Origin of the sequence: Saccharicrinis carchari (assembly GCF_900182605.1) — a bacterium.
In the GTDB taxonomy this organism is placed as follows: Bacteria; Bacteroidota; Bacteroidia; order Bacteroidales; family Marinilabiliaceae; genus Saccharicrinis; species Saccharicrinis carchari.
Genome location: NZ_FXTB01000001.1, coordinates 57672 through 173014 on the forward strand (window position 1 = coordinate 57672; position 115343 = coordinate 173014).

The following is a 115343-nucleotide window of genomic DNA, read 5'->3' on the forward strand; positions in this document are numbered from 1 at the left end:
ATAAATATATTTCTTGAAGGCAAAGCGCATCGGATGTCCTGAAAACCGAACCCACATTGTTCAGACTTCTCACATTGTCGAGAACTACCACAATGGGGGTTTTTTTGGCATGCTTGAACTCTTCTACGCTTAGTCTGTTTAGTTCTTTGTTTCGCAGTTTCCTCATGTTTCTTTTTATTATCGGTATGGTAATTATTTAAGCTGACAAAAATAAGCATTTTCAACGTTTTATTTTTGCCATCAAAATTGTACATTACAAAAAATTTAGATAGATAACCTTTTTATATAAAATCTACATGAATATTCACGAATATCAAGGTCAGGAAATCCTCAAACGATATGGGGTCCGGGTTTCGGAAGGAATTGTGGCTGATAACCCGGACAGGGCAGTAGCCGCAGCAAAACGTTTAAAGCAATTAACCGGAACAGATATCTGGGTTGTGAAAGCTCAGATACATGCCGGGGGGCGTGGCAAAGGTGGCGGAGTTAAGGTGGCTACCTCATTAGACGAGGTAAAAGAAGTGTCCAAGCAGATTTTGGGTATGCAGCTGGTAACCCACCAAACAGGTCCGGAGGGAAAAAAAGTGAATAAAGTGCTTGTAGCACAAAATGTGTTTTATGCAGGCGAATCGGAGCCAAAAGAGTATTACATGAGCGTACTCCTTAATCGGGATACCAGCCGGAATATTATCATGTATTCTACCGAGGGAGGGATGGATATTGAAAAAGTAGCTGAGGAAACGCCTCATCTTATTTATAAGGAGGAGATTGACCCTGCCACCGGTGTTTTGCCTTTTCAGGCACGCAGGGTAGCTTTTAATCTGGGTTTGTCGGGTAAGGCATTTAAGGAGATGACAAAGTTTGTAACCGCACTTTATAAAGCCTACGAAGGAGCCGATGCTTCGTTGGTGGAGATTAACCCTGTGCTTAAAACTTCCGACGATTTGGTTATGGCCATCGATGCAAAAATTAACCTCGACGACAATGCCCTTTACAGGCATCGCGATTTTATTGAGATGCGTGATTTGGATGAGGAAGATCCGGCAGAGATAGAAGCATCAAAGCACAATCTTAATTTTGTAAAGCTCGACGGTAACGTGGGCTGTATGGTTAATGGTGCCGGTTTAGCAATGGCTACCATGGACATCATAAAACTATCAGGTGGCGACCCGGCAAACTTCCTCGATGTGGGTGGTGGTGCCAATGCACAAACGGTGGAGGCAGGTTTAAAGATAATTCTGGCCGACCCTAATGTAAAAGCCATACTGATAAATATATTTGGGGGAATAGTACGCTGCGACAGAGTGGCACACGGCGTGGTAGAAGCCTATAAAAAGATAGGCGATATTGATATTCCAATCATTGTTCGGCTTCAAGGAACAAATGCCGAGGGAGGCAAAAAGATTATTGATGAATCCGGTTTGAAAGTTTTCTCGGCTATTACACTTAAAGAAGCATCCGACCTGGTGCAGGAGCTGGTGGGTTAGTTTATCGAAATGTTTTATTAACAGCGGGGTAAGTGACGTAACGCCGCACTTAAAAGTAGCCACAATGAACACGAAGGGTGCACAAGGGACACGAAGAAACATTGTGAACCTTGTATGGCCTTTGTGTACATTGTGCTTGTAAATTAAAATAAACCCCCGACAAAATCGCCCCAATACCGAAAGAACGGGAGCTATATTATTTTTTGTGTTTTTAAACCCACTTACTGTTTCAAGTACCAATTTATAAAAGCTTGTAATCCTTCCTTAAGAGATGTAGTGGGCGCATATCCCAATAATTGTTTTGCTTTATTTATATTGGCGTAAGTGATGTTTACATCGCCGGGTTGCATGGGCAGTCGCTCTATTTCCAGTTTTTGTCCGCTTACTTCGGCAATGGTGTGTATCAGGTCAATCAGTTTTACAGGTGTATGGTTGCCCAGGTTGATGTTTTCAAAAACATTTTCGTTGTTTTGCAAATACGTAATAGCTTTGATGATACCCGAAACGGTGTCGTCCACAAAAGTGTAATCGCGCGCGGTAGAACCATCGCCAAACATAGGAATGGGCTTTCTTTCGTAAAGCAGCCTTGTAAACTTATTGATGGCCAAATCAGGTCGCTGCCGGGGGCCAAATACGGTAAAAAACCTTAGGTTGATAAAATCGAGCTTATAAAGATGATGATAGGTGTGGTTGAGGAGCTCGCACGATTTTTTGGTGAACGCATAAGGTGAAATAGGCATCGAAACATCCAGAGTTTCGCTCCATGGTGTGTCGGTCATGTTGCCATACACCGAAGATGAACTGGCAAAAGCCATTTTCCTGCTACCTGTTTCCCGCATCAGGTCAATTAATATTCGGGTGGCACTTATGTTATTGTCAATATAAGCTTGTGGATTTTCAATGGAAGGACGCACTCCCGCTTTAGCCGCCAGATGAACAATGCAATCGAATTTTTCAGATAATTTTTCCTTTACCCTGGCTTCATCGCATAAATCCAGCTCGTAAAAGCTAAAGTTCGGATGATGACGGAATTCGCTCAGATTACCTTCCTTCATTGTTCGCTTGTAAAAAGGATCGAAGTTATCAACCCCAACCACCTTGTAGCCTTTTTTTAGCAGTGTTTGAGATAGATGTGAACCAATAAAACCGGCACAACCCGTTACTAATATCTTGCTCATAAACTTATTTATTTTATGCAAAGATATATTTATATGTTGCGTACAGGGTGTTTTTTTGTATAAAGTGTATTTTTTTCACATAAATAGTTGATTTGGGCTAACCAGTTGTTTTATGCACGCTTTTTAATGCCCGATAAAGCAGATTGATGTTATAAAATTAATTCAAATTACAATGATTTTAAATATCTTTGCCCATTGGAATAAAAGGAACCTGGTTCTTGTTTAAGTGATATTAATTTACGCGTACGGTAACATTAGCTTATGAAGCATATAAGAAACTTTTGTATTATTGCCCATATCGACCACGGTAAAAGTACCTTGGCCGACAGATTATTGGAATTCACCTCTACCGTGTCCGAAAGGGACGCTCAGGCACAGGTGCTCGACAATATGGACATTGAAAGGGAAAGGGGGATCACCATTAAAAGCCATGCCATACAGATGGATTATTTGCTCGATGGTGAAAAGTATGTTCTTAACTTGATTGATACGCCGGGGCACGTGGACTTTTCGTATGAGGTTTCGCGATCCATAGCAGCTTGCGAAGGTGCTTTGCTGATTGTGGATTCAACCCAGGGTATTCAGGCGCAAACAATTTCGAATTTATACAAAGCCATAGAGCACGATTTACATATCATCCCGGTGATGAACAAAATGGATTTGCCCAATGCCATGCCCGATGAAGTGGAGGATCAAATTCTGGAGTTGATTGGGGGAAAACGTGAAGATATAATTCATGCCAGTGGAAAAACGGGAATGGGTATAGAGAACATACTGCGCGCCATTGTTCATGATGTGCCACCACCGGTGGGCGATTCGGCAAAACCTTTGCAATGTATGATCTTTGATTCTGTTTTTAATTCTTTTAGGGGGATTATCGCTTATTTTAAGGTGGTAAACGGAGAAATACGTAAAGGCGATTTGGTCAAATTTATGGCTACCGGAAAAGAATATCATGCCGATGAGGTAGGGGTGCTACGGTTGGAAATGGAACCAAGGAAAATGTTGGGTGCAGGTGATGTGGGCTATATCATATCAGGGATAAAAACAAGTAAAGAAGTTAAGGTGGGCGACACCATTACCCACGTGAAGGGAGGATGCCAAAATAGGGTAGAGGGTTTTGAAGAGGTTAAACCCATGGTTTTTGCCGGGGTGTACCCTATCGATAGCGACGACTACGAAGATTTGAGAGCTTCGATGGAAAAGCTTCAACTCAATGATGCTTCCCTTACATTTGAACCGGAATCATCGGCCGCCCTGGGTTTTGGTTTTCGTTGTGGCTTCCTGGGGATGCTCCATATGGAAATTATTCAGGAACGTTTAGAGAGGGAGTTTGATATGAATGTGATAACAACTGTTCCGAACGTGCCTTATATCGTACATACAAAAAAAGGAGAGCAGGTAGAGGTGCACAATCCCTCCGGATTGCCCGAGCAGACAATTATCGACTGGATAGACGAACCGTATATCCATGCCCAGATAATTACCAAGTCGGAGTATATAGGACAGATAATGAATTTGTGTCTGACTAAACGCGGCGAGATGGTGAAACAGGAATATTTGACTGCCGACAGGGTGGAGTTGAGTTATAACATGCCACTGGCCGAAATTGTATTCGACTTTTATGATAAGCTCAAGAGTATTTCTAAAGGATATGCCTCTTTCGATTATCAGCCTATAGGTTTTAAACCCGCCAAATTAATTAAGCTCGATATACTGCTTAATGGCGAAAGTGTGGATGCCCTTTCAACACTAATTCATTTTGATAATGCCCAACCCCTGGGACGACGAATGTGCGAAAAGTTAAAGGAACTGATACCCCGACAGCAATTCGACATTGCCATACAGGCCGCTATCGGCAGTAAAATTATATCGCGCGAAACGGTAAAAGCGGTGCGTAAAGATGTTACCGCCAAATGTTATGGTGGCGACATTAGCCGTAAGCGTAAACTGTTGGAGAAACAGAAGAAAGGTAAAAAACGGATGAAACAGGTAGGTAACGTGGAGGTGCCCCAAAAGGCATTTATGGCGGTGCTAAAACTGGATTAAAGCCCCTCCCTGCCTGCGGTAGACATGTGGCTTTAGCGGAAAGGGGATAGAATAGTAATCCCATTTCGGGTCTTCGCGTAATGAAAGGCGGAGAGAAAATAATAAAACTTAAAAAACGTCCGATACGCGAAAGTATCGGGCGTTTTTCGTTTTCAAAGTGGTGTTTATCACCCTCTAAAATCTATATACCTTGCCGAAACAAATACTAACTGCCATCTCATGTTGGGTTCTCCTGGCTTGTGTCGTATCTGCCCTTGAACTCTTTGAAAGTAAATCTGTAACAATTGCCAAAGCCCAGCTCGCTTCGCAACGCAATGGTATTGGTTATCTTCAGTTAGTTGTAAGCGGATAATGAATTGATGTACAGTTCACTACTGTATCTGCTTGCTTAAATACGGGCTTGTTACGCCAAGTTACTGGCAAGCAGAGTTCCCGGAAACAATAGGGTTGCTGGATTCAAGTTTGACTTTCATAACAAAATAGCTAAGCATTAAATTATCACCTACAACCATAATTTACAAAGTATTATAGCAGTTTGATATATCACTTTCCTACAAGCTGATGCGCTTCCTTCAAAACGTCCAACTGTAACTTACCGAGGGGATAATGGGGAAGAGGGTTTGTTTGTACAGGCGGGGCTCTGTCAGTTCCCATCCGATGGCATTCAATTCGTTGTCCCAGAAATAATAATAGGCATTTTGGCGGTTGTAGAGGTTATATACGCTGAGGCGCCAGATACGCTCTCCCCGGCTTCTTTTTTTAATAAAGTTTATGCCTACGTCCAGGCGGTGGTAGGCTTGCATGCGGGTGCTGTTTTTACCGTCGTATATTTCCACGCTAACATAGGGCTTTTCGTATTCATCTTTTGGTTCGTGGGGCACCATGAAATGTTCCTTGGCCAGGGTAATGGCATTGCCCGTGTTATATACCCATGAGGCAAAAACATCGATGCTGGGTCTTATTTGGTGCTGCACCACAATACTGATGTCGTGCGGACGGTCATAACGGTACGGATATCGTTTGCCCTGGTTTACCTCCCCGAACTTGCGGGTGGTCTCCGAGAGGGTGTAGCCAATCCATCCCGTTGTTTTGCCCTTATTTTTCTTCAGGAAAAATTCAATGCCCCTGGCGGTTCCTTTGCCCTTGCCTTCTACATGGTTTTCCCAATTGCCCAGGCCCGTAAAGTAGGACACCCCGTCCTTGAACGAAATCAGATTATCCATCTCCTTATAATAGGCTTCAACGCTTATCTCAAATTTTTTATCGGCGGTGGTATGTGCCCACCCCACGGAGTACTGTACCGATAGTTGCGGGGCGAGCCGTTTTGTGGGCGGCAACCAATAATCCGACGGCATGCCGGTGCTGCTGCCCGTGAGCAGGTGTACGTTCTGCTGCATTTGGGCATATCCCAACTTTAACGAATGGTGCGGCATAAAGCGGTAGTTGAATGCCAGGCGGGGTTCAATGCTTGGGTATATTTTTCTGTCCACCTTATAATTGGCATATCTCAAACCCAAATTAAAACTGATGTTGGGGCTAAGCTGAATTTCGTTTTCGATGTAAACATTGGCCTCCATAGCCTCCTCGCGGTAGTTTACATGCGTAGAGTCGTTGGTAACACCGTCCACGCTTTGTTTGTTGTTCATGCGCGAGGGCAGGTAACGATGATAAATAATATTTGCCCCGGTGCGCAGGGTGTAGGTGTTGCCCACAAACCAATCGAAATCTGTTTTTAAGGTCGCATCCGATACCTTCGACAAAAAACGGTAATCGAATTTGCTGCCGCTCCCTTTATAATTTTGTTCCATTGTATTGCGGTACTGCGTATAGGATGCCGTAAGGTTGTTGAACAACTTTGGGTTAAAAACATGGTTCCAGCGCAGTGCGGCCAAGGTGTTGCCCCAGCGCAGTTTTCCTTTGGAGGTAATGTCGCTGTCTTTGGGTTTAAAGGAAGTGATGCTGCGGTCGTCGCCCATATAAAAGCTCAGGTACAAACGGTCCCGGTGGCTTAGCTTGTGGTTGTACTTGGCATTCGCGTCGTAAAAATTGTAGCCCATGCCGGCACCGTTAAACAGCAGCGGGGTTAGCGGCCGCATCAAAATATCGTACATCATCCGGCGCACCGAAATAAGGTACGACGAGGTTTCTTTTTTTACGGGGCCTTCCAATGTTAGTTTCGACGATACCATGCCCACGGTGGCATGTCCCTTAAATTGTTTGGTGTTGCCGTTTTTCATGCGCACGTCCAGCACCGACGACAGGCGCGAGCCGTAACGGGCCGGAAAACCTCCTTTTATGAGGGTTACGTTTTGGATGGCATCGGGGTTAAAGGTAGATACAAAGCCGCCCAGGTGGTTTACGTAATAGAGCGGTACGTCGTCCAATAAAATCAGGTTCTGGTCCGGACTGCCGCCCCGCACGTACATGCCGCTGCTGCCCTCGCTGCCTTGGCTAACGCCCGGAAGCAGCTGCAGTGCCTTTATCAGATCCACCTCGCCGCCCAGCGCGGGGATGCGCTTTACTTCTTTCATGGTAAGCTGCGCGGTGCTTATCTCCGCTCTTTCTTCAATGGGTTTTTGGGCCTTAACGCTTATTTCTTGAATATCCAGGCCCGGCTGTAAGGTAATGCCCATCAGCGTATCGTCCTTTATGTCAAACCGGGCTTTGTAGGGTGCATAGCCCACATACGAAAATTGGATGCTGTACTTTCCTTTGTCGGCAAACGTGAAGTTAAAATACCCAAAGGCATTGCTGGCCTGTCCTTGTTCGGTTTCGGTACAATATACACTTACGCCTATCAAGGGCTCGCCCGTGGTATCATCCGTTACATAACCCGATAGGTTTACCTGTGCAAGTAGTTTGCCCGCCATTATGGCGCAGAGGGCCAGTATTGTTATACGGCGCATTACAGATTTTTAGAGTGAGACACCTGGCTGTAACCGGCAAAAATGCCGTAGCCATTTACCACATTTGTATAGGCATCGATCGGGTTGCCCGTGCCGTCCCATAAATCGCCCACTTGGTTATCGAGATTGGGGTACAAACGTTTTTTAAACTTGTAGTACGCTGCCGAAACCGTCCTCAATTGTATTTCCACCTTGTCTATGCTATTGTGTTCGTCACCTATTAAATTGTAAAAATCAAAGCTTAGGCTATGGCTGCTGCCCTGCATTAGCTCGTTGGTAAACAACAAACCCACCTTGTTGGCACTGAGGTTTACCAAGCCTTCGTTCCTAATGGTAATATCTTGGCTGTGCAGTCCCTCGTAATAAACACTGGTCCAGTCTTTTTCATCCCAATTATAAATAACCGTGCTAAGCATGCGCAACTCAAAAAAGGTGGGCACATCGGGGATGTTTTTTATATCGATGGTAATAGAGGAGATGTTTTCGCCTTCGTTATCTACGTTGGCTGTGGCTACGTATTTTTTAATGCCGAAACCTACCGGACGGGGGATAGAATCGCTTGCATGCACCGTTTCGTAACCCGGGGCACTGGCCCTGATGGTGTATGTTCTGCCGTGCCGGACCTTAATAGTAGAGCGGTACAACGAGTCTTTTATATGTGTTAAAGGATATTCCTCGCCGTTTACGGCCACGCTAACTTGTGCCTTTGTTTTTAAGGTAAACACCGTATCGTTGGCAGGTACCGATTGGGTAATTACTGCGCCGATGGGTTCGTTGGCCGTGATATAACTGCCGATAACCAATTTGGGTTTGCGCTTGGGCAAATCAATATCCACTTCTTTGTAGCACGAGCTCAGGAACAGAAGGAGGAGGGGGAGGAGTATGGGTTTCATAAACAGTAAGATATACCTAAGTGCGTGATGCTATTTCTGCCATATCCTGCCTCAAGCATTATTTCAAAGATTTGCTTGCCCTAAACTGCACACCGGCATAAGCACCATAGTCAAATTCATTTGCTTTGCGGTTGGCGTAATGAGGTAGCATACTGTATCTTTGGTGCGAGTATCCTATCAATGCATTCAAATAAGGGCGCAACAATGCCTGCGAATAGCACGAGAAAATACTGTTGATTAACAACAGTGTGAGGTTTAGATGTTTTTGCATTATTGTAACTTTACCAAAATCGGAAAACAATATAATATATTTTTGATTTAAAAAGCCCCTAAGAAGGGGCTTTTATGAGTTATTTATCTAAAAAAAGTTTTTAGCTTCGTTGTTATAGTAATCAGCAGATCGGTTGCTTTAACTGTTGAATCAGTCGGCGGCACTCAATCACAACCCCCATCACAATCCTCCGCCATATCATAATCTTCTGGAGTTATACGGTACGTATAAATATCAATGCCGTTTTCATTTGACCTAACATATCCATATCCACCAGATATTGGGTCTGCATTAATGAATTTTTCATAGTTGTTTCCGGAAGGGTACCCAAAAACTTGTACCTTTTCATTGCCAAAGAAGATTCTGCCATTGGCAAGACTTGTAACCCATCCTAAATCACAATAGGTTTCTATACCGCTTGTGCAAATGCCCTCAATATCAAAGGAATCGCCGGCAATGATATTATAGATGAATTTTTGGTCATCACCAAAAACCTCTACTCTGACATTAACTTCTGTGCCGTTGACAATTCGTCGAATAGATGGGTGTTCCGTCAAATTCTCCTTACAAGAAATTGAGGCAAAAATTAGGCATAGAACTAAAATGTTTTTCATTATCATTGAATATCAATATAAAAATCAAATAAATCATCGAGTTTATCTTCCGTACTATTTTTATAGTTCTTTTTCAGATAATCTCTTACCTGCTCAAGCTTACGTGAATTCTTTACTGCACTCTGCAATTGACTCGCGCTATAGCCCTTTACATTGTCATTGGGATAATTAGTACTTCCTGCGTGACTACGTGTAAAACGCTGGTTTTCACCATCAACAAGGTCAATAAAGATTGCAGAATACCCATTACTCATTCTGTTTCTGTCATCATTCTGTTTGTGGCTTGAGAAACCAGGATAATACTGTTGGATAAATGTGTGCTCTATAAAATCGGCCCAGCTTTCACGTACTATTTTTTTACTCCATGTAATATTCCACTTTGTAAGCTTCCAATGTGACTGATGACCGAGTTCATGAAAGGCTACGGCATATAAGTCGTCAGTTTCTTTATTGCCCATTCCTCGTGTGAATTTGGAGTACACTCTAATTCTATTGGCTCTGATAGCAAACATGTCTCCGGTTCCTTCTTTGAACACCGCACGCACATTCAACTTGTTTACAGCCTCGCCGCCTGCCCAATAGCTAATAGGATAAGGGTTTTGTATGCCGGTTTTTCTGTATTGGACCTTAGAAAAGATGGGTCTTAATTTAAAATATATACATAAGCACTCCTTTCTTTCTGTTTTATTTTGCAAACAACAAGAGATGACAGCTATTTTATTTGGGGATGTTTAAGGTCAAAATTCAACAAAAGAAAGTGCGAGAGCAAATACTCCCACACAATTACAAATCGGCAATTAATTTTTTAGAAAGCGTAGCAAAGGTGCTTGCGTCACTACTTTAAAACTCTATTGCATTATCATAATCTTGTTCAGTAAACACATACCTATAGTTTTCATTATCTTCTATTGTATAAGCTTCATCAGATAATAAGTTTTTATCAATTCCTCCCAATGAGGTATTGTCACCATTCCATATTATTTTTGCTTTACGATTATCATCAAAAATAATTACCAGTGAGTCAGGTGTGTCTAGCGCACAATAAGCAGTTCGACCACAGCCCCCCTCTCCACTATATGCACTACCAGTATATGATTGCCCAACCGCTAAGCTAATATTGTTATACATGCTATCGTATTTGTAAAATTTCATGCTCACATCATAGTTTGTACCATTTGCTAAATGGTAATAAGCATAATCCTTTGTTCCTCCTCCGCAGCTGAAGGTCAATAATGTGAAAATCGCATAGGCAATTAATTGTAATTTCTTCATAATATATTTATTTATGCCAATTAGCAAAAAGCTCATCTATTTCATCATCATCGTTATTAGATGAATTTATGTTTTTAATTCTATCCCTAAACTTATTCCACGACCTTGCACCTTTTAGAGCACTTTCTATTTGCTTAATTGTATAACCTTTTACTCTATCCACAGGGTACCACCTTCCATATTTGACGCTTTGATTAAAATTATCCATCAAGTCTATGATTATTGAAGTGTAAGTTTTGTAGAAATCGTCAGATGAATAATTTGGAAGAATTCGGTATTGATAATTATCCATGTAAACAAAGCTGTTTTGGTTCAAATATTTTTTGTATCTGTTAGTAGTAAAATACCACTCTACCCCTTCTGGCCAACTTTCTATGACAGCTACGTAAGATTTACTATTAGAGGCATTTGTCGGTATATCATACGCTTTCTTTACTAGTTCCCTAAAGGCACCTCTATCCATATCCCAATGAGCCGCATGTGCTAGTTCATGTATGGTTGTACTATATACTCGATAAGAAGAAACATCCCATTCGCGAATATATATTGATGGCAAAACGCCTAATGTACGCGCATACATAGCTGCATGACTAGTTTTATTATGTTGTCTCTGGGTTTGACTAGCAGAAATCTTAACCTGAGGTTTTAACAAACTGTTTTTTTGGAGGACTACTTAATCCAAAACTATTGTGATAATAATGATCATAGGCCGCTTGAAATATCAATGCATAGTATTGCTGTTTATCAGTAACCCTATTACTGGAATTGGATTTGCCAAAGCTAACGTTCCAATCACCTCTTTTCTTGGGTCCGTCATATTTAGCCTGCCCAATAACTAGTAGGATAAGGGTTCTGTATTCCGGTTCTTCTGTATTGGACCTTAGAAAAAGATGGGTTTTAGTTTATTTGCACGGGCACTCCTTTCTTTTTAATTGAACAATGAAAAAAACATTACATTAAATTGAGGTTGCAATAATAAAAACTTAAACGATAAGGTACAAGATTTCAAACAATAAATATTAAAAATTATTGATAAGGAGACTTGGGGGCTAACAGGAGATTGGTACTTAGTGCTTAAGCAGTAAAAAGAATATTCTATACCCGATCAACTAAGTAATAAAATAACCAATCCAGCTAATATTCCTGCCAGAAATATTGCTTTGCGGGTCAGGTTACGTTCTTTAAAAAGCCATGCACCCAAAATAAAAGCAACAATTACACTGCCTCGCCTAATAGTGGAAACGATGGCAATGAGAGAGCTGGGGTCGTTTAAGGCGGCAAAGTAGAGGAAGTCGGCAAAAATTAATAAAATGGCAACGGCCGGAATAGTCCAGCGCCATTTCAGCGGTAAAGCATTGGGATTGTTTTTTCGGATGATAAGGACAACAGGGAAGAGAAGGACTACCTGGTAAATGGTAAAGAAAGCCTGTACTGCCACTTTATCGATGGAACGAATCAAATGTTTATCGAAAAGGGCACTGGATGATGAAAACATAGCGGCCAGCAAGGCCAACCAAACCCATTTATTGCTTCTAAACGAAATTCCTTCGCGCCTACCCGCCAGCGAAAAAAGAAAGAAAAAACCCAAAGTAAGCACAAGCCCCAACCATTGCATGGGCGTTAGTCGTTCCTGATAAATTATCAAGGCACCGAGAATGGTCCATATGGGCGAAGTGGATCGTATAGGCGATGCAATGGTAATGGGTAGATGTTTTAGAGCAAAATAGGAGAGTACCCAGGAGGTGAGTACAATACCTGTTTTTAACAGAATAAGAAGATGCTCATATAGGGTGATGCGCGGAACGTAGAGTATAAAATCACTGCCGATTGCACCCAAAGCCGAAAGTACAATGAAAGGTAAAAACAGAATAGCACCGGTAAAAGAGCCGTACAGCAGTACCAGCCAAACCGCATTATTATGAACGGCATGTTTTTTAGCCACTTCGTACAAGCCTATAAAAAATGCCGAAGCGAGCGTAAGCAGTATCCAAATCATAGCAGAAAATTTAACCGGCAAAGATATGCCCAATTCGTGGAATTAACAGAGGAATTAAGGATTGTTAAAGTTTTGTGGGATTACATTTCGCTTTAAACAACAAACTGCTGTTTAATTACCCCTTTTCCTTTCCATTTACCGCTGAGGTAATAAATTAAGGAACCTATCATACCCGTTGCCCAACCTGCAGGTATAGCCCACCATATGCCGTTTACCCCAAAATGTTCCGAAAAAAATACGGCCAGGGGAATGCGGATAATCCATAAGGATAGTAAAGTGATAAACATAGGTATAAGAGTAGCCCCCGCGCCGCGTAATACACCATGCAGCACAAACATAGTTGAAAAAACAAGATAAAAGGAGCTTACGATAATCAGGTAGTTGGAGCCGTGGTGTATTACATCCTTACTCTCTGAAAATAAGGCCATCAGGTGGCCGCTGAAAAAATAGGCCGCAAGCATTACTACAAAGCTGATACTCCACGACATATAGAGTGTGGCCCACAGCCCTTTTCGTATACGCTCAATTTTATTGGCACCCAGATTTTGCCCTACAAAAGCCGAAAGAGCCGATGCCAGATTGAGCGCGGGCAGAGCAGCTAAGGAATCTATCTGCCCCGCGGCGGTATAAGCAGCCAAAACGGAGGAGTCGAAATTATTTACTATACGGATGAGCGCCATCATACCTAAAGCCACAAATGTTTGTTGAAATCCGGTGGGCAGACCGATGCGCAGGCTTTGTTTAAAGAGTTGCCAATCAAAAACCCACTGTTTAAGCTTGAAGGATATGATGTGTTGTTTTCGTTCGATATACCAAATGGCTCCGCCAAAGGCCGAAAACTGTGCAATAACTGTAGCCCAGGCTGCTCCCTCAATACCCCAGTTTAATACTACCACAAATAGGATATCGAGAACAATGTTGAGTGCTGTAGCAAACATCAGGAAGCGCAAGGGTGTTTTGGAATCGCCCAAGCCACGCAATATGGATGAAGTACCGTTAAAACCAAAAAAAGCGATCATGCCCACCATATAAACACGAAAATAAGCAACCGAATGCGGTAATACATCTTCGCCCACGTTGAGCAATTCAAATATTTCGCGGCTAAAATAAATCCCCATAAGCATAATGACCAGGCTGGCAAAAAACAGGAAAATATAGATGGTGGTTATAGCTCGTTTCACCTTTTCGTTTTCTCTGGCTCCAAAATATTGTGATATTACAATGGTGGCACCGCTGCCAATACCGATAACAAATGATATAAGCATGTAAAAAATAGGGAACGATGCCCCGATGGCAGCCAGCGCCTGGTCGCTTATAAATCGCCCCACGATAATACGGTCAACTACGCTGTAAAGCTGTTGGAAAAGGTTGCCCAGTACCATGGGTAAGGCAAAGTTAAAAATGAGTTTGGCTTCGTTTCCTACTGTCAGGTCTTTCATTCAAAAGTAAAGTATCGGTTAAGGTGACCTTATAAAAAGAAAAAGGTAGATTAAAAGTTCACCCTGATTGGTGCAAGTTGCAAATGAACGTAAATAATTAACGTTAATCAAAAAACGCCCCGGCAATATACCGGGGCGTTTTTAAAAAAAATGGATTATTAAACTGTTGTTTAATCTATAAAAAACTTCAATAAAAACAGTATGGCCAGCAAATAGCTTATGATGGAAATCTCCTTGTATTTACCGGTCAGTGCTTTCAGTATTACAAAAGCCAGCATACCAAATACGATACCTTCGGCAATGGAGAAGGTAAAAGGCATCATAACAATGGTAAGAAATGCCGGAATGGATTCGGTAAAATCCTTCAGGTCTATTTTTGTTATTGTTGTAAACATCATCACCCCAACCAATATTAAAGTGGGAGCAGTTGCAGCTGATGGTATCATTAAAAATAAGGGCGAAACAAAAAGTGCCATTAAAAACAATACCCCTGTTGTGGCTGCGGTTAATCCGGTACGTCCGCCTTCGCCAACGCCTGAGGCGCTCTCCACATAGGTAGTAACGGTAGAGGTTCCCAATACGGCGCCTACAGTAGTACCTATCGAATCGGCAAAAAGTGCCTTTTTCACCCTGGGTATCTGGCCATTTTTATCAAACATATTGGCTTTTGAAGTTACACCAATGAGTGTTCCTACGGTATCGAACAAGTCTACAAATAAAAAGGTGAGTAACACCAATACCATGTCGAGCGTAAAAATATTACTCCACTCAAATTTGGCAAAGATAGGCGATAGGGAAGGAGGTGTAATATCAAAACTTGTGGGTAAACTGGTAAGACCAAAGGGGATGCCCAGCACGGTACCTACAAAAATACCGATGAGTAAGGCGCCCTTCACCTTACGTGCCAAAAGAGCTCCGGTAATTACAAGGGTGATGAGTGCCACCAATGGAGCAGCATTGGCATTTATATCTATCACCTTGCCCAGGCCTACCAGGGTAGCCTGATTATCGATTACAACGCCTGCATTTTTAAATCCGATGAGGGCGATAAATAAGCCGATACCTACCGATATAGCATGTTTAATGTTCATGGGTATGGCTTTGATGATAAGCTCCCGGATATTAAACGCCGTTAGCAGGATAAAGATAATACCCTCAATGAATACTGCGGTAAGCGCAAATTGCCAGGTATGGCCCATACCCAAAACAACGGTGAAAGCAAAAAAGGCATTTAAGCCCATCCCCGGAGCCAATGCAAATGGTAGCTTCGCAATCAATGCCATTACCATAGTGGCAACGGCAGCCGACAATGCGGTGGCAGTAAAAATAGCCCCTTGATCCATTCCGGTTACCGATAAGATAGCCGGATTTACGGCCAGGATATAGGCCATGGTCATAAACGTGGTTATACCGGCAATAATCTCGGTACGTACGTTGGTGTTATTTTTTTTAAGTTGAAAAAATTTCTCTAACATAAGTTGCGATTTAGAAAGTCCATTTAGCGGCCAGGGTTGGGTTGATCATAAATCCGTCGTTCAGACCAAAGTTATTGCTTATTTCTATTTCGGTACCAAAAGAGAATTTCTCAGTGGTGTTCCACCATAGTTGAGGCTCCGCCAGGAAAATGTATTCCGCATCGGCCTTTCCGTCGAAGGTGTAATCGACATCCTCTCTCCAAAAATCGGCGAACCCAGTGAACGATAAGCTTCTATTCATAAAATGCATGCCCCAAACACCAGTCAGTTGGAATGACGCGTCTTGCTTATCCTGAATGTGCTTAAAGTTGGCCTGGAGGGTAAATACTTTAGAAAAATCTGCATTATTCCAGGTGTATTGTGCTCCCACTAAATAAGCGTTTTCAATAGGAAAGGCACCAACAGCTCCACTATTAAACTCCACGCGTGGCTCCAACTTTTGCATTTCGCTCCATTTAAAGCTGCGGGCAATCTCTAAGTAGGCCAATGATACGCCATTGTCAACACCCCGTTTATCGGTGCCATAATCTAAATCGATAAAAAAGAAAGTGCTACCCATTTTGTCGGGTTTGAACATTTCAACGGTGGTGGTAAACATTTTACGGTTCTCACCCAAGTCGTAGTGCAGCTGAATGTTCTGGGATTTTGCAAGGCTTGATACTAGCAATGCCACGGCAATAAGTAATAGTTTGTTCATCGTTAAAAAATTAGTTTGTTTATTGCTGCATATAACTTCAACAATAGTTTACAAAACCGGAATGCCTGTGCTCTGTTGCTTAAGTTAAATGCATTAAGTGTATTGAAAAGAGATTAAGGGCGCAAAAATAAATTAAAATCCCTACCATCAAAAAAATCTAATAAAATTAAATACTTTTTTAACTTTGCGCCGATGAGTAGAAGATGGACATATATAGTTTTTTTGCTTACCCTTACGGTTCAACTTACAGGTCAGCGGGGTTTAGGAAGTCAAGGTACCCGCGCCGAGGAGGAGATCAGAACCCTGGAGGTGGATCCAGCCGACAGGCTGCGCTCGTGGCGTTTGGTAGATGATTTTACCCGGGCCGATTCGCTTGATATTGACACGGTTACAGCAGGTGTGCAGCAGTATAACCGGATTTATAAAAAAAGCTTTTCGAATATTTATTTGGGTAACATAGGCTCGGCTTATACATCCAATCTCTTGTCGTTTAAAAAGGATTTTAACGAATTTATCTTCTTAAATTCATTGTACGATTATTTCGTTCAGCCCTGCGATATCAGATTTTATAACAGTAAAGTACCCTATACCAACCTCACCTATATATATGGTGGACCAAAACGAAGATCGGAAGAAAATGTATCGGTGCTTTTTACGCAGAATGTAAACAGGAGCTTGAATCTGGGGTTTAATTATGATTTGCTGTCGTCGGTGGGTTCGTATAGTGCTCAGCAAACCGACAACCGTAATTTTAATTTTTGGATGAGCTATAATGGGGCAAAATATTCGGTTCACGGGCTGTTCGCCTATAATAAAGCCAATCATTACCTTAACGGCGGTATTGAAAACGACGATCATGAGCTTATTTTAAACCCCGCTAGCGATGAGTTTAAAGAAGCCGAAAACGTGCGGATAAAATATGACAGTCAAACCAATTATGTTGACAATTTTCAATTTTTTATTACGCAGGAGTTGGGTATAGGTAAAATTAGTATAAACCAAAAAGAGGAGCCGCTCAAGGGAGATTCGATTGAGGCAAATGGGAATGAAAAAGAAGTTTTGGAACCAATGCAATTGCCTGTGGGTACTGCCTATCACACCTTACACATAAGCTCCTACAAGCGGGTTTTTAAAATCGATAATTTGTCAAATTATCTTACAACAAACAGTAACGGCGATGCTTCCTTGCCTTTGTATGGTACGCAATTTTTCGATTCAGCCTTAACCCGCGATACAACAAAATATACCAACATTAAAAATGTATTTCAGCTTAAGTTTAACGAAGAGGCCAACGCCCTGCTCAAATTTGGATTGCGGGCATTTGTAAGCAATGAAATAAAACATTATAAATATCAGGTGGAGCCTGGTTTTACCACTGTGGATGAGGTAGAGATACCTATATACAGATCCAACGATACCACTTTTGTAAGTACCCATATTGGAGCGCAGTTATTTAAAAATATAGGTCGGAATTTTTGGTGGAACATGGGAGGTAAGTTATATGTGCAGGGATACAAGGCCGGCGACATACAGTTGCAGGGAAATATAAATACACTGTATAAAGTTTTTAAAGATACTGCAGGCGTATATGCCCGTGGACAGATAGATTTACGACAGGCCGAATTTTTACAGGAAAACTATCACTCCAATCATTTTCAGTGGAACAGAAATTTTAAGCAGGAAAAAATAGTAAACATTGCAGCAGGCCTGAATATTCCAACCCGTAGTTTAAAAATAGCTTTTGAATCCAATTCGCTTACCGATTACCTGTATTGGAATGAGGAGGCCGTGCCGGATCAAACAAGTGAGCTGATCAATGCTTTTGAGCTGTCCCTGTACAAAAAATTTAAATTGGGCCCCTTGCACAGTCACAATAAACTGGCCTATCAATATTCATCTAACCAAAAGCTGTATCCTTTGCCGGATTTTGCAGGTCTCTCGAGTAATTATTTCGACTTTTATTTGGCCAAGCGAGTGTTGAACGTTCAAATTGGAGTGGATGTAAAATACCATACCGAATACTATACACCGGCTTATATGCCTGCCACAGGGCAATTTTACCTGCAAAATAAAATGAAGATAGGCAATTACCCCTTTTTAGATGCCTTTATGAATCTACAGTTAAAGCGAGCACGTATTTTTGTTAAGCTCGATCACTTTAATCAAAGTTTCATGAACAGGAATTACTTTTTAACAGTGGGTTATCCGCATTCTCCTATGCGCTTTAAATGGGGTGTATCCTGGAACTTTTACGACTAATTCAATATACGCCTGGATTTTTACCAGATCAAATTCGACTTGAAATCTGTTATTTTTCAACTATATTTATCGCCTGATAGTATAAACAATTGTGTATGATACGAATTGTAAGTGTAGTATTTATGCTGATGCTGGTATTGCTTGCGTGCGATACCAAAACCCAAAAAATAAAAGAAGTGGAGGAGAGCCCCGAAGTTGTATTTGACTTAGAGGATATACAAAAGAGGGGAAAGCTAAAAGTGGTTACCGATTATAATTCTACTAATTATTTTGTTTATAGAGGAACCCCCATGGGGTATCAACTGGAGTTGCTTCAGGAGTTTTGTAATAGCATAGGTCTTAAGCTGGAAGTGAGTGTGAGTAATAATGTAGAGGAAAATATTGATGACCTTAAAAAAGGCAAGATAGATCTGATAGCACAAAACCTGGCCGTTACCCGCGAAAAAGGAAGGGTAATCCAGTTTACCGAACCGCACACCTACTCACGGCAGGTGTTGGTACAGCGAAATAGTTCAAAGGCAGAAAGCGATGAAAAAGATATGCGTTTTAATGAGGTGATACGTAATCAGCTCGATTTGGCCGGTAAAACAATTTATGTTCAAAAAGGCTCATCCTACGTCACGCGTTTGCGCCATTTATCCGACGAAATTGGAGATAGTATAAATATTGTGGAGATACCTGACTACGAAGCGGAACAGTTAATTGGTTTGGTGGCCGAGGGCGAAATATCCTATACCATATGCGACGAAAATCTGGCGGCAGTTAATAAAAATTATTACGATAATATCGATATAGAAACAGCCATCAGCTTTCCACAGAAAATAGCCTGGGGGGTGCGCAAATCTTCGCCCGATTTACTTCACGTGGTTAACAACTGGTTGGTGCGTTTCCGTAAAACAACAAAGTACAGGTTAATATTCCGTAAATACTTCAAAAACAGGCGTTCTACTCACATGGTGGATTCTGGCTATCACTCGTTAAAAGGTGGCTCGATATCCATATTTGATGATATTATTAAAAGAGAGAGCCAAACCATTGATTGGGACTGGCGTTTAATTGCCGCATTGATATATCAGGAATCCAGATTTATACCTGACATTAAAAGTTGGGCAGGGGCTACCGGACTCATGCAGTTAATGCCCGAAACAGCCAAGCTCTTTGGGGTAAAGAATATAACCTCGCCCGAAGAAAATATACAGGGGGGTATTAAGTTTATAAAATGGCTCGACAGTCGCCTGAGTTTGCGGATTGACGATCCGGAAGAACGCTTAAAGTTTATTTTGGCCTCTTATAACGTGGGGCTGGGTCACGTGCTGGATGCCATGCGATTGGCCGAAAAAAATGATAAGAATCCTAAAGTATGGACGGATAACGTAGACTATTACCTGCTCAATAAAAGCAAACCTATTTATTTTAACGATCCGGTGGTGCAGTTTGGGTATTGCAGGGGCGAGGAACCTTATTTATACGTTACCGATATATTGGACCGTTTTGAGCATTACAAGAACCTGATGGAATAGCTTCCATTGTACGGATGATTTCTTTTAGCTCGCTTATTATCATGGCCGTGGCGCCCCATATCTTACAATTATTGATATTAAAAAATGGGGCTTTAATCGTGTGTCCGTTAATATTTTTTACAAACGTTTGTACGGTTTCGGGTGCCATTAATTCCAACAGCTTAGCCTCTATAATATAATCTACCTCAAAAGCATCGGGCGTAAAGGTGGGGCATTCGGCCACGTAGGCTACGTAGGGCATAACATTAAAATTGCTGTTGGGGATATAAATGGGGCTGAGGTTGCCTACTATTTGCATTCTATCGGGTTTAACGCCTATTTCTTCCCATGTTTCGCGCAGCGCGGTATCTTTGAGGGTATTGTCGTAGGGTTCAAATTTGCCGCCCGGCAAGCTAACTTGTGCACTGTGTGCCCCCTTGTATTCGGGGCGTTGTATAAATGGAATGTAAAGCTCGTTGTTTTTTATGTAAAGCAGTATCAATACGCCGCTCTCACGGGTGGTGGAATAATTAGCTAAGGTGTTTGATGTTAAGCGAACATTTGGCGACATTTTATTTTGTGCCACCGCCCCGGGCAGGTCCCCCTCTAACTTTTGTTGCAATAAATATATAAAATGATCAAACATATAGTTTTTTTGTATTGTGTTTGCATGTGTACCAAGTAAGTACAAAGCATAAGGATATTGGCAAAGGTATTGATGGAAATAAAATAATAAATAATTTTTAAACGCCAAATGTTTTCAAGCTTACTGCTTTGGTTTTTTATCAGTCGAACCTTATAGCCTCTACCGGGCTTATTTTTGTGGCAAGGTACGAGGGACCAATCATCATTAAATACGAAACAACAATAGTACCTATGTTAAGATAAATGAGGTGCAAGGGGTTTAAATGTATGGGTACAGTACTTAAATAGTAGTTTTCCGGATCCAGCGAAATAATGCCTGCATACTTTTGTATCAAACAGATGGAAATACCTATCACGTTGCCAATAAGCACTCCTTTGGTAACAATAAAAGTGGCCAGATACATAAATACTTTGCGAATATCGTGGTTTTGTTTGCCCAGGGCTTTGAGTATTCCTATCATGGCCGTGCGCTCTAATATAATAATCAATAAGCCCGAAATCATGTTAAATCCTGCTACAAGAACAATAAGTACAAGGATGATGGCAACGTTCATATCCAACAAGTTTAGCCAGCCAAATATTTGGGGCTGTTGTTGTGTAATGGTTGTAGTACGCAACATGCCACCATCGGGCGAAATACGTGAGGCTGCCAAAATATCTACTTGCTGGGCGAGGGTAGGCGTTTGGTCAAATTCATCTAAACTTATTTCGTAACCCGTAATCTGATCGTTGTTCCAATTGTTTAATTTAATTATATGTCGGATGTCGGCAAAGATAAAAAGCTTGTCGAATTCGGGCAGGCTCGAATCGTATATGGCCGACACCGTAAAATTACGCGCCCTCATTCGCTCCTGGAAAAAAAACATGGGCACCTTATCGCCAACTTTAAGGCGGAGTAATTTAGCTAAGGTGCTGCTAATAATCACATCATTGGATGTTGCTTCTCCGCTCACATCCGGTTTGGTACCTTCTACCAGTATCTGGTTAAAATAAGTCCAATTGAAGTCTTTACCTATCCCTTTTATAATTACGCCCTGTATGTTGTCATTGGTTTTTAATAAGCCGGGTTTGGTGGCAAATTCCTGTATGTGTTTAACACCGGGTATGGATAAAACCATAGTTGTAAATGCAGAATCCCGTTCAATGGGATTGGTTTCGAAGGAGGAGTTGTAATCATAATTAACCACCTGAACATGTGCCCCAAACCCAATAATTTTGTCGCGTATTTCCTTTTTGAATCCTGTACCGATGGCCAGCGAAAGTATCATTACCGTTATGCCCAGAACAATACCAATAGTGGCTACCGTTATAATGGGTCCCGACAGTTTTTTTCCGGTTATTTCGCCTTTGCGTATTTTATTGGCTATGTATAAATTAAGGTTCACGCTAAGTACTGGTGTAAAATTAATAGGATAAGCCCCGCAAAGATAAGGAATCTCTTTAAATTAGCTATTGACTTTAAGCATTTGGATGATAGCTGTTGGGCAGTGTGTATTATTGACCACAAGAATTCTTTTTCGTCTTAGGTTGTGGTTTGCAATTATGACCATTTATAAAAACTAATTGACGCCCCGGTAACTGATCTTTTCTATTGAGGCAAAGTTATTCTCCACCATATCTATAGCATTTAACGCGTGCTTTCCAAACTACCCATCCTTCAGAAGGAGCTACGGAGAGCTTCTTTTTTTTCTCCTAATAACAAGCCCCTTTTAAAAAAATAATTATAATTTTGACACAATCTATACAAAGCATAGCTTTTTGATTATGTAATCCACGGTAGTAATTTTACCGAAATCAACTTTAATCCTTGAACGACCAACTTAAGCATAAAATGGCCCTTAGCCTGATAAAAGGTTTAGGCCCTAAACTAATAAGAAGTGTAGTTGCCTATCTGGGCGATGTAGAGGCTGTTTTTACTGAAAAAGAAAGGGTGCTAAGCAAGATACCCGGTATCGGTACACGACAGGCTTCGCTGATAGCCAATGCCCATCCCTGGGAGCGGGTGGCGCAGGAAATAGCTTTTATTCAAAAACACAATATTCAAACAACATTTTTTCTGGACGACGATTTTCCTGCACGGCTCAACAATTGTGAGGACGGCCCTGTGATGTTGTACAGAAAAGGTGAGCATATCCTGGGCGGACAAAAAGTGTTGTCGGTAGTGGGTACACGAAAGGTTACCGAGGAGGGGAAAAAGAATTGCCGTGATTTGATCCGCGATCTGGCGGCAAACCATCCCGACCTTGCCATTGTAAGCGGATTGGCCTATGGGGTGGATATATGCGCCCACCGTGCCGCCTTGGAGTTTGGCCTCCCCACCATAGCGGTATTGGCGCATGGCCTCGATCGCATTTACCCGGCACTGCACCGCAGCGAAGCCACCGAGTTGCTACACCGGGGTGCCTTGCTCACCGAGTTTATGAGCGAAACCAACCCCGACAAACAAAATTTTGTGAAACGAAACCGCATCGTGGCCGGCCTGTCCGATGCCACGGTGGTGGTAGAATCGGCAGCGAAAGGCGGTGCCCTGATTACGGCTCATCTGGCGCAATCCTACAATCGCGATGTGCTCGCTTTTCCGGGACGCGCCGACGATGAGTTTAGCCGGGGCTGCAACAAATTGATTAAAACCAATGTGGCGGCACTCATCGAAAATGCAGCTGATTTGGAATACGCGCTAGGCTGGGAGGTAGAAGATCAAAGAGGGGAGGCACAACAACTCAATTTTTTTAACGAGCCTACCGGCGAACTCGGTGTAATATTCAACCTAATCCGTAAGGAAAAAGTGGCATCGGTCAATTATCTGAGCATCAGCACAGGCATTCCTGTGGCCAAAATATCAACGCTCCTGCTGCAACTCGAGTTTGATGGCCTTCTTAAAAGCCTTCCCGGCAACATGTATCGTTGTTTGTAATGCAAAAAGGCAGATTTATCAAAAAGAAATGAGCATTTGGCAAACATTTATTAACAATTACCGTAGAAATGCCTAAGCATGCTTTTCATCGCAGCCTATTGGGACTAAAACTATATAAGGATGAGCAACTATAACTCACACACGCCTAATACAATTACGCTCAATCGTAGGGTCATACGGTTGGTTTTTTTTGTTGTTTTATTTTTGGGAATCGCAAACCTTGGTGTTTCACAAACCATATATACATGTGGTAAAGGATCGCTTACCGGGTTAGAAGTATTGGCACAGGCACAGGATGTAGTGGGTAATTCAATGCCCGCTGGGCATGCCAACAGTGGATCGTGGAATGCACCAGGTATAACAATCAATGATAACGGCACCAACGATGCCACCGATGACGTAGTAAATACGCCTCCATCAGCTGGCAGTCCCTACACCCTTACCTGGACACATTCCGGAGGAGCAGTTTATACCGTTCAGCTAATAGTAACAAGTGCCGTTACAATAAATTCATTTGTGGCAGATACCCCTGCGCCTTGCGGTGCAAATTATAATGCCCAAGTTACCATAGATATAACCGGAGGTAGCAGTCCGTATAATTATGAGATTTCTCGTGTGCCGGATCCAAATTATTCCGGCACAAAAGGTGCGGGGCTAACTAGTATTAACTTTGGACTACAAACAACGGATAGAACTTACAGCCTGATAAACCTTACAGATGCTAACGGATGCGAGCCTTCTGGATTGCCAATGGATGCTGCTTTTACGCTAAGTTCTCCTCCCAACGCTCTTAACGTAGCAGGAGCGAATGATTGCACTCCTAATTCGTTAAATCTTTCCCTTGCATCGCCCGAGGCAGGTGTCACTTATTATTTACACGAAGCAACTACTGGTAGGATAGCCGGCAGTGAGTGTTCGGCTGCTCCCTACACATGGTCGCCTTCTGCAGCAGGTTCCTACACCATTTATGCCGAGAATACTTGTGGAGGGGCAGATGTATTAATGCTTGGAGGTCCTTTTGAGTTAACATCGCCACCAAGCTCTTATGCTGTTAGCATTGTAGAGGCCGCACCACATTGTGCCGGTAATAGTTATACGGTACGATTGGAAGGGACAGAAACCGGTGTTACCTATACGCTACGGAATCCTCTAAATAATCCCATAGCTACCTTAGTTGGTGATGGAAATCTCAGGAGTTTTGCAACCAGGGTATTGGCAACAAGCGGAAATTATAGTGTTACAGCAAGTAGAGGTGGATGTGTTTCAAATATGATTAACACCGTATCTATTGGAGCACTTCCTTCTATTCATAATCTTACAGGGGGTTCGGTTTGTCAGGGCAATAGCCTTACGGTGAGTTTGGCAAGTAGCACCGCAGGGGTAAATTATACCTTAACTTACGATGATGGTACCTCGGTGTCGGATATAGAAACAATTACGCCACCCACCACCACCTTTAATCCGGTGACAGGGGTTGGCGATTACTATGTGGTGGCACAGGCAGCCAATGGCTGTAGGGCTGATATGAACGGAATAGCGCGTGTTAACGAGCTTCCAACCGCTTTGCAGTTAAACGTACAGGGCAATGATTGCCCCGCGGGTGAAGTTTCCATTGGTACGGTAGCAAACCCTACCGAGGGGCCTGCCACAACTTACGTGTTGATGCGCGACGGGGCAGATCTTTTTTCGCTTTCCGGTAACAACGGAGTATTAAACTTTGGAGAGCAAACGACTGCCGGTAAATATACCGTTAGAGCCGAAAGAGGTTTGTGTTCACAGGTTATGACCGGTTCGCTTCAGATTTACGAGGAGCCCAATGTTTTGATATTTTCTGCCAATAAAACAAAATATTGCGCTTCGGAACCCTTAAGCGGTGTGGATTTGACGGTAACAAATGTGGATGGTCCGGGGATAGAGTATCAATTGCAGCGGCAGAATGGAGCAGCATGGGACAATGTAGGCGGGGTACGTATTGGCGGAGTGGGAACTAATATCGTCTGGTCGAACCAAACGGCTGGGGTGTACCGCGTAATGGCAAGCAATATAGGTGGGTGTAACCTTGAAATGAGCAATAGGCTCACCATAGATGTAACACCACTTCCTACAGCAAGCATAGCGGCTCAGCTTCCCGTCCGAAGGTGTGCAAATGTGGCAGGCACCTTCACCTTAAACGTTACCCTCACCGGCAATGCCCCGTTTAATTTCGATATTGTGGACGATAAGGGTAACAACATTGTAAATGTGGTAAATTCAAACCTCTCCACCTATACCTTAAATGTAAATCCGGCCGATGCACAAACTACCTATAGTGTAATTAACCTGACAGATGCGGCCAGTTGCTCCCCTGTTGCAGGAACTAATACAGCAACAGTGTATGTAGATCCTGTTCCCACCATTACTTTTTCACCGGCTAATCCCGAAGTTTGTATCGGGTCACCCATAACTATTCAGGCTAATGGAGCAGGGGGGGGAACTTACTTTTGGAGCGATGGCTTAGGGAATAATCAGAATATCAATATATCTCCCAGTGCAACGGATACTTATACGGTTACAGCTACTACCCCACAGGGTTGTTTTGATAGTGCTCCTATTACGGTGGTGGTGAACCCATTGCCGGTATTAACTTTTGATACGCCCGGTAGTAAATATGAGTATTGCGAGAACGATGGACTGGTGTCCTTGACCGGTAATCAGGCCGGGGCTACATTTAGCGGACAAGGTGTGGCCGTTGGCGGAGGTATCTTCGACCCCGACCCGGCTTCTTTGGATGCCAATATTCCGTTTAAGGCGGTGATTGGTGTCAATCCTATAACTTATCAATATACGGATACCAAAGGTTGCTTTAATCGTATTACCAAAGATATCATCGTAAATTCTGTGCCTGTTGTTAGTATAAACGGACTTGCAACTACCTATTGTGCCGATGCGGGCGTTGTTAACTTTAACGGTTTCCCCGATGGATCGGCTCCCGGATCAAACGGAAGATTTGAAGTGCTCGGTTCACCCAGTGGTGAGGGCGTATGGTGGGACGAAGGAACACCTGCAGGTGCCGGATCTATTGACGTGGGGGCGGCACTCACCAATATAGGACCTAAAACCATAACCGTACGCTATACCTACTCCGACCCTAACACTTGTGCGGCCTTTGTAGACCAGCAGGTTACTTTGCTGCCCGACTTAAATACCAACCTTAGCATTAACGGCTTACCTGCAACACTTTGCGAAACAGCTGCCCCTGTAACTTTAACGCCTTACTTAAACGGGTCATCGCTATTGCCCTTACCGGCTGGCGCAAGTGTAACATTTACAGGACCTGGTGCCAGTATTACCAATAATGCCGATGGTACAGCTACCTTTAGCCCTACCTTGGCAGGAGCCGGTAACCATACCATTACCATGGATTATACCGATGCGGCTGGTTGTTCGGGTGCTGCCACGGCGACAATTCAAATTGGAACACCTCTGGATGTTCCGGGATTGGCAACGGAATATTGCTCCTCGGATAACGGACCGTATTTGCTTTTAGGAAGTATAAATGGTGCACCTGCTGTGCCCAACGATGGAACAACATTTACAGTGCTTGCCCCCGATGGAACAACGGTGGTACCGGATGCACCTAATGGTACTTATAATTTTATCCCTTCTGTATTATTTGGTACCCCTGGCTATGGACCCGGAACCTATCGGGTAATCTATAGATATGAGGATACTTCAGGTGGTGGCTGTATAAATACCTTAACTACTGAGGTAGAAATTATAGAAGAATTAAATCCTGATTTTACAATTGGGGGAGATCCCTACGCCACTGCACAAAGTAATTATTGTATCGACGATGCCGCGGCAACATTGTTAGGTAGTATTGATTTGAGGACGCCCGCTAATGGCGGCAAGGCCGTAGGAAACGTTTTTACCAGTTTTACGGGGAATGGTGTAAGCGGAAATGGTATTTCCGGCGGGTTTTTTAATCCGGGTCATTCTTCTGTAGATCACAATAATCCCAATACAATTACGCACACCGTAATTCATACGGTTAATGGTAAAAGCTGTCCAAGCCCCATAAAAACATTTAATGTTTCCGTGCCATTGGTAGATGTGGGTATCAGCAATTTAAGTGCTACCGGAACGTATTGTGCCAATGAGGGTACTTCGGTACTTAATGTAAATGGAACGGATGCTAGCGATGGAAAGGCAGTATTTTATGCTACCAAAGGCGGTAGCCCCACACCATTTTTAGAGGATAATAAGGATAATACGGCCACTATCAATCCCGGTATTGGCGCAGGTGTGTACGAAATAACCATGGTGTTTACACAAACGCCTGCTAAAGGGGGCTGTGCCAAAACAGTGATAGAAACTGTTGAGGTATTGGCCGATAATCCGGTTACTTTTGCCGGAGTTACTGAGAATCAAAATATTTGTTTGTCTTCTTCCACTATTACTTTACGAGGAGATATGCCAAGTGGAGGAATAGGTAATTTTACCATTACGCCCAATATTGCAGGAGCGATAAGCAATGTGGGTACAGATGATCTGGGTAATCCGGTTGTTGTGGATGATGGTGTTGCTATTTTAGATCCGGCCACATTGGCAATCGGCCCTTATAATATTCGTTACGAATACGTAAATGCAGCGGGGTGCAGCACATTTAAGGAAAAGACAATCCATATTGTGGGTGCACCTACCGATATATTTGACATAACCGTTAAAGATAAAAATGGAAATGACTTTGGTGCATATTGTATTGATGATGCTCCAGCCAGTAAAGGTGTTTATTTAGGATTAAAAGGTTCGAGTAGTGGGGTGACCTATGAACTTTTACGTGGTGGAGTCAGCATTAGTCCAACTAAGGTAGAGTACGTTGGCGATGGTCTGCCATTTTTCTTTGAGGATGCTTCGGGTAATGAAATTTTATTTACCCAGGAAGGATTTTATACGGTAAGTGCTTCACAGGTTTCATGTGATGGCATGATGAACGGCAGTGTTCTTGTTGAACAGTATGAACTGGTTTTGCAGGAGGTATCCAAAAAGCATATTACCTGCATTGGGGCAAACGATGGAGAAGTGAACCTAAAAACAAACGGAGGTAGTGGTTCGTATGAGTATTCCATCAACGCTGGCGCAAGCTGGCAAGCTTCGCCCAAGTTTACAGGTCTTGCTTCCGGTAACCATGTTTTCTCAGTAAGGGATTTATCGTCAGCGGCTTGTGAAAAAATAAATGTATTAACGGTTAAGATTGATGAGCCATCGGCCATTGTTATTACCGAAGATGTAGCATTACGCAAAAACGTGGGTTGCGTACCCTGCACAGCCGGAGTGGATTGCGAAGGAAGCGCAAGAATCGCCATTACCGGAGGTACAGCCGATTTTGCAACGTATCCAGGGGTGGGCTACGATATCTCTTGGTCAACAGGCGGAACAGATTTTACAGAAATAATGATGCCAGCTGGTAATCATAGCGTTACGGTTACGGATGGTAATGGCTGTGTACAATCTATCAACGTAACGATAGATGCTAACCCGGCATTGACCTTAAGTGAAGATCTGACTTTACATTTGAACAATGTATGCAATGGAGGAAACACAGGTTCGTATGTGGTTACGGCTTCCGGTGGTTCGGGTGCTTATCAATTTGCACTTACTGATCCGGCTACTCCGCCAACAACTTGGCAGGAAAGTAATTATGGTGCTGCTGGGGATCAATATCAAGTAAATAATCTTGTCGCAAACACCTACACACTTTGGGTGAGGGATCGTAATCCCAACTACCAAAGATGTTATACCCAGGTAGATGTACCCATTGTAATTACGGAACCCGCTGCCTTAACATTGGTAGAGGAAGCTCAAACCGGTATCACTTGTAACGGTGCTAGCGACGGAAGTTTTATAGTAAGGGCATCGGGCGGAAGTTCAGCTACTTACGAGTTTACACAAACCGACCCTGCCTTGGGTGGAAGTGTTTGGTTGCCGGCAAACGATGGTACTGACGGGTTTATCGTTTCAGGAATAGGAGCAGGGACTTATACGGTTTGGATGCAAGATGCAACAAACCCCATCTGTGCCTATACCTCTGTAAGTGTTACGCTTAACGATGTAGCTGCCCTAAGTTATTTACTAGATGAACATACCCATGTGAAGTGTAAAGGCAATGCTACCGGGCGACTGGAGGTTACAGCGCAAGGAGGGAGCGGTAGTTATGTTTACCAGTGGGAGGATGCCTTGGGAACCGTAATTTCAACCGATAAATTTGCCGAAAATTTGGTAGCTGGTGACTATTACCTGACTATCACCGATGTACTTCCTACCAGTTGTGCTCCGTTAACACATACTTTTATTATCACCGAACCACTTGATGCACTGGGCGTCAATATGGTGGCAATCAAGGATAACGATTGCAATGCCACATCCAACGGAAGTATTACGGTTGATGTGATAGGTGGCACGGCACCTTATACGATTACCTGGAGCAATGGTGTTGTAAATACGGAAATACTTTCCGGATTAAAACCGGGGAATTATAGCCTGAACGTTACGGATGCGAATGGCTGTGCTTATACTAATGCAAGCACACCTTATGTGGTGGATGAGTTGAACGCCATAACACTGGTTACGGCTTCGGATATTTTAGTGCATAATTTATGTTTTGGCGATAATAACGGTTCTATTGAATTGCAGGTGGCAGGTGGTTCGGGTGAATATGAGTTCCGTTTACAAGGAACCGAAATCAGAGACTGGGTAAACCCGGTTCCGGCCAATTCCGATACCTATAGATTTAGCAATTTAATTGCGGGTACTTACGAAGTGTTGGTAAGAGATGCCTCAAACACATCTTGCGAATATTCCCTGGGTTCTTATACGATTACCCAACCCGGGCAACTCACATTAGCCAGTGACCCTGTTACGGGCAAAGGTGACGTAACTTGCTATGGAGATAATGATGGTTTTATAACTATTAGTGCATCAGGAGGTTCCGGCGATTATGATTATAGTGTAAACAATGGTTTAAGCTGGACAGATATTGCACAAATCAATACCCATACTTTCTCTAACCTATTCAAGGGTACTTATCAGATTAAGGTGAGAGATTTTAATAATCCAACTTGTGTTTCAGCAACCACCTTGCTTATTGATGTGAATCAACCGGATCAAGTTAAAGCAACGGTGGTAGGTAAAACCAATGCGAGCTGTTTTACGGGTAATGACGGAACGGTAACGCTTGCAGCGCAAGGAGGAAGCGGTAATTATGATTACTATTGTGTGGAGGAGAATATCTGGCAAAACAATAATGTGTTTACCTTACCAAAGGGTACATATACCTTCCAGGTGCAGGATAAAACCGTTCCGGGATGCATATCTTCACCAACCCCATCCGTTACGGTAGGTTCTCCACTCGATTTTATAACGGCCGTCCCTGTGGTAAAAAATATCACTTGTAACGGTGCTGCAGACGGAAGTATCACATTCAATACCACGTTTACTAATGGCTCTGCAGGTTTGTTCGAGTATTCTATCGACAATGGTCTTACCTACGCTGTGTCGCCCCTTATTGGTTTGGCTGCAGGTACTTACACGGTTATGGTACGCGATGGCAACAACCCAGCTTGCGAGAAAACCTTACCCGCAACGGTTACCATCACAGAACCAGCGGCTTTAAGCTATACCTTGGATAAGCTAACAGATGTGCAATGTAAAGGGGAGAGCAACGGTGAAATTGAAATCTCAATATCAGGTGGAACTGCGCCATACACTTATCAATGGTCGGGAATAAGCGATGCCAAGGGAGGCAAAACAGCTATGCCAACAGGTTTAAGCAAAGGAAATTACAGCGTATCTATCACGGATAATAATGGATGTGCTATTCTGCCATTACCATCATTTACAGTGGATGAACCGGCAGAAATTGTGGCCGATTACACTGCAACGCATATTGCCATAGGTGGACAAAGTACGGGTTCTATTGTGATCAACAATATTACAGGTGGGCCAACAACACGTTACGATGTGGTTTGGGACGATGGTTCTACCAATTTATCCAGAACGAATTTACCGGAAGGTAATTACTATTTTACGGTGAATGTGCGCGACGCAGCAAATAACATATTATGCTCTCGCAGATACGACGTTAGCCTAATAGATCAATCGGCTCCGCTCGATTTTACGCTCAAAGGCACCGATGCCCTCTGCTATGGAAATAATGGAAAAATAGAGATTACCGTTACATCGGGTAATCCGGATTACCAAATGAGTTGGCGTAAAGCGGGCGTATTGATTGGCTCGCATACTACAAGTAATATAAATCATGTGGTAAACTTACCCTATGGTGTGTACGAAGTAACTGTTATAGATAATGTGGGTGCTAATGTAACCAAAACAGTAACCATCGATCAGCCCGATGACTTTACTTTGAATGCGTATGCCATCGACGATAAGATTTGTTTTGGCGATTTGGCCAGGATAAGGGTGGATATTACCGGGGATGCGTGGGATAATGCCGCAGCGCCGCAAGGTGACGCCTTTACGGTGAGCTGGATCGATCCCGATGGATTGATGATAGCCAATGGTTTATATTCGGCCGAGGCCACGCAGGATAACTTATCTAAATCAGGCAACTATACGGTTAATGTATTCCATAACGCTAATGCATCTTGCGTTAAATCGGCTGTTGTAACGGTTAGCAATCCGCAACCATTGGGCATCACATCTACAGTCAAGGATGTGACCTGCTTTGGCGGTAGCGATGGGCAAATCAGTGTTGTGGCCACAGGTCGCCCTGCCGGACATGGGTTTAGTTACACCTGGGAAGTGGATTATGGAAGCGGATGGACAGTTTTAGGTGGCGAAACAGGCGCTACCATCAAAGATAAAACGGCTGCTTTGTATAGGGTTACGGTGCAATCAACCAGCACGGTTTGTAGCTATACTTCCGCGGCCATTCAAATCCAGCAGCCTGACAAAGTACAGGCGAATGTTACACACGCCGACATCATAACCTGTAATGGGGATGATTCCGGAGTGATACAGTTAACCAATATTAATGGAGGAACTGCGCCGTATAGGTATGTGTTGAATGGGGGAGAGCTTGCCTTGCCAGCCGGCGTAAGCAATTATACCATCGATAAGCTGGTATCGCAAAATTACACCTTAAGGTTAAAGGATGTAAACGGATGTGAAAGCGATGTGTATTCGGTAAATATTGATGAGCCGGAAGAGCTAAAACTGAATATTAACACGGGCACCATTGATTGCGAAACTGTTAACTCAGGCGAAATTACACTTACCGTACAGGGTGGAAGAATGGATGCAAGCGGAAATCAACGCTATTTGGTAACGGCCAGTCCCGACGGTAAAGCAGATATCGTTTTGCCCATTATAATTAACAATACGGGAGTGGCCATGTCGGTGAATAGCCCGTTGTTGCAAAATTTGCCGGCCAACCGTTATGTGATTAGTGTTAAGGATCTTAACTCCAATGCGATAAATAAATGTTATGTATCCGAAGTAGTTATTCTGGAGCATATCAAGGCCACAGCCGATATTAACGAGGCCACTTGTTTTGGGGTGAACAACGGAAGTATCCAAAACGTACAGATCACAGGTGCTTCTTCAAATATCACCTATTCGTGGAGTTCACCTGATGGAGGTACAGGCATCGACAATGCCAATCTGGATCAAACAGGATTGTCCAACGGAACTTACAGGTTAAGCATAGTAGATGTAGATAGGGGGGGCTGCTCAGTGAGTTTCGATTTTGTGGTAGATTATAAAAATACCATAACAATCAACGGAACCGTTTCCGATGTGATATGTAACGGACAAAGTTCCGGAGCCATTATTATTAAACCTGAGGGAATTGGAGTAGGCACATCTTACAATTGGAGTGGGCCGGCCGGATATACTTTTACCGACAATACCACGGCCAATCAAAGTAATTTACCACAGGGTAGCTATACGCTTGCAATTGAAACTACTTTAGATGGTGAGCAATGCCTTGCCTCTCAAAGTTTTACAGTAAATGAACCTGCGGCAATCACGTACAATGCTTATTTTGAATATACGGATTGCGATCCTTACCAGCGTACGCTAAAAGTAGAAAATGTAGTCGGGGGTACAGGTGAGTATAACTACACATGGAATGGCCCGGCATTTAATCCGGTTGTACCTGCAAACCCAACCGAAGTGTTGATTGAAAAAGGAGGAACCTACACCATCACTGTTAAGGATAAAAACCTTTGTGCGGTTAGTAAAGATGTTTTTGTACCCGGGGAGTTGAGCATTGTTTCTAATATCAGTCATATTAAATGTAACAATGGCAACAATGGAGCTATCGACATCACCGATGTCTTAGGCGGTTCGGGAGCTTACAGTTTTGCCTGGACAGGCCCGGCTGGTTTTGTTTCCACGCTAAGAAATATTGATAATTTAAGGGCAGGAACCTACGATTTACGTATCACCGATTTAAATGAAAATGTGGGCGGCGTGAATTGCTATAGAGACTATACCTTTGTTGTAACTGAACCGCAAGCTATTGCAATTTCACCAACAGTAGTTAATGTATCGTGTTATGGCCGCAACGATGGCCAAATCGAGATCGGTGTGTTGGGCGGTACAGCTCCTTACAAGTATAACTGGAGTCCGGTAGTGGGCACCAACGCAGCTAATGCCAAAAATCAGTATAATTTACCTGCAGACGACTATACGCTTACCGTTACCGATGCCAATAATTGTGTTACCAGCCTTACCATTTCCGTGGTTCAGGATCCGGAAATACAACTGTCGGCTACTGTGGTGGATACCCAATGCGACGGTACCAACGGACAAATTGACCTGACAGTTACAGGCGGTTCCGGTGTAGTGGCTGATTATAAATACAACTGGAGCTCCCTGCTGGGAACAGGGCTAAGTAACACAGCCGAAGATCAAACCGGCTTAACAGGTGGTGTTTATACCGTGGTGTTTACAGATACACACAACGGCAGAAGCTGTAGCGAGGAACTTTCTGTGGTGCTTACGCATCCCATTAAAGTAATTAACACCGCTATTACACCCGTTAATTGTTCAGGTAACGATAATGGAGCCATTACCTTTGATGTAACAGGTGGCGACGGTAATTACAGCTATCTGTGGAGTGTTGTGCCCGGTTCGGGTGGCAACCCCTTGCGTTTGGATATCAATGGCAAAAACCAAAGCGGACTAAGCGAGGGGAAATATCAGGTGGTGATTACCGATGGAAGAACTGACCCTGCCGGAACGGATTGTGCCATCACAGAAATTTTTGAGGTGAAGGCCAGTACAGGATTGGTTGTAGCAGTAAGCGAGTTTGAATCCAATATGTGCTATGGTGAACCAACGGGTAGACTAGAGGCCAGCGTATCAGGCGGCTCAGGAAATTATGAGTATAAATGGGACGGCATTGTGGGTACATCAATCCATGATAACCTGACTCAGGGTGTTTATCAGTTAGAGGTGACCGATTTAAACCTGCATTGCAAATTTATACAATCCTACGAAATCAATGGCCCTGATGCACCTATCACCGCAACCATCGATATTACGGATGTGCTATGCCATGGCGAGGCCACCGGCGAAATAAACGTATCGGTATTAGGCGGCACGGTTGCCATGGGCGGCGATTATACCTATCAATGGAGCGGACCTTCAACTGCTGTTGGAAGTAATCCGGGTAATTTATTGGCCGGAATATACGATCTTAAAATAATCGATGACGAAGCTTGTGAGCTGGACGTATCCAACATTGAAATAAAGCAACCGGTAAGCCACGTAAATCTTACTAACCCCGTAATTACAAATGTAACTACCGTAGGTGGAAGCGATGGCAGTATAAGCGTGGATGTGACCGGTGGCATAGCGCCGTATACCTATCAATGGTACAATGGCAGTAATAATCCAATCGGAGTAAATGACAGGGTTCAGCCTAATTTAAGTGCCGATACCTATCGGGTGGTGGTTACTGATAACAACGGATGTACTTTTGAGCTTACCGGCTTAACAGTGGTACAGCCCGGTGCTGCCCTTGGTTTTAACCGCAAGGTGTATCATGTTTCGCCATGTAACGGCGATGCCAACGGTGAGATTCATATTACCAGTGTATACGGTGGCTTCCCTATTTCAGGTTCCAACTATCGGATACAGATCAACGGCCCCGGTGTTAACGTGGACCAAAACAATACATCCTGGGTAGAGAAAAATCTGGTTCCGGGTGATTACACCATCGTTATTAGCGACGATGCCGCGGTTCAGGTAACCGAAACCATTAGCATAACAGAGCCCGTACCATTGAATATTGTTACTGCCAAGGTGGCTGATGTAGCTTGCTTTGAAGCAAAAACCGGACAGATAGATGTTACGGTAAGCGGTGGTACGCCCGATGCTGCGGGTAATTACAGGGTGCTTTTAGAAAGTCCCGAAAAAGGTTTGGTGGCCACTAAGTTGGATGCCGAAGAAAATGTCATGTTCAGCTTTACCAATTTGCCGGCAGGTAATTACACCATCACGGCTTACGACCATGCCAACGACTTCGATGATCGGATAAGTGTACCCTGCTCGGTAACCGATGTTAAACTCATTACCCAACCTGCAGCAGAGCTTTCCTTATCTTCGGTAAGTGGCGATACGGATATCTGTAATGGCGAGAGCTATGCTTTGACAATTAACACCTCTAACTGGGATTTTACAAGTCAGGGCAATCTTAATGTTTCGGTATACGATGGATTTGCAACTACAGAGTACAGTGTAGACAGAACGCCGTTTCCAATAACGGTAACACCATCATCAACCCGCACCTATCAAATTACCAGGGTTAACACAACGGGCGGTACCCTCTGTCTGCAAGGAAGAACAGATGGCAGCAAAGTAAGTGTAAACGTGAATACGCTACCAACAGCTAGCATTAGCGGGCCAGGCGAAGTTTGTCAGGATGGAACAGTTCAGCTTACGGCGGTATTAACAGGGGTTAAACCTTTTACCATTACCTGGCAGGATGCTTTAAATGGTACCTCAGATACGGAAATAATAGATGCCTATACCTATACGTTTACAGATGCTCCGGTTAATAATGCGCGTTATTCTATTTTATCTGTAAGGGATAATAACGGATGTAGCAATGTGGGTAATGGTCAGGTAGATGTAATGGTTAACGATAAACCGCAAGTAAGCTTAACAGGTAGCAGCGATATTTGTATTGGTTCCAGTACCACTTTACAGATAGGTTTATTAAAAGGAGTTCAGCCATTTACCATAACTTATAAAGCCTACAAAGGAACCGATGTGGTTGGTACGGAAGGAACTTTGGTAATAAATACCGCAGGTGCAGTTTACAATTGGCTTGTTTCTCCCTTAGAAACTACCGTATACGAAATCATCAGCGTGCAGGATGCCAAGGCATGCGAAATTGCTTTGTCACCTACCTTAAAAGCTAAGGTTACAATTAACCCGTTGCCTAAAGATATAATTGGTATTACAAGTAATGCAGATGTAGATGGTGTTTGCCAGGGATTGACCAATATTGACTATTCGGTGGATGCTGTGGATAATGCTACCAATTACACCTGGACTGTTGAGACCGGAATGCACATTGTTACCGGCAACGGAACCACAGATATAAGTGTAAACGTGGACAGTACTTTTACCGGGGGTTATGTGCGGGTACAGGCCGAAAATGCCTGTGGTGCAAGTGCCATTGCCGAAAAATGGGTGAATGCGAAGCCATTGCCGGATAACATTACGGTGGCACCTTCGGGTCCTACCGATATTTGTGAGGGCGAAAGTGGATTAATCTATTCTATCCCGCCAGCATTAAATGCTTCATCCTACGAGTGGGATATTCCTGCCGGATTAATGGTGGTAGGCGATGCAACAGGAACTTCCATCCTGGTGGATATAGATCCTAATGTGCCATTTACCATTGGTAAAATCAGCGTAAGGCCTATTAATGGATGCGGCACCAACAAACACTGGTCGCCGGCACTTACTATCAAAATTACACCATTGCCGGTGGTTAATGCCGGCCCCGACGAAAGAATTTGTCGCACTACCTATACATTAGCTGCTGGTGCACTGCAAGCGGGCGAGACGGGTAGATGGACGATTACCAATGGTGCTGCTCAATACGAAAATATAGGTGTAGATCAAATACAGCCTAATGCTCGGGTGAAAAACCTATCGCAAGGTGCCAATACCTTTGTATGGACGGTAACCAATACCACCACAGGTTGTTCATCTTCTGATGAAGTAACCATTTACAATGATCAGGTAACGGTAAATGCCGTGGCCGACCAATATGAGGTATGCGATGGTACAGTAGAACTCAATGCTACTCCACTGTCCTCGGTAGATGCGCCTGGTGGTACGGGGCTTTGGTCAACGCCCGATGGTGCTGTTTTAACACCGGCCAATGCAGCCAGTACTACCGCAACCAATATGGCACGTGGCGAGAATACTTTTATATGGACAATCCAAAAAGGTGCTTGCCAAAGCACAGCAACGGTTAAGGTAATCAACAATCAGCCTACCGAGGCCATCATTTACGATGCTTCGGATGTAATTATAGCGCAACAGGATTTGCCTTGTGGCGATGATTTTACAAGGCTAAAAGGGAGCGTTCCTGTAGTGGGTGAAGAAACAGGCTACTGGACGATTGAATCGGGAAGCGTGAGCATAGATAATATAAACAGTCCGGATATTCAGGTCACTAATATACCTGCGGGCGACCATATTTTAAGTTGGAATATTTTAAACGGTTCGTGCCTTAGCACTACCACAGTTAAAATACGCAACAACAGCTTTATCGTGGATGCCGGCAAGGATAATTTTACCTGCGATGGATCTATCCTGCTAAATGCAACGGACACCCTGGGTGGTGCCCAAGGCAGATGGACGGTGATAGAAGGTAAGGGAGAATTTGATGATGCAGAAGCTGCTTCTACCTGGGTTCGTAACTTAGACCAGCAAAATAATGGGCGTAATGTCTTCCGATGGACCTTGCGTCGTAATGGCTGCGAATCCTCAGATGAGGTGCTTGTTATTAATAATCAGCCTGGCGAGGCGCAAATAGAAGGGGATAAAGATGAGGTAACAGTTTGTGATAGCGAATATACCTTAAATGCGGTTGATCCTGTGTACGGCCATGGTATTTGGACCGTCGTTTCGGGCAAAGGAGAGTTTGACAATCCAACGCAACATAATACTACAGTAAGCGGAATAGTAAACGGTGAAAATATTTTCCGATGGACGGTGTATAATCAAACCTGTTCCTCGTCGGTAGAGTTTAGCGTTACCAACCTGCATGTGAATACCTATGCCGGACGCGATACGGCTGTCTGTGGTACTGTGGCCACTTTAAATGCCACACCAGCCCCCCCGGGTGCTTCAGGAACGTGGTCGGTAGTAGATGGAATGGGTAGCGGAAGCTTCCGTCCTACGGTTGATTATCCCGTAGGAAGTGAAAATCCAAATGCCAATGTGGAGTCCTTGAGTTCGGGCAACAATCAGTTGGTTTGGAAGGTAACCAACGAAGGCTGTATCACCACCGATACGGTGGTGGTGAGTAACAACCAACCCACTCCTGTTAGTGCCCAACCCAAAGCGAGTACCAGTGGCGATTACATTGACTTGAGTGCGGAAGTTCCCAATACGGGTACTGGATTATGGACATTGCTGGAAGGCAGAGGAACTATCATCAGTCCTACTTCCCCTTCAACACGCATAGAAAATTTATTCCCAAATATTAATCGCTTCCGTTGGACGGTAACAAATTTAAACTGTAGCGAGTATGTAGATGTGGAAGTGCAAAGTGGAGCCCTGGCCGATGCTGAGGCCGGATTGAACCAGTTGGATCTCTGTGAAGATTTTACTACCCTGAATGCCAATCTTCCGGAAAATACTTTCGGGGAATGGACAGTGGAGCAGGGTAGTGTAAAATTCGAGAACAGTGAGCACAATAATCCTAAGGTAAAAATTTACAATATCAAACCCGGACGTAACGTGTTAAAGTGGACCCTGAAATTTGTAGGTTCCGGAACGCAATCTAAAAGTGATACGGTGGTAATAATAAACAATAAGCCATCCGATGCAGATGCGGGTTATGATATTACGGAATGTGGCACCACGGCACAACTTAATGCCAAAGCACCGATTATTGGTAAGCCGCTTTGGACCGTATTGTCCGGAGGTGGTATTTTTAACGACGCTACAATTGCAAAACCAATTATTACGGAGTTGGCTCCGGGAGAAAATGTAATTAAATACGAGATTAATAACGAAATGTGTTACTCGTATGATACGATACGTGTTTATAACATGGAGCCTTCGGAAGCCATTGCGGGTGAAAATCAGATTGTATGTGCCGACTCTACCGAAATAAAACCCACCTTACCCAAATATGGGAACGGTACCTGGCGGGTGATTGAAGGAGCCGGAAAAGGCAAAGACAGTAATGGTAATTATACTGATAGGATAGAGGGCAACTATGTGTATTCGCTGGCTCCCGGCAAAAACGTGTTGGTTTGGGAGGTGCAGGTGCCGGGCGCAGCTGCCAACTGTATCAAAAGAGATACCATTACCATCATTAACAACCAACCCTCTCTGTCCTACGCAGGCCAGGATAGATCTATCTGTACAGATACAGTGTCCTTATCGGGTAGTGTGCCTATTTATGGCACGGGTACCTGGACGTTGATTTCGGGATCGGGCGAAATAGCCGACTCATCGCTAACCAATACCTTGGTAAGTAAGCTGGGTAAAGGTAAAAACAGATTCCGTTGGACAGTAGATAATAATGGCTGTCTCTCAATTTCGGAAGTGGAGATATCCAATAACTTTATTGAGTCCATGGCCGGACACCTTCAAATCAACTGTGCCGATACGGCGGCTCTTCAGGCCAATAACCCGGCACCGGGAGTGGGAAGCTGGGGGATTAAAGGGGGTTCAGGGTCGGCCCAGTTCGATGATAACGCCGATCCTTATACCAATGTTCGTAATCTGGATAAAGGGGAGAATATACTTACCTGGACTATCGACCATAAAGGCTGTCCGTCTGTTAGCGAAGTGAAGATAATCAATAATGCACCCTCAAAAGCTGATGCCGGCGACAATAAAGCAACCTGCGAAAATACCTTTGTATTGGGTGCTTCCAGTCCCGAAGTGGGTACAGGTGTCTGGAGCATACGTTCGGGTGGAGGTAAGTTTGTAAACCATCTCAATGCCTCCACCAGGGTAGATAGCCTTAAGTTTGGCGATAATATTTTCCGATGGACGGTGGAGCATAAAGGATGTTTCGACAGCGATGATGTTCAGATTAGTTTTAATAAGATTGATGCCGAAATTCGGGGCGATCAGGAGGTGTGCTCCGATAGGGCTTTCCTCGAAGCCAATAGTGCTTTGCCTGGTGTAGGAACATGGACCGTAGTGGGTGGAGGAAGTCAAGCCAAATTTGTGGATTCGCATGATCCGTTGACCGAGGTATACGATCTGGCCAGAGGTAAAAACCGTTTGAAATGGACTGTTAACAATAAGGGTTGTATCACCTCTAAGGAAGTGGTTATGATAAACCATATGCCCAGCACCGCGTATGCCGGTAATACGCAGGAACATTGTAAGGAATCCACGGTATTGGATGCCACCCCTGTATCTATTGGAACGGGTAAATGGGAAATACTCACCGGGTCGGCTATTATCCCGGCATCGGAAATAAATAACCCCAAAGCACCAATCAGCGGCTTATCGAAGGGTGAAAATGTGTTGCGTTGGATAGTGACCAGCGATAACGGTTTGTGCGATTCAAAGGACGATGTACGGATAATTAATAATCTGCCCTCGGAACCTTATGCAGGTGCAAGTGATGAATATTGTTCGCCCACTGTGGTGCTAAAAGCTACAGCTCCGGATTTTGGAACAGGTAGATGGTCCATTGTAGAGGGGGGCGGTGATTTTAACGATCCGGCCCTGCCCAATGCTACCATAGCCAACTTGCAAGAAGGTAAAAACGTTTTGCGATGGACAGTTTCACAAGGGCAATGTTTCTTGTTCTCAGATATTGAAGTCATTAACAATACACCACCCACTGCCAATGCAGGGCCTGATATTGATGATTGTAAGGATTACGCCACCTTGGATGCTAATATAGCGCCCCCGGGTACAGGTTATTGGACTTTAACGTCGGGTAATGCTGATTTTAAGGATGAAAATGATGCCAAGACACTGGTCAGTAATTTGACCTTTGGTGCAAATATTTTAAGATGGAATATTGAAAAAGGAAAATGTATTTCTTCAGATGAGATAGTAGTAAACAATAACATTCCCGATCAGGCTAAAGCCGGAACCGAAAGAGAAACATGCGAGGATTATCTCACGCTAAATGCCAATGATCCTACAACAGGCACCGGCACCTGGTATGTGCTTAGCGGTAACGGTGATTTCGATGATCCGCATAGCCCCATATCTATTGTGCGTAACCTGGGACTGGGCGAAAATAAATTCAAATGGGTAGTATCTTATGGAAGCTGTAGTACGGAAGACGAAGTGGAAATTATTTCTAACAAAGCAGCTCCTTATGCCGGCGAGGATGATGTGAGCTATGCCTCATCGTATGAGCTTAAGGCTTCTAATCCGGGCGATCTGGGTGCTACCTGGACTGTAGTGGCCGGAGAGGGAAGCTTCGAGGACGATACGTATTATAATACCCGTGTTAATGGTTTAAAGGAGGGGGTTAATACCTTCCGTTGGTTGATGGACATTAATGGATGCGTAACCTTCGACGACGTAAGTATCGAATACAAGTTGGTGCCTGATGCAGCGTTTAAGGTAGATACCTTCCAGGGTTGCTATCCGCTAAAGGTGCAATTTACTAATCAGTCCATCGGTGGTTCAGTTTATAGCTGGAACTTTGGCGATGGACGTACGTCAAACGAGCGCAATCCGGTACACACATTTAGAGAGCCCGGAGAATATACGGTTACCCTCACCGCACCGGGACCCGATAATGTGGATGGAACATACCAAATGCAGATACTGGTGCACGATCATCCAACGGCCGATTTTACCTATGGCCCGGATGTGGTATATGTGCCCGGTGATGTGCTCAGGGTATACAGTAAATCGGTGGATGCCGACAAATACCTCTGGGACTTTGGTGATGGCAACACCTCAACACAGGTGAATCCTGCGTATGAGTATAAGGAAACCGGATTTTATACCTTGAGCCTGCAAGTTACCAGCAGCAATAATTGTGTGGATCAAATAGCTAAGGTAAATGCCGTTGAGGTAAAAGCCGAAGGTTTTGTTGTGTTCCCCAACTCATTTATGCCCCGACCAGATGGAGGAACATCGTCAACCGTTGGTGGTGGCGAAAGCAATACGGTGTTCCGCCCGGTATATAAGGATGTGGATACCTATAAATTACAAATATTTAACCGCTGGGGTCAATTGATTTACGAAGGAGAAGATATTGACGAGGGTTGGAATGGATTTTTTAACAGCCAGCTTTCGCCACAAGCGGTATACGTTTGGAAAGCAACCGGTACCTTTATTAGTGGCAAAACTTTTAACGAAGCAGGAAGCGTGTTGCTGGTGAGATAATGGCTTAATGCGATGATGTGTTGATAACGGTCTGGGAACGGTAGTGTATGTCAGTTACTTAAAACACAAGCGTTTCCTTCTATTGTTGCGGGTAGTCTGGTAATAGGGAACGGTTCTGATTGGCAGCTTGGTTATACAGAACCGTTCCAGGCAGGGGGCAGCTTAGGAACCTTGCTGTAATAACCCAGGCTATCATCTGTTCAGTAAATCACCAATCGCCACTAGGCTGGGGAATTTTAAACTAATAATACCGGAGAAGCAAATATTCTTGATACTTTAGTCTTAGCTATCTTATTTCGAATATTCTGCATTTTTGGCAGAATATTAAAGAAAAGATATTAACAAAAGGTAACAAGTATGGCTCAAATGCGTATTGTTAATTAATAACCAAAATCTAAATGAAATCAATTAATAATATATATGTTCTGGTACTCACAGCGTTTGCTTTTTTATTGGTAGACGCTGCTTATGCCCAGGATGCATCTTTTTCGCAGCACTACGCATCGCCCTTATATCTAAGTCCATCATTCACAGGCTTGTCGGAGGGTAGTCGGATGTCCCTGCACTATCGTGATCAATGGCCGGGAATTCCCGGAACTTACAAAACCATGTCCTTCGCATTTGATCATTATTTGTCTGAATATAACAGTGGTATAGGATTACAGTTTTATCGCGATGATGCTGGGGGAGGTTTATTGGTAAATCAGAATATTGGTTTGTTATATGCTTACGAGATATTTGTTAGCGAGGATATAATGATACGTCCCGGTTTGCAATTTAAGTTGGCGCAGTCTTTTATCGATCCTGCTAAAGGCACAACCGGAAGTATGTTTGGATGGGATGGGAGCCGGGTGGATGGTACCGGTATTATCGTGGATCAGGATAAAATCAATAAGTTTGATGCTGCGGCCTCGGTGATGATATATAGTAATTTTTATTGGGGAGGATTATCTGTAGATCATTTGGTGAAAAGTGATGTGGGTTTTACCGATATTGAAACCAACACAGCCATGAAGATGACAGCTTTTGGTGGTGTAAAATGGGTTTACAAAGAAGGAAGACGTTCGCCCGACCAAAGTATTACCTTTGCTTTCAACTATCGTAAACAAGCCGACTTTACCCAGCTCGATTTGGGTACTTATTGGCAATACAATCCCATTGAGCTGGGGCTTTGGTACAGAGGCATGCCCAGTGACAACACCGAAGGCCTGGGTAATCAGGATGCCATGATTGCCATTATAGGTGTTCATTTGGGGCAGATGAGATTAGGTTATTCATTCGACCTCACCCTCTCCGAGCTTGCCGGAAATACCGGTGGATCGCACGAGTTTTCGATCATGTACACTATACCCTCGTCTAATAAACCGAAAATTAACCGTCGTGCTGTGCCCTGTTCTCAACCCGGATATACCGGCAACGCCCCTTCCGGGAATAAATACCGTAGCCGTTCGCGCCGGATGTTTTGAGTTTAGCATAGGGGTACAAGTAACTTGATATAAGTTGAAAAGCCGGAAGTTGAATCTCCCGGCATCTCCTTGTTTTACGTCTTACGTTTTTCAATCCTCACCGTACGCGTTCCGTTTTACGCCATACGCTTTATGCTATACCCTATATCCTATACACTTTACGCTATTTGCACCACACGCTCCACTCCCCCTCTCTTACACTATTTCGCTAAAAAATGTCAAATAAATTTTTAAATATTTGTTATTAATATATATTTGTTGCCCAATAAAAACCTATGATGAGATAGGCTGATAAGAACTAAAGAAACAGCATGCTATTTTATGAATTAGGTGTAGCTTAAATACAAAAAATATTAAAATGAAAAGAAACAGACAGGTTGTTAATTTTGCATTGTTATTAGGAATGGCATCTATGATTTTTGCCTCTTGTCAAACAGAAAAAAGGGAGGGCGAGCCGGCCCAACAAAATACTGTGGACAAATTAAATGAAAATGGAACATTTCCTGTTGCCTATATTGATACGGACTCTCTTTTGCGTCAATACGGATTGGCGATTCATTTGCAGGAGGAGTTATTAAAAAAAGAAGAGAAATCGAGAACCGACTTCAACGAACAGGCCAAGAAACTGCAAGCACAAATGACCGAGTTCCAGCGTAAAGTGCAAAACAACGGTTTTTTATCGCGCGAAAGGGCAGAACAAGAGCAACGTAACCTAATGGCTCGCGACCAGGAGTTGCAAAACCTGAACACAAAACTATCGCAGGAATTGATGGGAGAGCAGGAGAGCCTGAATCGTCAGTTACGGGATACCCTTTCTAACTATCTCGAAGAGTTTAATGCCGACGGGAGATATAAGCTTATATTAAGCAATATAATGGGCGACAATGTACTGTATAGTGCTCCCGGTATTAATATTACAAAGCAAGTAAGTGAAGCTTTAAACAAGCGTTACGAAAGCAGCAAAAACAAAAAAAGCAAAACAGAATAGCGTTTTGTTGGTGATAAGATAAATTAATAAGGCAGATTCTGTATGGAGTCTGCCTTTTTTAAAATATCTAACTTTTTTGCACAGCTTACTATAGTTTTTGAAATACACAATATTTAATCAATCCCTAAATCAATATGCTTCAATTTGGGGTATACGAAATCACTAAGCTAATATCCTGTTAATTTAATAAGCTACTAAGCCAGGAAGCAAATAAACCAAGCATGCAAGCGTTCCAAAAATATATCAGCAAGCATCCATCACTGACCGGTTTTGATGTAGGCACCATCAAAAAAGCAGGTTTAGTGGTGGTTATCCCAGCGTATCTGGAGGATGATCTGCAACCCACGCTCGATTCTATTTGCGCCTGTTATCAGCCCGATATTCAAGTTGCTGTTTTAATTGTAGTAAATGCCAGCATTAATGCTTCAGAACAGGTTGTAGCCCATCAGAAAGAAACCATCCGGCAAATCGAAAAATATTTGTGCCATAATGCATCGGTAAATATATATGCGGTAGAGGCCTTTGGCTTACCCAAAAAACATTTTGGTGCCGGGTTGGCACGAAAAATAGGGATGGATTTAGCAGTAGATCATTTTATTCGTACAGAAAATAAGGACGGGATAATTGTATCGCTGGATGCCGACTCTACAGTAAAACCTAACTACCTTAGGTCTATTGTCGGGTTTTTTTCGCACACACAAAATAATGCATGCTCCATTCGCTTCGCGCACCCTACGCAAGGCGATGATTTTGACGAAGATGTATATGCGGCTATAACACAATACGAATTGCATCTTCGGTATTACGTTCAGGCATTGCGTTTTATCGGTTTTCCATATGCTTTTCATACCATTGGTTCGTGTTTTGCCTGCACAGCCGCTGCCTATGTTAGTGTGGGAGGTATGAACAGACGACAGGGGGGTGAGGAGTTTTATTTTATTCAAAAACTGGTGCAGCAGGGGGCATATGCCGAGTTAAATACCACCTGTGTTTATCCTTCACCACGTATGTCGTCGCGTGTGCCTTTTGGCACAGGACCATCTGTAAAAAAAATGATAGACAATGCCGAACACGATTACATGACCTATAACCTGCAGGGTTTTATCGACTTAAAAGATTTGTTTGATAGGGTAGAGGAGTTCTATCAGATACCCATTGACAAATACAATGAATTAATACTGAACCTGCCGGGCAGGGTAAGGAGCTTTTTGGTGAATTCAAATTTTTACATGGACATGCAAGCTGTAGGCAACAATTGTTCTACATTGGAGGTGTTCAAAAAGCGCTTTTACGAGGTATTTACTGCCTTTAAGTTGGTTAAGTATATCAACTATACCCATGAGCATTTCCTGGACCGTATGCCTGTGTTTGATGCGGCTATTGAATTGTTGGATAGGATGGGGTTAATGAGCGAAGATATTTTTGAAGATGCTGAATTATTGCAGAAATACCGCGAATTGCAAAATGGCAAATGATAAACAGGCACACCACTACCAAACCTGTTTACTGATCACATCACATGAATCCCAACACCAAAACTGAAATTGGCATACGCGCCGGGAGAATAGGCTGCAAATACCTGTACCATGCCCAATTTTGCCTTAAGCCCAAAATCAAGCGCTATCGTTCCTAAATCGTAATTGATTGTTAAAGGATCTTTTTCTTCTGTCTCATTCAGCACATCACCTACAAAATAATTGCCTTTTAAGGCATATTCAACTGACGAAGAAGAATAACCCAAGCCCATAAAGGCTGAAAAAACAGGTACATCAAAGCCCAGCAGAAGTCGGCCTGTGTAGGCCTTCGCCGCCGTGTTAAGCTGCTGAACAGAGGTGGATGACGATGCGTAGTGTAACGAAGCATCGCTGCTGATAGAAGAGTAGGCACCAAAAATAGCTAAGGATATAGCGGGGATTTTATTTATTCCGGGAAGATATTCTTTTACACTGTGCTTGATGCCCAGACCATATTGAAACAAATTACCCATTCCGTCCTTGTCAATTTTAGGCATGAGCTTTACTCTAAGTTCGGTATTATAAGGCAACCCAAGTCCACCCGAAATAATAGGCAACTTAACTTTATCCTGCCCCTCGCCCCGGGGAAGTTGTATTTCTCTGCCACTTAATCTGTTTATTATGGTTGGGTGACTTTCCGTTTTGCCGGCCACATTTGCAGCAATCGAAAAACTACCGTCTTTAACCTTATAGTTTTCATCAAACCCGGGCACTTGGTTGAGGTGATAACCCCGTTGGGTAGCAGCTGTTGCACTTGACGACATGCCAATTGAAACATCAAAGCCCAGAAAGCGGTGTGTTTTTGCGGAGTTATACCAACTTGCTTGTAAATTGCTGCCCAGCATTTGCGTCATTGGATTAAGATAAGTAGAAGCCGCATCCTGAATTATTTCGGGGGTCTGCAAAAAATCAACCACCTCCTTTTGTGCGCTGACAAAAGACAAGTTGAAAATCAAGAGCAAAATCAAGGGCGAATTTTTCATAATCATAGTGTTATGCTGTTAATAGCTATTTGCCTGATTCATCCATCAATAGCTTTGCCTCCCTAAGCGAAATGCGTGTTTTGTTTTTATACGCAACAACATAAGCTTTTGTTTTAGAATCTGCCAAAGCTATTTTTGCATCTACCAAACTATTGAACTTTCCGAAACTATATCTGTACCAGCCATCGCCTCTGTTAACAACAATTGGGAATGGACCGCTATAAACTTTTTTTAGGGATATATTGCTCACTGGTTTTTTATCTGCCAAAAATTGTACGGTGTAATAAACCTCTGCTTTTGCCGCTTCCGTAGTACTTTTATTTGCAGGAGCCTGTCCTTGCATCAGGGGTTCATTAAGCAAGGTAACCGGCTTTGGGGCTTCCGGCTTCAGTTCTTCCTTAATTTCTGGCACAGGATTTTTATTCACTAATGCTAAATCAGTCTTTGGCTCTTCCTGAACCACCTTGGGCTGCTCAATTATCGCCGTATCCTGTTTATCCAACTCATCCTGAACCACAATACCACTGTGAATAGTCTTGTCACTTTCAATAATTTGAATAGCTTTCTCGCTCAGGTGAATTGCTTTTTGGTATTCAATATTGGATTGATGGATCTGCTTGCCTGCCTTTTTAAGGTTGGCGGTAAGCTTACTTTTTTCCCTGTTGGCCTTTGCCGATTCCAGATGACTTTTAATAGAGTCGTTAAGGATTAAAACAGTTTTATACGCAACTTGCGCCTCGTTTTTAAGGTAATTGTTTATATGGGAGTTTAGCACCTCCATGGCACCTTCGAAACCTACTTTATAATAGGATTTGGTTTGAAAAAGCAACCTGCTCACTCTCTTTCCCACCAACATATTTTCGGATAATTGGATGTAATTGGGCTTACGCTGGAAAAGCTTTTCCTTGGAGTACGAATTGTTTACAAATAAAATTTCGTTGCCCTGATTAATATATGAATCTGCTTTTTCAATTTTGGCTCTGTCGTTTTCCGAAAGCATGGCAGCAATTTCTTTATCTACTACCTGGGCTCCCAAAGCCCAGGTAGTAGATATAAAACAGCACATACAAAATATCCGAAGCAAATTCATGTTTCTACTTTTTAAGTTTAATCTGCATGTGATTAAACCTTATCCCAACTACCTAAAACTAATACCCAACCCTGCCGTGATGGAACTATAGTCTCCCAGGGTATAGTCGGCATGCAGGGCGATTACGCCAAGGCGTATTCTCATACCCACGTTCATGTCGAATCCGGTGGTTGAATAGGCCAAACTAATGGGATCCGAAGTAGCTGTGGGCCTATAAACTCCCAATAAATCAAAATCACTCGATGATTTACCATAACCCAGTCCGGTATAAAATGCCACTACGGGTAAATTAGCACCTATGAGCAAACGCGTGGTTAAACCATTGGCTGAGATGTCTAAATGGCCGTCGAAGTTGGGATCGTCCACTTGCAATTCGCTGGCAAATTTAGTGTAGGCAGCCAATACCGAAACATTTAACACGGGCACGTGCTTAACACCCGGGATGTAATCTTTAATGTCCTTTTGTAAACCGAGTCCCCAAAGGTTTAGCTTTCCGGCATCGCCAATTTCAACCTTGGGTATAAATCTACCCTTTATCTCGAATCCGTAAGGCAGTCCCACCCCGGCAGATATCATGGGGATGGGCAAAAAGTCCATGCCCGTTCCGTTGGGCATATCAAATTCAGATAAGCCTGTAATATCATCTTTTAATCGTAGTTTCGGAAGGTCGTCAATATCTCCAGCCACGGTTGGCGCTATGGCTGAGGAAGTAGGCACATGCTCAAATTCACTAAGCTCAAGTTGGCTTACATCAAAACTTAAAGCACTGGATGGGGCTTTAATATAGCTTGCTGTAAACGTGAGGTCGAAACCCAATAATTTATGCGGTTTTGCCGATGTGTACCATCCGTTGTTCAAGCCTTTTCCTAACATTTCGCCAAAAGGCTTCAGGTAGGGTTGTGCCAAAGTATTGGCATCTTTTTGTCCGGCCTTCAGCAATTCTGTAATATCGGTTTGTGCAAACGAATTTGCACTAAATAACATTACTACGCCTATCAATAAAAATAACTTTTTCATCTTTTATTAGTGTTTAGTGATTTTTTATAGTTGAGTTTTTATTATGCATTTGCTAAATAATACTACTTATACTTTTAATGAGTCCAATATATCGGTAATACCAGTAATTGTCCATTTTTTTGCTAAAAAGTTTTGGGCTTAACTATTTATAAAATGTTGAAATATAAATAAAATGGGTAATGGAGGTAACAGTAATTCAAAAATTAGTTGGGTTTAAAACCTCCTGGTTTTTCATTATTTCGTTAGCTTCCTTTATGGAAATTCGTATGTTATTCAAATAAGCCACAACAAAACCATGCACGCCCGAACGGATTTTCATAACTTTGGCTTCATTCACGGATGAAAACTCACCAAAGCTGTACCTGTACCATCCATCGGCTACATGCTCAAGCACTTCAAAGGGACCATCATAAAGCTGTGTTAAGCGCTCCCTTGCCATTGCTTTTCTGTCGGCCACAAATTGCACCGTAAAATATACCTGAGCTATTTCTTTTGTTTCAGCTGCCGGTTCAGTAGCATCTGACAACAATGGTTCGGTAACTTTATTGGGGAGGATGCTATCCGTGGGTGTTAAAACAGAATCAGGTTTTGCAACCAACACCATGGTGCTATCCATATTCGGCAGTGCATCCAATTTAGCTATTGAGTCCATTTCTGCTACCCCGGCCATAGACAGGGTAGGCGGCACCTCTTTCAGAATGACAGGCTCCGGAGCCATGGCCAATGTATCTGCAGAACCCACTTCTGATTCCTGGATAAGTGCTGTCGTGGATTCACTCGCTATTTCTATTGGTTTATAGTTAACGGCGGCTTTTATTAAAGTTTCAACGGCTCTAGCCTCCACCTCGTTAGCTTCCAGCAACATAGCGGCTGCCCTGTTTGCATCTGACAGGTTATTTAATTTACGGCGGAGTTTTCTGCCTCTTTTGTAATCCTTCCCGGCTTTATGCATCAAATCCAAGGTGTGCTGCTGTAAAGCGTTCTTACTTACCCCTTTGTTAACTGCTTTTTTATAGGTTTTATATTTTTTACCGTAGCCTTCTTTGTAAAACGAAGCAGAAGAGACTATTATTTTATTGCTTTTACTTTGTAAACGGCGCACCTTACCCGAACGGGATTTACCCTCGGCATCAATGGCCTCAATTTGCCGGGTGTACTTTTCTTTTTTATCGACAATTGCATCTCCTTTAGCAATTTTTTTGTCGGCCACAGCTATTTTTCTTTCATCACCTGAGTTTATTATCGATTTTTGCTGCGCTTGCATTTGAACCGCAAAACTTAAAAACACTACTAAAATCCAATTTAAAAGCCTCATTTACAATTATTAAATTTCAAATTACTTTGCACGTAAGTCTCATCATCAAAAGGAGCCTCATGGCTTTTACTTTAAAACGGGTTGAGATGTTTCAAAATAGGACAGTGAAGATTCATTTTTTATTGTAAAAACATCATATTAAACCTTTCAAATCATAACATCAAAAAATATAAGGATTTGCAAACTTTAAGGATTGTGATTTGTATAAAAAGACGATAAAATCTACTTTTGTGCCGTTTACAATTCACTAATTTAATGTACACAAGAAACGGGCTATTCGCATGTTTCTCGCTGGTGAGGAATTGTTTTTGGCGAGTTTCCTGCTAATAACAGACAGTCATCGTAAGCTAATCAAGAATAAATATTCAAAATAAGATGAAACCGGCATCGCCGGAGCAAAAAATTAGGCCACACAGGAGGGTGATTATAAATTGCACCGGCTATCAGGGTTTTGCTAATTTTTAAACCTATGAAACAATTGATATCGTTTAGTTGCTTACTCTGCACTGTCATTATTTTTGGCAGCTGCAATCAAAAAAATACTATGAATACCAATCCATTATTACAGAAATTTACCACGGTGCACCAAACGCCACCGTTTGATAAAATTAAAACTGAGCACTACCTTCCGGCCTTTAAGGAGTCCCTTGTCAAAGCTCGACAGGATATAGCAAAAATTGTGGATTCAAAAGAAAAACCAAGTTTTGAAAACACAGTATTGGCATTGGAATATGCCGGTAAACAGCTGGATGATGTGGCGTCGATATTTTTTAACATTAACTCGGCCGAAACCAACGACGAAATTCAGGCAATAGCCCGCGAGGTATCCCCCATGCTGACCGAATATTCTAACGATATTGTATTAAATGAGACTTTGTTTGACCGTATAAAAACGGTTTACGATTCGCGCGAGGGACTCAATCTGAATGCAGAGCAACTAAAATTGCTGGAAGATTCGTATAAAGGCTTTGAAAGAAAAGGGGCATTGCTGACCGGTGAGGATAGAGAACGCTACCGTGCCATCACCACCGAGCTAAGTAAATTGACCTTACATTTTGGCGAAAACGTATTGGCCGAAACCAATGCTTTTAAACTGCACATTACCGATCCTGCCGATCTGAGCGGTTTGCCTGATGCCATTAAAACGGCAGCCGCTGAGTTGGCACGCCGCGAAGAAAAAGAAGGCTGGATCTTTACCTTGCAGTTCCCCAGCTACGTTCCGTTTATGAAATATGCCGACAACAGAGCGTTGCGCAAACAAATGTACATGGCCTATGCAAGCCGGGCCAGCAAGGGTGACGAGCACGACAACAAAGCTATAATTGCTAAAATTGTGAACTTGCGCCTCGAAAAAGCCAAATTGCTGGGGTACCAAAACCACGCCGAATTTGTGCTTGAGGAACGTATGGCTAAAACGCCCACCAAAGTAAACGATTTCCTTAATGACCTATTGAACCGTTCCATCGAATTTGCCCGGCAGGATGTAGCCGATGTGGCTGAATTTGCCAAAAAAGATGGCTTAAAAGATACATTGCAACGTTGGGATTTTAGTTACTACTCAGAAAAACTTAAAACTGAAAAGTTTGATTTTACCGAAGAGGAAACTAAACCGTACTTTCCTTTAGATAAAGTAATTGACGGGGTGTTAGGGCTGGCCAATAGATTGTACGGCATCAGCTTTATCGAAAATAAAGATATTCCGGTGTACCACAATGAGGTAAAAGCGTATGAGGTGCTGGACGAAAACGGTAGCCACCTGTCTGTTCTTTATCTCGATTTCTTTCCACGAAAAGGAAAACAGGGTGGCGCATGGATGACCACTTATGGAGACCAGTACATTAAAGACGGAAAAAATATCCGTCCTCTTGTTTCGTTGGTTTGTAATTTTAGTCGCCCCACACAGGAAACGCCCTCGCTATTAACACATAATGAAGTAACTACCTTTTTGCATGAGTTTGGCCATGGCTTGCATGGTATGTTGGCTAACACTACCTATAAAAGCCATAGCGGCACCAGTGTTTACAGAGACTTTGTTGAGCTGCCTTCACAAATTCTGGAGAATTGGGGCAACGAAAAGGAATGGCTACAGATGGTAGGCCAACACTATAAAACAGGAGAGGTGATTCCCGACGAATTGGTGGACAAGATATTGGCTTCGGCCAATTTTCAAAGCGGGTACCTGACTGTGCGCCAGCTTTCGTTCGGTTTAAATGATATGGCCTGGCATACTATCATGGCGCCTTTTGAGGGTTCTGTAAGTAGTTTTGAGAATGCTGCCATGGCAAAAACCGAACTTTTTCCCGAAGTGGAGGGTACCAGCTTTAGCCCGGCTTTCTCGCATATTTTTGCGGGAGGATATGCCGCGGGCTATTACGGCTACAAATGGGCCGAGGTACTGGATGCCGATGCCTTTAGCCTCTTTAAGCAAAACGGGATATTCGATAAGGCTACGGCCGCTTCGTTTCGTAAAAACATATTGAGTAAAGGCGGAACCGAACACCCCATGGAACTTTATGTGGCTTTCCGTGGGCAGGAGCCAACGCTGGATGCTTTGATGGAGCGTAGCGGATTGGTAAAATAGTAGAAGAATTTATTCCTACTCACGGGGAGACTTTAGCAAGGCGCTTATAGTCACCCCGTGAGTGAATTACCGTATTTGATTTTTATCAATAACCCCTGTCCTTTTTAATACGGGGCTGACAGTCTTCATAACTTAAAACAATACCGCTACCGGGTAATTTGATGAAATTAATTTAATATAATTTATTGTCGGTAATCTTTAGCGATTTACACCATAAACTCTTTTTTTTTATTTTATGTGATAATTTTGCGATATTTAAAACATGGAAACAATATCAAATACAGCAAGATTTGCTGTTTCGTTAGATCGCGAATTGTTGGACAATTTTGACCATGTAATTGAAGCGCAGGGTTACAACACCCGGTCGGAGGCCATTCGGGATTTGATTCGCGACAAGCTCGTGAACCTGAATTGGGATGAAAAAGAGGAAGCCATTGGCACCATAACCCTGGTCTTCAATCATCATCTTTACTCCTTATCCGATGAACTTACCAATAAACAGCACGATCATCATGCTATGATTGTCTCGTCCATGCATGTACACCTCGATCACGACAACTGTCTGGAGATAATTGCAGTAAAGGGCAAAGGTGAAAAAATCCGCAAGCTGGCTGATTCTTTGATCAGTTTAAAAGGTGTCAAACATGGCAAATTAACCCTCACTACAGCCGGAAAGGAAAATTTGTAAGTCGGATTTGAGTTCGCGCCGAAAAACAAGCTTATTGAGCTTTAGTTTTCTCACCCTTCGGTTGCCGCAGGCGAAGCCCTATCCTCTGAAGGGGGACTTACTGAAACCCAATGCACTCCTCCAAACCCTTTTTAGGGTACCTGGGGGTATTTTACTATTCAGGGTGGGTTTAATTTTTAGAGATTATAAGCCACGCCGATGGTGAAATTGCGTAAAGGCGCAGGCCCATACGACTGTCCCTGGCCCAAATCAAACACATAGGTGGCATAGTTAAGATCGAACATATTGTTCAGTTCAACAAAAAATTGTCCACTGTGGGATGAATTACTGCCAAGGTTATAAAAGAGGGCGGCATCGGCAACCGTATATCCTTCATAAAAAAAGGAGTTGGTCTGTCCGGTTGCGTACTTCCCTATATCCCGCATGTTAATTCGTGCACCAAAGCCGTATTTCAGGGTGTAATCAAGCGAGAGTGAAGTCACCGTCCGTGGAATATTCGTTAATTCCTTTCCCTCTAGATCTTTGTTCACATTGTCCATTACCTCCGTACTGGTATAGGCAAACGAAGCTGTAATATGGAAGCGGTCAAAGGGTTGTGCTTTTAGCCCCATCTCGAGCCCTCGTCGTTGGGTTGTTCCGGAATTAAAAAACTCTCCGGAGCCCGGGGCAGTTTCGCTTATCTCTTTGGATGTGTTCAATATAAAACCGGTTAAATTGACATTGAAAAAACTGCTGCGGCCATAAACTATACCGGCTTCGTATTGCCAAATCTCTGCGGGATCTACGTCCATGTCGCTATTGTAACGGATTGCACTAGGGGGTATGATAAAACCATTGGAAACATTGGCTTTAAAATCGAAACCCGGAAACAGGGTGGAACGGAAACCTATTTTTGGACTAACATGCGATAAGTCATTGAGCGACTTATTTTCCTCAGCAACTCCGGGGTCGCGTAATTCCAAGGTTCCATTGTACACATCGTAACGCAGCCCCACGGTTGGTCTAAAATAAGTGCTTATTTCAAATTCCCCCTGAGCAAAAGCCGAAAAGGATTGTAAGTTGTAATTCCGTTTTTGCCTTAAGGCTCTCCGTACTCTATTTTCAGTGCCCCATCTTTTCGAATTGGTCATTTCGTTATAGAACTCAAGACCACCTACCCAATTCACATCCATGAATCCAAAGGCATGTTTCCCGTTCAAATTGGCTCCTACGGCATACACATTCCGTTTATTATTATTTTCAGATTGCCCTCCGGGTTGATAACTAAATTTTGCATAACGTTGGTAATCTTGTTGAACGGCATATCCAAAAACAAGCAAACGTAAGTTTTCGTTAAAGCTATGGTTGACATCCAGCCGTTCAGAGGCAAAGTTTTTAGCTCCACCATCGTTCTCTGCGTTGAGGGCCTGTTTGTTACGTCGGTCCAGCTCGTTGAACTGTTCTCCGGGAATATAACCGGGAGCATCCCATGTGCCGCTGTAGCCCTTTAGGTTCAGGGCAATATCGGTATGGTCGCCCACGTCATAGGCCACCCGTCCGTTTAAATTCCCTTTTAAAAATTCAGCATTTTCCGTAAAGCCCTTTGTACGGTACAGTTGTGCGGCAAAATTGGTTCTTAAGGTATTATCGCCAAGCTCAAAGGGCTTTCCCAGGGCAATTTGTCCGTCAAATGTTTCAAAAGAACCACCTTTAAGGCTGAGGTCTTGATATTCTCCGTCTTTTCTGGTTTCAAAAGACAGGGTTCCGGCCATGGCATAGCGCCCAAACAGCACCGAAGAGGGCCCTTTGTAAACATCAACTTTAGAAATATTCAGGGGGATTATTAAATTCATATCGGCGTAGCCGTCGTGCGAGCCCTCGCCCTCGTTCAAGGAAATACCATCTACTTCAATGGCTGCCTGGCCCTCGTGCCCTCCGCCACTAAAACCTCGCATAGTAAATACATCGGCCGTACCACCTTGGTTATAGGCTCCAATTTCTACCCCCGGAACTTGATACAGGATTTGCTGGGGATTGCTAAGATGAAGTTTTTTAATGCTGTTGAGATGCACTGTGCTGATGCTAGCCGGACTATTACGATTTTGCAGGGCGCCTCCCTTTACCGTAATACCTGATAGTTGAAAGCGCAATTTTTTCAAGCTTATATTTACCGTAGTAGTTTCCAGGGCTTCCAGTTTTATCCTCTTTTGGGCTGTAGCATAACCGATGGCCGAAGCCTCTAAAGTATAATCTCCCGGAGCAATATCGTTAATGGAAAAATATCCTTTTTCATCTGAATAGGTTCCTTTGCCGGTTTCTACAACCGATAGATTCACATGGTCCAGGGCGGAACCTTCCTCGGAAATAATCCATCCCTTAATTTCGCCTGTAGACTGGCCATTGAGTGCTGAGACAGATAGTATCAAAATAAAAAACACTAAGGATGTAAGCTTCATTCTATTCAATGTTAAATTCCTACTCGTAATACTTTTAGCGCACTTCGTAATACTGAGTAAACTTAAACATTTTCTTCGAATATTTTATTACCGTTTAGGTTCTTTCGGGAATTGAAATATATGCCCTTTATTGCCTATATGATTTAACCACAATGTACACAAAGGCTACACAGTGTGTTCACAACGTTTCCTTGTGTCCTTTATGCATTCCTTGTGCTCTTTGTGGTCTTTTTTTAACCACCATGTTTATAATGAATTAGGCTACATATCCTTTTGATTATTGACGGATCGTGCTGGCTGAGTAAATACGAAAAACTTTACATTTGCCGGGTTATTTCTAATTTCAACTATTACCCACAAGCTCCTCAAAACTCAAAATACGATGGCAGGTTTGCTTTAACAAGGGCAACTCATGGCTAATAACCAACATGCCCAACTGGCGCTGCTGCACCAGTTGCAAAACCGCTTGCCAAATCTGCGCCTGGGCGATGGCATCGAGCATGGTGGTTATTTCGTCTGCTATCAGGTATTTGGTTTCGAGTGCAATTGCACGTGCAAGGCAGAACCGTTGCAATTCGCCTGCCGATAGCTGTGAGGGAAAACGGTGCATCCACTCTTTACTAATACCCAGTTTCCGTAAGAATTTATTACTATATTCTCCGGATTCTGATAAAACTTGCTTCATTCGCCAATGTGGATTAATCGTTTTTTCCGGATGTTGTCCGATTAACTGAACCGGATTACGTCCTTTTGGGGGATAAGCTTTTCCATCTACAGCAATCCAACCTTTATCGGGCTTTAGGTAACCGGCCATAATTTTGGCAAAAGTAGTTTTACCTACACCGCTCTGCCCGAATAGTCCAACTACTTCTCCCGGCTTTAGGCTGAACTCAATTTTATTAAATATCCACTGCCCCGGCTGGTAACAAAAACCAAGGTTCTTAACTGTTAGCATAAAAACATCTTGTTAAACCATTATTTACTCTTGTGGATCCCGGTCTGTTGTTACGGCAAAAATCGCTAATCATTAAACATCGTGGCCCAAATACACAACCGGCGAATACCTCCATCGCTTCAGGCTGATTACCATCTAAGGATTCAAAACTATTTTCGGGTAAAGCACGCCACAAAGCTTTTGTATAAGGATGCCTCAAGCGGTCGCCATTTCCTGTAAAGTCCTTTTTATTGGCAATCTCCACTGTTTCTCCGGCATAAAAAACTGCAATTTTATCGGCAATTTTTAAAGCAGCATGAATATCGTGGGTAATAAACAGGACGGCCTTGTTGGCTTTGCAAAGCTGTTTAATATGGCTGAGTGTTTCGTTCCAGGACTCCTCGTCTAAACCGGGGGTGGGTTCGTCGGCAATGATTAGTTTTGCCTCGCTTACCATTGCTGTGGCTATTAATACCCTGCGAGCCATTCCGCCGGAAAGTTCAAAGGGGTATTTTTTATCTGTATCGTGCGGTAAACCCAGTTTATCAAAAGCTTCTCGTTGTATTCTAATTTTTGCCTTTTTATCCGGGATAATACTTTGTACCTGCTTAGCGGTTTTCATTAAAGGATCCAAAGCCTTTATCGACTGCGGAATAAGCGAAATGGCCTTGCCACGGAGCTTATTCTGTAGTTTTGGCGTTAAAGCCTGACCTTCAAAAAATATTGCTCCATTGGTTTGGGCATTGTTGGGTAAGATGCCCAAAATAGAGTCGGCCAGCAGGCTTTTTCCCGAGCCGCTGGAGCCCACAACGGCCACTATTTCTCCAGGACAGATAGTCAGCTCAAAATCCCGAATGACCTGGATCTGGGATTCTTCAAATCCATTTTTATACTGAGGAAATGAGAGAGAAAGGTTTTTGACCTCTAAAAGTGGTTTCTTATCATTTGTATTATAATGTCCTTTGATTTTCATGGTAAATTTTATTCTTTTTGTCCTTTAAATGGGTCGAAAATAGTACGTAAATTACGTCCCAGACTATCAAAAACCGCCACCATCATTAACAACATCAAACCGGGGAAAAGAGCCAGCCACCACATGCCGGACGACAAATATCCCATAGCTTCGGACAGAATAACCCCAATTGCGGGTTGCTCCGAGGATAATCCAAAGCCCAAAAAGGTAATACTGGCTTCGTGCAAAATGGCATGTGGAAACATTAATATAAACCCGATAAATAACTGGGGTATTAAATGAGGTAAAATATGATGCCGGGAAATCCAAAACCACGACTTTCCCATATTACGGGAAACCGTGATGTACTCGGTATTTTTTACCTGTTTAATTTCTGCTCGTAACAAACGTGCCAATCGGGGCCAATGGGTTAGGGCCACGGCAATGATTACGCCTTTTAGTCCGCCACCCAACATAAATGAAATTAAAATTAAGGTTACGATATGAGGCAGCCCGAGAAACAAATCAATAAGTCCCGTAACGATGGAATCCATCGTTTTATTCAACACCAATAACAGGCTAAGCATCAGAGCGATGGTGGCACTTATGAAGGCGGCCAGTAAGCCCACCCAAAAACTAAGAGCCAAGCCCTTAACGGTTCGCACAAACATATCGCGTCCCAGCCAATCGGTACCAAAGGGATGGCTTAATGACGGACTGCTGTTTGCCGCCTCAAAATTAACCGCTAATCCTTTTATACCCATAAAAAAACCGCTCCCTACCAATATTAATAGTAGAGCAACGGAAATTATTGAGGTGGTTAATGCCTCTTTGCGCCTATTCCAATTTATGGCGCGCTTTAATGGCAGATATTTATAAATCAGTTCATTCATGCGCCTGTTTAATTTTCATTCGCGGATCGACGAGCACATAAAGCAAGTCTGCCATAAAATTTCCCACAAAAATAAATACAACGCTGAACAAGGTAATCCCCAACAGAAGGGGTACGTCGCCTCCCAGCCCGGCTTTGACCACTGCTTGTCCCAAACCGGGGTACGAAAATACCTGTTCGGTTAAAACGGCACCACCAAAAAGTTCGCCAAAGGATGCAAAATGCAAGGAGATGGCCGGTAATGAAATATTGCGCAGGCCATGGCGCCACAATAATCCCGTTCCGCTTTCTCCTTTGGCTTTGGCAAAGCGGATAAATTCGCTATTGAGCACCTCAATTAATTTTTCGCGGGTATGCAAAGCAATACTGGCTACTCCACCAATACTCAAAGTTAATACGGGTAAAACCAAGTGATTTAAGGTATCTGCCAGGCTTACCTCACCCGCCAAGCTGCCTGCAGGGGCTGCCAGCCCCACCGGAAACCAATTGAGACAGGCGGCAAAAACCATCAGTACCAATATACCAAACCAAAATGCCGGGGTTGAGGCCAAAATAAAGGAATAACTTTTAATAATGCGATCGAGCAGCGACCCTTCATTCATTCCGGCTGCGATGCCCAGTATAAATCCGAAAATACCCGATAGCACCCACGCCAATCCCATGAGCAGAATGGAGGCAGAAAACCGTTGCACAATAATCTCAGAAACTGGCTTCCGGTATATCAACGATTCCCCCAAATTACCTTGCCCCACCGCTTTGGCCCATAAAAAAAACTGTTCCGGCTTGGATTGGTGCAAACCCCAATATGCTTCGATATCCTCCCGTTGCTCCGGGCTTATCCTTGATATTTCGGCTCCGATATACGATTGAACCGGATCTACAGGAGAATAACTTATCAGCACAAAGGATAGCAGACTGATGGCAACGAGCAATGCAGCTAACTTTCCTGTTTTTCTGAAGATAAATTTAATCATCTGTGGTTTTTTTAGGTCTTTCCTCTTTTATTCTTTCCAATGCCAGTTTTCAATAAAATCGGTTACGGGCCAATTGTGATCGTGGGGCTGTATTTTTTGTGGACCGATGACCAGATTTTCCCGCATAAAAAACAAATGATCCAGATTGACCAACCAAACCCAGGGTGCGTCCCCTTTGTTGGAAAAACCTGTTACACCGTCCCATTGTGCTTTTTTCCAATAGGCATTGGCTTCATCTTGCGATGTGGCGGCAAGGGCTTTCACAAAATAGGCATCCACCGTATCGTTGGCATAATAATTCGGATTATTCAGTCCGCGTCCACTGACTTCGCTACTAAAGGCATTGTATAATTCAAGCGGATCGTGACTTCCTAAACCAAATAAGGTGGCATTGGCATGAACCTGTTTTTCTATCCCCCGCCAGTTATCGCCCTTTATCTCAACCTGTATGCCCAAGGGTTTCATCATTTGGGCAAAGGCAATGGATAAGGATTGCCGTATTTGATCGTTGGAGGGATAATACAAGGTAAAGGCTGCTTTTATTCCATTTTTATAGCGAATACCGTCTTTTTCTTCTCTCCAACCGGCTTCCTCCAAAATTTCTTTTGCTTTTTTGATGTTCCCATCATTTTCAATTTTGGTTTGGGGATTCCACCAGGGTAAACCATCGGCTATGGAATAGGCTGGTGTTCCGTAACCCCTTAAAACCCCTTTGACTAATGCCTCGCGATCTACCCCGATATTCATGGCCTTGCGGATGGCTTCATCCGAAGTAACCCTGTTTCCAATGGGGTGCCCGTTATCAGTTCTTCCTTCCTCGGACACAAAAGGGAGGGCCACGCCACGGTTGTCCACACTTTTTAGGGCAAGCAGTTTCATGCCCTTAATTTTTTTATCGGCCAGTGCCGGCGTAACCGATGCCACATCTACCTGACCTGCCTTGGCTGCGGCAAAAGCCGCATCCTGGGATAAAAATAAAAATACCAGCTCCTCAAAAAAAGGAGCCTTCCCATAGTAATAAGGGTTGACCGTAAGGATCAACTGTTGTCCTTTATCCCACTGCACCAATTGATAAGGCCCCGAACCCACTGGATTTTCATTGTACAAAGCGTCGTAGGCATGTTCAGGTACGATACCCAAGCTTGTGAGATGATGGATGAACGTGGAGTTCCGCTTTTTTAGGGTAAACCGGACTGTAAAGTCATCTAACTGTTCTACTTCCCTTAAGTTGGTAAGGTCAACTACCGAAGCACTTTGCTTAGCGGTAGTAAAGGTAAAGACCACATCCTTAGCTGTTAGGGGCTTTCCATCGGAAAACTGGATATTGTCGCGCAGTTTTACCGTCCATTTAAGTCCGTCGTCGCTAATCTCATACTCGATGGCGGCATCATTTTCAATATTAAAATCCTTATCGTATTTTAATAAAGTACTCTGAAAAAGCGGCGACGCATATTGTCCCCATCCGGTGGTGGGATCAAAACCATTATCGGGCTCTCCGCCAATGGCTAAAATCAAAGTTTTTTTGCGCTCCTCCGCACCGTCCTGTTTGGTTTTATCTTGATTTACACAGGAACCAATCAGCACACTGAGCAAGAGCCAAAAGACCAAGCTTATATTTCTTTCCATCATTATAATTCGCAAAAAATAAAAATCATTCGGAAAGATAATACTTTTTGGCGCATTCGTAATACTGATTGGGCGTAAAAATATTTAAATATCAAATGCCAATTGTATTCCATTTAAAACCATTCCGGTGCCAATAACTGTAATAATTAATCCCATAATCCGGCCAATCACCTTAATTACATTTTTACCAAGTTTTCTAATTATAAGGCCACTCATGCGGAATATTAAAAAGTGAAGCAAACAAATAATACCAAACATCAAAATAACAATTCCCATCTCAATCCATCCTCTTCCCGACACAAAAGTCATTGCAGTAACAATACTACCCGGACCGGCCATGAGCGGTGTAGCAAGAGGCGAAATGGCAACATTCGGATTGAATTTATTTCCTTTTTCACTGTCAGCGTCCTCATGGGGTGTTTTTGAACGCATCATATCAACACCGGCCAAAAAAATTAAAATACCGCCCGCAATTTTAAAAGCAGGTATGGTTAAACCAAAAAGGCTAAAAATTATTTTCCCCAGAATAATGAAGGAAAGAACGATTAGGAAAGCAATCGTTACCGCCTTCCTTTTTACTTCTTTTTTTTGCGCTTTGTTTGCCCCCGCTACAATAGTCATGTACACCGGCAAATTAGCGATGGGATTTATTATTGCGAAAAATCCCATGAAAACGGTAATTGCAAATCCAATGTAAATTGTCAGACTATCCATGATATCTTATTTTAGGAAAGAGGAAAAAAGGAGCAGGACTTCATGCATTTATCGTTTGGTAGCAGAAAGTAAAAAATGCTTGCGTTTTTCAGGTTAATTCAACATCAAGTCTTTCTTTCCCAATCTAAGTTTTGGTTTATTCAATTGAGAGATAGACTTTTTTACTCTTTCCCGAGTTTCATTCTGCAAGTAAGTCGGAATGAGTTTTGTTAAATCAATCCGTAAAACACGATGAATTATTACCAAATCTTTCATTGAAAATTGCGTAACTCCATTAATCAATTCCGACATGTACGACTTTTTATGACCAAGTAAAATTGCCAAGTCGGTTTGGTTCATGTCATAGATTTTTAGTTTTTTTCTGATGGCCTCTTTTCTTTGAGCTATGAATCTTTGTTCAATTTCAACGAGCTGTTCCGCAGTTTCAGCATCGTCAAACTGCTTATCTGTGATATTATCACTATCGGACCAGCTTCTTTCTTCGTAATCCTGAATCAGTTGAAATAACTTGTCATGGAGTGGTTTTAAATCAACGTTTTCCTTGGCAAGTATTCGTAACTTTCGGTCAAGCAACAAGGCTTTTTGTAAATCATATTCGTTATCCAATTGTTGGATATTCTCTATTTCTCTAAAGTCAATTAAGTCTTTCATTTCCACCAATTTTAAATCCAACCATTATCTTTGAGCCACTTCTTAATCGTGTTTCTGTTGTTTTTAAATATCTTTTCGTAATCTTGGTGCGAACCTGTCCAAATAACGCGCGCTCTTTTGTTTTGGTCAAATTCTATCAAAATCATTGTACGATGAACATTTAGGTCGAAGAAATAGAATCCTTCGCTATGAACACAATCTGCATCGGGGCGAGTTTCTTTTAATTCTAACTGTGAATCTCAGCTACTTGTCTGAATGTCATTTATTAACTTCTCGATTGCTTTAATCAACGTAGTATTGTCACGGTTTTTCCGTTTGAATCGTTCAAGTAAACTCTTGTTAATTAAATTCACAATGAATCGTTTTTCACAAAGTTACAAAAGTTCCAATTAATCTTGAACTTTCTAATGCTTTTTCTCGAATTGTTATGTGGCACCGAATTGCTCTAATTGCCCACAACTTTAATATTTCCTCAATGAGCTTGGTGTTTCACCGAACCACTCTTGGCTAATTACTTTGTGGCAAGCCGCAATAACCCTTTGCACATCCTGTGTCATGTTGGCCAACACACGGATTGTAAATCCGGGAATGGTGAGCCGCGAAATTCCTGCGTCGAAATCGCAGGTCTGTTCATGGATGACGGCGTGCAGGCGTTTGATTAAATCATCATCGGTTTTTTGGCCAATAACAATAAGGGTACCCAAATGGGTGTAGTCGCCCATAAAGCCCAATATGTCAATTTGTTGAGCGGCCGGTTCGAGCTTTATATTATCAAATACCACCAACTCATCATCCATATAAATATTGGTTTTGAGTTGGAGCATATCATAGCTGAATGAATTACCCTGGGCCGACCACCCGGGCGTTAGTATATCCGAATAGAGTAAAACAGCTCCCTTTTCCATGTAAATGCTGTCGAACTGTTTGTATCGTGCATTTTCATACCCGATAACAGGATCGGGCATGTATACCAAATAGCTGTTTTTTTCGAGGTGTATCTCCGTTTCCTGATAAGCCGGTTTGTCCGGTGTTTTATAAATCAAAGTGGCCCCGAGGGTGGTAAGTGTTAGTTTAGCATTCTCTCGCACCCGAATTTCGAGGCGGTAGGTGTCGCCATCTAAATAACCACCCCCCACGTTAAGGATATAATAACACAACATTCCCGTTTTTCCGTGGTAAATGGGTCTTTGCACCTTTAGTGCATTATGAAAATAAATATTTTTAGGTACGGATTTACCTCTTCGGTTTTCAATATCCATGTTCAGATAACCGGTCCAGTTAGGTTTAGTCATGAGCATTTAATCCTGTTAACAGCACATTTTTATCAATCCAATTTATAACATCTGATAAGCCTTCGTCTGTTTTTAGGTTGGTAAAGAAAAAAGGCTTGTCGCCCCGGAATGTTTTTGTGTCAGCGGCCATAATATCCAGATTGGCATCCACGTAGGGTGCTAAATCTGTTTTGTTGATGATAAACAAATCGGACCTTATCATGCCTTGTCCTCCTTTTCGGGGAATTTTTTCGCCCTGGGCCACATCAATGATATAGATGGAGAAGTCTACCAGTTCGGGACTAAATGTTGCTGAAAGGTTATCGCCGCCGCTCTCAATAAAAATAAGCTCCACATTGGGATGCCGTTCCTTCAAAATATCAATGGTTTCGGCATTCATCGATATATCTTCGCGAATAGCGGCATGGGGGCAGCCCCCTGTTTCCACTCCAATGATGCGATCTGCCGGTAATACCCCGGTCTTAATTAATATTTTAGCGTCTTCTTTGGTATATATGTCATTGGTAATAACACAAGTTTCTATCCTGCCCTCTAAAGCGCGGGTTATTTTTTCGATAAGCTGGGTTTTTCCCGCTCCAACGGGTCCTCCTATACCAATTTTTATTGGCTCCATATATGTTTTGTTTTTTTAATTCTTGAAATATTAAGGTGTCACGACATAAATATCCTGACATTTACATACTCGTGCTGCATCTGAGCCAGTTCTATACCGGGAGCAATAGTTCCAAAATCAGTTTCTTCTAATTGATTTATGGCTGTTACTGCTTCGTTTAATTTAGGTCGAAAATCAGCAATTATTTTTTGTCCCGAGGTTTGTCCTAATGGTATGGCGCGCACAGCATTTTGCACAAGATTAACTATTGTGGAATACAAATAATACAGCATTGTGCCGTCTCTGGAAATTTTTAAATAATGTCCGGCCAAAGCAAATAGGATGGCCGGATGGGCGAAAGATTTTTTTTGCTGAATACGCTTGCTATACATGGCAATTGTGTCTGAATCGTAAATTTCAGTGGCAATTTTTACCAGTGATCTGCCCATAAATCGTGTTCCTTCGCGGGTTTCGCGCGCCATGTTTTGTATGGTCAGCAGGCGGTCCATTCGCCACACCTCATCCAGTTTACCTTCCTCTAAGGCCTTGTAAACGAGTTTTATGGCCAGACCATCGGAACTGACCATCTGCTCGTTTAAAAACAAGGTCAACCATTGGGAAAAGGTATCCGGATTGTGGACTGTATTAGTTTGTATAAAAGTTTCCAGACCAAAAGAGTGGCTAAATCCCCCACTAGGGAAATTGGAGTCGCACAGTTGAAATAAGGCCAATAAGCTGTTATCCATGGCTATGTGGTCCTGTTGTGTGCCGAAAAGCTTCTGCAACTTTTCTATCCTCCCGTTTAAATGCAATGCCCTTTTCCCTTAGCAAATCTTCTACCAGATAGTCATATTGAACGAGCATTTCATCACCCTCAAACTTTGCGGGCATGTGCCGGTTACCCAACTCATGGGCAATAACGCCCATTTCGCGGATATCTTTGGGTTGTATGGCCAGTATATCGTCCGTTTTTACCTCGATAATAATTAAGTTGACATCGTCCATAAACAAGATATCGCCATCTACCATGTCCTGTGCAACTTTGAGGCGGATACCCATATCCCTGTTATGGTCGGTTTTAACGCGTTGTACCCTTTTAACCAAATCGGCACTGTTTAAGCTGACTTTTTCAATATGGCGTCCCCCAATTTCGGAGGAAGCCATATCGTGAATATTGCCAACGATCTTCTCTATTATCATAATGTTTTTAACTCTTTTTTAAAATAAGAAATAGCGCTGGGTCAAAGGTAATTCTGTAGCCGGTTCGCTGGTCAGGATTTCACCATCTATACTTACTTTATAAGTCTGTGGATCCACCTCTATATTAGGCGTTTCGCAATTGAGCTTTAAATCTTGCTTGGTTAGTTTTCTGATACCATGCACAGGTAACACCATTTTTTGTAAGCCAAGTTCGCCCTTGATATCATTGTCGAAGGCTATTTTGGAAACAAAGGTAGCAGAGCTTTGAGCGCGCGCCTTACCCAGACTGCCAAACATATTACGGAGTAATACCGGTTGCGGGGTAGAGATGGACGCATTGGCATCGCCCATTACGGCTCTTACTATTGAACCGTTTTTTAAAATCATATCCGGTTTAGCACCAAAAAATTTCGGATCCCATAGCACTAAATCGGCCATTTTCCCTACTTCTATGGATCCCACATAATCGCCTATTCCATGTGCAATGGCAGGGTTGATAGTGTATTTGGCGATATATCTTTTTACACGGTTGTTGTCGCTGTATTTGCTGTCGCCCTTCATCGAACCGCGTTGTTTTTTCATTTGATGGGCTACCTGCCAGGTTCGGAGAGCAACTTCTGCAATGCGACCCATGGCCTGAGCATCGGAACTAACGATGCTGAACACGCCCATATCTTGTAATACATCTTCTGCGGCAATTGACTCTGCGCGAATTCTGGAATCGGCAAAGGCCAAGTCTTCGGGAATAGATGGGTTTAGGTTGTGAGCCACCATTACCATGTCTAAATGCTCATCAACGGTATTTACTGTATAGGGCAAGGTTGGGTTGGTGGAGGAGGGTAGGATATTATTAAAACCAGCCGCCTTAATAATATCGGGTGCATGGCCACCACCGGCACCCTCAGAATGATACATGTGTATTACACGGTCGCCAATGGCCTTCATCGTATCTTCAAAAAAACCACTTTCGTTTAAAGTGTCGGCATGTAAGGCCACTTGTACATCAAACTTATCGGCACAGCGTAAAGCGTAATCAATGGCAGAGGGTGTCGACCCCCAATCTTCGTGCACTTTAAGACCAATGGCCCCGGCACGAATTTGTTCTTCCAAGGGAGCCATTGTAGTTGCCTGGCCTTTTCCGGTTATGCCAATATTAACGGGTATTTCCTCAAAAGCTTTTAGCATCGTTTTGATGTGCCATTTGCCCGGTGTGGCGGTTGTAGCTTTGGAGCCATCACTTGGCCCGGCTCCGCCTCCTATTAAGGTTGTAATGCCGTTGTCGAGGGCAACATTGGCTTGATCAGGGTTAATGAAGTGAATGTGTGTATCAACGGCACCGGCGGTAAGAATTTTACCCTCACCCGATATAACATCGGTACCTGCACCTATTTCGATAGTTACACCATCTTGGATATTGGAATTACCTGCTTTCCCTATTCCGGAAATTTTACCATCGCGAATGGCGATGTCTGCTTTGTAAATCCCGGTATAATCAACAATTAAAGCATTTGTAATTAGGGTATCCGGCACATTCGGGTTACCCTCCTGGCTTATTTGGGAATTTTGCCCCATTCCGTCGCGGATTACTTTTCCGCCCCCAAAGGAAACTTCTTCACCGTACGTAGTATGGTCTTTCTCAACTTTTAAAAACAAATTGGTATCGGCCAGTCGGACGGAGTCCCCTGTGGTTGGACCGAACATTTGGGAGTATTGCTCCCTTGACATTTTATAACTCATAATGTTTTGTTTTTTATAAAGATTTTAATGGCCCATCCACTTTATTCTGGAAGCCATATACTTCCCGTCTACCCTTATAATCGATCAAAGCGATTTCTTTTTTATCGCCGGGCTCAAAGCGTACCGACGATCCAGCGGGAAGATCCAATCGTTTGCCGTATGTTTTTTCGCGGTCAAACTCAAGGGCATTATTTACTTCGTAAAAATGATAATGAGAGCCCACTTGAATTGGACGATCACCAGCATTAGTCACCGTTAGCCTGATGGGGTCCGAATCTGCATTACAAATAATGTCTTCTTCTTTTAAAATATACTCACCTGGTATCATATTCGTTTGTCTTTATTCGTTGACCTATATTTAATTAATCGGATTATGTACAGTTACTAATTTTGTACCATCCGGGAAAGTAGGTTCTACCTGTATGTCTGCTATCATTTCGGGGATACCTTCCATCACATCGTCACGCGTTAAAATCTGTGTACCATATTGCATGAGTTCAGCCACGGTTTTACCATCCCGCGCACCTTCCAGTATTTCATCCGTGATAAGTGCCACCGATTCGATATAATTTAACTTTACACCTCTTTTTTTTCTACGGCGGGCTACTTCGGCCGCAACGACAATAAGCAACTTGTCTTTTTCCCTTTCTGTTAATTTCATACCATTTATATTTATTTCAATAAAACACTGAATTGTTATTTTTTGTAATGGACAATATAACTATTTTATGGCTTATTCTCAAAGTGTGTGTGCATTTGTTCAAAATCAAGATTTTACCAATTTGATAGACTTATTAAAGGGGTTAACCAACCTCAATTTTTATTTATATAACTCATTATTTTTTAGCACCACGGAATAAATTCCAAAACACGGTATGTAGGTCATTTTGATAAGCTACAGCAGCCAAAACAATTACAATTCCTATAGCTTGTAGCAAAGATATGGATTCGCCACTGGTATATGGTGCTACAAGAACGGTGGTTATCGGACTTAAAAGCAATAAGCCTGCAACAATTGTAGGGCGTAAATTTACAGAACCTATCTGGACAAACACCCAGGCCATGGCATGACCAACAACGGCCAAAACAATCATCCACCACCAGTTAGCTGCCGTAATCATGTCGCCGGATAACACCTCCGGGTTCATGGGTAATTTCCCATCAATCAAAACACCCTGAGTTACATTCCATCCTTCCGGAGAAATAAATAACATGGTAAATCCTTGAGGGATAAGCTGTGCCAAAAAAACCCACATTAAAGGTTGAACATAGCGACGAGGATTAAAGGTGCCCGACTCTCTACTCATGTATAGATACACGCCATAACAGATCCCGGAGAGAACACCCAATAAAGTACCGACAACCGCAATAGGACGACCATATATAGTTGCAGGTCCTTCTATAGGATCGCCGTCAAAAATCCCACCAGTTAAAATGATACCGAAAATCATGATGGGGACGAGTACCCAAAAGCTTCTTTGAGGCCTGAACTTATCAAATATCATGGCCAGTACCGGCAATACAATAATTTGCAGGTTCAGTAATACGGATGATATACCGGCGCCCACATAAAAAATAGCATAATTCCAGGCCGTCATATCAATCCCAAGAAAAATACCGGCCCCTATTGCCAACGCTAAACCGACCTTGTTAAGGGGGCCGTGTTTTTTCATCTCACGATAAGCAAAAGGGATAAGAACAACAAAGCCTATTAAACAACGTAGGAATGCATTGGTGACCGGCTCAAAATTGGCTTCTTTAACCATTATAGCTGAAAAAGCCAAGGCCAGTATCCCAAGCATTATTATGGTGTAGGCCATTGGTTTACTAAGGGTATTGGTAGTAATGTTAGGCATCGTAGATTTTTTTAAAGTTAAATTTGAGTTGGAGTTTTTTCTTAGAGATAGGTAATATAGTCAATTAATCGAATATTTATGTTTTTTTTTGCTTTTAAATTGCTGAAAAAAAAGGTTAGGGTAGGCAATATCGATCTGCAGATTGTGTTTTATTTTTCAATGCCATAGAGTTGCTGCTCAATTAGATATACGAAGGTGCAATTCTACTAATTAATTAAAAGGGAGACGTAGAGAAATCTTTTCTTATGTTATGTAAACAATGCGCTGCCTCAACTAATTAGCGCACTAATCATTTTGTTAATCATTTTGGTATGTATGAAAACGCGGTCAGCATTAAATAGATGCATCAAAAATAACAAACCTACTTAAGCTACTACTGTATAAAAGAAGGTCGCTAATTATCCAAAAAAAATAGATTACGTAGCACTTTCTCTTCATCGAAGTTGAAATACTCGTTTAATATGTAAGATTGGTGGTTTAAACCAAGTTAGCAGGTGGGCTGCTGAGTTGCTAATTCAATATTTCCATAAATGTTTTTGAGAAATAATAAGGATCGTTTACGGGGTAGGCTTCCGGTTCTTTCTTCCAATCTACTTCAATTTCCGAAATGGCAGAGTTCATCAATAACGAAAATTGCACATCGCTTAATTGGCTGGCCCCTTTAAGAACGGAGAAGTTGTATTTTTTCACGAACTCCATATCAATGTCCTCTGTTAAGGCCAATTCGATAAGCGTACCGTTTTTCGACTTCAAGGTCACTTTCCTACCTGCTTTCATATGACCAAAATAGCGGTAGCTGTCCAACAGGCCTACTTCCCATTGAAAGAACAGCTTGGGCTGCCCATCCACTATCATACATTTAGCTCGTCCCTTTATTTTTCCTTTTATGGGGCCAAAATATTTTACCAGGCGCTTGCTTTCGGCGTAATACAGTTCTTCCAATGGCGATTCGCTTGTCAACCCCTCTTCAATTTCAACATCCACCACTTCTGCCATCTGCACATGTTTTTCTTTTACATATTCCCAGGTACCGTTCTTATAGAGCAACACCGCTTTACCATCTTCTGTGGTTGCTTCAATTTGTGCATTGCCAATAATCGGCAGCACTATCATCATTACTAAGGTTATAATTTTCATCATCCGTATTTTTCAGAAATATAACAAAACAATTTATGTCTGTGCAAAAAAGCATTATTTAAAAAATATACTTTTGTAACAAACCAATATGCACCGCTCATGGATTCAGTAACCGTAACTTGCCCTAAATGCAAAAATACTTTCTCAAAAAAGGATCTGAAACGAAATTGTAGCAATTGCTTTGCTTGCACGGGCTGTGAGGTGTATATCTGCTATAATTGCGGCGGGAGAATCGTGGTAGAGCCTCCCCGGGCCTATAAAAATGGAAAAGGGCAGAAAAATTAAATCTGCACGGCTATTATTTTGCCTATTGTTTAACAGTACTTTTTGTGGTTTATAATTTCCTTATATAATCCAATACTTTTTTTTTCGCATTCAGCCTTGCTTTCTGGTCCCCTTCAATTGTTCCTCCATATTCAAATTCATAGTTTTTACCCGCGATGTTGATTTTACCTGTTCTAACAGTTGACGCTACATCCGGGTTGCTTGAAATCAGGTGTCCGGCATTTTCATATTGTATATTCTCAAAAGTGAATGGGTAGTTACTATCTTTTATCCTTTTTTCTATGCTATCTGCCATTAATGCCGAAGGCCAAACCATATCATCTTTCCCCGACAAAAGTAATATCGGTCCATTAATATTTTCCACCCTAATTGCAGCTCTGCTTACATCATCAGTTTTAGCCAAACCACTTTTCCAATAATCAATTAGTTCGATTCTATTTGATGGGTTACCGGATATTTTGTTCATGGGCACATACGGGATATCGCTACCACTATGTCTCCAACTTGATTTTATTTCATCTGAGCTATAGGGTAGTACGGTATTTGACCAGGCAACCGAACTAGGCGCATAAGCGATAACGCCACTCACCAGCTCAGGGTAGGTGGATGCAATTACCAAGGCTAATTCTGCGTTTCGGGAAGCTCCCATTACAACTATTTTATCAGGCTTAACTTCCGCTTGCAATTTTAACCACTTAATAGCATTTTCAAAATATTCCAGATCGATCTCTTCGGGCAATCTGGGTAAGCCCTCCCTTCCTGTATAAGGCAACGAAAGACCCACATAACCTGATTGTGCAAAAAGTTGTCCCCAATAATCCCCCCAGGCACCACCACCTACTAAAACAATGCATACTGTTCTTTCTGCACTATCTTCTGCAAAATAATTCGCCTGAAAACCCTTATTAAGGATGCCTCTCGGTTTAATTCCATCGAATAAAATACGGTCGGTAATAAAATATCCAACCAATAGGATGGAAAGTATCCCAATCCCAGCAATATACTTTCTGTATTTAATCATATTTTATATTCTACTTTAGAGCCTAATCACCTTTCGACATAAAAATACGAAATTTATTATAGGCTTACTATAACCTTTAAACATTACTTAGCACAAAAAGCTCAGGTGTTTTTTTTGTGGATTTAACAAACATTAACACTAAAAATTTATTGCCACTTCTATAATTGTTATAAATTATATGCTAATAATTACACTTACCTAAATACACTACATATTAATTATCCGCGATTTTTAGTCAACGACCCTGCTTAAACATGTGTTTAAGCCACGCTACAAATATTACAGAGTACACATTTAACATGATTCATTTCACGAACCGCTTTGGCGCTTAGGCAATGAAATTTTTGTTTTTTATATCCACCACCTTGTTGGTACTGACTCTGCAAACTTCAACGCAATGTGCAATGGAAAAACAGTTTTGTGCTGCGATACTAAAAAACGACAAAGCCGCGCTAAAAATTATCCTTGACAAAAAGTTCGATACCATCGATATTAAGGATAACCAGATGGAAAATTTTGAAAGCATTAAAAACTGGCTCGAAGAGTTCAATTGTGTTTCATCGGTCGAAATTGTACCCGGAATGATACGTACCAAACCACCGATTAAAGTTTTTGATGTATATGTTAAGTCCCCCGATGATGTTATCAAAGTAGTGCAGATAAAATTACAAGTATTGCCTGATAAGTTAAGCTATAACCCAAAGTAATACCGCATTGAAATGGATTTGAATAAGCTTTCAGAAAATCAAGACAAGCTGCTTAAAAAGCTGGAAAATGCAAAGCAGCAATTGCTAAAAAACCCACACGTTTTGGCTGTTGGTATCGGTATCAAAGAAACCAACAATCAGTTCACGGATGACATAGCTTTTAGGGTGTTTGTAGCAGAAAAGAAAAGCCTGAAATCGCTCAAAACCGATGAGCTTATCCCCCAAAAAATTGAGGATGTAATTACCGATGTGCTCACCCCCTACAAGGTGACCAACCGTCCGGGTGTTTGCGGCAGCGAGCGCGAGGTAGTTAAAAAATACAGGCCATTACATGCAGGTATTCCCATTAGCCCCGATCCACAGGGATATGGTACCCTGGGATGGTTTGGCACGCTTGATTCCGACGGCTCCACGGTCATGCTCTCTAACTTTCATGTAATGTATGACCCCTTTGTATCGGCCAATACGGTGGATAACACAGAAAAAAAAATAGCACAACCACAGTTAGGGAGAGTATCCAAATGTTGTTGTTGCGAGTGTGGCAGCGATAATGTAATTGGAAAGACCGTACTGGGCGTTTATTCGAGCAGCCCCTTGACCAGTACTGCAGTTGACTGTGCTATTGCAAAAATCGACACCGAGTTTACCTCCGATCTGTCGTTGAACATCACCAACGACTCCACGAGCGAGGTACTTACTGTTTCGGGGACCGCTGCTGCAGTAGTGGGCACAACCGTCCGCAAGATTGGCGCACGTTCCGGTTTCACCACCGGTACAGTGGTACATATCGGCGACACGGCCGTAGAAGCTACCGATCCCGACGGGGCAACCATTGCCATACGAACCGGGCAGGTACTTGTTATCCCGGTGCCCTCGGAGACCTACCAGGTAAAGGACGATACCAACGATTTATGCAAGTTTGCCTTCTCAAACTCAGGCGATTCCGGTTCTGTTATCCTAAACGCATCCAACCAGATTGTCGCTTTACTTTACGGAGGCGACGAGGTGAGCAACTCGGTTGATGTTACCTTTGGCAACAACATCGCCAATGTACTTTCGGCGCTAAGCTCCAACGGCTCTGCCATTACGCTTTCAACAACGCCAAGTGGCTCGGGGTTACGCAGCAGAAAGGCAAGCAGCACATTAGCTGCGAAACCTTCGCCCGGCTCCCTTACGAACAAACTCCAAATAATCCGCGACGCCAACAACGAAAGTCTCTTGTACAAACTGTACGATAAGCACTTTGAGGAAGTCCTGGGCCTGGTAAACGAATGCCGTGCTGTAACACTGGTGTGGCAACGCAATCAAGGGCCGGCTTATGTGGCCGCCATCGCCAGAACGGCCAAAGTAGAAAGCTACAAAGTACCGCTTGAGATAAACGGATCAAGCCGTCAAGAACTGTTGAAAGCCATGCTCCATGCCCTCATCGAAAACGGAAGTGAAAAACTGATAGAAGACCTGCAATTGCACGGTGAAAAGCTGATTGCGACAATGCTCAACGGGATTTCCATATCCGATTTTGCACTTGAATTGCTCAAGGCCGGATATATAGATAATATCCCAAATATATTTAACTCCAAAATTTAGATACAATGCCATCTCCCAATGAAAATACCGGAACGCTCGAGGCCATCTTGATGGGATTGGCTCAGGTAATGGAACCATTAAAGGAAGACCTGAAAGACAACAAGGCCATTGTTCTGTTGGCCCAGTTGGGGCTTGAATTGCCTGATGCCGTAAATGGCGTATCAGGCTTTGCCAATGCGGCTCAAAAAACTTTTACGGCCGCCCGCAAACTCCCCGACCTTGTTCAGGAAGTGATAGATGGTATTGATGCCGGCGATTATAGTAAGATTGGCAATTTGCTCCAGGGCATCATCACAACCGTTAAAGCCATCAAGGATTTGGCCGATGCCATTAAAACACTATCGGGCGTGTCCGGCATTTCACAGGCCGAGCTCAACGAATTTGCCGAAAAGTTGCCGCGAAGGCTCTTTGACTACCTTGTGGTGCGCAACCTCGAAGGCGTTCCCGTATTGCCCGAAGTAATGGAGTTTGTGGGCATCATACAGCGTAACCTCGATAAAATAGGCTCCGGTGGACATAGTAGGGCCGAGATAACCAGATACATCTTCGACATCAACCAAATAGGCAAACTGATCAAATCGCCTAAGGATGTACTTAAAATATTATATCGCTGGGGCGAGAATACCTTTGGCGACAGCGAACTACTCACCGACCTGCAATCTCTATTGGGCAAGGCGGGCGTGCCAGCGGTTGTTGACGATACGGTAAATCCCCCGGTGCTGGACGTGCTGGCGCTGGAAATATCGCCCAAGACCGATGTGCAGCCCTGGGCGCTCAACGTCGGCATTTCCGAAGACATTAATATTGACACCTCAGTTCCTATCAACGATGGTGGTGATTGGAAACTCGAGGCCCTGGCCAAAAGTGACCTGAAAGCCAGCGCGGCCATCATCATTCATCCCGACGGCAATATCGATTTTGACTCCTCGGCTGCCAGCACCGGCGAATATGGCTTGCGCTTTACCGCAGGCAAGGCCGACAACACGCCATTTATTATCTTTGGCGAAGCCGAAGGCTCCAGGCTCGAAGTGGCCAAATTTATCGTTACCGCTTCCGCCGGGTTAAACTTCGACCTGGGCAACTCCGCCAGTGCCGCCTTTAAAGTGTTGGGCGAGATAAAAGGGGGGAAGCTAAAAGTAGATATGTCGCAGGGCGACGGATTCCTGGCCCAGATACTGTCGGGCATTAAAATAGATTCCGATTTTGAGATGGGCTTTGGCTTCGATACCGACGACGGGCTCTTCTTCACTGGAAGCTCCACCCTCGAAATTCAGCTCCCCTCGCATATCGATTTGGGACCCATCGAAATTGACGCCCTCACATTCAGTATCGGGGTGGGAACCGACAGCGGAGAGCTTGAAATACCCATTGGCCTAAGCGCCAATATAAAAGCCGAGCTCGGCCCCATCGCTGCCTCCGTTGAAGGCATTGGCATACTGGGCTTTCTCAGCTTTCCCGACGACAAGACCAACAACAACCTGGGACCCGTCGATTTCGACCTTAAATTTAAACCGCCCAATGGTGTAGGTCTCTCGCTGGATGCCGGTGTGGTGAAAGGCGGCGGTTACCTGTACTTCGATTTTGAACGGGAAGAATATGCCGGCGCACTGGAACTGGTATTCGCCGAATGGATCGCCCTGCGCGCCATCGGTCTGATCACCACCAAAATGCCCGACGGCTCCAAAGGCTTTTCGATGATATTGATTATCACCGTTGAATTTGGTAGCGGCATACAACTCGGATTTGGATTTACCCTACTGGGTGTTGGCGGAATCATCGGTGTAAACCGGATCGTAAACGTGGATCCGTTAAAAGATGGTATCCGGAACGGCTCGGTGGAAAGCGTTATGTTCCCGCAGGATATTATTGCCAACGCGCCGCGTATTATCAGCGACTTGCGTAAGTTTTTCCCTACCATGCAGGATACATTCCTGATTGGTCCGATGGTAAAAATCGGCTGGGGGACACCAAACCTCCTAAGCCTTTCCATGGGGCTCATACTCGAATTCCCCGAAGCCAACATCACCATACTCGGTGTGATAAAAGTGGTGCTGCCCGACGAAGAGGCCGACGTACTGCGTCTGCAGGTCAACTTTATCGGACGCCTGGAACCATCCAACAAATTACTGTGGTTCTATGCCGAATTATATGATAGTCGTGTTTTATTTATCACATTGGAAGGCGGCATGGGACTGTTCGTACATTGGGGCAGCCCGGCTAATTTCGTGGTCAGCGTGGGTGGCTTCCACCCCAGGTACAGTCCGCCACCCTTGCCATTCCCCGCACCGCCCCGTTTGGCGGTCAACATACTGAACACCTCTTATGCCAGGGTACGTATCGAAGCCTACTTTGCCGTAACCTCCAACTCCGTACAGTTCGGGGCTAAGGTAGAGGTGTTTTTTGGGGTGAGTGCTTTTAACATCGACGGTCATCTGGCTTTTGATGCCCTGTTCCAGTTCGATCCGTTCTTCTTCAGCTTCGGATTGTCCATCAGCCTATCCGTAAAAGTATTTGGCATAGGATTGTTCAGCGTAGGCTTTAGCGGCATACTCGAAGGGCCAACACCCTGGCACATCGCCGGGAAAGGCAAGATCAGCCTGCTGTTCTTCAAAATCAAGGTGCCCTTCAGTGCAACCTGGGGCGACGAGGAAAACACCAAGCTCGACCCCATTGTGGTGTTCCCATTATTAGAGAAAGAGTTGAACGCCCTTACCAACTGGGAAGCCAAACTGCCTTCTACAAGCCATATATCAGTTACGCTGCGCCAGCTTGGCGCAGGCGATAGCGATCAATTGGTGCTGCATCCCGTAGGCAAGCTGCAGATAAGCCAGCGCAAGGTGCCGTTGAATTTTAAAATTAACAAGGTGGGCAACCAAAAGCCCTCCGACACCAATAAGCTGTTTGTTAAAGCACAAATCCAGGGCGGAAGCACTTTAGCGGCTACCCCGGTCAAGGAAGAGTTTGCCATAGGCCAATATACAGAGCTGGATGATTCCAAACGATTGTCGAGCCCCGGATACGAGCCGCTGGAAAGTGGATTGGAAGTGGCTGTGGAAGGCGATCAGATGAAGACCAGCATGGCCACTAAGCGGGTTATTCGTTACGAAACGAACATCATCGACAATAACTTTAAAAAGTTCATCCGTCGTCCGTTCTATCTCTATTTCCGAACTGGTTTTTCACTGTTGTTCAATTTGTTGTTCGGTCATTTTCTGAAAGGAAGTGCAGTTGCCCAAGCTGCTGTATCTATGCAAAGCAAAAAACGCATGCAGCCTTTCGACGAAAAGATAACGGTAGCACCCAATGAATATTCAGTAGCTTTTAACGAGGACAACACCTCGGTGGATCCAACAATGTCGTTCAGCAGTCAGGCTATGGCCAATCAATTTATGAACGAACAGATACAAAATAACCCGGCCATGGCCAGTCAAATACATGTGATTCCGAACACCGAAATAAACTTTGTAGTATGAGCAATATAGCCACATATACGTTTATCCCTTGGGTAAGAGAGGGTATAGCCAACCAAATGGGCGGACAATCAGGCGTGCGCGCAACCATTCCGGTGGAATTAAAAGTGAGCGGCGATGCCGTGGAGGGGGGAACGGTAAACCGTCCGTCCATCCTCAAAGACATTGAAATTTATGGTCCGGGCGATATCACAGGGCTGGATGCCAAGACCATCATCAAGGTGGATCCGGAACCCAACCTGTCGAATTTTGAGCCCAACTATTTGCCGTACATCGATTTTTACGACGAGGATCTGCCGTGGCGTTATTCCCCGGTCAGTCCATCGGGTCACCGCTTGTCTCCCTGGATTATGCTGGTGGTACTAAAAGACAGCGAATTCGACAACGGAAAAAACATAAAGGACAGGCCTTTGCCTTACCTGGTGCCTAAAGCAGGTGCCAAACTCCCTCCCCCTTCTCAACTATGGGCATGGGCCCATGTACATATTAACAAAGACTTGTTAGGGCAGGATTCCGAAGACAAGGAAATAGTGCGATCCACAAATGCCTCCCAAATTCAAACCGAACTGGTGAGCACCCTAAAGGCCAATCCCGACAACGGCTTTTCCCGCATTCTTTGTCCGCGCAAATTAGAGCCCAATGTAAACTACCATGCTTTTCTGGTTCCTTCGTTTGAGAGCGGCCGTTTGGCCGGTATCGGCAAAGACCCTTCCACTGCCGCGGCGCACGATACGCCGGCCTGGTCCGATTCCGTGCTGCCCATCGAGCTGCCCTATTATCACCGCTGGGCCTTTAATACGGGCAGCAAAGGCGATTTTGAATACCTGGTACGTCTGCTTAAGCCACAGCCGGTTGACAAACGGGTGGGCACAAGGGATATGGACGTACAAAAACCCGGTGCCAACATCAAAGGTATTATCGATGCACCCGATGCCACCGAGGAGCAAAAATTGGGCGGCATATTAAAACTGGGCGGTGCCCTAAGAATTCCGGATATTTTTTACGACAAGGATTCCGACGATTACAAAGACGTGATCAAATACCGCAACTGGGCTACCCTGAACGGTACACAAGCCTATCCGCATCCCTTCCAATCCGATTTGGCATCGTTTATCAACCTGACCGATGCTTACGAGGAAGAAAGTGCACTGGATGCCAACAGCAATGCCAACATCACGGAAGAGCAGGTGGCCACCGACAAGGAAAACGAATTTGGGTACGACCAAAACCCCGATCCGCTGATCACGGCCCCTCTGTATGCTCGTTGGCACGCGCTGACCAAACGCTTGTTAAAAGCCCGCGATGGCGCCAACCTGTCGCCCAACGACAACTGGGTTCACGAGCTCAACTTGGATCCCCGGTGGCGCTCGGCAGCCGGTTTCGGCACCAAGGTGGTACAGGAAAACCAGGAAGACTACATGCAAGCGGCATGGGAGCAAGTAGGCGACATTCTGGCCTCGAACAAAAGAATCAGATATGCGCAGTATGCCAAAGAGGTGAGCCATGTGTGGTACGATACCCATTTAGGCAGCGTACAAGCTTCTTCGCCCGACAAATGGCTGAGCGTTTCGGCACCTATGCACAAAAGGATTTTAAAAGACGTGACCTACCAAGAGGGCGAGCAGACCACCATAAAAAAAGCCACCGCCTTTTACGAGGTTAAACAAAGCAATGTCCCTCAGGTAGCTTTGTCCACTTCGTTTCGTAAATTCATGCGCCCGCGCGGGATACTGATGAAACGATTTACATTCGACGATAAAATAACCCCCAACAACATTGTTACTCGCATCAACAATAAAGAGGTAAGTGCAGCCCCACCGCGCATCGCACCACCGTCGCTCAACGAGCACGAGAAATTGGCCGAGGAAGTCAAGCCCACCAATATACCCGGTTTTCTTGAGGATTTGATTAAAAAATATGAATGGCTCAAGTGGGTGCCTTTCGCCATCGCACTTTTGCTCATCATCATATTCTATTTTATCCTGGGCACCAATGTTCCCTATTACGCTACCATTGTAGCCATCATAGGAGCCATGTTCTATCTGTTCCGACTGCTCAACAAATGGGATCGCAGCATGGATGGGGCCGAAGTGGTTGCGCCCGAAAACAAAACACCCGAAAGCGTTGACGACTGGCCCAAGCGACCGGATTTCAAGATATCTATAGACGGAAGCTACTCATCAACACGCGTGGGCATCAGGGACAGCAAGGAAGCCGAGTCTTTTAAAATAGCCATAAAAGATTCGTATGAGATTATTCAGGAATCCATCAGAGAAAGTATTCCTACCGTAAAGCCGGCCTTGAATATTACAGAAGTAAACGCTACGGTATATGCACGCCTGACTCCCCAGGTAACGATCCCCAATTGGATTTGGGGCAGCATTTTGATCCCTGACAGGATAAAAGCCCAATTAAAAGAAACTTTTGTGGAGGCGATGGCCTATCCCGAAATTGATTTACCCATGTACAAGCCCCTGGTGGGTTATTCATCGGAACTGTTTTTGCCCAACATCAATTTTATATCCCAAAACAGCATATCCCTGTTGGAAACCAATCAACCTTTTATTGAATCTTACATGGTGGGATTGAACCATGAGTTTGCACGTGAACTCCTTTGGCGCGAATACCCCACCGATCAGCGGGGCAGCTATTTCAGGCAGTTCTGGGAAGCCATCGGTTTTTTGGACAGGGACAACATGGATGCCGAAGCCCTGAAAGAAAAATTGAGGGATATCCCACCCCTGCACCTATGGAGTAAATACAGCGATCTGGGCGATCACGACCACCGCGAAGAACCCGGCGACAACGAGGAAGAAGTGGTACTGGTGATCCGCGGCGAGCTGCTCAAGAAATATCCCAATGCCGTTATCTATGCCCATAAAGCGGTTTGGAGAAACGCTGACGGTGACCCCGTGACCAATGCCGCCGATAAAGACAGCATCGACCCCAAACAAGAACGCGATCTGTGGCCATTGACCCCGGCTCAAGAAGCCAATCCACCGGCCGACATCGTAAAAACGCCTCTGTACGAAGCCAAAGTCAACCCCGACATCCATTTCTTCGGGTTCGACCTGACTACCTGCAAGGCCAAGGGCGGAACCGGTAAAGAGAGCATCCCCGTTGATCCACGGTGCGCCAGCAAAGGCATCACCTGGGACGATCCGGGCTGGTTCTTCGTCATCAAAGAAAGACCCGGCGAGCCACGCTTTGGCTTGGATATAGGCGGCGACACGAGCAACGTGGAAAGCGGAAAGGTTGAATTATGGAATGATTTGAGCTGGAACGATATTACACCTCCGGTGCCCAGCGGCGAGTTTATCCAAATCAACAACCAAACCGCCACCATCACAGCCGATCAGGCATTGGAACTGCCCGAAGACAAGGAAAAAGAAGACCAACAAGACGAAGATAAAGGCATAACCTGGAGCAAGGACATGAGCTCGGCAGAGCTGGCGTACATACTTTATCAGGTGCCTGTTTTGGTGGCGGTTCATGCTACCGAGATGTTGCCGGATGTAGATTAAATAGAGTCTGCCTATAAAGTCAACTACTTCGTTATGCTTATCATAAAAACAGTCATTTACAAAAGTAAACTCCTTGATTTTTATGATTTCACAAGCCTCGTATTTGAGCTTTATATTTCAGACCCTTTAGATTATTGACACAGACATATCATTGGATAAAAACTAAGCACTAATAGGTCAACCTAACCTCAATTCTATTAAATTTAATATTATGGCAGATTTCAATAAGGCACAGGAAGCTTTGAGAACAATTCAACAAAGAGTTGCACAGGAGCAAAAAAACATATTTCACGATAAGGAGAAGCTCAAGAAATTAGAGATTCAAAAGAAAAATGTTGTCCGTGTTTACACCGAGGAGAGCGGCCATTATAAAAAGATAGTGGCGGAAGAGCGAAACCTAAAGCGAAACATAGCGGGCAAACAGGCCGAATTAAACGCCATGCTTTCGGATAAGGTGGGCGCCATAAGAGAGTTCCAGGGTTTTACCGATCCTAGAAAAAACATCGGACTGTTAAACGACAGCACACCAATATTGATGTTTCCGGTGCGATTAGAGACGCGCTTTAAGACACTGGAAAGCAACGATGGCACTGCCTACCAGCTATGGGTGCGGATATTCCCCGATGAATGCTCCATCGACACCTTTGACGATACCCTTAGCGACAGCGAGGTGGAAAAAGCCAAAGAGTACTGGGCCAGTATCTGGGAAGCCGGAATCCCTGCCACCGAGCCAATCAATGAGTTTGTAAAAGACAAGCACCGTGGAGCCTGGCGTAAACTGATGGGCCACTTCAATGCCGGGAGGGCTTACTGGGTTAGCAATGCCTACAAGCCGGAGGACGAAGATATGCTGCCCACGCGCCAAAACGAATCGGATGTAATCCTGGTGATACCCACCTACGACCTGCCTTCGGAGGCAGAACAGAAGGCGCTGCAAAAATATTGGGGAACCTATTATCTGGCTAAGGGGAATGACGAAACTATCCAAAAGGCTTTTGACAACTTTATGGCCGAGACAGGCACAAGCGACGAGGTAGCCTCAAAGATACTTGGCAAATACACACCCTCAAACATCAAGCGGGAAGCTACGGTTGAGAAGCCCCTTGTGGTGGTTTCGTTCGTGGTTTTTAATGCGCCGCAGAACACCGACTCCAAGCTGAACGCCTGGACCCAGGCCGCCGAGGTGCGCACCTTTCCCGAAAGGTTTGTGCTACTGGGCTATCAAAACAACGACCTGGATGCGGAGATCAACCAATTGGGAAACCTGATACCCGACCCCATCATCGTGGGGCCCGACACGCGCGACGATATCGAGGAAGTACTGAGAGGGGTGCATGGCGAATCTTTTGACGAACTCAATGACGATGAAAAAGCAGTGAAATATATCGAATACCTATCGGAACAGGCCGAAACAAAATGGCTCTTCAATTTTAACGAAGCCGTAAATATGGGTCTGGGTTTCAAGGTGAACCTTACCCCAACACAGTTTAAACGAGGGTTCAGCCGGCTGTTTGTGATAGGCATCAAGATGCGTGCCGACAGCGACGAGGGGCAGCAATTGGTAGAGGAACTGTTTAAAAACCACCAGTTCGGCGACAACACTTTTTCGATCATCCCGCAGGGCACGCCGACCAACAATACCGAGGAAGAAGGCTCGGGCTATTCCGTAGAGGAAGATCCCGACGAGGCTTTTGACCGTTATTTTGAACAAGGCAAACCCGATGATCCCTACGAGCGCTCCACCCGGCGCGATGGCCGATGGCTGGCCAATATGCTGGGCATCGATGTTTATAATTCAGGATTAAATTTAGCCGAAAATTATTACCATACCGACCAGTGCGAGGCCGCAGCCATGCATACCGCATTGTGGAACGCCACCATCGGCTATTATATGGAAAGCATGCTTACCCCGGTAGCTTCCGATTGGGAGATAGACCGTCTGCGCTGGTTCCTGATCAATTACGTGAGCGGAAGGGGCAGGGTGCCCTCTATACGTATCGACGACCAGCCCTACGGCATTTTGCCGGCAACTACTTTTAGGAATTATAAGTTTATGGAGCAGCGAGAGGTGATTGGCCGCGCCTACTCCGATGACTACCCCAGCCTACTGAAGATTTATAAGGTATTGGAGATTGTAAAAAAAGATTGGGAAAAACATTTGGGCAAAGTGGCCCATGTGGGCAAAAAAGGCGATGCACACCAAATATTACTGCAAGCACTTGGTTTACATGCCACATCGGTAGAGTACGACCGACGCGTGGCCGATAACCTGTACGCCAACTTTAATGCCATGCTGATGCACGGCGTAGAACTCGACATTCAAAAGATAGAGGGGATATACAGGACATTTGGCCTACTTCAACTGCAGCACCTGGGTTACAACCATGATTATAAAAACAATCCAAGGATACCCATCCTTGAAAAATCATTTTTAGGCGATGCCCACGACCTGGACAAATTTGTGGTAGACGACACACCCTTCTCGGAGAAAAAACCGATACGTCCCTACACCGAAGACGATAAAAACTACATCTATTGGTTGATTGACAAAGCCCAAAACAACCATCGCGACATCAAAGACCAAAAAGGCTTTAAGGACAATAAGAAACCCATTGCCCTGCTTTACGACATGCTGCGCCATGCCATCAACCTGGAGTTCGGTAACACAGGTCTGCGACTTTACCAGAACGCACAATTGGTTACCCAGCAGGAGGCGGCCATGATGCGCTTGGACGCGGACTTTATCGGCATACAAGAAAATACCCGACTACTCGAAAGCAAGTGGGATATTATTTACCGAAAAGAACCCCGCGTAAACGACAATGGGCTGATGATTGCCGATCATATTTCCGAGCTGATAAAAACGGCCACGAGCGATCCTTCCGTACGTTATCTGCAAGAAGTTATGGCCGCATTGGAACACTTGAAAGATGTTCCCACTGCCCGCCTGGAACGCTGCTTTGCCGAACACCTGGACTGTTGCTACTACCGCCTGGACTCCTGGCTGATGGGATTTTTACATCTGCAACTGGAATACATGCGCTTTGGCGGCGAAAGCAATGAGTCGGACCCATCGGATGGTATCTATCTGGGTGCCTATGGCCTGGTCGAGAACCTGAGGCCGGAAAACAAGCAACTGGAACCAAAAACCATAGACGAGGACCTCGTAGATATATTCGACCCGGAAAGAAGAAACGACATCATGACCGACAGCAAAAACGCCGGCTATGTCCACGCCCCGTCCATCAACCATGGTTTAACGGCTGCTGTGTTGCGCAATGCCTATATCTCGGCGGCAACGCCTGCCAATGCAGAGACCTATAAGGTTAACCTCTCGTCGGAAAGGGTGCGTCTTGCCTTGAACATCATCGAGGGCATGCAACAGGGGCAATCGCTCGGCGCCCTGTTGGGCTACCATCTCGAAAGAGGCCTGCACGACAATAACGTAGAGGAGATGGATATCTTTATTTATGAATTGCGAAAGGTATTTTCCCTGAGCTCCAATAAGTTAAAGATAACAGCTATCAAGGTGGGTAAAACATCGTCCGACCCAAAAATCCAAAAACGCTATCAGGAAGAAGAAGCGGAGTTTGAAGAGGACAAGGCCATCACAAAGATTGAAGCCAACAATGTGGTTGACGGATTGGAGCTGTTGGAACATATCCGAACTTCAGGAAAAGCCACCTATCCCTTTGGTTTTGCAACGGGTACGGGTGCCGACAAATTGATGCAGGCCACCCCAAACCAAGCCAATGCCATCAATAAAGAGGTGCAGCGCATTATGAACATCCGCGATGCCGTGGCCGACCTGGCCATATCGGAAAGCGTACATCAGGTGGTGCAGGGCAATTACGACCGTGCCGCCGGAGCCTTGGATGCCTACAGCAAGGGCCATTATCCGCAACTGCCCCATGTTATCCAATCCAATGGCAGCGGGGTAAGCCTGACCAACCGTTTCGGGATACACCTTCCACCTTTAAGCGGTCCCGCAGGCACCGTAACGCCAAGAGGGATTACCGCCCCCAGGATAAATGCCTGGCTGAACACGATATTTCCCGATCGCAACCTAATTACCTGTGAGGTAGTTTATACCGTACCCAATTACGACGAAGGTCCCGCCAACACCCCTGTTTCGCAATATGCTTCGTTACAGGATATGGGCTTGATGCCCATTGATTTGCTTTATCTCGAAGGCATAGACAGCGACAAAAGCTTATCGGCCCTGGATGATTATATCCTAAAGTGGTTGTACGACGGCGCATCGGCCCCAACCCGATTGGATGCCCTGGTGGAGATCAACTACACCAAGCCCTCCACCGCAGCGGGTGCTTTCTCCTTTTTTGAGGTGTCCGCCATGATTGGCGATTTGCGCCAGTTGGTGGTTTCGGCGCGCCCCTTGAATGCGGCCGACATTACCTTACAAAACGAAGCGAAAAAGGATCAGGTCAGCACTTCGGTCATCGATCCGGCAAGGGTTAGTGATGCAGTTGCACCTTTGGTTGCAGCTAAGGACAGCCTGAAAACCAGCGTTCTGGATGAACTTTCGGCCTTGGTTGACGATGAAGATATGGAAGTGGGATTGGCCAATAGCAGCGCCATCCTGGCCGGGATAGACAGCGTATCCACTTCTTTTGTAAACACTACGGGCGACATCAGTCTGTTCGGCAAGCCTCAATCCGGATCGGGTTACGTGGCAGACCGCAAAGCGGCTATCTATTCAGGCCTGTACAAGAAAATACTGGAATACAAAGACACCTGGGACGAAAAAGTAATTCATTATACGGATTTGATGGACGTACAATTGCCGGCTGCCACTTCGGACGAGGCTCGCATTAATATTTTGCAGCTGGCCGAAGCGGCTATCAGCACCACCATTGATGTTACCTTTACGGATGTGGTAGGATTGACTGCCATTGTGGTGGCGAAGAAAGCACTATTTGATGCCAAACATACCGAAATAGTAAATTATTTGGCTGCTGACCATGTAGCACTGAACACCCTTTTTGCAGCAACGGACACCTTGCTTTTGGGCTTGGGCGATTTTGACGTTCAGGCGCCCAACACCGGAGACGACATAAAACAAATTGTGGTACTGGCCGAGGATATTCAAAAGCAAGCCGAGAAGCTATACGATCAGCTCACAAAAAATATCGACGATGTGAATCAATTGATAACAGATGCCAATATCTCCGCCGATGCTAAAGCTAAAGTGAAGCTATTGACCCAGGCGGCCAAGTTACTGTTCAGCGAAGACTTTCAGGTATTGCCGGAATTTACCTTCAATGATGAACAGGCGGGCGAACTGCAAAACTGCATCAACGATCAGGCGCAATTGTTACACTATCAAACGAACGACAAGGGCGAGGACTTCCCTGTTGACAATTGGTTGTACGGCATTGCCCGTGTACGCGAAAAGCTGGGCTCCTGGGAAAATACGGTGCAGTTGTTCGAGGCCTTCAAGCCCGGATCACCTACCCTGGACCTGCTGCCCATCCAATTGCCTTACCAGGAAAACGATACCTGGCTGGCCGTATCCTATCCCGAAAGTTACGTGATAGAAAGCGACAAATTGATTTACACCGCCTATAACCCCGGTTTTAACCCGACCCAAGCGCAGTGCGGCCTATTGGTGGACGAATGGACCGAGGTGATACCGGCCAAAAAGGAAACCACGGGCATGACCTTCCACTACGATCGGCCCAATTGCGAACCACCGCAAACCATGCTTTTGATGACCCCTTCGGAGTTTACAGGACATTGGAAGTGGAATGACATCGTGAATACCCTGCACGACACCCTGGAGATGGCTCAGATCCGGGCTGTTGAACCCGACCATATCGATGAAACAGGATATGCCAAGTTCCTGCCGGCCACAGTGGCGTCGGTTACATCGCGTCCGGTAACCATGGCTTTAAACTATTTAGCAACGGCAATTACTATTAATCAATAAAACACGACATCATGGCTTTATTAAACCGTGTACAAGCATATTACCCAACGGTTACCCTCTGGAACCGATTGGAAGGAAGGCCCCGCAGCGAGAATTTCGAGCGGGCTGTAAAGGCGCAGGTGCGTGATGCCTTATGGATGCTGTCGAAGCAATGGCAGATGGGCGAGTTTATTGGCGACGATGCCGGATCGCCCGTGTTGGCCAAAGCCCACATGGAAACCACGCGCCTTACCAAATACAAAGGGGGCAGTGCCGATGCCGAAGCCTTGGAACAGGAAATTCCGCTGGAAGTAAAGGTGGAACACCAAGCCATTGCTTTTAAACAGGGCAACACAGAGATTTCGCTGGACATCCGCTTGCTGATGGGGCGGCAATGGCTCAAATGGGCAACGGCCATAGACCCTGCATACCGACAAGCTTATATCGACAAATATGGCATACGTAACAACGTGCAACCCGACCCCGACGCGGAAGCTGATGCCACGATATGCGCCCATCGTAAAGTGTGGCAGCAATTTGCAGCGGTAACGGGGCGAAGAATGGACGGCTACCGGTTGTATGTCTATCTGAAGGAAAATGCCACACCTGCCCATAAAGCTTCTGACGGTATTACACTGGCCAATACACAAACAAAAAAAGATGTGCTGGACGGGCTCGGGGCAAAATTTATTGCCTGGTACGAAAAACTGTATTACCAGCCCAACGAAGTCAGGAAAAACGAATCGTGGAAACCCAATTATCTCGAGCACCAGTTTGCTGTTTCGGCCCCACAAAAAGGAAAAGAAAAAGTACTGACGGCCGAAGAATATTATCACGGCCATCTGGATTGGTACAACCTGGATATCGACCAGGGGGATGACGAACTAGAAACTGGCACCCCTCCCCAGGACGTAGAGGACAAAATAACCCATGCTTTTGTGCCTACCTCGGTTACTTTTGGGGGCATGCCACATCCCCGTTGGTGGACTTTTGAAAACTGGAAAACCAACCTGGGGTTCGTGAACCCCGACACCACCGACCTGAACAAATTGCTCTTGCTCGATTTCTTTTTGACCTACAGCAACGATTGGTTTATCGTCCCTTTTACCTTGCCCGTAGGCAGTCTGGCCAAAATTAGAGGCCTAACGGTGACCAACGTGTTTAACGAAAAAATATGGGTGGAGGCCGCCGGAAGGGGCGACGACGAAAACTGGCAGCGTTGGAACATGTTTAACCTGAATGTAAAAGGAACGGACCACGTACCGGCCGACCTGGGTGCCGTGGTGCTCCCTACCTCCCGCAAGGTGCAGGAAGGCAAACCCTTGGAAGAGATATTCTTGCTCAGGGATGAGATTGCCAATATGGTTTGGGGCGTAGAGTCCGTTGTGCCTTTGCCCACCGGGAAAGGCCATAGGGGCAAGGAAGTGGGTTACGAACTGAAAGCCAAGTTGCAGCAATTGATAGGCGATGTTGTCCCGCCGGATACTTTGACCGACAACCTGGCCAAAATCAGATTCCGGGTAGTCAACAGCGTGCCCGAAAACTGGATACCCTTTATGCCGGTGCATATAGATGGACAGAAACGGCAGATACAACTGCAAAGGGCAGCCATGCCGCGCATACTCGAAAACGACGACAGGGTACCCAAAAAGGTGGAGCCCAAGACTTCGCTGTTGCGCCATGGGCTGGAGAAAAGCCCCAAAGAAACCTACCGTTTGAATGAGAACGAAGTAGGCCGCTCCGGAACCCGTATTAAAAAGAATTTTCAGCGCACCCGCTGGCACAACGGCGAAGTGTATAACTGGGTGGGTATCAAAAAAGAAAACGGACGCGGCGAAGGCAGCAGCGGCCTGGCCTTTGACCAACTGATACCGAATAAGAATAGGTTGGCGGATGACGGGTAGTTGTACGGCATTGGCACATTGCGCTTATCCGATAGCAGATAGTTTTTAGCTAATGGCAATTGGCTGCCATCCAACTTCCCTATCTAAACCGCATTGGTTAGGCTTGTGTAAGTTTATCAAATGTATAACGTGGCTTGTTTGCCACCAACGGGGGATGGGAATTAAATTAGGTTTGTTTTACAATAGCGTGTTTTGAGAGGCAAGTTCTTATAACCACCCCGGCTTCTATTTCGTACCTCATAGAACCACCCCGCCTTTTTTAAGGCGGAGAGTCGGTGTAACAGGCACTTTTTATTGGTTCAAATTTAAAACCGCTGTACATAGCTCTTTGATTTTTAGGGTAGGCAGAAATAAACCTTAACCCCTTATCCGACGCATGACGCCTGCTTGTGAGCAAACAGGAATAAACTTTTGTCCTTTAAACTTTAAACTCCCTTCAATCGCCCCATCACCATTTCGCGGCGTTGGCGGGAAATGCTTACCGAAGTGCCGTCTTTCATTTTTAGGTAGCCGCCATCGGTTTTTACGTAGGCCTTTATTTCGTCGATGCTGACAAGGTGCGATTGGTGCACGCGCAAAAAGTTATGCTCGCTAAGGAGTTCGTCGAATTCTTTTAAGGCTTTGCATACCAAATACTTTTCGCCCGACTTTAAGTGCACATGGGTATAGTTTCCTTCGCCCATACACCTGGAAATTTGGCTTATGTCCACAAACTCCATTTTATCGGCCAGCGGCAATACCATCTTTTTGCTGGGCGCGGATAGATTTTCCAACAGCAGGTGCATCCTCCGGTTCTCCGTTTTTTCAGCTTGCCGCTCCTTAAAGCGTACAACAGCTTTTACCAGTTCGCTTATATTTACGGGTTTCAGGATGTAGTCGAGCGCACAAAACTTAATGGCTTTGAGCGCATATCTGTCGAATGCCGTCACAAAAATCACTTCAAAATCTTTGGATGGCAGCATTTCCAACAAATCGAAACCTGTACCTTCCGTTAATTCGATGTCCAAAAAAATCAGGTCGGGTTTGTGGCTCATTATCATCTCAACGGCCGGGGCTATGTTGTTTACACTCGCCAGAACCTCTACTTGCGGACAATATTTTGCCAACAGCTTTTCCAGGTTTTCGCAATTGCCCTGCTCGTCGTCGATTAGGATGGTTTTTATTCTTTTCACATGTTTAAATTTAGCAAAACCCTTATAGCCAGTACAAATTACAACGACACTCCTATATGCCCAATTATATGCCCTGGCCCCCGCTAAGTCGGGGCAGGCTATGCGGTTTCATTTACACCGGTATTTCAATTTTTACCAACGTGCCTTTCCCTCCCGTTTCTTTGCGGTCGGCAATATGCAAGGTAAGCGGTTCGGCGCTTTGCGAATTTACTATTTTAATTCGTTCCCTAACCATTTTTATGGCTTTGCCGTTTCCGTTGCGCTGCGCCCTGCGCATGGAGATGCCCATCCCGTCGTCGGTAATTTCGCAAACTATCTTTGAGGCATCTTTTTTAAGTGCCACCTCTATAAAACCGCCTTTTTGAGGCGCCATACCATGAACCACCGCATTCTCCACAAAGGGCTGAAGCAGCATGGCCGGGATTTCCTCTTCCGCAGGGCTTATGGATTCATCGATATGGATTTCGTACTCGAATGGCGTTCGCAATTGCTCCAGATCCAGATACGATGTTATCAGTTGCAACTCCTCCTCAAGGGGCACCAACTGCTTTTCGGAGTTATTAAGCACCAGCCGCATCATCTCGGCAAACTCCGACAGGTAAATGTTGGCGCCCTCTATCTTGTTGCTGTTTACCAGATTTTGGATAGAGTTAAGCGAATTAAAAATAAAATGTGGGTTCATCTGCGAACGGATGGCGCGCACCTCCATCTCCGAAAGCCTCCGCTTGACCGCCTCGCGCCTGGCTATTTGTTTGGTGCGGATGCGGATGATAAGCCATGAGAGCAGGCCAAAGCCAATTAGACTTGTTAGTACAATTAGCAAAAGCCGACGGGTGTCGGCTTTTGAAAAAGGCTTGCTTTCTTCTGATCTTAAAATTTGTCTTATGTATTCTGGCAACTCATACGCTTCGGCAAAAGGAATAATGATAGTATTGTCAGGGGCAATTATCTGAATATTGCGTTGCTCATCAAAAAAAATACGCCTATCGTGTTCAATAAACTCCTCGTTTAATCGCACTACTTTAATTTCAACTCCTCTTTCCTTGTATTCATTGGGAATCTTTATTTCTTGCGAAGTAAAAATAAATAATTCAAATTTATCTTCCGCTTTCATCATTTTAATGTAAGTGGTAACATCGCGGATTACTGAATTCAAAACCGGTACCCCAATCTGACCATCATACAATTTTATCACTTTGTATATACCGTTTTTCTTCTTGAACGCATCAGTTTTTGTAAAATTCAAACCTAAATCACCCAATTCCGCTCCGGGTTGAATGGATTCTATTTTTTCAAAAACATCTTCAAAGCTCTTCGATAAAGCAGGGGAATTAAAATTATCCCTAAAATCGTTTATCTCTCCCTGAATTTCTGCCAAACTTTTACTCTTTAATAAATCAAGCAGCGTTTGGTGCAATATAAAGTATCGAGGATAACCATCCAGACTATATCGTGCGAACCAATAATAATCCCTAATCCAGAATGCAAGTGGCGTGCTTGCCTGATAGTTTTTAACCGACTTGTAAAATTCACCACTTAGGTACTCCTCATAATTTTCGAGATGAAACACATAATCGAACTGCGGTTTAAGCTGATCAAGAATACCGCTTACAAAAGGCTCATCCCTACCGATCTCAACTCTTTCAAAGTTTCCTGTCTGGACCCTTGTCTTTTTATTGTAACGATTAATGATGGATGCCGCCCAATATTGAATATCCAGATCAGCTTCATAAGCCACTTTTGCCGACATGGATGTTTTATGCTGCTCCAAGAGTTTAGTTCTTTTTTGATATTGGTCAGAGAGCCAAACTAAAAAATCGTCTTTCGGAAAAGTTTTATAATGCGGCCAGTTATCATCATTCACCAAATGATAAAAATCATCATTCAAGCCAGAGTTGGTATGTAACGCATGATAATAAAGCGTATCACCGGGAAAACTTATTCCATCTGATATTTCGCCTGGCGATTTAACAACTTTAACTTGCTTATTCTCAGCTTTATTTCCTGTTAAAGAGGTGTTTATTTTAGTGCTAACAAACTCCTCCCAATAGTTTTCGCTCGGGTTGATTTTACCATTCGTGGGAGGTAACATGTTAATGCCTTTGGTTTGCCATGCTGCAATAAAATTTTTAAGCAATGTTACCACCTCATCATACTCGATAGTTCTTTTATGTGTTGATTCTCCAACTACCCCAAAATCTTTATCCTCGAATTTTTGTCGTTCGGCATATCCTAATGATTGGGCAGGAGTTTCTCCTACAAATTGATAATCCGTGGGAGTAAGATTCAGATTAAGCGAAAACTGATTTTCAGATTTAAGCCCCGAGGCAATACTTAGTTCCGGATAATACGAATCGTAATAGGCCAGATTAAAAGCCAGAATATAAAAACGTTCAAAGTCAACCTTTAAATTAACCGTCTGTGGCGTAGTACCAAGTACTTCAATGCGAAAGATCAGTTTCTTATAAAACGACTCCATGTTGCTCGTGTCCTGAGCATGAGTCGAATTAAAAGGTTCAAGCGTGTTCTTTTTGGCAATTTCCTTTTCGTTAAAATGCGAGAACGCCAGTTCAAACTTGTCGCCAACTTTTAAGGTATCGGATGAATTAATGCTAAACACAGATTGGATGATTGATAAAAACAGGATTACTGTTGCGATTTGCTTCATGGTGCGAATTTAGTTAGTTAATTATTTGGATGAAACAAATATGGGCAGGTAAAATGATATTAAGGGCTCGCACCTCAAATGCAGGGTGTGGGATTTAAAATACGACAAGTATGGTTGGAAATTTGGGAAAGGATATTCGTCCTCGCTATGCGCCAGCCTGTATTTCGAGAGAATAGCAGATAGTCGCTCAATAACTATTAGCTTTAATTCACATAATGCAAATTAAAGCTACGCTACGGCTGACGGATAGCTAATGGCTGATGACTACGCCTTTTTGATGGGAATGCTAAACGAAAATTCGCTTCCTACGCCCAATTGTGATTTTACGGTAATGTCGCCGCCCAATAGTTTAACAATACCTCGGCAAATAGCCAATCCCAAACCGGTTCCACCGGCCGTTGTATTGCCATTATAATTCACTTGCTTAAAGCGTTCAAATATCTCCTCAATCTTATCGCGATCGATACCTATGCCTTCGTCTTTCACAAAAAAATCAAGATGATCGTTGTTTACTTTGTACCCAAATTCGATTGTTCCTTTTTTCGAAAATTTTAAGGCGTTGTTTAGCAGATTACTTATTACTTGTCTCAGGCGGGATTTGTCGGTAACCATTACAAAACCTTCATGTTGTTTCGGTATGATTGCTTTGAATTTAATGTTTGAATTGTCGTTTGTTCTTATCTCGTTATAGCTCAACTCTAAATCGCTTATCATTTTTGCGGGGTTTACCGTGTCATTTGTTATTCTCAGTTCACCCGATTCTATTTTTGCCACATCTAATATATCATCTATAAGACTGAGCAGCTGCATTGAATTACTATCAATAATATCCAGGTATCTGTGCCTTTCATCGTCCGACAGATCGTCGCTTTTCAGCAGTTCGGCAAAACCAAGTACGCCATTCATTGGTGTTCTTATCTCGTGGCTCATATTGGCCAAAAAGTAATTTTTATGGATGTTGGCCACCTCGGCATTTTTTTTGGCCTCAACGAGTTCTTGTTCTATTGTTTTCCGTTCGGTAATATCCTGGGCTGCCCCCCTCACGGCTATAGTTTTCCCATTTTTATCCTTAACTACTTCGCCCCTTGCCCATAGCCATCCCTTGCTGCAATTCTTTTTTACCATCTCAAGCTCCAGTTCGTAAGGCGTGCCGGTTTCAATGGTATTTTCAAGCTTGCCCATAAGGGTTTTCCAACTTTCCGGTGTAAACAGTTTTCCCTGCTCCGCCAAATTAGGTACGGGTTGCCCGGGAGTGAAGCCATACATTTTTCTCAACTCATCAGTCCAGGTTACTTCCTCCGTTTCAATATCCAGGTACCAACTGCCTGTATGGGTTATTGTTTGCACCCGTTTTAGTTCGGCCTCACTTTTTCTCAGTGCCTTTTCCTTCAATTTCAGCTCTGTAACATCGGCAAAGGTAGCGGCGAACTCGCCCGGTCGGGGGCAAAATACATGTATATAAAAATATTTTTCGGGCGAAATGAAATCACTTTCTATAAATTGTTCTTTTCCTGTGAATGCTGTTTGTCCGAACTTCTCAATCCAATTTTGGGAATTATTCGTAATGTCGGGCTGTATTTTTGTAACCCTTTTTCCCACGATGTCTTCGGCCTTGCACCCAATTTGTGCTTCAAAGGCACGGTTTAAGGTAATGTATTCCCAATCCACCGCTTTGCCATTGCTGTCGGTAATTATTTTTGCATGGACGAAGCCTTCGCTCATGTTGTTAAACAGGTTGCGGTAGGTGTTCTCGGCTTTAATTAATTCGCTTTCCGTTTTTTTCAATTGGTTGATATTAACCAGGGTAATCACCACGCCATCAATTGTTTTATTTAAAGTAATAAAGGGGCTTACTCTCTTTAGATAATAATTACCTTGCTTATCTTGAATTTCCTTTTCGATGCTCGTCAACTTTTTGAGCACCGTTAAGCAGTCCTCAAATATGGAAACCCTTACCTCCTCGCTAAAATTGGAGGCAAAGCTTGAGATAGGCCTTCCGTAATCGGTCTCTTTCAGATTGAAGTGCTGCTGCAAGGAAGGCGTGAATTTACGGATATGTAAATCTCCGTCCAAAAACAGGGTGCCTATATCCGTACTGTCCAACAAATTGGTCATATCATTGTTGAGGTTGATCAGCTCCTTATTTTTATTTTGGAGTTCGGAGTTCACGGTATATAATTCTTCATTTACCGATTGGAGTTCCTCGTTGGTGCTTTGGAGTTCCTCGTTGGAGGCCATCAGCTCCTCATTGGACGACTGCAATTCCTCGTTGCTTGTCTCCAGCTCTTCAACGGTATTTTGCAGTTCCATTTTAACTTCTTTGAGCTCCGTTTCCAGCTCTTCTAACCTATGCTTCGACGATTCTTCTATGTCCGTATTGTTAAGTATCCTTACCTTATCCGATTCCAATTGTTTTTCTTCGCCGAACAAGATCAGGTAGGTATCCTTTAATTCGCCTTCTGGGTTAGGCTTATGGATGGTGAGGTCAAAAGTGGAAAGTTCATTGTTGGTATCCCTTAAAATATTTTTTATCAACAACTCCTGGTCGTTTTCCCCCAGCTTTCGCACCCCCCGTCGCAGGGCTGAAGCTATTTGGGGGGGCAACATTTTAAGCAGGTTCCTCTCAAAAACCCCTTCGTTGTGCGACAGGCGCTTTCCGGCATCTCCTTTTATAAAAAGGATATCGAAATTTTTATCGATAAAAATGGAGGCAGGGCTATACTTTTTACTTAAATAATTGTGGAAGACCGTTTCGGGATTTTCTTTGTACTTATACTCAAACTTACCAATTGCGTTTGGCGTATTTTTATAGGAGACGTTAGAAATACTCGTCTCAAAATCGTTCTGCGAAGGCAGTTGGTGCGTAGGGGAAATATTTTGGTAAATTTTCCATTTAACATCTAAAACCTCAAAATACTTGGCCACATCGCCCAAACTTTCGCTGTTGCCCAAAAACAGATATCCATATTGGTTTAGAGCGAACTGAAATTTGAGCAGCGTTTTGCGTTGTATTTTATGGTCGAAATAGATGAGCATGTTTCGGCACGAGATTAAATCCATGCGTATAAAGGGCGGATCCTTGAAAACGTTATGCATAGAGAACACAATCTTTTCGCGTATTCGCTTAATAATTTGTATCTTATCTCCTGATTTTACAAAATACTTATCGATATATTCCTTTTTAATTTCATTTATCGTATTGTATTGGTACAATCCCAAGCCGGCTTTGCCTATGGCGATTGAATCGATGTCGGTAGCAAATATTTTATAGTCCAGGTTAAGTTTGGCCGAACGGATATGATCATCCACCAGCATGGCAATGGAATACACCTCCTCGCCCGTGGAACAAGCCGGCACCCAAATCCTCACGATTTCCGCTTTGTTTTTGGCCTTACAAATGGCCGGGATTATATGTTCCTCCAATTCCTTAAACGCTTCGGGATCTCTGAAAAAGCGCGTAACGCCAATCAAAAAGTCTTCCTTTAAGGCTTGCTTCTCCGCATCTTTTTGCAGCAACAGATTGGTGTAGTCGTACAAATGTTCGATGTTGTGGATATTCATCCGCTTTTCGATGCGGCGCAAGAGGGTGTTTTTTTTATACTCGCGAAAGTCGATACCCGAATACTGAAAAACAATCTGCAATATATTATTTATCAATGATTCGGCAGAACCTTCTGCATCGGTATTGAAATTGACATGAGGCCGGTTGGTGGGTATCTTGCTGAATTTTTCGGCAATATATTTGGGTGTCATAATAAAATCGACCAGGTTGGTTGAAATAGCAGAATGGGGCATGCCGTCGAATTGCGCAGACGCGGGATCTTGAACCATAATGATGCCTCCCCCTTCTTTTATGGTTCGGATGCCCCGGGAACCATCCGAGCCGGTGCCCGAAAGGATGACACCAATGCATTTTTCCTTGTATTCCTCGCCCAAGGTGTGAAAGAAGATATCAATGGGCAGATTGAGATTGTGCTTGGGTCCTTTATCCAGCAGGTACAGTTTTTTGCCTTTTATATGCAAATTTTTATGACGTTGGTTTAAATAAATACAATTGGGCTGGATAGTCTGCTTGTCCTCGGCCGTAAAAATTTGCATTTCGGTGTGCTTGGCCAACAACTCCGGCATCAAGCTTTTAAAATCGGGCGACAAATGCTGAATGATAACAAAGGCCATCCCCGTATCCGCGGGTATGTTGTCGAACAATTGCTGAATGGCTTCAAGGCCGCCGGCCGAAGCACCTATGCCCACCACATAAAAGTCCTGGCTTGTTGGTTCATGGTCTTTTGTTGGTTTCACTCTCTTTTTAGTCTCTTTTTTGTTTATCTTCATAACATACAATTTATTACTACCACTAATTAACCCAACTTACCTTTACTTATAGCTATTTAACGGCCAGCTTAAAGAATTAATAGCTTATAAAATATTACATAAAAACAATTTCTCTTTAAAAAAAGTTTAAGTTTTTCCATAGTATTTTATGTGCAGACAAACATAAGTAATCTATAAATAATGTCAATATAGGATGGGTAATAGGGTAATAAAGCAAACACAACAACTGACATGTGATGCGTCAAGTTCTGTTGGGTTCATGATGTCAGCATCTTAGTTTAACTTTAAAATATAAATGGTTTTAAATAGGATGCCAAGGATACAAACGACATGCCATATGAATTTACCCTATACGTTTATGAAAAGTGTAATGAGCTACAATATTTGAATAAGTTGTAGAAATTGCAAGGAGCCAACGTTCATTGATCAGAAAGTTATGATATTATAGCTATATGCTCAATCGTAATGAAAGCCAAACAATAGAGAAATAGCACCACAGGAATACATCTGGCTGCTTTTACTAATGCTTTTCTACCTTACGGATACCCCTGTCTTTATTGTGTTGAATAAGCTAACTAAGGTTTCTTCCGGTTTGCTTGAGTTGATTTATTGGAACATCAAACAGAGGATTGTTGTTTAAATCAGCGTAAGATAGCCTCTTTTAAGCCACCCAAATCCTGAAAATCTTGAACCAATTAACGCTTTTTAGTATTAGTAAGGTATATAGCAACGAATTTCAACGGCGGATGGTTTGTGTATAAAAGCATTACCGCCTTTATGTCAGCCAGTGACAGTGATTTTCAACTGGCTGATATAAAAAGCGGATATTCAGTACTATGGTTTAATTGGGAGTCAAAAAAGGGGGTTATTCATGCTTACGGTGAGCCGGGCACCGCTTTATGTTTAGTCACCTCAGTCCCTGTCTGCATAAAGCATATAGTTATTCCTTGGGTAGATTTGAGCGGTTGCTTTATCTTGTCAGAACTACATTTTAATGGCGTGATGGTATCTTTCGTTCACCTCGTTCCAGTTTACCACGTTCCAAAAAGCATTAATATAATCACCTCTTTTGTTTTGATATTTTAAATAGTAGGCATGTTCCCACACATCCAGCGCAAGTAATGGTACCCCTTTGATATCCACATCGGGCATCCATGGGTTATCCTGGTTGGCTGTATTTCCTACTTCCAATTTTTTGTTGCTGTTTAACACCAGCCAAGCCCATCCGCTGCCAAACTGTGTTTTAGCTTGTTGGTTAAATGCTGTCTTAAAATTATCCATCGAACCAAACTCCTTTTCTATTGCCTTAAGCAATACCGGACTGGCATCGCCACCTTTAGGGCTCATGTTGTTCCAAAAAAGCGAATGGTTGTAATATCCACCACCATTGTTACGTACATTATCATCGTACTTGCTTATGTTTTTAAAAATTTTAGGCATTTCGGTTTTTTCCAGATCGCTGCCTTTGATGGCTGCCATAAACTTGTTATAGTAACCTTGATGATGCTTGCTGTAATGGAGCTCCATGGTTTGCGCATCAATGTATGGTTCCAGTGCATTGTAAGCATAAGGCAGCTCATTAAATACATGGCCTGCAAAGGGTTTGGATTTGCTGCTATTTTGGCAACTTAATAAAGAAGGTGCAATTGTACCGGCTAAAGCAACCATGCCTGCGGTTCTGATAAAGTTTCTTCGTTCCATAATTTTTTTGTTTACTTTACTGAAACATCGAAGCAGAACAAATGGTTCACTAAATCGAGAAAATGGATATTGTAAAATTGATGCCCGATCTTTAACGAGGAGTACAATCAAATTCAATAGCCATAAAAGAAACCATTGAATAGTTGTAATAAAGCACATTTACCTTATTTTTGTGCCTTGTATAATACGAAGAGTACATTGTTGTATTACTAATTTGAAAGCCATTAATGTACCCTCTCATAAACTATTATTCTCCTACTATCTAATATAAAAAAATGAAGCTTAACTTAAAGAACCCGATTGTATTTTTTGATTTAGAAACCACAGGTATTAATGTTGCAACCGACAGGATAGTTGAGTTGGCGGCTATAAAAATAAACCTCGACGGCTCGGAAGAAACGCAACGATATTTGATCAATCCGGAAATGCACATTCCAAAAAAGACATCGGAGATACATGGCTATTACGATGAAGACGTGAAGGATTGCCCTACTTTTAAATCGGTGGCCAAAAAAGTTGCTAAGTTTATCGAAGGGTGCGATTTGGGAGGATACAACTCCAATAAGTTTGATATTCCCCTGTTGGCTGAAGAGTTTATAAGAGCAGGGGTAGATATTGATATGAAAAAACGAAAGTTTATAGATGTACAAACCATTTTTCATAAAAAGGAAAAACGAACTTTAGAAGCTGCGTATAAATTTTATTGCGATAAAAATTTGGATGATGCCCATAGTGCCATAGCCGACACCCGTGCTACTTACGAGGTGCTTTTGGCTCAACTCGAGCGTTATCCCGACTTAAAAAACGATGTAGCCTACCTGGCCGAATTTTCGGCTTATACCAAACATGCCGATTTTGCCGGTCGTCTGGTGTACGATGAGGATGGTGATGAGTGCATTAATTTTGGTAAGCATAAGGGCCGAAAAGTAAAGGATATATTAGATACAGATCCCGGTTATTATGGATGGATTATGCAGGGCGATTTTCCTTTGTATACCAAAAAGGTGATTACCAATATTAAATTAAGAGCTTTTAGTAAGTAGTAGGTTTAAAATGAAGATAATTTGTATAGGTCGTAATTATGTCGATCATGCCAGAGAGTTGGGGAACGAAATACCCGAAGAACCGGTAATTTTTTTAAAGCCCGAAACAGCCCTGTTACGTAATAACGAACCCTTTTTTGTACCTGATTTTGCCGAGGAGTTTCATTACGAAACAGAGATGGTTGTAAAAATTAACCGTGTGGGTAAGAGTATAGCAGCAAATTTTGCCCATAGGTATTATGAGGAAATAGGTATGGGCATAGATTTTACTGCCCGTGATTTGCAAAGCAAGCTTAAAGCTAAAGGTTTGCCATGGGAGCGCGCCAAAGCTTTTGATCGATCGGCAGGGCTTTCGAAGCGTTTTATCCCGAAACAGCGATTCAAAGATATTCAAAATATAAACTTTACCTTATTGGTCAACGGTGAGGTGAGGCAAAAAGGTTTTACGGGCGATATGCTTTTTAAAGTGGACGATATTGTAGCCTATGTTTCTAAATATTTTACTTTAAAGATAGGCGATTTAATTTATACCGGAACTCCACAAGGAGTGGGTAAAGTAAACATTGGAGAACGCTTTGAGGTGTTTTTGGAAAATGAAAAGATGATGGATTTTTTGATAAAATAAGAGAGGGAAAGAGATTGCATGATAAATAAAATTGGTGAAGCAGTGCTTATCTATCGAGGCTCTCTTGCTCTTCCCTTTTCTTGAAGGATGGGGTAAATAATCTCCCTATTACAGGCGCGTGTTTTTTTATACGTATACGGAGCCACAAACTAAAGAATACCTCTAATAAAAAGCCATCACTTCTTTATGTCGCCTGCAATTTACAAGATGGTCGTTTACCAAGCCTGCGGCCTGCATAAAAGCATAAATAATGGTAGGGCCAACAAATTTGAAACCGCGTTTTTTTAAGTCTTTGCTTAGTGCTTCGGCCTGAGGATTAGTGGCAGGTATTTCACCCATCGTTTTATAATTATTTACCATGGGTGTATTGCCCACAAAAGCCCAAAGATAGGTGTCAAATGAGCCAAACTCTTCTCTTATTTTAATAAACGCTTTCGCATTGGTAATGGCCGCCTTAACTTTAAGTTTATTACGGATAATACCCTTGTTTTGCAATAGTTCTAATTCTTTGGGTTCATCATATTGGGCTACTTTTTTCCAGTTGAAACCATCAAAAGCCATCCGGAAATTATCGCGTTTATTTAATATAGTGCTCCATGATAAGCCTGCTTGAAATGCATCCAGAATCAGGAATTCAAATAATTTTCGGTCGTCATGCACCGGCACAGCCCACTCGTGGTTATGGTAGTGTAGCATCGCCTTCGAGGTCAATGCCCAGTTGCACGTATTGTTATCGTCCATAGTACAATATAAAACCAAGCACAGAAAAGGCTTGGTTGTTTTTTGCTTTGTCGATAAAACTATTGCTTATTCTTCTTCGTCATCTTCAGCGTAGTCTTCATCGTCTTCATCATCATAATCGTCCTCGTCTGATTCTGTGTCTCTGTACTTGAACAGTTCGTCGAGCTCACTTTCGTCAAAGTCATCATCCAGACTTTCGTAAATGGAGATTTTTTTACCTGATTTGCCAGTGTTGGATTTAACTGGTTTTAATTTGTCATCAAAGTCATTGTAAGTTGATCGTTTACCCCTCTTCTTACCAAAATTTTCTTTTGATTTCATAATAATTAAGCCACTATTTTTCACTGAGCACCCTTTGGTTTTAGGCCGGGTGAAGCCGGTTTACATAAAATATTAACACCATGCTTTTGCGACTGTGCCGTTAAGCACAAAATACGGGGTCAAAATAAATATTTTTCGTTAATTATTTTTCGATATACGTAAAAAAAGTGCTGTAGCTTGTGTTATTTTCTACTTTTCTTTGTATTAATTCGTCTTTACAAGTGCTTAATCACATAGAGCTGACCGGAAGCATATCTTGTAACTTTCACTTTTTCGTCTTTGTATATCATTCCGGCTTCGGCAACCGCATCAAAAAGCTCCTCATTAATAATCACTTTACCCGAGGGCCTAAGGGTGGTATGGGCAATGCCTGTAGAACCAATAAGTTTTCGCGGTTCAATATCAACACCAATGTATCCCAGATCGATTTCCTGCGAGCTTTGCAGTGTTATTCCTTTCAAAGGGCCGCTGGATAGGAGTTTTTGACTTAAGGGTATGGCTATTATAAACGAAAGGAACGATCCTGCTGAGACAATGATAAGCGACATAAACAATTCCTTGGTCGGAACATTTGAGAAATCAAATACCACATTATCTACAAGGCTAAGCGTAAGACCCGTAAATACCAGTATGATGCCCGAAATGCCGGCTAAACCAAAACCCGGTATCACAAATATTTCTACGGCAATAAGCACAATACCAATAATAAACAGGATGATTTCCCAATTGGCAGCAAGGCCATCTATGTATAAAGGAGCAAAATACAGCACTGCGGCAATGGCCGAGGCAAGTAATGGAAATCCTATGCCGGGGGATTGCAACTCAAAATATAAACCACCAATGATTATTAATATTAAAATACCATGAAAAACAGGGTTGGTTAAAAAACCTTTTACTTCGCTATAAAAAGTTGGTTTGTAGTTTACTATCTTATAATTGTTATAACCCAGTTTTTCTATAACTTCGTTAACATCATCTGCTTTACCTTCGCAAAAACCATGTTCAATAGCTTCTAAGGTGGTGAATGTGAGTATTTTGCCAGAATCGATTATGCCGGCAATGTAAATGCTTTCATCAACCATGGCTTCGGCAATACTGGGATCCCGTTTCCAAATAAAAGTAGTGTCGCCGCCTGCAATCACGGTGTCTTTGCCGTGTGCTTCGGCGGTGGCCCGTATGGTGGAGCGCATATAGCTTTGGTATTTGTCGGGCATCTGTTCGCCGGTTTGATTAACCACTGTGGCGGCTCCTATATTGGCGCCCGGACGCATATAAATGCTGTCGCAGGCAATGGAAATTAATGCACCGGCCGAGGCTGCATTGTTATCGATAAATACGTGCACCGGAATTCTGCTGTTCAATATTTTTGTCCGGATGGAATCGGCAAACACCACTTGGCCGCCATAGGTATTAAGGTGCAGTAGTATTATGTCTGCCTCAAGTTGGGTAGCTTCGTCAATGGCACTTTGGGTATGTATCCACGAAGTACTCCCTATTTCCCTTTTTATATCGAATTTGTATACAAGGGGCTGCTTTTGAATGCTGTCGTTTTGTGCAAAGCTGGCTGTTGCAACAAAAAGCATTACCATAAAACAAGTAAATCTGTTCATTTTTAAGGTGTTAATTTTATACGCTAATAAAAGTAAGTATTTTGTGGGCAAACCAAAGCAAATATCTACTTTTTATTGCGATATGTAATCATCAGCTAGAACAAATTTCATGGTTTGGGATAATGCATCGACTTTTAAAAACTATTTTTTATTTTTACTTGTTGACTTTTAAAACTTCACTCACCATTTTTTCGAACTCGGCCTTAGGTCGTGCACCCATCACGGCTTGCGGCTGGCCATTTAATGGTATAAAAACAAGGGTAGGCAAGCTTCGGATGCCAAAAACAGCTGCCAGTTCTTTTTCCTTATCCGTATCTACTTTAAACACTTGAACTTTACCTTCGTACTCTTTTTGCAACTCTTTTAAAATGGGGGCTATTTGGCGACAGGGTCCGCACCAATCAGCATAAAAATCCAGAATAGCAGGTACCTTTCCGTTGTAGACCCATTCTTTGTTTGATTCGTAGTTAAAAACTAATTTTTTAAACGATTCCTGGTTTAAGTAAATCACCTCATTTTTATTGGTGTTTTGAGATGTTGATTCTGACCCTGTAGTATTGGTACAAGAAGCGTTGGATAAAATAAAAACCGATAACAAGCCTGAAATAATAAATGCTTTCATTGTTTTGAATTGAATGTATGCTGAAAAACCGATTCTGAAATCGGTTTTTCAGCATGTGTTTAATCTGTTTGTTGGTAACTAGCCCTAAATAATAAGCCGTTTTTCGACGGATTATTAGGGGCGATGTAGGATTGAAAGTTTAGTCTAAACTAACTTTTAAAACATCTTTAAATGCTTTTTTTAGAGAGTCTTTAGGTAGTGCACCTTGTGCCATCTGTGGCTGGCCCTCGGTGGGTACAAAAAGTAAGGACGGGATACTCTGTATACCAAACATGCCGGCTAATTCTTTTTCGGCTTCGGTATCTACTTTATAAATATCCAGTTTACCGTCGTAATCTTTCGATAGTTCTTCCAGCACCGGGGCAATTGTTTTACATGGTCCACACCAATCGGCATAAAAATCGATTAAGCATGGCTTGTCACCAGCAAATTTCCAGTCTTTATTTTCTTCAAAATTAAATACTTTTTCTTTGAATGTTTCTTTTGTCAAATTTTCTAACATGATTATTTACTTTAAATGATAATTCTAATTTACTTTTACGATACAAATGTATCTAAAAATCTTGATATGTCAATATCAATATGTGTGCCATAATTCAAGGTATTTAATATACCTGCTTTTATTTCTTTGGCGTTTGTAGTGTAAACAATACAGCTGAAGATATGTTTGAAAGCTTGTGAATTATGCGTGCGGTAGTATTTTACAGAGTGCTAAGGAGCTATAATTAGTGCCTATAAGAAAACGCCAAATACTGCGTTACGCTTGTCAGAAAAATACTCATCCCGATTATGATTTTTGTTGGTTTTTAAATAAAAACCTTACAAAATCTATTTCGGGACTCCGCTTTTCCTGACTTGCTCCATCGCTAAAGCTTAGGCGGCACGCGGTCACAAGCTTCCGCTAAGGCGGAACAGGCTTTGTCTTTGGCGTTTTTTATCGAGCCACACAAAAACATCCGAATTTTCTTAGGTGCACTAATTAGATAGCACAGATATGAAATCAGGGATAGATACATGTTGATGCGAGTAATGCAATCATTGCATTATCCGGTAAATAAATTGTAATTTTGTCACCCCAAATGAAAATCTTGTCCATTAAATACAAAATATGACAGAAAATAAAATACGTGAAAAACTTGGAGGTACGGTGTTTAATGCGATAAGGCATGTGGCAGATGTAAATCATACAGAAACATATGTTATTGGTGGATATGTAAGAGATTTGTTGTTAGGAATGCCCTCCAAAGATATAGATATTGTGGTGCGGGGCAGTGGAATTGAAATGGCGGAAAAAGTGGCAGATAAATTGGGAGGTCTAAAAGTGGCTGTATTTAAGAACTTTGGGACTGCCATGTTCAAATACAGAGACTTGGAAATTGAGTTTGTGGGCGCCCGAAAAGAATCGTATCAAAGAGATTCGCGTAAGCCTATTGTTGAAGATGGTACCATTTACGACGACCAAAATCGGCGGGATTTCACTATTAACGCGCTGGCATTATCCTTAAATAAAGATACTTTCGGAAATTTGGCAGATCCGTTTGGTGGGGAGGAGGACTTAAGAAAAGGTATTATCCGTACACCCCTTAACCCCGACCTCACCTTCTCTGACGATCCTTTGCGCATGTTAAGAGCGATTCGTTTTGCCGCACGTTTTAAATTTAACATTGAGGAGCATACTTTTCAGGGAATAAAAAACAACAAGGATCGTATTCATATCGTTTCGCGCGAACGTGTTGTGGATGAGTTGAATAAGATGATTATGGGAGAGGTTCCTTCGGTAGCCTTTAAGTTGTTGGAAATAACCGGGTTATTACAAATTATACTGCCCGAGCTGCAAGCTATGAAAGGGGTAGAAGAGGTGAATGGGCAGAAGCACAAGGATAATTTTTATCATACATTAAAAGTATTGGACAGGATAGCTCCAAATACGAATGATGTTTGGTTGCGTTGGGCAGCGGTGTTTCACGATATTGCCAAACCGGTAACCAAACGCTTCGATCAAAAGTTAGGTTGGACTTTTCATGCGCACAATCATGTGGGACAAAAAATGGTGCCCAAAATTTTCAAGCGAATGAAATTTCCGATGAATGATAAGATGAAGTTTGTGCAAAAGATGGTGCATCTGCATATGCGACCCATTGTGCTGTCGGAAGATGAGGTGACAGACTCTGCAGTGCGCCGCCTGCTTTTTGATGCCGGCGACGATATAGATGCGCTGATGACTTTGTGCGAAGCCGACATCACCTCAAAAAATGAGGCTAAAGTTCGGCGGTATCTGAAAAATTTTAAGGTGGTACGCCGAAAGCTCAAGGAGATTGAAGAAAAAGATAGATTGCGTAATTTTCAACCACCCATTAGCGGCGACGATATAATGAAAACTTTTGGTATCGGTCCCTGCCGTCAAATCGGGGATATAAAAGCCGCCATTAAAGAATCCATACTCGAAGGAGAAATAGAAAATGATAGAGAGCAGGCTTTCCGCTTAATGATGAAACTGGGGAAAGAAATGGGATTAGAAGAACAAAAACATGACAAATAGTCCGGAAACTAAAAGTGGGACACTTTTTTCATCTTTGCGATACAGTATAGCTGCAGATGGTCCTGTGGTGGTGGCGTACCAATTAAAATCGCCTGAAAACATGGGACATATCATTCGTGTGGCCTGTAATTTTGGGTGTGCTAAGGTGCTGTTTATTGGTCACGAACAATCCGTACGCCATAGTAAAATAAAAAAAGTGGCCGGTGCAGCTGCCGGACAAATAGAGTGGTTGTTTTGCGACCCGGACAACTGGAAAAGCCATATTCCCATTGATTACGATATTGTAGCGATTGAAACCGTGCACGATTCTGCAAACCTAATGGAAGGCAAGCTTCCCAAAAAAATGGTTGTAGTGCTGGGCAACGAAATACATGGACTGCCCCAGGAGATACTGGCACACATAAACAGTTTTTATCACATTCCAATGATTGGTGCCATAAAATCGATGAATGTGTCGCAAGCCTGTAGCGTGGCATTATACGAATGGCTTAGGCAGAATTTAAATATTACCCAATAATAATGTAGGCAATGCTATTGCAGAGAGTAGTGTGTAAATAGGGATATTTAAATGTAAATGAGGTAAGTAAAGCGATAAATTTTACCTATCGTTTTATTATTCTAAAATTTAGCCATATAGGCAAATGATCGCTGTAACCACCGTTATATTTATATCCAACATAGGTTCTAAAGGGCTTGGTTCCGGTAAAGTTAAGATCCGCCTCCAACAAAAAGGGGAAATCCAGAATTTTCATGGGTGTTTCGGCAAAAAAGGTGCGGGTGGTGTCGATCAGGTTTTTTGAAAGTAGAAACTGGTCAAAAGTGTTCCAAGCATATTGGTATTTTAAGGTGCCCTTGGCGTTACCAATGGTTTCGGCTGTTGGGGAAAGGTTTACAAGGTGTCCGTTTTTAATTAGATATTGCATGCTCTCGTCCTCCGCGTCATCGTTAAAATCGCCCATAGCTATAATTTGCGCATTCGCATCATGATGGAGAATGTAGCTTATGGTGTCGGTAAGTAGCTGGGCTGCCTTATATCTGAGTGGTTTGGTGTTTTGCACGCCGCCATAGCGAGAAGGGAAATGTGCTACAAATACATGTAGTGGTATGCTATCTTTTAATAAGCCAAACACATACAATAGATCGCGTGTGGAGCGTAAGCCCTTACCAAAGTCAACCTTTATGGGTATGGACTCCAAAGGGGTGAATAGGTTGTTGCGATATAGCAGTGCAACATCTATACCTCTTTCGTCAGGCGATTCGTGGTGAATGATGTGGTAATTAAGATGATTGAGTCCTGTTTTCCAAACCAAGTCGTTAAGCACTTTTTTGTTTTCCACTTCGCACAAGCCAATTACAAAAGGCGGATTCCAACCACCAGCTTCCAGTATTACGCGCGATATGTTTTTAAGTTTATCCGAATATTTGGTATAAGTCCAAAACTTATCACCAAAGGGAGTAAATTCGTCGTCGGATTTCAGGCTGTCGTTTTTTGTGTCGAATAGATTCTCCACATTGTAAAACATCACGCCCAATTCACCATTGTTTTGTGCAAGGAGGGTGAGTGGGAAATTTAAAACGAGAATTAAAAAACAAAAATGCAGTTTACTCTTTCTCAATTCTTTCGTACGCTCCAAGGTCGGGGGCTGTATCATTGAGTCTGTTATTGTTTAGAATGTCGTAGGGAAATTTTTTGGCAAGCTCTTCATCGCCTATGTCTTTGCAAAAAGATAGGGTATCCAGCTGATAATTATAATTCTTAATATCAATAAAGTTGGGATCCTCGTTAGCCCAAACGCTAATATATCTTGTTTTGTCCGATACATCCAGGTTTCCGGATTTCAGCACACAGTTCACGAATTTATAGTTAAACTTGCTTTCGTCCTCGGTGCCCTTTTCCACATCTTTATGAAAGTCGAAACCTATTTCGGTAAATTGCCTGCCATGCACAATGGAGTTGTAAAAATTAGCTTCGATGAGTGGGTTAACCACTTCATCGTCCGATTCGTCGATAAAGTAATTGTTTAAAAATAGGGCAGGGGTGTTCCGAATGCTCCACGCAGGAAAGTAATTGGCTATGGTGCAGTGATAAAAGTTATAGGTTCCACCCAGCGTTAAGGCTACGGAGTGATGACCGCAATTGCCAATCACCGTATTAGATACATCTACCTTCGAATTTTGCGTAAGTATCCCAAATTGCGAAATGTGGTTGATAACAGTATTGCTTATTTTTAATGGCGCATCATTATCCAGCCCAACAGAATCGGCAAAAACCCCCATTGTTCCATTTTGTATTATGGCATGATTTATCACATTATCAAAGCTTCCGGGCATAAAATGAATATAGCCCCACTGTCCGGGTTTGTCCTTGTACCAATCGTCTAACCTATCGCTTAAAAATGATACCGGCTCTTCGGGTGTTCCGTTTACCTGCATACTGCCAACAACAAATAAGTAGGCATCGTTGTGGAAGTGCAATCTTGCGCCGGGTTCTATGGTTAAAGTTTCCAAAGTATCTACCACCAAAACATCGTATATCAAATAGGGCTTGTCTGCTGTAAAAGTAGTGGTTTTTATAGTATCATTTTTTAGTAGTACAACATTTTGTCCATAGGCCACTAAGTTTACTTTTTGTGTTTTTTCGCCCACATAAAACATTATGGAATCGTCAACCACAAAAGGACTGTTTTCGTCGTCGGGTTTGATGGTCACATCAACAAAAATAAGTAAGCTGTCCTTGGCATTTATCTTTACGTTTTCTACCAGTGGCTCGGGCTGTCCGTTCACATTTATCCTGAAATTACCTTTTTCGCTCCCCGACAATTGTATCGTTGGAATGATCAGGTCTTCGTCATATGGGTTGTACACCCTAAAATTTTTGGTGACGGAACCCAATGAAGTAAAAATAGTATCGAACATTAGGGTGTCAACTGAAAACTTTAAACCGTCGGAGCCACTTAAATACACAAATTCCCTTTCGCATGAAAGTATCGACAGCGAAAAGAGTAGAATGATTAGGTGTTTGTTTAGTGTGCGCATCAGTTGTTTGTTGGCCTAATGTGTTGTGGGTAAATAAATAAAGAATATTTTTTGCGTAAAGTGATTAAAAAGTAAAAATAGGGATTAATGATGTTAAATCCTATTTTTTACAACTCAAATGTACATAAATAATTACAAAAATTAACAATCGTTTACAGCGCGGGTATTGTACTAAATAATAAACGCAGATTAACTCATTTTATTTTTCTGAAAATTAGGGCTTATCTACATTATTTATATATTGCCGAAAATTTTATTGTATATGAACTCACAACATTCAAAGCCATATACCTTTGATCGGGTAGTACGGATGGTTTTGTCCATAGCCTTTTTATTTGCCGTTTATTTTCTGCTAAACAGATTGAGCGGTGCGCTTATTCCCTTTTTTATTGCCCTTTTATTGGCTTATTTGATTAATCCCATGGTGGATTTTTTTCAATTCAAATGCCGTTTTAAATACAGGAGTTTGGCTGTGCTCAGCAGCCTTCTCATTGTGTTTGGAAGTACTTATTTTTTACTCACCTGGCTGGTACCTCAGTTTTTTGCCGAAATGACCAAAATGGTACAGCTCATTCGTGTATATCTTAATCAGGCTAAGGTATCCGATATTTTGCCTCAAGAAGTGATTGATTACATCAATGCGTATATTAATAACACCGATTTTACCGAGATATTGAAAGCGCAAAGTGTGACCAATTCGCTTAAGAGTATATTTGGTCAGGCATGGAAAGTTTTTTCAGGATCCATGAGTTTTCTTTTTGGCGTGGTGGGTTTACTCATTATATTGGTATACCTGGTGTTTCTACTCGTTGACTTTAAGCGGATAGCCGATGGTTGGCCCGGACTGGTGCCACCGCAATATCGCGAACCTGTAGAGGAAATTTTTAGCGACCTGACACAGGGCATGCAAATTTATTTTAGGGCTCAAGGTTTAATCGCACTTATCGTGGGCGTATTGTTGGCTATTGGGTTTCGGATTATAGGCCTGCCCATGGCCATAATTATCGGTTTATTTATCGGTGCCTTAAATATTGTGCCTTATTTGCAGATAGCAGGTTTAATTCCGGTGGCCTTGCTGTCCTTACTCAGAGCCATGGAAAGCGGACAAAGTTTTTGGCATGTTATTTTGTTGGCAAGCATTGTTATGGGGGTGGTACAACTGATTCAGGAAACCGTATTGGTACCTAAAATAATGGGGCGTGTATATGGTTTGCACCCGGCCATTATTTTATTGGCGCTATCCGTATGGGGCAGCCTGCTGGGCTTGTTGGGTATGCTGATTGCGCTGCCTGTTACCACCTTGCTTTTTTCGTACTACAAACGCTTTGTGCTTAAAAAAGACAAGGATGAGGAGATCGAGTCTCCTTTGGTGAAAGGACTGTAGGGTATTGTTAATAATAATTCTTAAGCGAGTGTGCTGCAGTTTTATTGTAAAGTGTTAGGTAAATAATTGGGTGCCATTTATTAACACTGCCACGAGCAAGATCCTGTAGTAATGTGTTGTTGGGGCTTTGGGTTAATTATGCCCGGTTATGGATGTTTTCAATATTAGCTGCAAATTATACTCAGGCAATATTTATTATTGATTGATAAACAGGGGCAATGCCCTTTGGCAGCGGATATGAGTAGAGTGTATTAAACCTACAAGTCTGTCCCTATAGCGATGTGAAAGGTCTTTTCAAATCATTGTTACTCATATAAAGTCCCTATTGATGTGTCGCCGGGTGCTGTGCCATGTTCCTGCACAGAAACAATGATAACCTATGCCGGAGAAAGTTTTTATCTGCTATTGAAAAAGAAAAGAGAATAATTACAGCATAAAAGCATAAGAATTAAAACTTACACTCTGCCGGCCCCCTCTTTGGTGCAATAAATTGTGTGATACAACATCTGGATTAATGGATTTATCAAAACATTTTTGATAGACACCTCTTGTTTGCGTATATTTATCATGCTTATGGTCTGAGATCATTTTTTTGCAGAATTAAGGTTAACACAACACAATTTGAGGGGGCTGATAACTATACTAACGCTGGCGTTGTCTGTTACAGGCATCAATGCACAATTGTTTACCGGAAGGCAAAGCAATGATATTGTAGATGGTACGCAAAAAGTAAGGGTGAATAAAAATACAGGTCTGGTAGAATACTTCGAGCTTTCACCCTCCTCCCTTAAAACAACGGATGCAATGGATGGCGGCGTTTTAAAACAAAAAATTGGTTTGCCAAACGCGTATCATCTTAAAATTGAAAAAAAGCAGATCGATTCCCGCGGAAACAAACATGAAAAATTCCAGCTATATTTTAATAACATCCCTGTTGAGGGAATGGGTTATTCCGTCCACTTTAAAAACGGAAAGGTAGTAAGTGCAAGTGGTAAGGCGATTAAAACCACTGTCGCCGTCTCCGTTCCCTCTATCTCTAAGGTACAGGCGATTAAAAAAGCTATTTCCCTTTTTAAGGCCAGGGAGTTTATATGGGATAGTACGCCCGCTTTGTACCCCCAAGCCCAATTGCTCTATGTGCCAGGCGACAGCCTGTTAACCTTATGCTATAAAATTGATGTTTATGCTTTACAGCCCATGCAACGCGAGTACGTATATATCAATGCGCTTTCGGGGGAGGTGGTAAAGCGGGTTTCCAGGATTCATCATGCCGATTACACAGGTACAGCGCTCACACAATACAGCGGAACGGTTGAAATAACCACCAGTTTACATCAGCAAGGCTATGTTTTAAACGAACATTCGCGGGGGCAGGGAATATTTACCTACAGTTTAAACCATAATCAATATTATACGGATGCGTCAGAAATAGTGGATAATGATAATTATTGGGACAACCCCACGGATCAGGTGGCTTATGATGCTCATTATGGTGCCCAAAAAACCTACGATTATTTTTTCTATAAGTTTGGGCGCAACTCAATCGACGACAATGGTTTTGCCCTAAAATCGTATGTGCATTACGGTAATAATTACGGCAATGCCTTTTGGGACGGCGATAGGATGACCTATGGTGATGGCGATGGGATTATAATGGGTGCGTTTACCAGCCTGGATATTGTGGGGCATGAGATTACCCACGGGCTTATATCACATACCGCCGACCTGGAGTATTTAAACGAGCCTGGTGCGCTTAACGAATCCTTCGCAGATATTTTTGGCCTGGCCATTGATTTTTATGCCAACCCCGGCACAGCCAACTATTTGGTGGGGGAACAAATATATTTGGATGGCACTTCTTACATGAGGAGCATGGCTGATCCTAAAAGCAAATTTCAGCCCGACACCTATCAAGGCGATTATTGGGTGGTGGGAATGTCCGACCATGGCGGGGTGCATAGTAATTCAATGGTTCAGAATTATTGGTTTTATTTGTTATGCGAGGGCGGACACGGTGTCAACGACAAAGGCAATAGTTATATGGTGGAGGCCATAGGCATTGAGGCCGCTGAGGCCATTGCTTATCGCAATTTAACCGTTTACCTGAGTCGTTATAGTAATTTTGAAGATGCGCGTTTTTATGCTATCCAATCGGCCATTGATTTATATGGTGCGTGCTCTAATGAGGTTATTCAGGTAACAAACGCATGGTATGCTGTGGGGGTAGGAGCACCATTCGAGAATGCGGTAACGGCGGCCTTTACAGCGGAACAAACCAATTTTTGTGGAGTGCCTTCAACTATAGCGCTGCAAAGTATCAGTACCCATGCCCAAAGCTATACCTGGTATTTAAATGGTGTTGAATTTAGCACCGAACCAAACCCAGTACTAAACATTGCCTTTCCGGGGGAGTATGACGTTAAACTTGAGGTTACCGGCACGTCGGCATGTAACACTGGCGATGTTATCGAGGTTGAGAACTATATTTCTGTTTCACAGCAAAGTGTTCCTGTGCCTGCGGTTCATATACCGGCGAGCCTGAAGAATAGCAGCGGAGGAATTTACAGTATTAGTATAAACCAAATAGACCATCGTTCGCAGGGTGCTAACGAAGGTTATGCCGATTTTACCTGCGGCAACCAAACGGAATTAACCGAAGGAATAAAATATAAATTGGCTATACGCACCGGTACCGAATTTAAAGAGGCGGTTGGTGTTTGGTTGGATATAAATAACGATGGTTTATTCGCCGGCCCTAACGAAAATATTTTTACTTCCACAGCAACCACGTATCACAACGCAGAAATAAAAATACCGGCAGGGAAAGTCTTCGACGTACCGTTGCGTTTACGGGTAGGCAGCGACAGATTTGATTATGCAACTACCTTGGATGCACAAAATAGTTCGCACTATGGGCAATATGAAGATTACACCGTGATTTTGCGGCGTAACACCAATGCGCCGGTAGCCAATTTTACCATGAGTGATACTCTTGTTTTTGTTAACGGAAGCGTATCTTTTGAGGATGTAAGCGATAATATATCTACAAACAGGAGCTGGTATTTTGAAGGAGGTCAACCCGAATATACATCCGAGCCTAACCCAACGGTAACTTATTTAGCCGATGGTGTTTATAATGTTGAGCTTACGGTTGCAAATGAATTTGGTTCAACAACGAAGAGCCAAAAAATACGTGTGGCCACAAATTTTAAATTAGGGATTCATACTCAATCCACATTTCCATCGGGGTATATCTACGATTCGGGAGGTGCCAACGGAAATTATCTGCACAATGCGCAGGATAAGT

General features: G+C 43.2%; 71 protein-coding genes and 1 pseudogene (2 of these 72 cut by a window edge). 23 read left to right on the forward strand and 49 right to left on the reverse strand.

What is annotated here, in order from left to right; translation table 11 throughout:
- Positions 1-166: the beginning of an RNA methyltransferase gene (locus FN809_RS00210; protein ID WP_142531469.1), read on the reverse strand. The gene continues 371 nt to the left of window position 1, outside the view; the window shows 166 of its 537 coding nt (coding positions 1-166); it begins with the start codon at positions 164-166; its stop codon lies off the left edge, out of view.
- A 130-nt stretch (positions 167-296) separates the two neighbouring features.
- Between FN809_RS00210 and sucC the strand changes: the two genes are divergently transcribed.
- Positions 297-1487, forward strand: coding sequence for an ADP-forming succinate--CoA ligase subunit beta (gene sucC / locus FN809_RS00215; RefSeq protein WP_142531470.1), 1191 nt, complete (start codon positions 297-299; stop codon positions 1485-1487).
- Positions 1488-1708: 221 nt separating this feature from the next.
- Here sucC and FN809_RS00220 read toward each other — a convergent pair whose 3' ends face one another.
- Positions 1709-2665: a GDP-mannose 4,6-dehydratase gene (locus FN809_RS00220; RefSeq protein WP_142531471.1), complete on the reverse strand. Its 957-nt coding sequence runs from the start codon at positions 2663-2665 to the stop codon at positions 1709-1711.
- 261 nt (positions 2666-2926) lie between these two features.
- On the opposite strand from FN809_RS00220, the gene lepA reads away from it, so the two are divergent.
- Complete coding sequence (gene lepA, locus FN809_RS00225) at positions 2927-4714, forward strand: translation elongation factor 4 (protein WP_142531472.1); 1788 nt, start codon at positions 2927-2929, stop codon at positions 4712-4714.
- Positions 4715-5286: 572 nt separating this feature from the next.
- On the opposite strand, the gene FN809_RS00230 is transcribed toward lepA, so the two are convergent.
- The 11 genes from FN809_RS00230 to FN809_RS00280 form a co-directional block, all read right to left on the reverse strand.
- Complete coding sequence (locus FN809_RS00230; protein WP_142531473.1) at positions 5287-7620, reverse strand: TonB-dependent receptor; 2334 nt, start codon at positions 7618-7620, stop codon at positions 5287-5289.
- Entirely contained in the window at positions 7620-8513 is an 894-nt protein-coding gene (locus tag FN809_RS00235) for a DUF4249 domain-containing protein (RefSeq protein ID WP_142531474.1), read from the reverse strand. The genes FN809_RS00230 and FN809_RS00235 overlap by 1 nt, the downstream gene beginning before the upstream one ends.
- Positions 8514-8571: 58 nt before the next feature.
- On the reverse strand, positions 8572-8784 hold the full coding sequence (locus tag FN809_RS00240; RefSeq protein ID WP_142531475.1) for a hypothetical protein: 213 nt from the start codon (positions 8782-8784) through the stop codon (positions 8572-8574).
- A gap of 164 nt (positions 8785-8948) precedes the next feature.
- A complete protein-coding gene (locus tag FN809_RS00245; protein ID WP_142531476.1) occupies positions 8949-9398 on the reverse strand; it encodes a hypothetical protein in 450 nt (149 codons plus the stop codon).
- Between the two features lie 2 nt (positions 9399-9400).
- On the reverse strand, positions 9401-9856 hold the full coding sequence (locus tag FN809_RS00250; RefSeq protein WP_142531477.1) for a hypothetical protein: 456 nt from the start codon (positions 9854-9856) through the stop codon (positions 9401-9403).
- Positions 9857-10238: 382 nt separating this feature from the next.
- The gene (locus FN809_RS00255; RefSeq protein WP_142531478.1) at positions 10239-10670 is read right to left on the reverse strand and encodes a hypothetical protein; all 432 of its coding nucleotides are present in this window, start codon (positions 10668-10670) and stop codon (positions 10239-10241) included.
- A 7-nt stretch (positions 10671-10677) separates the two neighbouring features.
- Positions 10678-11322 (reverse strand): hypothetical protein, encoded by a 645-nt coding sequence (locus FN809_RS00260; RefSeq protein WP_142531479.1) that lies wholly within the window; start codon positions 11320-11322, stop codon positions 10678-10680.
- A gap of 453 nt (positions 11323-11775) precedes the next feature.
- A complete protein-coding gene (locus FN809_RS00265; protein WP_246095365.1) occupies positions 11776-12666 on the reverse strand; it encodes a DMT family transporter in 891 nt (296 codons plus the stop codon).
- 92 nt (positions 12667-12758) lie between these two features.
- Positions 12759-14105: an MATE family efflux transporter gene (locus FN809_RS00270; protein WP_142531480.1), complete on the reverse strand. Its 1347-nt coding sequence runs from the start codon at positions 14103-14105 to the stop codon at positions 12759-12761.
- Positions 14106-14275: 170 nt separating this feature from the next.
- A complete protein-coding gene (locus tag FN809_RS00275; RefSeq protein ID WP_142531481.1) occupies positions 14276-15580 on the reverse strand; it encodes an NCS2 family permease in 1305 nt (434 codons plus the stop codon).
- A 10-nt stretch (positions 15581-15590) separates the two neighbouring features.
- Positions 15591-16277: a DUF5020 family protein gene (locus FN809_RS00280; RefSeq protein ID WP_142531482.1), complete on the reverse strand. Its 687-nt coding sequence runs from the start codon at positions 16275-16277 to the stop codon at positions 15591-15593.
- Between the two features lie 192 nt (positions 16278-16469).
- Here FN809_RS00280 and FN809_RS00285 point away from each other — a divergent pair, with 192 nt between their 5' ends.
- Positions 16470-18536 (forward strand): putative porin, encoded by a 2067-nt coding sequence (locus FN809_RS00285; protein WP_142531483.1) that lies wholly within the window; start codon positions 16470-16472, stop codon positions 18534-18536.
- Positions 18537-18631: 95 nt separating this feature from the next.
- Positions 18632-20056, forward strand: a complete 1425-nt coding sequence (locus tag FN809_RS00290) for an MltF family protein (RefSeq protein WP_142531484.1) — start codon at positions 18632-18634, stop codon at positions 20054-20056.
- Here FN809_RS00290 and FN809_RS00295 read toward each other — a convergent pair.
- Both FN809_RS00295 and FN809_RS00300 read right to left on the reverse strand, forming a co-directional pair.
- Positions 20007-20681 carry an NUDIX hydrolase gene (locus FN809_RS00295; protein WP_142531485.1) on the reverse strand — a complete coding sequence of 225 codons (675 nt, stop codon included), beginning with the start codon at positions 20679-20681 and terminating at the stop codon, positions 20007-20009. The genes FN809_RS00290 and FN809_RS00295 overlap by 50 nt on opposite strands.
- Positions 20682-20820: 139 nt before the next feature.
- Positions 20821-22065, reverse strand: coding sequence for an ABC transporter permease (locus tag FN809_RS00300; RefSeq protein WP_142531486.1), 1245 nt, complete (start codon positions 22063-22065; stop codon positions 20821-20823).
- 422 nt (positions 22066-22487) lie between these two features.
- On the opposite strand from FN809_RS00300, the gene dprA reads away from it, so the two are divergent.
- From dprA to FN809_RS00325, 5 genes are all read left to right on the forward strand, one after another.
- The gene (dprA, locus tag FN809_RS00305) at positions 22488-23594 is read left to right on the forward strand and encodes a DNA-processing protein DprA (protein ID WP_185957382.1); all 1107 of its coding nucleotides are present in this window, start codon (positions 22488-22490) and stop codon (positions 23592-23594) included.
- 120 nt (positions 23595-23714) lie between these two features.
- Positions 23715-43181, forward strand: a complete 19467-nt coding sequence (locus tag FN809_RS00310; RefSeq protein WP_142531487.1) for a PKD domain-containing protein — start codon at positions 23715-23717, stop codon at positions 43179-43181.
- A 398-nt stretch (positions 43182-43579) separates the two neighbouring features.
- The gene (locus tag FN809_RS00315) at positions 43580-44647 is read left to right on the forward strand and encodes a PorP/SprF family type IX secretion system membrane protein (protein WP_142531488.1); all 1068 of its coding nucleotides are present in this window, start codon (positions 43580-43582) and stop codon (positions 44645-44647) included.
- A 358-nt stretch (positions 44648-45005) separates the two neighbouring features.
- A complete protein-coding gene (locus FN809_RS00320; RefSeq protein ID WP_142531489.1) occupies positions 45006-45635 on the forward strand; it encodes an OmpH family outer membrane protein in 630 nt (209 codons plus the stop codon).
- Positions 45636-45856: 221 nt separating this feature from the next.
- Positions 45857-47110: a glycosyltransferase gene (locus FN809_RS00325; RefSeq protein ID WP_142531490.1), complete on the forward strand. Its 1254-nt coding sequence runs from the start codon at positions 45857-45859 to the stop codon at positions 47108-47110.
- Between the two features lie 35 nt (positions 47111-47145).
- Here FN809_RS00325 and FN809_RS00330 read toward each other — a convergent pair whose 3' ends face one another.
- The 4 genes from FN809_RS00330 to FN809_RS00345 all read right to left on the reverse strand — a co-directional run bounded on the left by FN809_RS00330 (position 47146) and on the right by FN809_RS00345 (position 51554).
- Entirely contained in the window at positions 47146-48132 is a 987-nt protein-coding gene (locus tag FN809_RS00330) for a DUF6588 family protein (RefSeq protein WP_142531491.1), read from the reverse strand.
- 25 nt (positions 48133-48157) lie between these two features.
- Complete coding sequence (locus FN809_RS00335) at positions 48158-49222, reverse strand: hypothetical protein (RefSeq protein WP_142531492.1); 1065 nt, start codon at positions 49220-49222, stop codon at positions 48158-48160.
- Positions 49223-49270: 48 nt separating this feature from the next.
- Entirely contained in the window at positions 49271-50239 is a 969-nt protein-coding gene (locus tag FN809_RS00340; RefSeq protein WP_142531493.1) for a DUF6588 family protein, read from the reverse strand.
- A gap of 196 nt (positions 50240-50435) precedes the next feature.
- Positions 50436-51554 carry a hypothetical protein gene (locus FN809_RS00345; protein WP_142531494.1) on the reverse strand — a complete coding sequence of 373 codons (1119 nt, stop codon included), beginning with the start codon at positions 51552-51554 and terminating at the stop codon, positions 50436-50438.
- Positions 51555-52098: 544 nt separating this feature from the next.
- Here FN809_RS00345 and FN809_RS00350 point away from each other — a divergent pair.
- Entirely contained in the window at positions 52099-54135 is a 2037-nt protein-coding gene (locus FN809_RS00350) for a M3 family metallopeptidase (RefSeq protein WP_142531495.1), read from the forward strand.
- 262 nt (positions 54136-54397) lie between these two features.
- Positions 54398-54823, forward strand: coding sequence for a nickel-responsive transcriptional regulator NikR (gene nikR, locus FN809_RS00355; protein ID WP_221929324.1), 426 nt, complete (start codon positions 54398-54400; stop codon positions 54821-54823).
- Positions 54824-54999: 176 nt separating this feature from the next.
- Here nikR and FN809_RS00360 read toward each other — a convergent pair whose 3' ends face one another.
- The 19 genes and pseudogenes from FN809_RS00360 to FN809_RS00450 form a co-directional block, all read right to left on the reverse strand.
- A complete protein-coding gene (locus FN809_RS00360; protein ID WP_142531496.1) occupies positions 55000-57258 on the reverse strand; it encodes a TonB-dependent receptor in 2259 nt (752 codons plus the stop codon).
- 343 nt (positions 57259-57601) lie between these two features.
- Positions 57602-58213, reverse strand: a complete 612-nt coding sequence (locus FN809_RS00365; protein WP_142531497.1) for an ABC transporter ATP-binding protein — start codon at positions 58211-58213, stop codon at positions 57602-57604.
- Positions 58200-59165, reverse strand: a complete 966-nt coding sequence (locus tag FN809_RS00370) for an oligopeptide/dipeptide ABC transporter ATP-binding protein (RefSeq protein WP_142531498.1) — start codon at positions 59163-59165, stop codon at positions 58200-58202. The genes FN809_RS00365 and FN809_RS00370 overlap by 14 nt, the downstream gene beginning before the upstream one ends.
- A gap of 8 nt (positions 59166-59173) precedes the next feature.
- On the reverse strand, positions 59174-60037 hold the full coding sequence (locus FN809_RS00375) for an ABC transporter permease (RefSeq protein ID WP_142531499.1): 864 nt from the start codon (positions 60035-60037) through the stop codon (positions 59174-59176).
- Positions 60030-61010 (reverse strand): ABC transporter permease, encoded by a 981-nt coding sequence (locus FN809_RS00380; protein ID WP_142531500.1) that lies wholly within the window; start codon positions 61008-61010, stop codon positions 60030-60032. The genes FN809_RS00375 and FN809_RS00380 overlap by 8 nt, the downstream gene beginning before the upstream one ends.
- A gap of 27 nt (positions 61011-61037) precedes the next feature.
- On the reverse strand, positions 61038-62639 hold the full coding sequence (locus tag FN809_RS00385; protein WP_142531501.1) for an ABC transporter substrate-binding protein: 1602 nt from the start codon (positions 62637-62639) through the stop codon (positions 61038-61040).
- 81 nt (positions 62640-62720) lie between these two features.
- On the reverse strand, positions 62721-63350 hold the full coding sequence (locus FN809_RS00390) for a MarC family protein (protein WP_142531502.1): 630 nt from the start codon (positions 63348-63350) through the stop codon (positions 62721-62723).
- A 93-nt stretch (positions 63351-63443) separates the two neighbouring features.
- Complete coding sequence (locus FN809_RS00395; protein ID WP_142531503.1) at positions 63444-64001, reverse strand: helix-turn-helix domain-containing protein; 558 nt, start codon at positions 63999-64001, stop codon at positions 63444-63446.
- An 11-nt stretch (positions 64002-64012) separates the two neighbouring features.
- Positions 64013-64222, reverse strand: a pseudogene (locus FN809_RS17920) (type II toxin-antitoxin system HigB family toxin); the annotation flags it as partial.
- Between the two features lie 240 nt (positions 64223-64462).
- Positions 64463-65299, reverse strand: a complete 837-nt coding sequence (locus tag FN809_RS00405; protein ID WP_221929325.1) for an urease accessory protein UreD — start codon at positions 65297-65299, stop codon at positions 64463-64465.
- Complete coding sequence (ureG, locus tag FN809_RS00410) at positions 65286-65906, reverse strand: urease accessory protein UreG (protein WP_142531505.1); 621 nt, start codon at positions 65904-65906, stop codon at positions 65286-65288. Before ureG ends, FN809_RS00405 begins: the two co-directional genes overlap by 14 nt.
- Before the next feature lie 38 nt (positions 65907-65944).
- Positions 65945-66631, reverse strand: coding sequence for an urease accessory protein UreF (locus FN809_RS00415; protein WP_142531506.1), 687 nt, complete (start codon positions 66629-66631; stop codon positions 65945-65947).
- Entirely contained in the window at positions 66624-67085 is a 462-nt protein-coding gene (locus FN809_RS00420) for an urease accessory protein UreE (protein WP_142531507.1), read from the reverse strand. The genes FN809_RS00415 and FN809_RS00420 overlap by 8 nt, the downstream gene beginning before the upstream one ends.
- A gap of 18 nt (positions 67086-67103) precedes the next feature.
- On the reverse strand, positions 67104-68822 hold the full coding sequence (gene ureC, locus FN809_RS00425; protein WP_142531508.1) for an urease subunit alpha: 1719 nt from the start codon (positions 68820-68822) through the stop codon (positions 67104-67106).
- Positions 68823-68835: 13 nt separating this feature from the next.
- Entirely contained in the window at positions 68836-69150 is a 315-nt protein-coding gene (locus tag FN809_RS00430; protein WP_142531509.1) for an urease subunit beta, read from the reverse strand.
- A gap of 30 nt (positions 69151-69180) precedes the next feature.
- A complete protein-coding gene (locus tag FN809_RS00435) occupies positions 69181-69483 on the reverse strand; it encodes an urease subunit gamma (protein WP_142531510.1) in 303 nt (100 codons plus the stop codon).
- A 175-nt stretch (positions 69484-69658) separates the two neighbouring features.
- Complete coding sequence (locus FN809_RS00440) at positions 69659-70678, reverse strand: DMT family transporter (RefSeq protein ID WP_142531511.1); 1020 nt, start codon at positions 70676-70678, stop codon at positions 69659-69661.
- Between the two features lie 510 nt (positions 70679-71188).
- Positions 71189-71818: a hypothetical protein gene (locus tag FN809_RS00445; RefSeq protein WP_142531512.1), complete on the reverse strand. Its 630-nt coding sequence runs from the start codon at positions 71816-71818 to the stop codon at positions 71189-71191.
- Between the two features lie 331 nt (positions 71819-72149).
- The gene (locus tag FN809_RS00450; RefSeq protein ID WP_142531513.1) at positions 72150-73121 is read right to left on the reverse strand and encodes an acyl-CoA thioester hydrolase/BAAT C-terminal domain-containing protein; all 972 of its coding nucleotides are present in this window, start codon (positions 73119-73121) and stop codon (positions 72150-72152) included.
- A gap of 404 nt (positions 73122-73525) precedes the next feature.
- On the opposite strand from FN809_RS00450, the gene FN809_RS00455 reads away from it, so the two are divergent.
- The 6 genes from FN809_RS00455 (at position 73526) to FN809_RS00480 (ending at position 90242) form a co-directional block, all read left to right on the forward strand.
- A complete protein-coding gene (locus FN809_RS00455) occupies positions 73526-73828 on the forward strand; it encodes a hypothetical protein (protein ID WP_142531514.1) in 303 nt (100 codons plus the stop codon).
- A gap of 12 nt (positions 73829-73840) precedes the next feature.
- Positions 73841-75415, forward strand: coding sequence for a chymotrypsin family serine protease (locus FN809_RS00460; protein WP_142531515.1), 1575 nt, complete (start codon positions 73841-73843; stop codon positions 75413-75415).
- A 5-nt stretch (positions 75416-75420) separates the two neighbouring features.
- A complete protein-coding gene (locus tag FN809_RS00465; protein WP_142531516.1) occupies positions 75421-78888 on the forward strand; it encodes a DUF6603 domain-containing protein in 3468 nt (1155 codons plus the stop codon).
- A complete protein-coding gene (locus tag FN809_RS00470; RefSeq protein WP_142531517.1) occupies positions 78885-82409 on the forward strand; it encodes a hypothetical protein in 3525 nt (1174 codons plus the stop codon). The genes FN809_RS00465 and FN809_RS00470 overlap by 4 nt, the downstream gene beginning before the upstream one ends.
- Before the next feature lie 211 nt (positions 82410-82620).
- Complete coding sequence (locus tag FN809_RS00475) at positions 82621-88359, forward strand: hypothetical protein (protein WP_142531518.1); 5739 nt, start codon at positions 82621-82623, stop codon at positions 88357-88359.
- An 11-nt stretch (positions 88360-88370) separates the two neighbouring features.
- Positions 88371-90242, forward strand: a complete 1872-nt coding sequence (locus tag FN809_RS00480; RefSeq protein ID WP_142531519.1) for a hypothetical protein — start codon at positions 88371-88373, stop codon at positions 90240-90242.
- Between the two features lie 425 nt (positions 90243-90667).
- On the opposite strand, the gene FN809_RS00485 is transcribed toward FN809_RS00480, so the two are convergent.
- The 4 genes from FN809_RS00485 to FN809_RS00500 all read right to left on the reverse strand — a co-directional run bounded on the left by FN809_RS00485 (position 90668) and on the right by FN809_RS00500 (position 100115).
- The gene (locus FN809_RS00485) at positions 90668-91414 is read right to left on the reverse strand and encodes a LytR/AlgR family response regulator transcription factor (protein WP_142531520.1); all 747 of its coding nucleotides are present in this window, start codon (positions 91412-91414) and stop codon (positions 90668-90670) included.
- Between the two features lie 112 nt (positions 91415-91526).
- Positions 91527-94082 carry a sensor histidine kinase gene (locus FN809_RS00490; protein WP_142531521.1) on the reverse strand — a complete coding sequence of 852 codons (2556 nt, stop codon included), beginning with the start codon at positions 94080-94082 and terminating at the stop codon, positions 91527-91529.
- A gap of 264 nt (positions 94083-94346) precedes the next feature.
- Positions 94347-98414 (reverse strand): chemotaxis protein CheB, encoded by a 4068-nt coding sequence (locus FN809_RS00495; protein WP_142531522.1) that lies wholly within the window; start codon positions 98412-98414, stop codon positions 94347-94349.
- Between the two features lie 984 nt (positions 98415-99398).
- Positions 99399-100115: a superoxide dismutase gene (locus FN809_RS00500; RefSeq protein ID WP_142531523.1), complete on the reverse strand. Its 717-nt coding sequence runs from the start codon at positions 100113-100115 to the stop codon at positions 99399-99401.
- 275 nt (positions 100116-100390) lie between these two features.
- Here FN809_RS00500 and FN809_RS00505 point away from each other — a divergent pair, with 275 nt between their 5' ends.
- Together FN809_RS00505 and FN809_RS00510 are read left to right on the forward strand one after the other, a co-directional pair.
- Complete coding sequence (locus FN809_RS00505; protein WP_142531524.1) at positions 100391-101158, forward strand: 3'-5' exonuclease; 768 nt, start codon at positions 100391-100393, stop codon at positions 101156-101158.
- Positions 101159-101168: 10 nt separating this feature from the next.
- Positions 101169-101783 carry a fumarylacetoacetate hydrolase family protein gene (locus FN809_RS00510; protein ID WP_142531525.1) on the forward strand — a complete coding sequence of 205 codons (615 nt, stop codon included), beginning with the start codon at positions 101169-101171 and terminating at the stop codon, positions 101781-101783.
- Between the two features lie 162 nt (positions 101784-101945).
- On the opposite strand, the gene FN809_RS00515 is transcribed toward FN809_RS00510, so the two are convergent.
- The 5 genes from FN809_RS00515 to trxA (FN809_RS00535) all read right to left on the reverse strand — a co-directional run bounded on the left by FN809_RS00515 (position 101946) and on the right by trxA (FN809_RS00535) (position 105579).
- Positions 101946-102524, reverse strand: coding sequence for a DNA-3-methyladenine glycosylase I (locus FN809_RS00515; RefSeq protein ID WP_142531526.1), 579 nt, complete (start codon positions 102522-102524; stop codon positions 101946-101948).
- 66 nt (positions 102525-102590) lie between these two features.
- A complete protein-coding gene (locus FN809_RS00520) occupies positions 102591-102845 on the reverse strand; it encodes a hypothetical protein (protein ID WP_142531527.1) in 255 nt (84 codons plus the stop codon).
- Between the two features lie 215 nt (positions 102846-103060).
- The gene (locus FN809_RS00525; protein WP_142531528.1) at positions 103061-104455 is read right to left on the reverse strand and encodes an NfeD family protein; all 1395 of its coding nucleotides are present in this window, start codon (positions 104453-104455) and stop codon (positions 103061-103063) included.
- 154 nt (positions 104456-104609) lie between these two features.
- Positions 104610-105077 (reverse strand): thioredoxin, encoded by a 468-nt coding sequence (gene trxA, locus FN809_RS00530; protein ID WP_142531529.1) that lies wholly within the window; start codon positions 105075-105077, stop codon positions 104610-104612.
- A gap of 139 nt (positions 105078-105216) precedes the next feature.
- Complete coding sequence (gene trxA, locus FN809_RS00535; protein WP_142531530.1) at positions 105217-105579, reverse strand: thioredoxin; 363 nt, start codon at positions 105577-105579, stop codon at positions 105217-105219.
- A gap of 606 nt (positions 105580-106185) precedes the next feature.
- On the opposite strand from trxA (FN809_RS00535), the gene FN809_RS00540 reads away from it, so the two are divergent.
- Both FN809_RS00540 and FN809_RS00545 read left to right on the forward strand, forming a co-directional pair.
- Positions 106186-107616 (forward strand): CCA tRNA nucleotidyltransferase, encoded by a 1431-nt coding sequence (locus FN809_RS00540; protein WP_142531531.1) that lies wholly within the window; start codon positions 106186-106188, stop codon positions 107614-107616.
- Positions 107606-108133: a TrmH family RNA methyltransferase gene (locus tag FN809_RS00545; protein ID WP_142531532.1), complete on the forward strand. Its 528-nt coding sequence runs from the start codon at positions 107606-107608 to the stop codon at positions 108131-108133. The genes FN809_RS00540 and FN809_RS00545 overlap by 11 nt, the downstream gene beginning before the upstream one ends.
- 85 nt (positions 108134-108218) lie before the next feature.
- On the opposite strand, the gene FN809_RS00550 is transcribed toward FN809_RS00545, so the two are convergent.
- Positions 108219-109268 carry an endonuclease/exonuclease/phosphatase family protein gene (locus FN809_RS00550; protein ID WP_142531533.1) on the reverse strand — a complete coding sequence of 350 codons (1050 nt, stop codon included), beginning with the start codon at positions 109266-109268 and terminating at the stop codon, positions 108219-108221.
- On the reverse strand, positions 109219-110652 hold the full coding sequence (locus tag FN809_RS00555) for a hypothetical protein (RefSeq protein WP_142531534.1): 1434 nt from the start codon (positions 110650-110652) through the stop codon (positions 109219-109221). The genes FN809_RS00550 and FN809_RS00555 overlap by 50 nt, the downstream gene beginning before the upstream one ends.
- Before the next feature lie 262 nt (positions 110653-110914).
- On the opposite strand from FN809_RS00555, the gene FN809_RS00560 reads away from it, so the two are divergent.
- Both FN809_RS00560 and FN809_RS00565 read left to right on the forward strand, forming a co-directional pair.
- Entirely contained in the window at positions 110915-112036 is a 1122-nt protein-coding gene (locus FN809_RS00560) for an AI-2E family transporter (protein ID WP_142531535.1), read from the forward strand.
- Positions 112037-112657: 621 nt separating this feature from the next.
- Positions 112658-115343, forward strand: the 5' portion of a protein-coding gene (locus FN809_RS00565; RefSeq protein ID WP_142531536.1) for a M4 family metallopeptidase. It continues 2015 nt past the right edge of the window; 2686 of the gene's 4701 nt are visible here — the first part of the coding sequence; its start codon is at positions 112658-112660; the stop codon falls past the right edge of the window.

Bases quoted from the DNA above. Each gene is read 5' to 3' on its own strand.
- FN809_RS00505 (WP_142531524.1), top strand. From the start codon at position 100,391: ATGAAGCTTAACTTAAAGAACCCGATTGTATTTTTTGATTTAGAAACC.
- FN809_RS00545 (WP_142531532.1), top strand. From the start codon at position 107,606: ATGACAAATAGTCCGGAAACTAAAAGTGGGACACTTTTTTCATCTTTG.
- FN809_RS00510 (WP_142531525.1), top strand. From the start codon at position 101,169: ATGAAGATAATTTGTATAGGTCGTAATTATGTCGATCATGCCAGAGAG.
- FN809_RS00245 (WP_142531476.1), bottom strand. From the start codon at position 9,398: ATGAAAAACATTTTAGTTCTATGCCTAATTTTTGCCTCAATTTCTTGT.
- FN809_RS00490 (WP_142531521.1), bottom strand. From the start codon at position 94,082: ATGAAGCAAATCGCAACAGTAATCCTGTTTTTATCAATCATCCAATCT.
- FN809_RS00230 (WP_142531473.1), bottom strand. From the start codon at position 7,620: ATGCGCCGTATAACAATACTGGCCCTCTGCGCCATAATGGCGGGCAAA.
- FN809_RS00240 (WP_142531475.1), bottom strand. From the start codon at position 8,784: ATGCAAAAACATCTAAACCTCACACTGTTGTTAATCAACAGTATTTTC.
- FN809_RS00295 (WP_142531485.1), bottom strand. From the start codon at position 20,681: ATGTTTGATCATTTTATATATTTATTGCAACAAAAGTTAGAGGGGGAC.
- FN809_RS00270 (WP_142531480.1), bottom strand. From the start codon at position 14,105: ATGAAAGACCTGACAGTAGGAAACGAAGCCAAACTCATTTTTAACTTT.
- ureG (WP_142531505.1), bottom strand. From the start codon at position 65,906: ATGGAGCCAATAAAAATTGGTATAGGAGGACCCGTTGGAGCGGGAAAA.
- FN809_RS00560 (WP_142531535.1), top strand. From the start codon at position 110,915: ATGAACTCACAACATTCAAAGCCATATACCTTTGATCGGGTAGTACGG.
- FN809_RS00360 (WP_142531496.1), bottom strand. From the start codon at position 57,258: ATGAAGCTTACATCCTTAGTGTTTTTTATTTTGATACTATCTGTCTCA.
- FN809_RS00540 (WP_142531531.1), top strand. From the start codon at position 106,186: ATGACAGAAAATAAAATACGTGAAAAACTTGGAGGTACGGTGTTTAAT.
- FN809_RS00465 (WP_142531516.1), top strand. From the start codon at position 75,421: ATGCCATCTCCCAATGAAAATACCGGAACGCTCGAGGCCATCTTGATG.
- FN809_RS00345 (WP_142531494.1), bottom strand. From the start codon at position 51,554: ATGAGGCTTTTAAATTGGATTTTAGTAGTGTTTTTAAGTTTTGCGGTT.
- ureC (WP_142531508.1), bottom strand. From the start codon at position 68,822: ATGAGTTATAAAATGTCAAGGGAGCAATACTCCCAAATGTTCGGTCCA.
- FN809_RS00430 (WP_142531509.1), bottom strand. From the start codon at position 69,150: ATGATACCAGGTGAGTATATTTTAAAAGAAGAAGACATTATTTGTAAT.
- FN809_RS00460 (WP_142531515.1), top strand. From the start codon at position 73,841: ATGGATTTGAATAAGCTTTCAGAAAATCAAGACAAGCTGCTTAAAAAG.
- trxA (WP_142531529.1), bottom strand. From the start codon at position 105,077: ATGAAAGCATTTATTATTTCAGGCTTGTTATCGGTTTTTATTTTATCC.
- FN809_RS00520 (WP_142531527.1), bottom strand. From the start codon at position 102,845: ATGAAATCAAAAGAAAATTTTGGTAAGAAGAGGGGTAAACGATCAACT.
- FN809_RS00390 (WP_142531502.1), bottom strand. From the start codon at position 63,350: ATGGATAGTCTGACAATTTACATTGGATTTGCAATTACCGTTTTCATG.
- FN809_RS00440 (WP_142531511.1), bottom strand. From the start codon at position 70,678: ATGCCTAACATTACTACCAATACCCTTAGTAAACCAATGGCCTACACC.
- trxA (WP_142531530.1), bottom strand. From the start codon at position 105,579: ATGTTAGAAAATTTGACAAAAGAAACATTCAAAGAAAAAGTATTTAAT.
- FN809_RS00365 (WP_142531497.1), bottom strand. From the start codon at position 58,213: ATGCTAACAGTTAAGAACCTTGGTTTTTGTTACCAGCCGGGGCAGTGG.
- FN809_RS00255 (WP_142531478.1), bottom strand. From the start codon at position 10,670: ATGAAGAAATTACAATTAATTGCCTATGCGATTTTCACATTATTGACC.
- FN809_RS00395 (WP_142531503.1), bottom strand. From the start codon at position 64,001: ATGAAAGACTTAATTGACTTTAGAGAAATAGAGAATATCCAACAATTG.
- nikR (WP_221929324.1), top strand. From the start codon at position 54,398: ATGGAAACAATATCAAATACAGCAAGATTTGCTGTTTCGTTAGATCGC.
- FN809_RS00320 (WP_142531489.1), top strand. From the start codon at position 45,006: ATGAAAAGAAACAGACAGGTTGTTAATTTTGCATTGTTATTAGGAATG.
- FN809_RS00330 (WP_142531491.1), bottom strand. From the start codon at position 48,132: ATGAAAAATTCGCCCTTGATTTTGCTCTTGATTTTCAACTTGTCTTTT.
- FN809_RS00515 (WP_142531526.1), bottom strand. From the start codon at position 102,524: ATGGACGATAACAATACGTGCAACTGGGCATTGACCTCGAAGGCGATG.
- FN809_RS00375 (WP_142531499.1), bottom strand. From the start codon at position 60,037: ATGAATGAACTGATTTATAAATATCTGCCATTAAAGCGCGCCATAAAT.
- FN809_RS00250 (WP_142531477.1), bottom strand. From the start codon at position 9,856: ATGGGCAATAAAGAAACTGACGACTTATATGCCGTAGCCTTTCATGAA.
- FN809_RS00285 (WP_142531483.1), top strand. From the start codon at position 16,470: ATGAGTAGAAGATGGACATATATAGTTTTTTTGCTTACCCTTACGGTT.
- FN809_RS00280 (WP_142531482.1), bottom strand. From the start codon at position 16,277: ATGAACAAACTATTACTTATTGCCGTGGCATTGCTAGTATCAAGCCTT.
- FN809_RS00550 (WP_142531533.1), bottom strand. From the start codon at position 109,268: ATGATACAGCCCCCGACCTTGGAGCGTACGAAAGAATTGAGAAAGAGT.
- FN809_RS00455 (WP_142531514.1), top strand. From the start codon at position 73,526: ATGGAAAAACAGTTTTGTGCTGCGATACTAAAAAACGACAAAGCCGCG.
- FN809_RS00220 (WP_142531471.1), bottom strand. From the start codon at position 2,665: ATGAGCAAGATATTAGTAACGGGTTGTGCCGGTTTTATTGGTTCACAT.
- FN809_RS00420 (WP_142531507.1), bottom strand. From the start codon at position 67,085: ATGATAATAGAGAAGATCGTTGGCAATATTCACGATATGGCTTCCTCC.
- FN809_RS00480 (WP_142531519.1), top strand. From the start codon at position 88,371: ATGGCTTTATTAAACCGTGTACAAGCATATTACCCAACGGTTACCCTC.
- FN809_RS00500 (WP_142531523.1), bottom strand. From the start codon at position 100,115: ATGGAACGAAGAAACTTTATCAGAACCGCAGGCATGGTTGCTTTAGCC.
- lepA (WP_142531472.1), top strand. From the start codon at position 2,927: ATGAAGCATATAAGAAACTTTTGTATTATTGCCCATATCGACCACGGT.
- FN809_RS00310 (WP_142531487.1), top strand. From the start codon at position 23,715: ATGAGCAACTATAACTCACACACGCCTAATACAATTACGCTCAATCGT.
- FN809_RS00380 (WP_142531500.1), bottom strand. From the start codon at position 61,010: ATGATTAAATTTATCTTCAGAAAAACAGGAAAGTTAGCTGCATTGCTC.
- FN809_RS00415 (WP_142531506.1), bottom strand. From the start codon at position 66,631: ATGGATAACAGCTTATTGGCCTTATTTCAACTGTGCGACTCCAATTTC.
- FN809_RS00470 (WP_142531517.1), top strand. From the start codon at position 78,885: ATGAGCAATATAGCCACATATACGTTTATCCCTTGGGTAAGAGAGGGT.
- FN809_RS00350 (WP_142531495.1), top strand. From the start codon at position 52,099: ATGAATACCAATCCATTATTACAGAAATTTACCACGGTGCACCAAACG.
- FN809_RS00475 (WP_142531518.1), top strand. From the start codon at position 82,621: ATGGCAGATTTCAATAAGGCACAGGAAGCTTTGAGAACAATTCAACAA.
- FN809_RS00370 (WP_142531498.1), bottom strand. From the start codon at position 59,165: ATGAAAATCAAAGGACATTATAATACAAATGATAAGAAACCACTTTTA.
- FN809_RS00265 (WP_246095365.1), bottom strand. From the start codon at position 12,666: ATGATTTGGATACTGCTTACGCTCGCTTCGGCATTTTTTATAGGCTTG.
- FN809_RS00235 (WP_142531474.1), bottom strand. From the start codon at position 8,513: ATGAAACCCATACTCCTCCCCCTCCTCCTTCTGTTCCTGAGCTCGTGC.
- FN809_RS00525 (WP_142531528.1), bottom strand. From the start codon at position 104,455: ATGAACAGATTTACTTGTTTTATGGTAATGCTTTTTGTTGCAACAGCC.
- FN809_RS00335 (WP_142531492.1), bottom strand. From the start codon at position 49,222: ATGAATTTGCTTCGGATATTTTGTATGTGCTGTTTTATATCTACTACC.
- FN809_RS00385 (WP_142531501.1), bottom strand. From the start codon at position 62,639: ATGATGGAAAGAAATATAAGCTTGGTCTTTTGGCTCTTGCTCAGTGTG.
- FN809_RS00495 (WP_142531522.1), bottom strand. From the start codon at position 98,414: ATGAAGATAAACAAAAAAGAGACTAAAAAGAGAGTGAAACCAACAAAA.
- FN809_RS00275 (WP_142531481.1), bottom strand. From the start codon at position 15,580: ATGTTAGAGAAATTTTTTCAACTTAAAAAAAATAACACCAACGTACGT.
- FN809_RS00405 (WP_221929325.1), bottom strand. From the start codon at position 65,299: ATGCTCATGACTAAACCTAACTGGACCGGTTATCTGAACATGGATATT.
- FN809_RS00435 (WP_142531510.1), bottom strand. From the start codon at position 69,483: ATGAAATTAACAGAAAGGGAAAAAGACAAGTTGCTTATTGTCGTTGCG.
- FN809_RS00290 (WP_142531484.1), top strand. From the start codon at position 18,632: ATGATACGAATTGTAAGTGTAGTATTTATGCTGATGCTGGTATTGCTT.
- FN809_RS00340 (WP_142531493.1), bottom strand. From the start codon at position 50,239: ATGAAAAAGTTATTTTTATTGATAGGCGTAGTAATGTTATTTAGTGCA.
- FN809_RS00315 (WP_142531488.1), top strand. From the start codon at position 43,580: ATGAAATCAATTAATAATATATATGTTCTGGTACTCACAGCGTTTGCT.
- FN809_RS00450 (WP_142531513.1), bottom strand. From the start codon at position 73,121: ATGATTAAATACAGAAAGTATATTGCTGGGATTGGGATACTTTCCATC.
- sucC (WP_142531470.1), top strand. From the start codon at position 297: ATGAATATTCACGAATATCAAGGTCAGGAAATCCTCAAACGATATGGG.
- FN809_RS00555 (WP_142531534.1), bottom strand. From the start codon at position 110,652: ATGCGCACACTAAACAAACACCTAATCATTCTACTCTTTTCGCTGTCG.
- FN809_RS00445 (WP_142531512.1), bottom strand. From the start codon at position 71,818: ATGATGAAAATTATAACCTTAGTAATGATGATAGTGCTGCCGATTATT.
- FN809_RS00325 (WP_142531490.1), top strand. From the start codon at position 45,857: ATGCAAGCGTTCCAAAAATATATCAGCAAGCATCCATCACTGACCGGT.